Genomic DNA, 115,343 nt, shown 5'->3' on the forward strand with positions numbered 1-115,343 from the left:
TAAGATAGAAGTAAAGATGGAAAGGAGTTGTTGATTATGTATTCAAAGGGTTTGAAAGGAATTGTTGCAGCAGAAACAAAACTAAGTTTTATAGATGGAGCAAATGGTATCTTAACTTATCGCGGTATACCAATTGAACAATTAGCAACAAAATATACATTTGAAGCAGTAGCATACTTTTTATGGCATGGTTCGTTTCCGGACACGGCTCAATTAAATCATTTAAGAAAAGATATGAAAAAATATCGGATTTTACCCGACCATGTGAAACAAATTATTCAAACGCTTCCAAAGGAGATGGATCTGATGAGTGTATTAAGAACTGCACTATCTTCCATATATATAGAAGAAAGTAATCCATCATTGGATCACGCCATTCGTATTACTGCGATTATACCTACCATTATCGCTTCAAGATACCGTTTTCAACGAGGTTTAACAGTATTAGAACCTCACAGTGAATATGGTCATGTTAAAAATTTCTTATATATGTTAAAGGGAGCTGAACCATTAGAGGATCATATAACTGCACTAGAGACCTATATGATTTTAACGATGGAGCATAGCATGAATGCATCGACTTTTTCAGCGCGCGTAACAATTTCTACTGAATCAGACATGATATCGGCGATTACATCTGCAATTGGTACCATGAAAGGTCCGTTACACGGCGGAGCCCCAAGTGGAGTCATTAATTTATTGAATGAAATTTCTGATAATTTAAAGCCGGTTGAAGTGATACGAACGAAAATAGAACATGGTGAGCGTTTAATGGGATTTGGTCATCGTGTATACAAAACAAGAGATCCTCGATCCATAGCGCTAAAAACAAAGCTATTAGAAATGAACTCAGATGACCCGTGGTTACGATTAGCTTTACAAGTAGAAGAAATTGCTGTTGAGTTGCTAGAAGCTTATAAACCAGGAAGAAACTTAAAAACAAATGTGGAATTTTATGCTGCAGCAATTATGAAAGCAATCGAACTAGATACCGAATTATTTACGCCAACATTTTCAGCTGCACGAGCAGTTGGATGGACTGCGCATGTATTAGAACAAATTCAAAATAACACAATTTATAGACCTGAGGCATTGTTTATAAAATCATAATTTGATATATAAAACTAAAAAGCTTGTCCAATTAGAACTAAAATGCTAATTGGATTTTTTTGTGTTTGGATCTAAAAATAATCCAAAACGTCTCACTATCCTAAGAATACTTTACCAATGAGACAATAAAAGGTTTATTTTTCATAACTAGCTATAATATATATTATGTAAACTAGAAGATAGTATATAAAATAGGCACCTACTTCATAGTAACTTTATGTATTTCTTTAACTCTTACAATATAGAATCCATAATGCTGCTTTACCAGTCGAGTATACGCTCCATAATGGCATAGATGTATAAGTAACTGCAGAAGAAACCATTATGAATCCATATCAATAACAATAAAATGTGTAAGTGCCATAGGAGTTTTTATTATGTTCTCTAGCAGTTAAAAAGCGAATCATCCTTACTTAGTGCAACAGATCCCCAATTATCGTAATGGTATTCCATTAACTATATGCCAGTGAAGATGTTTCGAATCCTGATATGCTCCTAAATTTGTAAGGATTCTGCATGCTCCATATTCTTCTGTTACCATTGCAGCAACTTTTTTGATGACGCTAAGTAGCTTCAGTAAAAAGTTCATTATCGCTCTCCTCCAAAGTAAGAAATGATGAAATGTGCTTTTTAGGTATTGCTACAATGTGGACTGGGTAAAATGGTTTTGTATGATAATAAGCTAAGACACTTTCCGTTTCCAACACTTTATTTACTTTCGTATTTCCACTTAAAACTTCTTCACAATAAAAATCCTCCGTCATAATAGCCTCCCTAAAAGAATCAATTCAATTTACAAGCACTCCTATATTCTTTATGAGATGAGTTAATTTTCAATGACGATTTCCCCTTCCCCATTTGGTACATCGAAACCTTTAATATAGGTAGATAAAATGTCTTCTGTGATTGGGAATGCATTGGCATCAAAACGTTTATTTCGTATTTTGAGACGTTCACGCAAAACATCGGGATCCACTTTTAAGTAAATAAGTTTCCATTTACCGCCGGCTTTTTCGATTAGCTGTTTATATTGGTCCCTTCTATCACGATTCCAAAAACTATAATCCACCACAACCCGTTCTTTTTCGTGGATGAGCTGCACTAAACGTTTACGTAGTTTTCTTTCTGCTTCATCATTGTATATCTCTATCTCATCCATTGGAAAATCACGCCATAGCGTCCTTTCGTTGCCCAAATTTCTTCATCAATCGATAAACGAATAAACCCTTCCTTTTCTAATTGTTGGGAGAATGTAGTTTTTCCGGACCCAGCTACGCCACACATCATAATGACTAGTGGCATAGAATCGTCTTGGGCGTTATATAGGAAGTCAAAATGATGCTGATCGAACATATAACTCTTCCCTTCTCCTCATTTAAGAGTAAATACTATAGTAACTGCTAATTAGCCACATTCCTTTATTTTGTTTTATATTAACCTATTAGTTACAATTTTTCTACTCAATATTCAGAAAATATAAATAACTAATGTGATAAACATTATAAAAAGACATCTCAATTGAGATGTCTTTCCTACATTTTGAATCCAATTAGTACAAAACGTGTTTAAATCATTAGTATGTCGCGAATGTCCTCTTCGGTTAGTGTGCTTCCCATTTTTTCTTCTGGGTTCAGGATATCTGCAATTAGATGTCGCTTCTTTTCCTGGAGATCGTTCATTTTTTCTTCAATCGTCCCAGCTGCAAGTAGCTTAATTACCTGAACTTCATTTTTCTGACCCATTCGGTGTGCTCTGTCTGCTGCTTGCTCTTCAACTGCAGGGTTCCACCATAAGTCATACAAGATAACCGTATCTGCACCAGTAAGATTAAGTCCAGTACCACCTGCTTTTAAAGAAATTAAAAACAGATTCCTTTCCCCTGCATTAAATCGATTACATAGTTCAACACGTGCATCAGATGGAGTTTGTCCATCTAAATAAAAGTAGGATTCCCCTCGGTTGGTCATTTCTCTTCCAATTAGATTTAGCATTTTCGTAAACTGCGAAAAAATCAGTACTCGTCGACCAGAGATTTTCGATTCTTCCAATATTTGCAGAAGCTGTTCGAATTTTGCTGAGCTCCCTTTATAGCCTTCAACAAATAAGGCGGGGTGACAGCAAATTTGCCGTAATCTCGTCAAGCCTGCTAAGATGCGGATGCGATTTTTTCGGAAGGTCTCCTGATCTAAATGCTTTAATGTATCTTCTCGCAACTTCGCTAATAATGCAGCATAGAGCTTCTTTTGCTCAGGGAAAAGGTCAGATCTTTCTAGTAACTCTTGTTTTTTTGGTAGCTCTCCTAATACATCTTCTTTCACCCGACGAAGAAGAAAAGGTCGTACTCGATCAGCAATCGTCTTTCTTGATAAATGGCTATATTCTTCTAGACCTTTGAAAAGTTCAGGAAAGATTACGTGATAAATGGACCAAAGCTCTTCTAATGAATTTTCAATTGGTGTTCCCGTTAAGCCAAAACGACGTTCAGACTGAAGTTTTTTAACAGCACGAGCTGTTTGAGTAAATGGATTTTTAAATGCCTGTGCTTCGTCAAAGAAAATCGTATGAAAGGTTTGATTCTTGTACCATTGTATGTCCTGACGTAATAAAGGATAAGACGTAATTAATACATCCATATCTTTCATATCTTTTCGTAGAATTTGCCGCTCTGTTTGATTTCCATCCATAACAATTGCCTGAAGCTCAGGAGCGAATTGCATTATCTCTTGCATCCAGTTATAGGTTAAAGACGAAGGACATACGATAAGAACCGGCGTTTGGCTTTCTCGAATGTTTGAAAGCTCCGAAACAATGAACGCAATACTTTGTATCGTCTTACCTAATCCCATATCGTCGGCAAGCACTCCACCAAATCCGTATTTAGCAAGAAGTTTCATCCATTTATAACCATCCTTTTGGTACTCTCTTAGTACGGTAGATAAACGTTCTGGCATCTTAAAATCTAACGAACCGGGATGAAGTAATTCATCAAGAAACTGTCGAAAAGACTCCTCCGGCTTAAAAATAGAGTTTTCATTAATCAAATCAAGGAACTTAAGACTATCAAGAAGTGGCATATGTAACGTTGCTTCATATTGATTATCTTGAGTCGGTCCTGCCTGCAGAAATCGTTTCATTTCTTGCATTTCCTTTGTCTCTAAAGACAGTAGAGATCCATTAGGAAGACGATAATATTTCTTGTTAAATTCCAAATCAGCTAAAATCTCTTTAATTTGGGTTTGAGCTATACCATCCATTTCAAATTTGAATTCTAACCAATTTGTTCGTTCCTTATGAACCTTTACTCGGATTTTCGGATGCGTATTCGTTTTTATTACTCTATTTCGAACGGCCGTTGTCATGTATATCTGCGCGAGCTCTTGAAGCTTTGGAACGACATAATAAAGAAAGTCATACTCCAGCTCCTCATTTTGCATAAAATAGCCGCCTTCTGTTTTTGAAAAGCCACTCTCTTCCATTATATGAAGAATTTCCTCTTCTTTATCAAAATACCTTACAATCATTGGATTATCCTGACTTTCTAATGGCTGAATAACAAGGTGATCGTAATGGAACTCAACCCCTGCGAGCAGTCGATTTTTCAAACGATCCAAATAGATTTTCGCAACGAGTGGCGTGTTTATAAGTTTCTTCGACAATTTCGGTGATATCTGCACATCCCCTAATCTCCTCAAGCCTGCCACTACCTTTTCAAGGAAAAAAGGGAACTGCTGCATCGGTATTGGTACGTAATACTTTCCTGGTGCCTTAATCATTTGACTAAGCTGGATTAACCGCTCCATATCCTGTTCTTCCAATAAGTAAACTTTTCCATTACATAAAACAGATTGATAGCTATTTAATAGAAGTAATTTGTTATATCCATTTAGTAACAGGTGGAAATGTTGGGAGTCCCCTACTTCTACCTGAAACTCTATGGGAAGTGGTTCCTTCACGAATTGGAATCGATCATAACCCACTCCGTTTTGTTCAATAGTAACAAAAGGAAGCTTTGTAAGTGTTTTGCTAAACAATCTCCATGTCGATGGCGGTATAAACATGGTATGTGCTAGTTCAGAAAGATCCGTAATGCTAGATAGTGTATCTAGTATCGTTTTTTCATCGTGAACGATACGAATCAGCATGTGAAGTGCCTCATCTGTATCACTTGTAAAGCAATGACGATTTGGATCATAAGTGAATCGGTTGGATAGCTTACTCTTTTTCCCATGGCCGAGATCTTTTAGAAATTTTCGGATGTTTTGAACGGGAAGTTGGTCTATAGCTATTTCTATTCCGAGTACATTTTGCTCTATTTCCATTTCAAGGGCTTTTACCTTAAAGTGAACATCAAGAACCTCTCTCTTTTCAAAGTGACGCTGATGACCACTGCTTCGAACTGGCTGGTTTTGAAATATAGAAAGAAAATCATTTTCAAACTCCGTTGATTGTTTTCCTTCGAAATCGCTTATTGCAATTTCCCCTTGCTTTTTGCGTTCCAAAATTGCAAATAATACAGCAGCAACGTGTTGGCAGCATTTACTATAATTTAAAAGCGTTGGGCAACTACAAGTCGTCTGAATGCTGTCAGAAATACCTTTATTCACAGTAACTTGGAAATCCTCTGCTCCATGAACAACCGCTTCACAGAAATTATCATTGTATTCGTTAATTGTTACTTTATTCGTGCGATAAAAAGAGTCTCCACGTTTGAAGGAAACGGTACCACACATTTCTTTAATAACTTTTTGATTGAGTTTTATATTCATGGATTCCGCTCCTTCCAAATCTAAATTCACTACTCATCAGTTTAACATTAAATGTATCCTTATTCGATATTTTTACTTTCTACTATGTAAACAAAAATGTCAGTTACCTTAATGAGAGAAAATCTCCATAAGGTAACTGACATTTAATTTTATGGTATATAACTAGACTAAAACGATAGCGAACTTCTTTATTGTTGTGTTGGTAGTGGTTCTACACTGAATTTTTCTTTTTTGAATTTTACGTAGAACACAATGTATGCTAACACACCAGCACCTGCAAAATAGATGAACAATACACCAATACTTCCGAATACATTGGAGAAGTTACCAAGGCTAACAATACTCCTAAATCCGTCAATGGTATACGTTAATGGAAGAAATGTACTTAATTCTCTAAATTGTTCTGGTAGCATGTCAATTGGTAGTGATGACCCAGTTGTTGGCATTTGTAGGATAATTATGACGAGAGCAATAAATCTTCCAAGGTTTCCTGCGAACGCTACCAAAAATAGAACGAGCATTAAGAATGTTAAGCTTACCATGATGGAGAAAAGTATAAATAATAGACTACTTTCCACTTTTACACTTAAGAATGTAAGTACGAAAACCGAGATTAGAATTGCTTGTACTACTGCCAACACTGAAAGCTTTAATGTTTTGCCAATAAACCATGAAGCCCCTGAAGCGGGAGCAATCGCTGGCTTTTGGAAATGTACAATAAGTGACATCGCTACAATTCCAGCAAATAAAGCGATTGACATAATGTATGGAACCGTAGAATCTCGATAAAATTCAAATCCGTTTACAATCTCACCATCTAAGACGACTGGGGATGCAAACATGGCCATATTAGCGTCTCCAGGACGAAGTTGACTTGTGCTTTCTGCGCCGCCCTTCAGTCCTACTAGTAATTCATTGCTGCCAGATTGAAGATCACCTAAACCATTATCCACTTGAGATACACCGTCAATTAAAGTAGTCCAGCCCTCCTTAACCGTGGCATTTCCCTCACTAATTTGTCCAGCCCCATCATTCAGCTGACTAGCACCTGCTGATAGTTGCTGCCATCCAGCTTCAACAGTTTGGTTTCCATCGTTTACTTGTGATGCTCCTGCATGAAGTTCTGTAGCACCATTGATGAGATCATACCAGCCTTGTTCTACTGTAGCATTACCAGCAGCTATTTGACTTGTGCCATTATGGAGAATTGCTACATTTTGAGAAAGCTCATTCCAACCATAGTAAACGCTTTCATTTCCTGCTGAAAGTTTCTTCGATCCTGCTTCAAGTTCTATCGCACCATTACTTACTAGTTTTTGTCCATCTACAAGAGCCGTTAGTCCATTATTTAAATCCTCGACACCTGGCTTTATTTTTGACTCTAACCCTGCACTTATAGCATTTGCTCCCTCACTTAACTTAACCAGCATCTCTTTCGTTTCTGGCATCTGTGCTTCAGCAAGTGACTGCTGCAAAGAAGTTTTAATCGCGATATATCGTGGGTCATTCTTAAAAGCTTCATTATCTCCAGCAATTTCCTCTAGTGTTTGATACATTGATGCTAAGCTTTCACCTGTATCCTCTACTTTGGATATAAGAACGTTGACCCCATTTGCAACCTCCTTACTTCCTGGAACAAGTTGAGTATTTAAACCACCAAGTAACTGAGCACTTCCTGATTTAGCTGACTCCAATCCAGCTAGTATTTCAGCAGCTCCCGTGTTTAAGGATTCAGCACCATTTGCCAATTCTTCCGCACCAACTGCCAAGTCTTTTATATCACCTTTTTTTCCTTCAATCGTACTCAACAACAACCCAGTCCCTGCATTCACTTCCTCGGCACCTTGGGCAAGGGTTGCAATATCTCCGGCTTTTCCTTTTAAATTAGCTAACAGCTCTTCCGTTCCATTGTTCAATTGTTCTGTTCCATTAGCTAATTTCGTTATGTCTCCTTGCTTCGAGGTTAAGGATTGCAGCATTTCTTGACTTCCTGCTTCAAGTTCCTCCGCTCCGTTTGATAGTCTCTCAATATCAGGAGCTTTTTCGTTAAGAGAATCTAGTATTTGTGTCGTTCCATCCTTTAATTGAATAGAACCATCATAAATTTGTGCTGAACCATCAGCAGCACTTTGGAATCCATCTGAAACTTCACCAAGCTGTGCAAAAAGATTTCTCACATATGTTTCCGTTACTTGTGTAGATAGCTGTGTACGTAGTGTTTCAATTGCACTATCTGTAATTTGGGATGCCATATAATGTAATCCTTCATTTTTAATAAACTTTAACTCCGGATTGACAGGCTCTTCATCCAATACAGTGGTTACATTTTGAGAAAAGTCTTCAGGAATTTCAATGACCATATAATATTCCATGTCATCTAGACCTTTTTCCGCTTCCTCAGATGTAACAAAGTCCCATTTTAATGTTGGATTTCCCTTCAAATTCTCTACTAGATCATTCCCAACATGTATTGGTTCACCATTTGATTCTGCTCCTACATCATTGTTGACAACAGCAACTGGAAGATTATCTAAGTTGTCGCGTGGTCCTGCTTCTGAAGCTAATAATATTGCTCCATAAACCAATGGGACAAGAATAGCAGCAATAACAGAACCTAGCACTTTCTTCTTTTGAAATAATGTCTTAAGCTCGGTGATAAATAATTGGATTCCGTTCAATAAATTTCCCCCTCCTTTTCGAACACCAAAAAAATGAATGACTATTCATTTTTTGGGTAAAAAAACAGATAACAACAGGAATAGTGTTAAAATTAAATAATTTTTATATAACCCCCTCCCCTTTTACCAAATTTTGAGTAATTCTACTATATTATAGTTTTGTTAGAATTTTCTGTCAACAACACAAAAACTATTAACATTGAAGTTATAGTGATTGTCAATAAAAGTCTCCGCATAAATTCTTAACAATCTCATATAAATGAATAAACCACACTAGACTGGAGGAATATGGTTGTGACGAATGAAGTGAAAAAGGATATGGCTTACAATCTTACAGAAGATCTATTGAAGAGATACTATGACTTGAACATACAAAAAAAAGAACTTGAAAAAGAAATGAATCATATGAAGAAACAAATCCATCAGTATTTTGATGAAGCAATCGGAAGAGAGCAAAAGGGTGAAGTAAAGCTAGGAAAATATAAAGTACAGCGTGTTATCCGTTCTTCTATTACTTACGATGAAGAGAAAACGGTAAAAAAGCTAGAAGCTTTAAATTTGGAAGACTTTATACTTCTAGTAAAACGACCAGATACAGAAAAACTGGAAGCGGCAATAAAAATAGACTTGGTCAAAGAAGATGAGTTCCTTGATTGTAAAACAAACAAGGTCTCACAAGCTATTACAGTAAAGGAATTAAGCATCTAGTAATTGGAAAAACGTTTGGATTAACACTATCCAAACGTTTTTCTTATCCTGTATACATTAGTTTTCGCTATAGGGTAAGCATAATGAACTCAACTTATTTTCTAACACAAGCACTATCATTTACTAATATATGTAAAGAATATCATGAATTTACAATATAAAGTAAAAAGCAATTAGAAAAAAAGGAGCCATTCTGATTTAAGAAATAGCCCCATCAGCCTTCGTTTTTCATTTTACAAGATTAACCTCTTACTAGTATGGTAGAATCTAGTTCCGATATCCGTGCTTTTCCTGCAGTTGCTAATGAAACGTCAATATCGTTACGAAAATGATCTAGTACCTCTACAACCCCCTCAAAGCCATTTCTTGCAAGTCCATAAACGTAGGGACGACCAAGTAATACACCAGTAGCTCCTAATGCAATGGCCTTCAAGACATCGGTACCTCTACGGATTCCACTATCGAATAGGATGGGAATCTCTCCCTTCACTTCTTTAACTATTTGGGGAAGAGCATCTAAGGAAGCGATCACGCCATCCAATTGACGTCCGCCATGATTGGAAACAACGATTCCATCCATTCCATACTCCAATGCTTTTCTCCCATCTTTTGGATGAAGCACCCCTTTTAGAAAGATGGGGAGATTTGTAAGTTCACGAATAAATCTTAAGTCTTTCCATGACAATGCTGGATGGAAAACGATTTTCAATAGCTCTTCAATCGCGGCATCCGGATTTTCTTCAGGTGTTTCTTTAAGTCGTTTTCTAAAAACGGGGTCGCTGAAATAGTTTCCAGAACCATAGCCTTCTCTTAAAGGGAAGAATTGATTGGTTAAGTCTGCTTCGCGAAAACCTAGTATAGGTGTATCAATCGTAACCAATATCGCAGAATACCCTGCCTTTTCTGCGCGCTTAACAAGACTTGCGGTTAGTTCTCGATCCTTACTCCAATATAATTGAAACCATCTCGGAGTATTTCCTAGTTCTCGGGCAATTTCTTCTAATGAAAACGTGGTTACAGTACTTCCGATAAATGGCACTCGAGTATTTTTGGCAGCTCTAGCAACAGCTAGTTCTCCGTTGGGATGGACCGCTCCTAAGTGACCAACAGGAGCTAACAAAAATGGATGCTCATACGATTCCCCTAAAATAGATATGGATAAATCCAGTATTGAAACATCATGTAAAAACTGGGGGACAATTTTCCACTTTCGAAAAGCCCTTACATTATCTTCGAGGGTTTCTTCATTACCAGAACCACTCTGGATATACGTAAATACTTCAGGTCGAATAGCGTTTTGTGCATCCTTTTCTAAATCTGAGAAATGATAAATAGGTTTTGTTTTTTGGCTATTTCCGTACATTCGTGCCCACCCCTTAATCCTTCTTCAATCTTGCTGCGGTACGGTTTCCAATCGTTTGTAAACCTTGAACTAGCAAGATTAATAGCCCTACAGTTACATACATTACAACTGGCTCATAACGGAGATGTCCGAATCGGTAAGCGAGGTCGCCAAGCCCTCCTGCTCCAACTAGTCCTGCCATAGCGGTCGCTCCAATCAACCCAATCGTGGCAATGGTTAATCCTAATATGATCGATGGCTTTGCTTCTCGAATCATAACATTCCAAATAATTCCTCTTGTCTTGATTCCCATCGCCTCGTATGCCTCAATAACACCTCGATTCACCTCAAGCAAAGAGGTCTCCATTAAGCGGGCAATATAAGGTGCGGTAAAAACAACTAGCGGGACAATTACTCCCTTCACTCCAATTGTTGTTCCAACGATCCATTTTGTAAAAGGTAATATAAAGAATAACAAAATAATAAATGGTACGGAGCGGATAATATTAATGAGTATATTTAGTAATCCAAATAAGTATTTATTTTCAAGCGCTTTTCCTGGCCTTGTTAGCACGAGTAAAACACCGAGTGGAAGCCCAATGATTACGGAAATTACTAAAGAAATGGATACCATCTGAAAGGTTTCGATAATGGCCTCCCATATATAGGATCCCCACTCCTCAAGAAATGCGTTTATTGTCTTCATATCGAATCACCTCGTCTGTTTGAATACCTTGGTTTCTTAAAAAATGAAGCGCTCTTTGAATCTCACCTGTTTCTCCCTTAAAATGGACAAGTAAACGACCAAATGGCTCATTTTTCACCTGGGTAATCATTCCGCTCAAAATGTTTGGATATACGTCGAATTTCTTTGCAACCACTGCTAGTACTGGTTCCTCGGAAGATTGATCGATAAACTTTAATGCGATGATTTCACCAGTTTTTCGAAGAGATTTTACTATATCTCCTGTAAGCTGGAAATTAAAAATACTGTTAACAAATTTTTGCGTTGTTGGATGCTTTGGAGCGGTAAATACGTCAAGTGTGTGGCCTTGCTCCACAATTTCACCGTTCTCCATAACAGCAACTCTGTCACAAATGCGCTGAATTACATGCATTTCGTGGGTAATGAGTAAGATGGTAATTCCGAATTCTTCATTTATTTTTAATAGCAAATCTAGAATGGAGTCTGTTGTGTCTGGATCAAGCGCACTAGTTGCTTCGTCACTTAAAAGCACCTCTGGCTCATGGGATAGTGCTCGAGCAATTGCCACGCGCTGCTTTTGACCACCAGATAGTTGAGCAGGATATGAATCTTTTTTATCTGCTAATCCAACGATATCGAGATAGCGATTCACTCGCTCGTCAATTTTGTTTTTCGGCACTCCTGTTAATTTCAATGGTATTGCAACATTCTCATATACAGTTGCTGTTTTTAACAAATTAAAGCCTTGAAAAATCATGCCAATTTTTCTTCTGGCTTTTAATAAATCCTTTGAAGATAAGGAAGTTATTTCGGTTCCATCAATTTGAACAGATCCTGCAGTAGGTTGTTCTAACAGATTTACGCAACGTATTAAAGTGCTTTTCCCTGCTCCGCTATAGCCTATAACTCCGAATATTTCACCTTTCTTAACTTCTAAGGAGACTTCTTTTAGAGCATCTACTTTCCCTTTCTTAGATGTAAATGTTTTGGAAAGGTTATGAATGTTAATCATGGTTAAACTCCTTTCTCTTATGAAAAATTTAGAAAATGAACAAAGTAGTGTGAGTCGCAACAAGGCGACTCTATAACTCTAGATTCTTACCAAGAGGCAACGACAGAACCGTTAAAATTCTCTTCCACAAATTGCTTCACTTCATCTGAGTGATAAGCTTTAATAAGTTTATCCACTACAGGATCATCTTGGTTTTCACTACGGACAGCAATTAGGTTTACCCAAGGGGAATCTTTTGGTTCGATAAAGATAGAGTCCTCAGATGGTATAAAGCCCGCTTCCATTGCATAATTCGTATTTATTGCTGCAGCAGTAAGCTCACCAAGCTGACGTGGGATTTGGGATGCTTCTAATTCAATAAATTCAAGGTTTAACTTATTCTCATCAATATCCTTTACAGACGCATTTGCTCCTACCCCTTCTTTTAAGGTAATAATGCCAGCTTGCTCAAATAACATGAGGGCACGGGCACCATTTGTAGGATCATTAGGAAGGCCTACTTTATCTCCTTCCTTTAGTTCACTCACGTCTTGTATGGCTTCAGAATAAATCCCCATAGGAAAATTCACGGTATTGGCAACATCTACAAGCTCGAGATTCCGATCCTCATTCATTTGATCTAAAAAGGGCTTATGTTGATAGCTATTCGCATCCAGATCTCCTTCAGCTAAAGCGGTGTTAGGTGTAATATAGTCACTTATTACCTCTATCTCGATTTCCAAGCCATCTTTAGCTGCAACTTCTTTTACCTTTTCCATAATTTCTTCATGTGGACCAGCAGTCACACCAATTTTTAATTTATCTTCGCTTAATGTTTGTGTTTCTTTCTCTCCTCCACACGCTGTTAGAACAGTTACAAACAACAACCCCGATAGTAAACCTAATACTTTTTTCATATTCATCTCTCCCTTTAACAATTATTAATTAGATTACGAAAACGTGAACGAAACGATATTTTCCCTCCTTATCCTGTTTAACGTTAAAAAAAAGAAATAAAAAAACCTCTCCAAAAAAATGGAGAGGTTTTATCATCCGATAAACTTCGACCTCTCTCATCTTTCAAAACAAGCAAACTTGTTTTGCTGGAATTAGCACCTTTTCTTAACTATGTAAGAATGGTTGCCGGGCTTCATCGGGCCAGTCCCTCCGCCTCTCTTGATAAGAGATAATGCATATGTAATTTTTATGTAATACAGTCCCTTTTTAGAAATGCTTGGAAAAGGAATAACGTAATTTTATGCGAGAATGGTAAAAGTGTCAACAGAAAAAAATGGCCTTTTTTAAAAAATCAAAAAATGATACAAAATTACTAGAAATTCGTGTTGCTCGGCTTCTTACCTGCTTTTGGTCTAATAACATAAGCTGAATGATTGGAGGCTAAATCATTCAGTTAAGTGTGCTATTATACACTAGATACTGCTTTACGAGCTTGGCGAGCATGTAATTTATTCCTCGCAAAATCTTGCAATTGATTGTGCGATAATGCTTCTATCCAATATGCAATAAAAAGTTACTCCTTATTTCAAAAAATGCCTGTATGAAGACATGACATATTGACTAGGAGCAATGTGTAGCGATAGGATGATAATATTAGAAAACTAGATAAGCAGGTTAGGAGATTAAGAATGAGCAAAACAAAACAATTAAGTGAATCTTTTGGTGAAACCCGTTACCAACTATCGGGACATGGTAAGCGCAATATAGCCGTTCTAAAGGATGCTTTCCTCCAAATTGAGGGAGATCTTCAAAGCGACATGTATGGATCAGGAAAAATAATGGAAGACTTTCAAGATAAGTTTGCTAATCTACTCGGAAAAGAAAGTGCTGTCTTCTTTCCTAGTGGCACGATGGCCCAACAGATCGCATTGCGAATTTGGTGTGATGAAAAAGGAATACATAAAGTGGGGTATCATCCTCTCAGTCATTTAGAAATTCATGAAGAAGATGGATTGAAGGAACTGCACCCTATTGAAACTGTTTTGTTAGCAGATAAAAATCGTGTGGTTGAATTAGAGGACATCAAGAATTTGAAAGCCGATGTTGCATGTGTGCTTTTAGAACTACCTCAACGTGAAATTGGCGGCCAATTGCCTACATACGAAACGTTGGAGCAAATCTCTTCTTACTGTCGAAATGAAGGGATTAAACTCCATCTTGATGGAGCACGTTTATTGGAAGTGCTTCCCTACTATAAGAAAACGGCTGCGGAGCTTTCTGCTTTATTTGATAGTGTTTATCTCTCTTTTTATAAAGGGATTGGTGGTATAGCCGGTGCCATTTTAGCTGGGAATCAAGAGTTTATAAACAAATCAAAGGTTTGGAAGCGGCGTTATGGTGGGGATTTAATTAGCTTGTATCCCTATACCCTATCAGCAGATTATTACTATGAAAAACGAAAAAATAAAATGAGTACCTACTATCATGATGCAAAAGAGCTTGCAGCATATTTCAATAGATGTCCTAACACTACGACTCTACCAGAAATACCAGTATCCAATATGTTTCATGTTCATTTTCATAAACCAAAAGAGCACATGGAAGGTATGCTTACAGAAATTCATGCAGCCACTAAAATTGGAATCACGAGCTATGTACGTGAGATTGATGAGCAGGGCTGCTATTTTGAAGTGAGCTTGGGCGATAATTATTCTTCTATTTCAAAAGACGCTCTTGTAGAAACCTTTACTCTTCTTCATAAAAAGATGATATAAATAAAAAACAAGGAGCTTAGAAGCACTTAATCCATTTTCTAGGTTCCTTGTTTTATTTGTATTCACGAATCGAGCTACTCACAGGGGATCTGTTGATTTGTTCCTTTTTCTCCACAATCCGAAATGTAAATACATACATAATTGCGCTTAGTATCGTTACGAGGAACAAAAGATTAAAAGTCCAACTATATCCAATCCAACCGGATAATGGAATAGCTATTGGAGCCAGAGTTCTTCCTACGGCAAAACGAAGACTACCAGCTGCGAAGTATTGTCCACGCATATTTTCAGGGGCTAACTTTGAAATAAAACTATCTTGTATTCCAACTACCATAAGCTCACCCATTGTGAAAATCAACATTCCTAATGCAATTATCCAAAGATTCGTAGTATGACCGAATGTTAACATTGCGATTCCGTATAAACAAGCTGATATAATAAACACATTTCGTTCATAATATTTTGTCATCCATTTAGATATAAATACCGTTAGCAATGCGACAAGTAAACCATTTTCCGAGATAATCCAACCGAATGCTTGTTCTCCGCTCGCAGTAATCGACCATTCCCCTAAGGAAATCACTTCCTGTACTGGCACCTTCTCACTCATATAAACGGCTAATAATAAATCCATTTGCATAAAGGACTGTGCTACTAAAATACCTGCGATAATAAATAACATAAAGGCTTTGTCGGTTACAATAATTTGGTAATCCTTGACCTGTTCTTTTATTGCATTCGTCCATTTGCTATTTTTGGTTTTTACTTTCATTGATCCATTTAATATGTTAGGAGCAGTTTCTCTTACTAGCTTATAAATTAAGAAAGTTAATAAGAAGCTTGCTAACGCACTTGCAATTAGCAAAGCAAAACGGTATTCAAAAAAGAAAACCCCACCTAAAATCGGACCTATAACTACAGAGATATTAATGGCCGTGTAAAAATAAGCAAAAACTTGACTGCGATGTTTTTCTGGAACAACATCTGCGACCATTGCGTGACTGGCAGGCCAGTAAAAGGAACCAAAGAAGCCAAGCGCTGAAAAACAGATAAAGCTTAGGATTGGTGACTCCAGCCACGGAGAATTTGCGAATGCAAAACAAATAAATGATATAGCTTGACCAAATGCCGAAATAACCATCATTTTTTTCCGGCCAAACGTATCTGCACAATATCCTCCGATTAAGTTCGTAAATACACCAATTAGCTGTGAAGCAATTAATAATATACCCGCAAGCTCTTTTCCGAGGTGTTCCGAAAAATAAATGGCCATAAATGGGAAAAACATCCAAAAAAGAACATTTGTTAAAAATTCACCTAATAATCGTACCTTTAGATTTAGATCCCAATCTTTCCACTTCATTTGTGTAAACCTTCCTTCAACCGTTTTGTTATAGTGGGATCTCATTTTTAGTCTTAAGAACAATTGTTCGATTGGTGAGTATGATAAAACCTATGCAAAACGATTGTTCACCATAGGCTACAGACTAAAACTGTGTTTTCGAAGAATTAGTAATAGATGAATATATTTAGACTAGATATGCTTTTCAAAAGCAGCCTAACGAAACTCCAAAACAATTCTACTTGACTATTTTTACTTTTAAAAATTACCACACTTTTTTAGGAATAACAATATGAAATTACGGATAATTCGTAATTTACGTGCATATAAAAAGAGTGCGATCCATCTCGCACTCTTAATCAATAAAGCTATTATTTTGTTGCAGTTAATTCTTCAATTTCGTCTAAAGAAACGCCTAGTGCTTTTGCAACACCTTCACCATATTTCGGATCTGCTTTATAGCAGTTTGTAATATGACGAATTTGGATTTCTTTCGTAGTTCCATCCATTGCACGAGCAGTGTTTTCAAATAATCTTTGTTGCTCATCAGCAGTCATAAGATTAAATAGTTTTCCTGGTTGTTCATAGTAAAGATCATCATCTTCACGGAAGTTCCAGTAGTCTGCTCCTCCAGTGATTGCTTGTGGTGGATCTTGATGCTCTTTAGAATCTTGCCATTCACCATAGCTATTAGGGAAGTAGCTAATTTCTCCACCCTCGTCTGGATTAAATACTCTCATAGCACCATCGCGATGGTACGGATGGAAGTTTTTCGCATTTTTAGGATAGTTAACTGGAATTTGCCAGTGGTTAACTCCTAAACGATAACGCTGTGCATCACCATAAGAGAATAAACGACCTTGTAACATTTTATCTGGAGAGAAACCAATACCAGGTACAATGTTAGTAGGAGCAAATGCTGCTTGCTCTACTTCTGCAAAGTAGTTTTGAGGATTACGGTTTAATTCAAGCTCCCCTACTTCAATTAGAGGGAAATCTTTCTTATACCATACCTTCGTTAAATCGAATGGATTATATGGTAGATTGTTAGCTTCCTCTTCTGTCATTACTTGGATATACATTGTCCATTTAGGGAAATCACCACGTTCGATAGATTCGTATAAATCTCTTTGGTGGCTATCGCGGTCTTTACCAACGATTGCTTCCGCTTCTTGGTCTGTTAGGTTTTTAATTCCTTGTTGTGTTTTAAAGTGGAATTTAACCCATACACGTTCATTATTAGCATTGATCATACTATATGTATGACTACCAAATAGATGCATGTTGCGGTAAGTTGCAGGAAGACCACGGTCACTCATTACAACTGTTACTTGGTGTAATGCTTCTGGAAGAGATGTCCAGAAATCCCAGTTTGCTTGTGCGCTATGCATGTTCGTCTTCGGATTACGTTTAACAACGTGGTTTAAATCTGGGAATCTTTTCGGATCTCTTAAGAAGAATACGGGTGTGTTGTTACCAACTAAATCCCAGTTCCCTTCTTCTGTATAAAACTTCATAGCTGTACCACGAATGTCACGCTCAGCGTCAGCAGCACCGCGCTCACCGGCAACTGTAGAGAAACGTAAGAACATATCTGTTTTCTTGCCTACCTCAGAGAAGATAGCAGCTTTTGTATATTTTGTGATATCATGAGTTACAGTAAATGTACCATATGCACCAGAACCTTTTGCGTGCATACGACGCTCAGGAATAACTTCTCTATCAAAGTGTGCTAGTTTTTCAATAAACCAGAAGTCTTCCATTAATAGTGGACCACGAGGACCTGCTGTTTTCGAATCTTCGTCATTTGGAACAGGTGCACCAAATGCTGTTGTTAGTTTTTTCTTTTCATCCATTTGATCAAACCTCCATATATAGATTTAATTACAATTATTATAATATACCTTCTTTAGAAAAATTACAATTAATTTGATGTGATATTTATTATAAAAAAGAAATTATTAAAATGAACAGCTTGAGGATTCTGTATTCTCATTTAGTTTCTAGCAATGAGAATTTTATAGGTTGCGAACCAATGGAATTCGTTTATATATCCCGTTCCATTATTATGGATGTATATTCGATGTCTTCTTGATCAACATTCTCTTCGCGATAAACAAAACCTAAAGATTGGTAAAATGAAATGGCTTGTGAATTGGACTTTAATACACGAACAAGTTGTTTTGTTGCACCTAGGTCCTTTTGTTGTTCTGTCACGAAGGTTACTAGTTTGGTTCCAACACCTCTGCGACGAACAGTTAGGTCAAGATAAATGACAAAAAGCATCCCTGTGTTTTCAGTTACTAAGCCTCCACCTGCTGCCCCTACTACTTCTCTTTCTCTTCTAGCTAAAACCCAGCCATTCCACGATGTGTTAGTATGTACGATTTCATTACGAATTCGGCTGACGTTATAATATTTTCTAATCGCTTCTTTTGCTTTTAATTGATTGTTAAATTGTTTCGTAGTAAATGCGTATCCTTTACTACAAATATCTATAATTCTATGAACATCATCTAATGTAGCTAATTCTATGTTTATATCAAACTTCATTATGAATTACCTCTATTCATAAGTCTAAGAAAACGATTCCTTTAATTTTACTTCATGTATTATTGGTGCGCTAATACATTCACCATTTTCAAAAATTGTTTCGATTACAGCAATTGACTCTATTTTCCCTGCTAATTTTCGAAGTCTTTGCAAACAGTAGCTCATCGCATCCTCCAGACTTTCGGGGTTAAGTCTGTTCGCTATTGTGCAATGAGGAACCCACTTCCCTGGCAAATAAAGAGAATCTTGGTCGGTATTGTACTGTTTAAAATAGTCATGAAATGCTTGGTGGAAATCGAGTAATTCTTTATTAACAGTTGGAGCAATATAAAGCACACTAGTATTAAGAAAAATTCCAAGCGATTGTAATGTTATAGGAAGTTTTGACTTGTTCTGATAAAAACGTTCTAGTTTTGGTGCAAACTCGTTCATGGATAAGTGATCATAACTGGCAATTGTAAGATGTGGTCTATTATTCTCAACTTTTTCAGCGTAAAAAGAAATGGATTGCTCACTAAGTTCTTCCCAGATCTCTCGAATCTCCCTTTCTGTTTTGGAATCAAATAGAGCAATTACTGCATACATACTTTCTTCCCCCTCTTCCCTATTCTATTATTTCCTTGGAAAGCGCAAAAAGTGACAGTTTCATTTACTTTCTTGCAATTATTCGCCAATATTCGCACCTTTATTTTTAGTATATATGGATTCTAGCCTATATGCCAACAAGATAAAACGTTAAAAAAGGTCCTATTTCCTAATTATAAAATATGACTAATGCATCTAGGAATTAATAGGTTAACTCGGATAGTATAGTACATAACACCATAGAGCTGACTTCAATTCTATATCGAGGAGGAATAGATATGAACGGTAATGTTCGTCTTATCCACTACAGATTAATTGAGCAGCTAGAAGAAGTTTATGAAGTACCTAAAGGTGTGGAAATGATCCAAGCTCCACAGGTTTGGGAGCGTTCCAAAGGTGAAGGAGTCACAATCGCTATTTTAGATACTGGCTGTGATACCACACACCCAGATTTAAAAGGGAATATTATTGGAGGTAAGAACTTTACAACAGACGATGAGGGAAATGCAAATATCTTCGAGGATTATAATGGTCATGGCACACATGTAGCTGGTACAATTGCTGCAAAACAAACCAATGACCATGGTGTAATGGGTGTTGCTCCAGAAGCAAAGTTACTTATTTTAAAAGTATTAGATAGAAATGGCTCTGGCCAATACGATTGGATTATAAACGCAATCCACTATGCGATTGAGCAAAAGGTAGATGTCATTTCCATGTCACTTGGGGGACCTAACGATGTTCCAGAGCTTCACGATGCCATTAAGACTGCAGTATTAGAGCATAATATCCCAGTTGTTTGTGCTGCAGGAAATGAAGGAGATGGCAATCATGAAACAGATGAATTTGCTTATCCTGCTTCCTATAATGAAGTTATCAGTGTTGGCGCTGTAGATCTAGAAAGGAATTCCTCCGATTTTACGAATTCCAATAATCAAGTTGACCTAGTAGCACCAGGTGAAAAAATTACTTCTACATTTTTAGACGGAGGTTATGCCACGTTAAGTGGTACATCAATGGCAACTCCACATATTTCCGCATCTCTTGCCTTAATTAAAAATATAGTAGAGCATAACTTCGAACGCTCCATTACAGAGGCGGAAATGTACGCGCAATTAATCAAAAGAACCGTTCCTTTAGGAAATTCCCCAAGAGTAGAAGGGAACGGAATGGTGTTCTTAACGTTATTAGATCACTTAGATAAAGTTTGGAACGAAGTAATCGAACAAATTCAATATCCGATAAATGCGCTTGAATAAGTATCTCCTTATAACATAAATAAAAACGACTCGATCTAAATCGGGTCGTTTTTGCATATAATGAAGATTCTCCGCATTTATAGGACTTCTTGTATTATCTCGATTCTATTGCCAAATGGGTCTCGAAACTCAAAACGCTCATAATTTGGAATAGGTACCGATTCAAAAATCGTTATCTCATTTTGTTCTAATACGTTTCTCCAATAGCTTATATTATCAACTAGATAGGCAATATGTGCTTTTGTTTTCATTCGATCAAATCCATCTTCGGTGCCGACGTGTACATCCTTATCCCCTACCTTTAACCAAAAACCCCCGCGCCCTTTTAGAGATTCAGGTTTTTCCATTTCAGGTAATCCTAAAATACCACAGTAAAAGTTTTTTCCTTCCTCTTCTCGCCCTTTTGGAATGGTAATCTGAACATGATGCAAACCGAGAATCATAATACCGCCTCCTATTTCTACAAAAATGGATAAACGTATGCCTGTGTATAATAATGAAGACTTTACTCTATTACATATGAAATTGTATCACATAGATGAAGATTAAGAAATTTCCAATAATGTTAAAATAATCTGTTAGCAGTAGTAACGAAAGGGAGGAGTTTTTTAGTTGGTCACGAAATAGGTTAAATACACTGAATAAAAAGGATGATGAGAATGGAATCTAACTTGAAAGTGGTTCGTGTACCAATTACAACCCCAACACTTTATCCAAATACGGAATCAAATAGCTATTTAATTGGTAATGACAAGGAATGTATTTTAATCGATGCAGGCTATGATCAAACCGAAACAAAAGTATTGCTAGAGCAAGCGATAACAAAGCATAATCTCGCAATTCCAAAGAAAATTATATTAACACATGGTCATCAAGACCATGCGCCTGGTGTAAAACAATTAACGCATTGGTCCCCTACTGTTTACTGTCATGAAAAAGAACGGAATATGATAAAGGAAGCGGTTTATCCTTTTACCCAAATTGTTCCCGTAAAGGATAATGAAGCATTTATTATTTTTGATACAAAAATATTTGTGCTCCATACTCCAGGGCATACGAAAGGGCATTTAAGTGTGTATATTCCTTCTAAGAAAGTACTAATCTCAGGTGATAATATCGTTTCAGAAGGAACTACATGGATCGGACCTCCTGACGGCGATATGCATGATTATCTTGAAACATTAAAGAAGCTTAATCAGTTAGACATAGAGAGAATTGGCCCTGGACATGGGGATTGGGTAACAGCCCCTTATGAAAAAATACAATTTGTACGAAAGCGCAGAATCGATAGGGAAAATCAGATTATCAATTTGTTAAAAACAAATAATAATCTTTCTTCAGAAGAGATTACACAATTAATTTATCAAGACACGATCCATCCAAGCGTATTTGGGGTTGCAAATCGTACAATGGAAGCACATCTCCTCAAGCTTATCCAGGATGGAAAAGTATCCAAGCAAGGAGATCGGTATTCAATTTCGTAGTTCCGATTCATTTTTACGTTCTGGTAATACTAAAGGGCCAGAGCCAACTAAATAGTTCGCAATTGTCTTTAAAGATGCTTTTGTTGGCGGGGCTAAAGCAATTTCGCCCTTATCAAAAGCTGTTAAAGCCTCCGTTGGACTGGCCCAATATGCTTCATCAATTTCCGTTTCTTCTGGCTGAGGTGTTTGGCCAGGTGGCATCTTGGCAATAAAAAAACGGGTATCATAGCGGTATTTTTGAGTTTCAGGAGTGATGCGATGCCCAAAATAGTGCAGTTTACCTAAATCTAATTGTACATTTTCTGATTCCAAAAAATGTAAGAAAGTAATGTCTCCCTTTATTAATTGTTTTCTATAATGCCATTTAGCGTCAGCTGGGATCTGTTCATCCTCCACAAGTAATACCCCCACCTCTTCAAACAATTCTCGAGCTGCGGCTATGTAATATGAAAAGTCAAAGCAACTGTCTTTTGGACAATTAATAAAATACTTATCATTATATAAAGAATCCTTCTCATCCACTGAACCACCAGGAAAAACAAAAAATCCTCCTAAAAATTTCATTGTTACGGGGCGCTTCGTTAAGTAAACGTTATTTTGTTGATCCATTAAAATGACAGTCGATGCTGGTTTTGGAATAGAAATCATATGTTCCTCCTTTACGTTTACAAGACTTGTATGTAACTACTAAACATATTCAACAATAAAGGCAATATTCCTCTACTATTCTTCTATTCAACCATATTCCTATTGATATTTTCCTAAGTTTGTATAAAAGTGATGTAAAAAGTTATAAAACAATTCCTCTGTAGGTAATAAAGGTCTCTCGGAAGATATAACTGTACCAATCGTTCTTGTGACTGCTGGCTCTCTTACGGGTATACGAACAGTTGCTCTTGGAATGTTGTCTACTAACGTAAATTCAGGAACTAAAGAAATCCCAAGTCCTGCTGAAACTAATCCCTTTATTGCTGTCATTTCCTCTCCTTCAAAGGATACATTAGGTTCAAATCCTAGCTGTTGGCAAGCATTTGTAATAATATCTCGTAAAATGAACCCTTTCGGAAATAACACAAACGTTTCATCGCGTAAGTCCGTTAATCGAATGGATGGGAATGATGCCAATTTATGATTTCGAGGTATAAGCGCATCCATCTTTTCTGTGAATAATATAGAGCTTTTAATTCTCTTTGAGGCTTGTGGGACAGGTCCCATTAATGCAATATTAATATCTCCTATAATTATTTTTTCTTCAAGTTCATAATACGTTCCTTGAAAAAACTGAAATTTGACATTTGGATGTTCTTTTCGAAATACAGAGATAGAGGTTGGTAAAATGTAAGATGCTAGACTGCTTGTAAAACCGATGTGTATCGTTCCTCTTTCCGGGTCTACATATTCATCCATAACCTGCTTTGCGTGTTCGAGCGCATTTACTGCATTTCTCATGTGCTCTAAAAAGATATGACCAATAGGAGTCAACCGTACATTTCTTCCTTCACGGATAAAGAGTTTAACACCAAGTTCATTTTCTAAATTAACGATTTGTCTACTAATGGCAGACTGAGCAACATGTAATGCATTCGCTGCGTCCGTCATATGCTCACGTTCTGCAACTTCAATAAAATACATTATTTGACGAAGTTCCATTTTATCCCACCATTCATGCTGATTTAAGATTGATTTTATCTAAAATCTATATTGATTCGATTAATGTATTCATTATACAATAAAAACAATATTTTTTTTTGAAATATGAGAAATCTTCTCTTTAAGAAAATAATGAAAACAAGCGTTAGATAGTTAATACTCCGATTCACAAAATAAAAGAATCCATGATTACAGTAAGCATTAAGGGGGATTGCAATGCAAACATTTGAGAAAGATTTTACGAAAGTAGAAGATTCTGTTCAGCAATATGTTACAAGTGTCCACAAAAAAGTTCTGGATAAAAACCCAAATGAAAATGAGTTCCATCAAGCAGTCGGAGACCTCCTACATACCATTACACCTGTTCTTCAAAAACATCCTATTTATATCAAACAAAATATATTAGAGCGTATTGTGGAACCAGAGCGTTTCATAAGTTTTCGTGTGCCATGGATAGATGACAGCGGAAATGTTCAAGTGAACCGTGGTTTTAGAGTACAATTTAATAGTGCATTAGGTCCATATAAAGGTGGATTGCGCTTTCATCCTTCCGTAAACAATAGCATTATCAAATTTTTAGGATTTGAACAAATCTTTAAAAATGCATTAACAGGTCAACCGATTGGTGGTGGCAAAGGTGGCTCTGATTTTGATCCAAAAGGAAAATCAGACACGGAAATTATGCGTTTTTGTCAAAGCTTCATGTCCGAGCTTGCTAACCACATCGGTCCAGATATAGATGTACCAGCGGGGGATATTGGCGTAGGCGCTCGTGAGATTGGCTACCTATTTGGGCAGTATAAAAAAATGAAAGGTAGATACGAAGCAGGCGTACTAACCGGAAAAGGACTTAACTTTAACGGTAGTTTAGCACGTAAGGAAGCAACAGGGTATGGTACCGTATATTTTCTTCAAGAAATGCTAAAAGATCACAACATGGACCTTCGTGGTACTACGGTAGTGGTTTCCGGATCTGGCAATGTATCTATTTATGCTATGGAAAAAGCAATGGAATTAGGTGCTAAAGTAGTAGCTTGTAGTGATTCTGATGGTTATATATACGATGAAAATGGAATTAACCTAAAGACTGTTAAGCGATTAAAAGAAGTGGAAAGAACTCGCATTGCCAATTATATTGCGGAGCATCCAAATGCTGTTTATTCGGAAGATTGTACCGGTATATGGTCCATTCCTTGTGACATCGCATTACCTTGTGCAACTCAAAATGAAATTGATGAAAATGCTGCAAACAACCTAGTTTTCAATGGCGTAAGAGCCATTGCAGAAGGTGCAAATATGCCTTGTACGCATGAAGCCATATCCATATTTCTAGAAAACAACATTTTATTTGGTCCAGCTAAAGCGGTTAATGCTGGAGGTGTTGCTGTTTCTGCTCTAGAAATGTCCCAAAATAGTTCGAGAGTATCATGGTCATTTAATGAAGTAGATGTAAAGTTAAAAGCAATAATGCGAAAAATATATCATGATTGTGTAGAAGCTGCTGATGAATATAACAATTCAGGCAATTTAGTAGCGGGTGCCAATATTGCAGGATTTACAAAGGTTGCCGATACAATGATTTCTTTAGGTGTTATATAAAAATGGAGTGGGATTATGTTTTACTTTTCTGGATTCGAGAAGTTTATTTCATGGGTTAAAGAGTTCTAGTTCGTAAACCGTTACAAGCCGAAAACAGACGCGTATTTTCTGTTTTCGGCTTGTATTATTTTGGTTTCGACTCGTAAATCTTTTGCATAGACGAGTATTTTTCTGACTGACGCGTATTTTCGAACATAGGCGAGTATTTCCCGTTTATTGACTAATAAAATAACCAATAGACGCGTATTCAGGATTTGAACGAATAAAAACGTAAAACAGACGCGCAAAATTATAGAGGTGGCGAATATTATTCATGGCACGACGAGTATTTGTCCATTTTCGTTATTTCCCCATAGATTAGGATAAAAATGCGAATGAATAATCAACCTAAACAAAAAACTAAGACTCCGTTATCGTAAAAAAAGTGTTTTCGAACTGTCCCATCCTCTTTTTTCACACTCTCCCTGTTCCCATTTCACATCACGCGTTTCTTACATTGTTCAATTACCGCAATGGTTTCCTTTTGTTGTCTTTTTAGTTGTTCTTTAGACCAATTTGTCTCTTTTTCATGTAAATCCTTATTTATTAACAGCAACATCCATATCGAGAAAATGAGAGAAAAACGATAATAATCTGCTATAAACGTCTTTCTTAAATTTGGATCTGTAATTTGTATTGTATTTAAATAATTATGGAGTGTTTCTTCTCGTACTGTTTGGTCTGGCATTTTAGGAAATTCAGGATGTGTACTGTCGATTAAGAAATATAAATCCCAATGAGGAATATTCAAATGCAAGTGCTCCCAATCGATTACAACAACATCCATGTTGGTAGTGTATCCGAAATTACCTAAATGGAGATCACCATGAGAAACAACCTTTTTATATTCAAATGTCTTATGTACTACCTTTTGAAAGAAAAGATTGCTATCTTTTTCTGACCAATCTATTTCCTTGATTATTTCTATAACCATAGCTTTCTCGTTTATGAGCGAGTGTTGAATGTCTTCAATAGTTGGCTTTTGCCCCTGTAGAGTATTAAGCTCCTCCTTTGATGTTGGAAATGCATGCCACCAAGCTATATAATTTGTTACCTTAGCTAGAAGCTTCCTACTGTACTCATGTTTAATAGAACCAAAGTCTTCCATAAGAATCCAGCTTTCATCAAAATTGCTAGAGTAATGGTGTGCAACGATTTTAGGAAATATTGCTGGAAAGTCTTTTAAAATATGTTGATGTACCCAAAGCTCTTGTTTAATGGGGGTTTTGGTTTTTATCGATTTAAATATATAGCTTCTGTCATTCTCGAAAAACACTCGTTCCACTAATCTGTCGTTTAGTCCCTGATAGAGTTTCTCTTTTCGAATGACTTTTTGGTCATTTAAATTTCCGTTCGGCAAAACGAATTCGTGATACATTTGGAGTCGCTCCCAATTAAATACTCATTTTTTATAATTTTACCATGATTTTCTAGTCATAGATAGAAAGGGATTCCTATATCTTTTTTTCCCCTCCCCCATTAAAATACAAATCTATTTTTAAACGGATATGTTGTAATATGAAGAAAATATCGTTAAAATAATAGAATCGAATATACGTTCTTATTTTAGGGGGTTTTCTTAATGAAGGATATTAGCCTAGCGTTTTATAAGGATTCTTATAAAAAAGAATTATCAATGTTTTCCCTACCCGATGAACAAAGTCAATTTACAGCTTATCCACTAGAAGCATTGAAGAAATGCGAACTGGATCAGGAGCGGTTCCCTATTGTCATACTTTGGAAAGGGATACCTGCTGGCTTTTTCGTCTTGCATGGGTGGAATGGTGTTAAGACTTATAGTGAAAATCAAAATGCATTATTATTAAGAGCTTTCTCTATCGATTCGATATATCAAGGAAAAGGCATGGCAAAACAATCTATAAAATTATTACCTGCCTTTGTAAAAGAGCACTTCCCGCATATAAATGAAATCGTATTAGGTGTAAATCATGCGAATAGTGTTGCTCAGCATGTATATTTAAAGGGAGGATTCATGGATAAAGGAAAGCGAATAATAGGCAAAAAAGGAGAGCAGTTTGTCTTTCATTTAACTATAAATTAAACGACAACAGCCATCCCCTATCCTTGGCTGTTGCCGTTCTCTTGTTTAGCAAATGCTTCATTTTTTACCACTGACAGAATAAAGTTAGATCGCCCCTTATTCAGAAAGACAATCTTTAGAGCTTACGCCATTACTTTACAAATATCGTTTGTGAACTCCACTGGATCTTCAATAGGTAGTCCTTCAATCAAAAGAGCTTGATTGTAAAGGATATTCGTATAAAGCTTCATTTTTTCTTTATCCTTGCTATCGTGAGCTCGTTTAATCGATTGGAATACATTATGAGTTGTGTTAATTTCTAATACTTTTTCTGCTTTGATATTTTGGTTCTCTGGCATGGCATTTAAAACTTTTTCCATTTCAAGGCTAACTTCACCATCAGCTGATAAGCAGACTGGATGGGTTTTTAATCGTTTGGACACTCGAACATCTTTCACTTTTCCAGTTAAAAATTCTTTCATGGCTTCAAAAAGCTCTTTGTGTTCCTCATTCTCTTTTTCTATATTTTTATTATCATCCGCTTCTATACCTAAATCTCCACTCGAAACCGATTTGAATTCTTTTTCCTTATAGGACATTATCATCTTAATTGCGAATTCATCAATATCTTCTTTGAAATATAGAATTTCATATCCCTCGTCTGCCACGAGTTCAGTTTGTGGCAGCTTCTCAATTCTGTCATAGGAATCCCCTGTTGCATAATAAATATATTTTTGATCCTCTTTCATGTTGGAAATATATTCATCTAACGTAACAAGCTTCTTTTCCTTTGAAGAATAGAACATTAATAAATCTTGTAATTCCTCTTTGTAGCGACCAAACTCATGATAAGCTCCAAATTTTAGTTGACGCCCAAATTCATTGTAGAATTTCTCGTATTTTTCGCGATCATTTTTCAGTAGCTTTTGTAATTCTGTTTTGATTTTTTTATTAATATTTTTAGCAATTAGTTTCAATTGACGATCCTGTTGAAGCATCTCTCTGGATATATTGAGAGACAAATCTTCTGAATCCACCATACCTTTGACAAAACTAAAATGATCTGGCAAGAGATCACCGCACTTGTTCATAATAAGTACGCCATTGGAGTAAAGCTCAAGACCTTTTTCAAATTCCTTTGTGTAATAATCAAATGGAATGGTTTCTGGGATAAATAAAATAGCGTTGTAGCGGATGGAACCGTCCACATTTAAGTGAATATGTGTTAATGGCTTATCAAAACCGTACCGTTTTTCCTGATAAAAGTTTTCATAATCTTCATTAGAAAGCTCCCTTTTATTTTTTCTCCAAATGGGAACCATGCTATTTACAACTTCTTCTTTAGTAACATCTACTAATTCCTCATCGTTGTCGTCCTTAGGCTCTTTTGTTGTTATATCCATTTTAATTGGATAACGGATGAAATCAGAATACTTTTTGATGATTTCTTTTAAACGATACTCCTCCAAAAACTCATCGTAATTCTCATCTTCTGAATTCTCTTTAATTTTTAATACGATATCAGTGCCTACGCCCTCTTTTTCCACAGGCGTAACGGTATATCCATCAGAGCCTGTGGACTTCCATTTGTAGGCTTCCTCACTTCCTAACGCTTTACTAATAACCATTACTTCATCGGCAACCATAAAAGCAGCGTAAAATCCTACACCAAATTGACCAATGATATCATGTCCATCTTTTAGCTCTGTTTCATTTTTAAACGATAAGGAGCCACTCTTTGCTATTACACCAAGGTTATGAACGAGTTCGTCTTTCGTCATTCCAATCCCTGTATCCATCACAGTTAATGTACGTTCCGTCTTATTTGGTACCACTTTAATATAGTAATCACTTTGGTTAAACGTAATGGAGTCATCTGTAAGTGCCTTGTAATAAATTTTATCAATGGCGTCACTTGCGTTTGAAATTAATTCTCGTAAAAACACCTCTTTTTGCGAGTAAATAGAGTTGATCATTAAATCTAATAATCTTTTAGACTCTGCTTTAAATTGTCTTTTTGCCATATGTAGTTCTCCCTTCCTAAACATACTACTTATAGTTTAGCACTCTTTAGTTCCGAGTGCTAATTGACAATAATTTTTTATCACATATTGCTTCACGTGTCAATATGGAGTAATTACTATACATTGTCTTTTTTAGTCATTGGCTAAGTTACACTTTACTAATGATATTTTTTGAAAACAGAACCTCCATAAAAGGGGAAGTTCTGTTTGATTTAAACGCTCCCGTTACTTTAAGTGAATTCTTTACAATCTCAGCGAAAATACTCAATACCTTAAATATGCAGTCTATACAAAAAGGAACACCCTCCTGACTTCATCGTTGTCATGGACGTGTTCCCTACTTGGTTAGTTTCACTGCTTTAAAATTCAATAACTGCACGAATTTGAATGTACAACCCTTGATCCTATTCATATTTAAGCAAATGGTTGTTTTCTATATAGCTTAGATAGAGTCTACAAGTTCTAAGTTACTGTAGCTTGCTTAACTTTTGTATATTTTTTATTCGTGCCTAATATAATCAAGGCAACATAAATTACGATAGCAATAGAATCTACTACTGTATCCATAAGAGCTGAAACGTTAAGTAATACAGTAACGCCAAGGATGACAATCAGTCGGACGATTAGAATCGCCGCGATGATCCAAGCGGCAATTCGGATTTTTAATTGCTCCGGTTGGAATGACATGTAAAGGAATGCAATGCCGAAGACCAGATTTTCAGCAGTAATAATGTGCCAAACATACGTCAAGACCGTCTGGGTATCCATTGGTATCGCCTTAATGTCAAGTGTCGGTAGCTCAACGGATTGCCCGTTCCAAGCATGCGTAACTGCAAACAAAATCGCAAGAAACCCAACAATCAGATAATAATAATTCCTAATCTTGATGACGCTCACAACCCTCCTTAGAAATTTCCGGATCATTCTCTCGGATATCTTTGTAAAGCTCCAGAACGAACTCTGCCAAACGTTGGTCGCTTTCTTTATTAAAGTCCCTTAATGTTTCGGCTGCCATATCGAGCAGCATGTTAACCTTTTTAAGATGAGCAATCTTCATCCGTGTATCTTCAATTTTAGCCTGAAGGAATAAAGCAACATCTTCACAGTAAGCGGTATCCATACTTTCCATCTTACGGAAACCAATAAATTTCTCTTTGATATCGTCAAGAGAAAAGTCCGCATACTGCATGATTTGAATATTCATCAAGTCAATAAGGTCATTCATCGAATACTTGCGGTACAGATTGTCATCCCGAGTTGGCGAGACGAGCCCAATTCGGTCATAATATCGTAGTGTATCTTTGGGTATACCAAGCTTTTCTGAAACCTCTTGTATAGAGTAAAGTTTTTCCATGAGTTAAGAATATCATTGGAGTTAGCTCCAATGTCAAGTAGTATTTATACTTTCCCTACATATGTGTTGTGTCAAATTTACTGCGTTATCCGATATTTAACGAAAAAGATTTATAAAATAGATTCTTTTCCACTTTACGTATGAAACTTAACTTTAAATATATAAATAAAGAATCTAATATGCATAAGAAAAGAGGAAATATTCTCATGTATAGAACACAATACCAAAAAAAACCAAGTTACATTAACTTGGTGTTTAAATAGTACCATCAGTAACCGGCGTATCTGTAGTGGTTTCATTTCCTGGCCCACTATCAATCGTTACGGTTATAGTTGAGGTATAAGTTCCTGCTTTAACATCTTTAGGGAGTAATTTTAGGTTTAATGCATCAGCGCCAAAATTAACTGTAAAAGTACCTTTACCTTCACCAGTGGGAGCGCTGAGAATTGTTACGCCAGTACCATTATCGAGTGTTCCTCCACTTTTTGTAATACTAGCGGCTGAACTAGAGCCACTTTCAGCAGTTAATGTTGGTGCATCAACTTCTAAAGAACCTGTTGGAAGCGTATTCCCACTAGCATCTGTAAACTGGGAAGCTAACATATGCACATTCCACCCAGCACCTGTACCAGAAGGATCAATGACATCAAAGTCAGAAATAGTTGCTTTTACATCTTGCGTTGCCCCAGTTAAAGTAACATCTACTCTACCTACAGTAAACTCTTCTACTTGCAGTGCTCCACCGGATATTCCCATTGTAGATGTTGTATTACTAATCTCTTCTGCAAAAACATGTGAACTAGCATGTGGTGGGACTAATGTGAAACCGAGTATGGATGCTATTACTGCACCACCAATCATTACTTTTATTTTATTGTATTTTACACCTGGTAAATTCCGCTTCAAATATTCTAAAGCGGATTTCTTTATATTTTGTTTATCTGGTCTTTCCCCTAATTCTGTTGAAAATTCCTCTAACCCGTGAGAATTGGTATCCAAAAATAATCGGACTTCTATATTTCCCTGTTCGTCAGTTATAATTTCATGTTTTTTAAATTGAACCAAAATGTTTACACACTCCTTTCCGTATATAGGTAGTTTAAACCTTCTGATAAGAAATATGCACTTTGGATACACTACGGATAATGTTTATAAAAATGGAGGTCAAAAATGAAGAATGTAAAGTGGATTTTTATTTTTATTATTTTTTTTCAAGTTGTAAATCAAAATGTATTTGCTCAACAGAATGAGATTTCTATAGAAATTGAGCCTGTTTTCCCAGAAAATCAAGATGAGCAAATTAAAGGTTATTTCAAATTAAATGTTCGTCCTAATGATCAACAAGCATTGCATATTAAAGTAAAAAATAAAAGAGAAGTAGAAACAACCGTTTCGATTGAAGGGGCGAATGCATTTACCAATCCGAATGGTGGTATATTGTATCGGGAAAATGTGGAAAGTGAAGACTCCCTTTTATTAGATAATGCAATTAGGCTTGGATCGTTAATAGAAGTGGACAAAGAGGTGGTATTAAAACCCCATGAAGAGAGGGAAATACCTATCCTTGTTAATGTTCCCGATATTGACGAAGGTACCATTTTAGGAGGTATATTAGTAAAAACGATCGAGAACACCGAGGAGAATAGAGTTAATACCGAAGATGGAGAAGCAAATTTTAAAATAGATACGGAGGTTGTTCATGCAATTGCTATACAGTTAGATTTGCCAAACTCTGCTTCCACGGACTTTGAACTTGGTCAAGCAGGATTCAATTTATTAGGACCGAGTATAGAAGTGGAAATGAAAAATAATGCTCAAAAATTACAACGTGATATTTCCGGAACTTTTGAAGTTACCGATGAAACAGGAACCAAGCTTTTTGACGGACAGATTCCCTCTTTTATGATGGCGCCTAGTACCCAAATAAATTATCCAGTCGATTGGACTTATGAAACATTAGAAAAAGGTTTATACACAATCGCTGTTGAATTAACCGTCGATAACCAAAAATATACCGCAAACGAACAATTTAGAATAGGGGAAGAAGAAATTGAAGAATATGTAGAGCGCACTCAGCCAGTAGTTCCCCAAGCTAACACTGAAGACACTAGTGATATACCAGTTTGGGTTTGGATTTTAGCTGGAGCGATTGTTTTAGCTGGAATTATGTTTTGGCTCGGATCAAAAAATCGTAAACAATAAGATAAATTTATCTCCCAAAAGGCTCTGAATCTCGATATTCAGAGCCTTTTTATGTGAAATATTTTTAACAAAGTAGGCATTTGACAACTTTTCAACACTTCCATTACTCAAAACGTATTACCTAGTTATTGAAGTATAATTAAATGGTAAGCTATTTCTATATTATAGGAGGATGCAGAATGGATATTACGAGAGAGGAAAAATCTGCGAGGTTAGAGGTAATGTTACAGGAGGCCTTAAAGCCACTTCATCAAAAAATAGACAACTTAGAAAAAGAATTAAAAGTCATTAAGGATAATCAAGGGGATATAAAACAATCACTTAAATAGTATTCATCAAAATGGGCTCTCACATAAAATGAAAGCCCATTTTAAATTATGGTCCTTGTATAATGGCAAAGTTTAGAGAAATTATGTATTGATTCCCTTCTTCATAGGAAGGAACAGATAATTGAAGACTTTCATCTGGAAAAGTAAGATTAACGATTCCCATTCCTTCTGTCTCATAGGCTGTTAACAACGTTTGTGGATGCATGTAGTCCAAAGGTAAAATACGCTTGTCATAGATATGAGGTAATTCCCCACCATTTGATGATATTGTAGCACCATGTTTATGTAGTAATAACGACCCTTGAGGAAGTATTCGTTCCTCTCCATGTCTTGTTTTCTCCAATACAGGCGTCCCTTGTACCATGACCTTCCAGCCGAGTCCGGTTCCTGTTGCATCCGTAACTTCAATCTCCCCTAAACTTCCAACGATAGTATGAGTACCTTCATGGTAATTCATGTCAAATGAGGGTTTTGCAATTGCTAACGTTAATGGACCACTCTGAATGGAAACACGCACTGTATCTAATTTACTTTCTGCTGAATAAATAGAATGTTGAGTTACAAATAAACTTCCTAGAATAACGACAAATAAAACTTTCATTACTTTAAACATATCCATTGTTCCTTCCTTATACTCTACAATGGATATATTACTATAGTTTTATATCAAAAAGAGCAGTTAAATTCTACCACAATCTAACTCAAATATTTACTTCCCTCCCGAATACTTAACCGTTGTAGTGGCGTCTTTTCAATAAACTGTTTAACAGAATGGGGATTCGTCTTAGAATACTCTCTTAATGCCCAGCCGATTGCTTTTTGAATAAAAAATTCTTTGCTATCTGCATTCTGTTTAATAAATCGATATAGTAGTTCTTCATCTGTATTTTCTTTATATTTCAGTTGAAATAAAATAGCAGTTCTTCTTAACCATAAATGCTCTCCATATGCCCAATCTTCAATTTTTTCTTGTATTACACTTGGATTATCTTTTGCTATTTTACCTACCGCTTTTGTGGCAAGCGTATCTACTGTATCCCACCATGATTTTGTCGTAATTAGCTGTTCTATTAGTGTTATATCTTCCTTCTCTAATTTCTTTAAGGAACGGTCAATATAATCTAATGCTGCGTTCTGATATTCTCTTTCTTCAAGTTCCCATAAATCCAGTACAAACCCTTTATGAAATGGCTCCTTCAAAAGCCCCGTTTCCTTATAAAACTTTTTCATAATTTCTCTGCGTAGCGGTGTTTTAATCCCGAGAAATGGATATCTGTTTTTCATATATTTTTCCATCGGCACAGCATTAGCTGTATTTTGATGTTTTTCGAATTCACTTACTAATAGTTGAATGAGCTCCATTTATACATCCCTTTTTCCTTTCAATACATGCTTTACTACTACTTTTTCCCATAATGCCCATGGTAATAAACTTTTGAAGAGGATTGTCATTTTAACCCCTGAACCAACGGGATATCTAAGCTTCTTTATTTTTTTCATCGCTGCTATCTGACTAATTAGCTCTGCAACCTCCATTGGATTACCATGCGCTTCTTCATTGGCGTTTATGTACGATTTCAATGCTGCTGTATATTCGTAGTATGGGGAGTCCTCCTTCATATATGCCTCCGATTGCTCCACACTTGAAGACCAGATATTCGTTCGGTAAGAGCCTGGTTCAATCAAAGCTACTTGAATGCCAAATAGCTTTACTTCTAATCGCAGGCTTTCCGAATATCCTTCTAACGCATACTTTGATGAGACGTATGGAGACATTCCAGGAAAACCAACTCGCCCACTAATACTACTAACATTAATAATCGTACCAAATTGCTGTCTGCGCATAATCGGAAGAATGGCCTGCGTGACATTTATCGCCCCAAATACATTCGTATCAAACTGCTTTCGGTAGTCTTCTAGCTTTATCTCTTCCGAAAAACCACCTAATGCATACCCAGCATTATTAACAAGTAAATGAACATGAGGAAAAGCATTTAGTTTTACTTTAAGGTTTTGAATAGATTCTTCGTCTGAAACATCCACATAGAATGGCTCAATTCGATTCAATACATTTTGATCCTTTACCAATGAAGGGAATACCTTTGCCTTATCTAGGTTACGCATTGTAGCTAATACATCATAACCTTCTTCAGCTAATTTTATTGTTGTAAGTAAACCAAATCCACTTGAAGCACCAGTAATAACCGCAACCTTAGACAAGTACTCTACACCAGCCTTTCATCTCTTGAAATTACTCATTCGCTACCATAATTACCTCAGCATACACCTTAATGGCATTTACATAATTATCGACACTAATATGCTCATTCGTTCCATGCATGCGCTCTAAATCCTCCGAAGTAAGTAGAACAGGTAAAAAACGATATGTATTTTCTGAAATTCGATCATAATGTTTCGCATCAGAACCCGCAAACATTAAGTACGGTGCTATAATAGCATCCGAATATACATTTCTTGCTGCCTTTTGGATGACTTCGAATTGCCAAGTGTCATAAGAAGATACTTTACTAGATTCACTTCCTGAGACAGTTACATTTATCTTTTCATCAGCTATTGTTTCTTCTATAAATTCTTGCACACTTTCTAATGTTTCACCAGGCATAAGTCTTAAATTAATGACTGCTGATGCACGCTCTGGTAAAGCGTTATATTGTTCACCTGCTTGGAAAATCGTTGGTGCAATGGTTGTACGAATTAATGCAGCAGATGCAGGCTCGTCTAGAAGAATATTTTCTATCAATGGTTCAAATACAAAGGAATTTGCAAATACATATTTCATCCCAAAGCTCATTTCAGGGGCAACATATTCAAATAATGCTTTTCCTGGTCCTTGTAAGTCAGCATCAAATTGTGTCTCTTCTAATTTAGCGATAGCAGCGGCAATTCTACCGATATTCGTACTAGATTTTGGTTGTGAGGAATGTCCTCCACTACCTTCAATACTTAATTCGGCTGTTGCAGATCCTTTTTCAGCTATCCCAACAACGCCAACAGGGTGATCTACTCCTGGAACCATATTCTTCACAATCGCTCCACCCTCATCTAAGACAAAGTCAAAGGTAATCCCACTATCTTCTAACGTATCTACAATTGCTTTTGCTCCTTTTTCTCCTCCTATTTCTTCATCGAAACCAAACATAAAATACATATCTCTAGTAGGTTGAAAGTCTTGTTCTATTAAATAGGAGACTGCCTCTAATATACCAATAACTCCAATTTTATCATCCAGTGTGCCTCTTCCCCATATAACCCCATCTACAATTGCGCCACTAAAGGGATCTTGCTTCCAATTCTCTTCCGTGCCTTCTAATACCGGTACAACATCATAATGTCCAGTTAACCCAATTGGATTTTTATTCTTGTCGCTACCTTCCCACTTATAAACAAGTGCGTATTCATTTATCTTTTCCAACTCTAGTTGGTCATGTACCTCTGGATAACTTTCTTCTAGATAAAAAATAAATCGATCAAACTCCGCAAAGTCAAATTTAGACCGATCTTGATAGGAAATGGTTTTATATGTTAAGCTTTCCGAAAAACGGGCTATAGCCTCCTCCTCATTTAATAAGATTGTAGTCTCTTCAGGAGTTGGTTGTTTAGAAGAAACCCTCATTGTATTAAAAACGGTTACAATAATGAATATAAGAAGCAATGATAATAAAATTAATAGTACAAGCTTCCACTTTTTCATGCTATACTCTCCCTTCTTCTCCTAACCTATATTCACTACGACGTTTGAAAAGTCCTTTTAAAAATGAAAAAAGCCAACGATTTGAAGTTGACTTTTGTTTTCATCTTCTATTTTTAATTCGTTCGATTACCAGTAAAAAATAATAACTATCATGCGGTACAAAATGTGCTTTATGTACCTTTTTCTGAATCGGTGTAGATACACCATATTTATCCTTCCAATATCCAGTTACTTGAATTTCCTCTACTTCATTTGAGAATAATCTATATAAGTCATCTATATTAGCACACACCATACCACTAACTTCATTATCTTGAAAATGCAGTGGCTGAACTTTTGGATTATAGTCATACACAAATACATTAGCGAATTCCTTATCTACAAACGGAGGAATTTCAATACAATCTTTTATAATGCCTATTGGGGTTAATTCAGAAATGGAAACATCGATCCCTAGCTCTTCTTGTATTTCTCGAATACCATCTTCTATACGTTCACCAGCTAATACATGTCCTGCAGCAGTAATATCCAACAGACCAGGAAAGTCTTTTTTACTATTACTACGTATTTGCAAGAAAATATCATTCGTATGGACAAACCAGCACTGAAACGTTTGATGCCAATACCCTTTTTGATGTACCTCTTGGCGTGAGGCTATTCCAATATTATTAAGCTTGGTGTCATATATCGTAATCATTTCGTTTTCAATCGTTAATCATCCTAACTGTAATAAAGTACATTTGATATCTTCACACGTACACTATTGATACGTTATATGGAATATTTTTTCGTTAAATTGCTCTGGACTTCCATCGAAAATAACATTTCCGTTTGAAAAAGAAATGATACGCGTTGCAAATCGTTTAGCTAATTCAACATCATGGACATTAATAATCGTTAGCAACTGATGGCGTTCGTGCAGCTCTTTTATTAAAGTGAATATACGATTTGAAATACCAGGATCAAGACTGGAGACTGGTTCATCACCTAGTAGCACTTTAGGGCGTTGCAATAAAGCTCTCGCAATACCGACTCGTTGTTTTTGCCCGCCACTTAAATGCTCGACTCTTTGATGTATATAATCTTTTAGTCCTACTTCCGCTATGACTTGTTCAGCTGCTTTCTTTTCTTCTGCGGTAAAGATGCCGAACATGTTTTTAACAGAGCTTCGATAACCAGCAAGACCAGTTAAAACGTTTTGTAATACGGACAAGCGGGGAATCAAATTAAAGTGTTGAAAAATCATCCCCATTTCTCTTCGTATTTTTCGAAGCTCTTCTTCTTTTTGATTCGATATTTGCTTTCCTTCCCAGAAGATATCCCCACTTGTTGGTGTTTGTAAACCATTCAAGCTTCGAATAAAGGTGGATTTTCCAGCACCGCTTTTTCCAAGAATACAAATAAACTCACCCTGTTGAAAGGTTAAGCTAATGTTGGAAATAGCATTATCTTTACTTCCGAAATAACGTACGGATAAGTTATCAACAACTAACATTTTAAAACTCCTTATATGACCCGTTTTCGAGCATAACTACCAATTACATCCACTAACACTACCATTCCCATAATCAGTAGAACATCAAGAGCTACTGCAGAATAATGAAATGTTTTAAAATCATTAAAAAGCCGTTGACCTATTCCTCCTCCCCCAATAAAACCAAGAATCAGTGAAGTACGAATGGCGACTTCGAAACGGTAAAAGTAATTGGATAGTACGTTTGGCCATATTTGCGGTAAAATACTAATCAAATTGGCAAAGCCTCGTTTTGCTCCTACTGCTGTCATTGCTTCCCTTGGACCAGGATCAGACGCTTCTATCAATTCGGAGATTAGTTTACCAAGAACTCCAACGTTGTGAAACAAAATTGCCAATACTGCTGGAAAGGGGCCTAAACCGATTGCAGTAAGCAAAACCAAGCCCGTTACGATTTCCGGAATAGAGCGAACAAAACTTAACAGAACACGGGAGGAGTGAAATGTTAGTTTATTAGGTGCTGTATTTCGTGCTGCTAAGAAGCTTATTGGTAGTGAAATGAGTAAACCAAGAAAACTACCTAAAAAACCCATCGCCACTGTTAATACACTATCCTCAAGCATCCCTTTCCATTCAGTTGTAGACATTGGAAACCATTGAGATAAAAAATCAATCATATTACGAAAGTCTTTAAATTTTGATAGATCAAAATCTGTTATCCTCATGCTAATGAAAACAAATAATAGCAGCAAAATACTAGTAACAAATGTTCGTTTCTTAAACCACAAATCAATCATCTCTATTCTTCAATGAATCCCTGCCTTATCGCAGCTTGTTTAATGCTAATATAATCGTCATCCGTTGCAGTAGTAAAGCCTGATGCACCAAATGCATCTAAAATAACATTATCGTCAATCGCTAAAAAGGCTTCTTGTAATTTTTGAATCGTTTCTTCATCTGTATCTTTATGTACTGCCCATGGATATTGGAAAAGTTCCTCCGACTGCCAAACTATTTTCAGTTGTTCCGCATCTATTTTTCCTGCGTCTACTAATTGATTGTATATCGCGCTGTCGATTGCACCTGCATCAACCTGTTTATTTTGAACAGCTAAAGCAGTGGCATCATGAGAGCCAGTAAAACGAATAGAATTAAATTTGTGTTCATTTTCACTCGTATAAACACCTTGATCTTGTAATTCGATGCTTGGTATTAAAGAACCTGATGTTGAGCTTGGATCTCCGAAAGCAAAATCAATTTCAGTAGGATTATCTAATAGCTCATCAAGCGAGTTCCAACGATTATCTTTATGCGTAATAATATAGGAGTAATAATATGGTTCTCCATCAATTAATTGCGTTATGATTGCTTTCGCTCCGCTTTTCTCTTGAGCAACAACGTATGTTAGTGGTCCTAAATAGGCCATATCAATTTTATCGTAATTTAATGCTTCTACTACCCCGTTGTAATCGGGATAAACGTCTACCTTCACTTCTTGTTCTAATTCTTGGGTGAGAACTTTTTGTAATCGCTCCATGGCATCCGCCATTTCTCCTTCTGTTTGTGCAGGTATGACACCGATTGAAAATACCTCTTCTTTTGTACTTATTTCTTCGTCGTTACCTCCGCATGCTGACAAGAAAACGATTAAGCTAGCGATAAGAGTTCCAATAATTTTCTTCATTTTCGTACACCTCAATCTAGATAAAAAAGGCCTTTTATCTGGCCTTTTTATCTATTTTACATATATTTTTCCAGAAAAGTCATCCGTAACTTCACCAATGATTGCTGATTCGACTCCGTTTGAACGAAGAGCATCATTTAGTGACTCTGCCTGCTCTTCAGGAACAGCAATTAAAAGACCACCAGAAGTTACAGCATCACACAAGATAATTTGGTCAATTTCGTCAATATATTCAGCGTATTCAATGTTATCATTAAGCCATTTATGATTTTTCCTAGATCCACCTGGTATGACACCATCTAAAGCTAATTGTTTCGTTTTCGGTAAAACGGGAACTTTATTTTGATAAATGGTAATACCGACATTACTTCCACTAGCCATTTCGTAAGTATGGCCTAATAAACCAAAACCAGTAATATCTGTACTTGCATGAATTGTATAGTTATTCATGATTTCTGCCGCGGTTTTATTAAGTGTTGCCATTACCTCCATTACGCGGTTAAGGTCCTCTTGTTCTATTAAATCTCTTTTAATCGCAGTCGTTAATATGCCAACACCTATTGGTTTTGTTAATAGTAACCGGTCCTTTGGCTTTGCACCTATATTCGCACGAATTTTGTCAGGATGAACAATCCCTGTTACAGAAAGACCGAATTTCGGTTCTTGATCATCTATCGAGTGTCCCCCAACTAACACAGCACCCGATTCTCTAACTTTATCAGATGACCCAGCCAAAATTTGCGCTAAAATGTTTTTATCTAATTTGTTAATTGGGAATCCGACAATGTTCATTACTGTTATCGGTTCTCCACCCATAGCATAAACGTCACTTAATGCATTTGCAGCAGCGATTTGACCAAACATATAAGGATCATCCACTATAGGGGTAAAATAATCTAATGTCTGTACAAGCGCAGTCTCATTGTTTAATTTATATACACCTGCATCATCAGAAGTATCTAAACCGACCAAAAGGTTTGGGTTAGGTTCATTTTTTGGTATATGACGCAAAACTTGCGCCAGGTCTTCAGGACCAATTTTACATCCTCAGCCACCTTTAGCCGTTAAAGAAGTTAATTTAAAAATATCCTCTTTAGACATATGTACCACATCCTTCTCATTTGACGTCCACTACTATTGTAATACATTTAACAAAATTAATCTTGAATAGGGATTTTTATTTATTGTAAGTGAAGTTTTTTCAAAAGTACAACCACGATGTATCTATGTATAATTGTACATTCCCTTAAAATGGTATTTCATCTATAATAGAAGAAACGAGGAGAATTTGGAGGTGTGGATTTGAGCGGAATTGTCGGGTATGTAGGAAATCGTTCCTCACAAGAAATATTAATACACGGATTAAAAAATTTAGAGTATCGTGGATATGATTCTGCAGGAATTGCCGTTTCCAATGAAAAGACTATCGAAGTTCGACGAGAAAAAGGTCAGATTCAAGATTTAGAAGCTTCCTTACAGCTAGATCCAATTTTAAAAGGAAACCTTGGAATTGGTCATACACGTTGGGCTTCACACGGTACTCCTTCTGTCACCAATTCGCATCCATTATCTGATACGAACGGAAAATATTTTGTTGTGCATAACGGGATTATTGAAAATTATCGTGAATTACGAAAAGGACTTGTAGCTGACGGTGTAGATTTTCAAACTGATACAGATACAGAAGTAATTCCACATTTGCTAGCGAAATATGATACAGGTAACTATTTAGATACGGTACGACAAGTATTACCGTTACTAAAGGGATCGTTTGCTTTAGCCATTATGTGTAGTACATATCCTAATACGATTATTGCGATATCACAAGAAAATCCATTAATAGTCGGCTTTGGATTAAAGGAAGGATTTTTAGCCTCTGACATATCAGCATTGCTACCATATACAAAAGAAATTTATCCAATTAAAAATAATGAAATAGCAATGTTAACGTCTGAAAGGATAACAATTGAAACGTTGGATGGTGAACCAATCCATCCGAAAAAGGTTCTTATTGAATGGGACCAAGAAGAAATAGACCTTCATGAATATGATTACTTCATGTTGAAAGAAATTATGGAACAGCCAAAAACAATCAAGAAAACATTAGAAGGAAAAATCAAAAACTCCCATGTAAGGATAGCTGAATTAGAACCTTTACTTAACCAGTATGAGTTTCACCACTTTGAAAAGATTGATATTGTTGGCAACGGAACATCTTATCATTCTGGTATGGTAGGAAAAAAAGTAATGGAGCAATTATTCCGGATTCCTGTTGAAGTGCATATTTCCTCAGAATTCAGCAATGAGCATGGTCATTTATCAAATCGGAACTTAGTCATTGTATTGAGTCAATCAGGAGAAACTGCAGATTCATTATCTGCACTGAAAGAAGCAAAACGGAATGATTGCGTTACGATTGCAATTACGAATAAAAAACGAAGTAATATTGCCCGAATAGCAGATTATATGCTATTAACAAATGCAGGACCGGAATTAGCTGTAGCTGCTACCAAAGCGTATACATCTCAAATTACTTCATTGATTTTGTTGACAATCTTTTTAAGTCAACATTCGGATAAAACGAACGCTTATGATTATACAGAACTTCTTGATGCTTTAGTGCAATTACCTGATGTTGTAGAACAAACCCTAATTATGACGCAGGATGCGATTGATTCTTTTGCCCAAGTAACAAATGATCAAGATCACCTATTTTTAATCGGTCGAGGTTTAGACTATGTGCTTGCATTGGAAGGGGCATTAAAACTTCAAGAAGTAGCTTACCTACACGCTGATGCTTACGCAGCTGGTGAAGTCAAACACGGAACAATGGCTTTAATAACCCCTGGGGTACCTGTTATCGCACTTGCCACTCAAGCCCATCTTAGAGGAAAACTTGTGAGCAATATACGAGAATTAAAAACGAGAGAAGCATTTGTAGTTGGCGTAACTACTGTGGGAGATGATGCTGTGGGAGAAGTTGTGGATCAAGTATTATATATTCCTGAAGCACATCCTTACTTAATGCCAATTGTTGCTGCAATACCACTACAATTATTAGCATATTATGCTGGTACCGTTCGTGGGTATAATGTGGATCGACCTCGAAATCTAGCGAAAAGCTTAACAGTAGAATAAAAAATAAGCTTGGATCATTCCAAGCTTATTTTTGTATTAAACTATTGAAGTTCAGTTGCTAGGTCAGGCGTACTGCTTAAGCCAGCTTCTTCAAAAAGTGTTGTAGCTTTTTCTGTGTATGCTGCAATTTTTTCATCTGCTGCATTGAAGTCTGTAGCGTCACTTTCAATAGCTTCTTTATATGCTTCAAAAGCACCTTTCACTTCTGAAACCGCTTCTTCATAAGTTGTTTTTGCTTCTTCTGTAAAGCTATCTGCTTCCGTTAACTCATAAGAATCTAAAGCGGCAATTGCTTCGTCTGCTGCAGTTAAAGCATCTGCTTTTAACGTTTCTAAAGCTTCGGCATCAGCCTCTTCATTCGCAGTTTCAGCAATGTATGCATTTACGGTTGCATATTGATTACGAACTGTATTTGCTACTGCGATATGATTTTTTAATAGTGCAGAGCTTAGAGCTTTTGTATCTTCTGTATTTTCTTCTGTTGCTGTTTCATCAGATGCATTTGTTTTATCTGAAGCGTCTTCAGAATCACCACATGCAGCTAAAAACAATACTAGAGAGATTCCTAGTAAGCTTAGTAGTTTTTTCATGTTATTTCCTCCCCCTTTTCACTTACAGGAGATAGTTTAATCCTTACTTCACAGAAAGTAAATAAGTTTTAAAAATGTTTTAATTGCAAGTTTATTCTATTATTTCTCAATATTTATTTAACTCTCTCCCCTTTCTTAAAATTCTTGTATATTATGACGGAAACGGCTCATAGTAAAAATGGAGGTGTATAATATGCCAAGTCCTTATCGTTGTCCGAATTGCAAAACGAACCGTTCTCGCTTTAACCTAATTGAGCAAGTCCCAACATCCGTTAAAATGGATTCCCAAACAGGGGAAGTTATTGAACAATATACACAAGATAATTTAGATGTACTTCATGTTCCGTATAGAGGACCTGCATACAAAGTACAATGCGGAGTTTGTGGACTTGTTGAGGATGAACAAATGTTTATTAAGCATGGAGAACAAAGATAATACGGCAATAAATGAAGAGTCAAGAATCTTATTGTCCAAGATTATTGGCTCTTATTTAAAAGCAAGATCATTTATTGGATATAGATATGAATTTTAACAATAGAAGGTGTACATATTGAATGAAGTTATAAAAGAGTTAAATCATTTTTTAGAAGGAAATTATATGGCGATTCATGCTTATGATCAGTATATTTATCGTATAAAAGACCAAAAGATAAAAGAAGTTTTCCAACAGATTCAACAAGAACATAAAAAACACGCTCAGATTGTAGCGGAAAGAATACAAAATGTTGGTGGCAAACCAGTTGATGACGTTGGAATGAAAGGAAAAATGGTTGAAATGTTGGAAAAAATGAAAGGTACAGATGGCATTTCGGCAATCTTAAAGGATGCTATTGCTGGTGAAAACAGAGGTATTAAGGTTTCGAAAGACCTTGTAAGAGGTGACTTAGATGAAGAAAGCCTTGCCCTCGTGAAAGACATACTGAATGCCGACGAGGGCCATGTTCAGCAGTTACAAGATTTGCTTAAATGAAAGTGATTACTAGTAAAAATTACTACCGCTAAGTTCAGGCTTGAATAGAGTTACTAGATTATTTAATTTTAAATAAAGATGGTTTGATAACACCGTTTAATGACTTGATTACTACATTCTTTCCATTTACCCATTCATCCATCTTAAGATTTAAGATTTCATCGCTTCGCGCAACCGAAATCAACAATCTACTATCTTGAAATCGATAAGAAAAAGTATGCAGCGTTCCAAAAAGCTGTTCATATTCTGTGAAAAATAGCGGCGAATTTGGATTTCGAAAATGATCAAACATCATCTGCTGGGAGTAATGAATAAAGTTGTTTGATTGAAAATAAGCATCTCTTTTTATGGAATTGTTCATGCTTTTGCGATTATAGTTACGCATTTGTTCCGTTTTAAAGTGATTTTCACAAGATAAATGTTGTTCTCCATTTCGTATTGTGACTTGTTCTGGAGAGGCTTCCACAACTACCATCTGTCCATTAGAATCACTTAACGAAAAGTTATAACAAGCTGCATGCGGAACCTCCTTTAACATATTGATCGCTTCCTTTACATTACTACATGTTTCAAGTATCATACGTACTGCAACCCACGATTGGATTCCCTTACGATAGCCATTATTACTAACAAAATGCAGTCCTGCTACTAAACCCTTTTCATTCACTCCATCATGTCGACCTAATAACTGTAAGTTGAAACCCGCTGAAGCAAAGGAAGTAGCAGGTTGACTAAACGTAAATATGCCGTCATAAAGTATAGGAGAAAAATCATAGTTTCGTACATAAAATTCTTTTGTTGCAAAGGAAGTACAGCCCATAGCCTCTGTTTTTGGCACGTCATATCCACTAAATAAGGCGCACGCTTTTTCGTATGGTACATTCATTCCATCAGCAATGCCCTTTAATTCTTCTACTAGATTAGGAGAAAAGCCTCGTAGTATTGCTTCCATTTCTTTAACGTTAATATTGTCCTTTGCTATCTGTTTAAAAATGGATAATTTAGGACTGTTTTTGAGGTGTTTTCCTATCTGGAATCCAATATCATAGCTACTCGCTCTAAATTGCAAAACATCTACCTGAAAAGGATCCATATCATCATCCCCTTTTCCGAATCGGTAACCAAATTTCGGTTCGGTACTTTTCATTTTTAACGTCTAATTCTGATGGAGGATATACTTCCATTTCAGGTGTCCCAGCGTGCTCATATCCAGTTGCAGGTAACCATTCTGTAAAAATCGTCTGCCATGCTTTTTGTATCGCGTTAGGCATCGATCCTTCTACATTAAAAACAGCCCAAGTTGAAGCAGGAATGGTTCTTTCCTCTAATTCTATGTCGATTTGATCCTTACCCTTTTCGATCCCGATAAAGTAAGTAAATGCTTCTAAATCCATTGTAAAATCCATGCAAATACCTAACATACCTAAGGTACTAGCATGACGTGCTAATGTTTTCCCAGTCTCACTTGTATTTATTTCTGTCCAATAAGCAGGTATTTTTTCTAAATTTTCGCCATCCTTTTTTGTTACGTTAATACTTTTTCCGACTACCTGGAAAGCTTCTTTTTCCAAAATCTTATAATCCATCTGTTGTTCACCCTTCACTTCAATTGTAAAGAACAAAGGTGGAAAAGCCTTAAGAATGGTGTCTGGTTTTTTCGATTCCGTTGGTGTAATTCCATGGAAATTACGAAATGCTTTTGCAAAGGATTCCGGTGTTTCGTATCCGTATTTATAGGCAACATCGATTACCTTTTGCTTTGTTGTATTTAATTCTTGTGCTGCCATCGTTAGTCTACGATTGCGAATATATTCTGCAACTGTGTATCCTGTGATCATGAGAAACATTCGTTGAAAGTGAAATTTTGACGTACCAAACAAATCCGCAATTTCTTGAATCTCTAGTTTTTTCTCTAAGTGCTCTTCGATAAACCGTATACATTCATTTATTTGTTTAATTCCATTCACCATTGTTCTCCTTCCAATCAAGAATACCAAGTAATAACGGGTTGCTCCTGTCATTTTGTGCTCTCTATAGACAGATTTTACATTCTCGATCTTGTGAAAATCATAATTATATTAATTCTTGTAGACTAAAAATGTTGTATTTCTTAAAATCTCTAATAATAGTAGAAGGTAATATAGAAAGTAACTCGTTTTTGGTTGCCCATTTATAGTCCATGTGTTCATTCGATAATATTACGTTATCGTTATCTGTACTACATAAATAGCTGAGCATTACAATTTGTCTAGCAGGATTGGTTTTGAAGGAATTAGCAAAAAGCAGCTTTTCCACTGAAACGTTGAGACCAACTTCCTCTGAAATTTCCCGGATTAGTCCTTCTTCTATATCTTCTCCAAAATCTAATTTACCTCCAGGACATTCCCAGGTTCCTCCGCCAACATCTTCGGGTGCACGTTGGACAACGAGTATTTTTCCTTTATGTAAAATAACTCCTTTTGTTGCTACGACAATTTGATTACGATCGTCTCGAACTGTCAATTGATACCCTCCTACTAATAGGTGAAACATATAGTATGTTCTTACCTTGAATGTTAAGCAATTATAGTAATATTTTATCGTAACAGCAGTTAAAAGAGAATGATTATTCAGAAACTCATAACAATACAAAAAGACGCCATCATAGATGACGTCTTCTTGCTACCCTTTATTTCGCTTTTTCGATTGTTCACTGCTTTGCAATTTAGTTGCACCCGCGTTATCAAGACCTTGATCACGATCAGATTCTACTCTTCTCGACTTTCTTAATTTCTTCTCTTGTCTATCTCGACCCATAACAACTACCTCCTTTCACTAAAGTAGTATGTTACAGGTAGTATCATTCTATTTTAACGAAACCTAAACGAACGATTTGTGTATAATAAAAATTTATAAAGAGGCTAAAGGTTTACCCTAACTACAAGCCTCTTTAAGTACAATCCGAGTACCAACTTGTTTACCGCTACAGAATGAAGTTAAATTTCCTTTTTCTACGCCACTTAAAATGACAACATCAGATACTTGGAAACGAAGTGCATCCAAAGCAGCCTGAACCTTTGGAACCATCCCTTGTTTAATATCACCAGTTTTTATAAATCTGTATGCTTCGATCTTGGTTAGCACGTTAAGTACCGTACTTCTACCGTTTTTGTTTACATAGATACCAGGTATGTTACTTACAAAACAGAGAGCCCCACCAAGATGCTTCGCAATCGCTGCAGCTGCCATATCCCCATTAATATTTAATCGAGCACCTGTTTCGTCAATTCCAATCGGGGATATCACAGGTATATACTTTTCTTCAATCAAATTTTTTAATAGTCCAGTATTAACATTTTGCACATTACCAACAAGACCAAGCTTATTATTTGTAGTGCGGGTAGATTGTAACAAGTCTCCATCAATTCCACTTATTCCTACTGCCCGACCACCATAACTGTTTAAGAGACGTACAATTTTCTTGTTGACAATTCCGCTTAAAACCATTTCCACAACATCTAATACTTCCGAAGTCGTTTTCCTCATTCCATCAAAAAAAGTGGTTTCAATATTTAATTTTCGGAGATATTCTGTTATAAGTGGTCCACCTCCGTGAACAATTATCGGCTGCCAGTCATCCGAGTGATGCAATTGAACGACTTCATCGTAAAAGGATTTCGGTAAATCTTCGAAGATACTACCACCAAATTTTATAATAAGGTATTTCATGAATTCACCATCCTAAGTTCGGTAAGAAGCATTAATTCGAACATAGTCATAGGAAAGATCACAGCCCCATGCACGACCTTGACCCTCTCCTTGATTACATTCTACTAAAATTTTTATGTGCTCTTTCTCTAATTCTCTCTTAGCTTCTGGCTCATTAAAAGCTTTCGGAACGCCATTTTTTAAAACATACGTATTTCCGATTGCTATGGAAACGACATTCGGATCTAAAGCGATGTCGCTGTAACCGACAGCACAAACAATACGACCCCAGTTTGGATCTTCTCCATAAATAGCTGTCTTTACAAGGTTAGAAGAGATAATCGTTTTGGCAATTTTCCTTGCGGCGTCATCGGATTCTACTCCTTTTACCTCTACCTCGACTAGCTTTGTAGCTCCTTCTCCATCTCTTGCAATTTGCTTAGCTAAGCATTCACAAACAAATTGTAGAGCATCCACAAATGCATTCCAATCTTTATGATCAGCTGTTAAAAGTTGATTTGCAGCTAAACCGTTTGCCATAACAAGCACCATATCATTTGTACTAGAATCACCATCGACTGAAATACAATTAAATGTTTTATTGGTAACCTGTTGAAGCGCTAACTGTAACGCTTCATGATTTATATGTGCGTCCGTAGTGATAAAGCCAAGCATTGTCGCCATATTTGGATGAATCATACCCGATCCCTTTGCTGCTCCCCCAATACATATCAATTTACCGTCAATTGTAAGCTCGACTGCAACATTTTTGGTAAATGTATCTGTTGTAAGAATCGACTTTTCAAAATCATCTGCTGACTTATTTAATAGATTGGTAGAAATATATTTAATTCCATTCTTTATTTTTTCCATAGGGAGTAATTCCCCAATGACTCCAGTGGAGACTACGGCAGTATAATGATTTTTTAAGCCGATTGTTTCAGAAAATACATTACGCATTTCATAGGCATCCTCTATTCCTTTTGGACCTGTAAATGCATTTGCTTTACCTGAGTTCACTAATATAGCTTGAAGTTTACCTTCCTTCGCAATACTATCCTGTGTCACCTCTAGTGGTGCAGCTTGAAAGTGGTTTGTTGTATAAACTCCAGCCGCTACTGCAGGAACTTCTGAATAGATCCATCCCAAGTCTTTGCGTTTTCTTTTAATACCACAGTGAAGACCTCCTGCAGAAAATCCTTGCGGTGTTGTTACATTTCCTTCTGTTAAAATATGAAGCTGCTGTTCACTTGCTACTTCATAAAAGACACTCATCCTACGCACCCTTTCTTATGGATAAATAGGGATATTACGAATTCCTTCATCCATATCCCAGTTGTTTAACAGATTCATATTTTGAATCGCTTGACCTGCTGCTCCCTTTACAACATTATCAATCACACTAACGATGGTTAATCTGTTTGTTCTTTCATCGACATACAAGCCAATATCACAATAATTAGATCCATACACTTCTTTAGTTGTCGGAAAATTCCCCTCAGGTCTAATTCGGATAGACGACGAAGCTTCATAATATTCCTCATATACATCTAATAATTGTTTTGTCGTAATCCTGTTTTTCCGATTTACATAAATGGTACACATAATGCCTCTAGTCATTGGAATCAGATGAGTGGTAAAGCTAATGTTTATCGGATTGCCGCTTATTTCCGACAGTACTTGCTCTACTTCTGGGATATGTTGATGTTTTCCAACTTTATATGCTTTCACATTTTCATTAACCTCAGAGAATTGAGTAGCCAGTGATGCCTTTCTACCAGCTCCTGAAACTCCTGACTTCCCATCTATTACAATGGTATTCGGGTCTATTAGACTGTTTTCTACACATGGAATTAAACCCAACAATATAGCAGTTGCATAACAACCAGGGTTTGCAATGAGCACGGCGTTCTTTATTTTTTCCTTGAAAATATCCACTAGCCCATACGTAGCTTCTTGTAAAAAAGATGGACTACTGTGTTCAAATTGATACCACTCCTTATAAGCATCTGCCTCTTTTAAGCGAAAGTCTCCAGAAAGATCAATGCATTTAATCCCTCTATTGATAAATTGGGGAATCCAATCCTTACTTACACCAGAAGGAGTGGCAAAAAATAATAGGTCTACTCGCTTCACTACCGTATCGATTGTCAATTGCTCTAATTCCTCTTCTAAGATGTTTGTTAAATGTGGAAATAAGTTTGCAATGTTTTTGCCACTATTGGAGTTTGCAATGATTACTTCAATTGTTACAAATCGATGATTAAGAAGAAACCGAATGAGCTCGATTCCGCTATAACCATTTGCACCAACGATACCAACTTTCAAGCATCTTCACTCCCCTTCAATCAATTTTGGATAATTATACATTTATATAAATAAATATTCAATAACCAAATAAGAAAAAATCGGAAAAATCCGATTTCAATTTTATTTATCCCCCCATATTCTTTCTAAAGTGCTGTTATTTTTGGAAACTTGTAGGCAATATACATCCGGGTTCGTTAATCCTTTCCATTTTTCAAATCCAAATTGCTGGTCATAATAATTTAATAACAATGCCATTAAATTACCGTGCGTTACAAGCACAATTTCCTTACTCGAGCTACGTATTAGCTCGTTGACTACATCTACAATTCGTTTTTGAGCTTCTCGGCTTGACTCTCCACCTTTAAAAGCTCGATCAAAATCAAGAAAAGTTGTTTCTAGCTTTTCCATCCAATCTAGAGCATTTTCAATAGTTAAAACGCGTTCTGATAATCTACTATCCAATTCAATAGGTAGCTTTTTTTCTTCACTTAAAGGTTGAGCGGTCTGCTGGGCGCGTAAAAAAGGACTTGAGATAATGCGATCTATCTTTTTCTCTTTTAAGAATTCTGATAAACGAATCGCTTGCAGAAATCCCTCCTCTGTTAAGCTTGCATCTGGTGATTGCCCTTCTGCTTTACAGTGGCGAACAATATACATTTTTTGGTTCATGCTTTTCTCCTTTTCTTATCTTTATTCAATACAACCATAGCTACGATAATAGCACTAATGCCTCCGGCTAATTTTCCTACGATCATGGCAAAGACGATTTCCTTCTCAATCCCTGCAACGAAGCCTAAGTGTCCACCAAACACGAAGGCACCACTTACAGCAAAAGCAACATTGATCACTTTTCCCCGATCATCCATATCTTTTAAGATGGTAAACATCGGTATATTGTGGGCTAAAGAAGAGATCAACCCTACTGTTGAAGTTTCATTTATACCTAATTTACTCCCCAATACTGCAAGAGCTTTTCTCATAATCAGTTGTATGAATTTTACCATTGGAAAAGCACCAGCTAAAAATAGAGCGATGGTACCTACAATTTGTACCCCCTCCGTTAATGGAGTCAGATTAGGAATGACTACATAACCAGTCATTGTTTCTACTGTAATCGCAATTAAACCAATAATCGCAACAATTTCTACTAGTTTTCCGAATATCGAAAATCCGGCAATCATTTTTTCCAAGTTCGTTATTAAACCAATGCCAATTAAAATGGAAATGATTATAGGAAAAATTAAATTCGTAATAATTAGGTCGAAATCGAAACCAGCTACGAATCCACCAATAAAACATCCAAATGGTACTGTAATTAAGCCAATTAGAATACCTTGAGCGAAGAAAGGGTGATCTGTTTTTCGAATGATTCCGAGAGCAACGGGGATTGTAAACACAATAGTAGGCCCCATCATCGTTCCTAGAAAAACCCAAGAAAAAAGCTCTCCCTCTTTTGTATTCGACATTTCGGTTGCTAAAGCATATCCTCCCATATCAAGTGCTAAGAGCGTATTCGCAAAGGAGGAGGGATCTGCTCCGATAAATTGATAGATTGGTGTGACTATTGGCGTTAAAAGGGAAGCAAGCACTGGTGCAAGTGAAATAATCCCAACCATTGCTAGAGTCAGAGTACCCATTGTCATGATTCCTTCAGTAAAACGCTCCCCGAAACCGAATTTATTCCCTATTAATCGATCCAATGCTCCTAAACAAAAAAATAGTGCAACAATGATGACAATGATTTCATTAATGTTCATGTTATATCCCCGTTTCAACGCTTAACATTGCTAAATACTACTACGATACTCTTATAAAATAAAAAGATACCTAACGATAAAACTTCAATCTAAAATAGAATTTCTTAAAAACGTACAAACTTATTTTAACTAAACCTTTTTATATTTTGTAAATTTCCGGTCTTCTATCTGCAAATATCGGTATCGTACTTCTTACTTTATCAACTTCTTTTAAATCAATTGATGCATATAAAATAGTCTCTTCTTCTCCTGCTTCCTTTATTACCTCACCCCATGGTCCGATAACAATAGAATGGCCACCAAATAGATTATTTGGGTCCGCTCCTACACGATTGCAGGCTACAACAAAACACTGATTTTCAATGGCTCGACTAATTAGTAAAGCTCGCCAATGATCAATCCTAGGTTTTGGCCATTCTGCCACGACAAATAATATTTTCGTTTCGTTTAACATATGGGTACGAATCCACTCCGGAAAGCGAATATCGTAACAAATAACACCTGCACTAGGGGTTCCCTCTAAACGAAATGTTCCTAAATCGTTTCCTTCTGTTAAATATTTTTCCTCATCCATTAATCGAAATAAATGGGCTTTGCTATATTCATTCAGTAGCACACCATGTCGATTAACGACCAACAATGTATTCGTAACCTTGTTGTTCACCCTTTTTGCTATGGATCCAGCAATAATATGTACGTCATTTTGTTTCGCTAGTTTGGATAGGAAAGCGAATGACTTTTCCCCATTTAAATCCGCGATCTCATCTAAACGCTCTAAATCATAGCCTGTTGTCCAAAGCTCTGGAAGTACAACTACGCTACTATGTTTTGCCGCTTCTTTCACTTTACTTTTCACTTGTTCATAGTTTTCTTCAGGATTTCCAAAAGCAATATCCATTTGAACCAACGCTATATTCATATTCACAAGAAACACCTCTTTAATTTGTAATCCTAACACGAATCATAAACTCTTCTAAATTGAGCATTGCCTCTTCTACTAGGTTAGGTGTAGAAATACCCATTAAGTGTATCGATTCCTCTTCTCTAGTTGCCCTTATTGCAACTTGTTTCACGACTTGCTTCACATTCTTCTTTATACCTAAATCAGCTAAACACAGTGGAAATTGAAGGTCTTGGAATAAAGAAACCAAATTTGATATTTCATCAAATCTATTTTCCAAAGCTAGTTGTACTAATATACCATAAGCCACTTTATTTCCATGTAAAATTCGATGGGTTTCTGGCAATGTAGTAAGTCCATTATGGATCGAATGTGCACCTGCAATCCTTCCATATTTTCCACCAAAGCCTCCTACCATTCCCCCAGCCATAATAATAGTTTCTATAACGTTTATAAAGGATGAGGATACCATCTTATTTTCTACAGCTTGAAGTGCCCTCACGCTTTCCTTTACTAATACCTCTTTACATAGGGTCGCGGCATGAAGAGCGATTTGAATCGCAAGAGGTTTGTTCTTCATACTTCTACTTAAAACATCTGCTTCATACCATTTCGCTAAAGTATCTCCAATTCCTGCTTGAATAAACTTGATAGGTGCTTCGAGTAAAATTCTAGGCTCTACTAATACCATGAAGGTGCTTTTTGGATAAACGATATATTCAGTAAAATTACGATTTTCATCATAAAAGACACTTAATGGTGTCCAAGGAGCACAGTTTGAGGCCAGTGTAGGAATTAAGATAACTGGAATATCGGATAAATGGCCAGCTGCTTTGGCTATATCTAGAACCTTTCCGCCACCAACACCGAGAATAAAATCCGTCTCTTCTTGAACGATTTTCTTAACAATTCGATTCACTTCCTCTTGCGTACATTCTCCTTTATATAATACTTTCTTCATAGCTAAAGGAAAATCTGGTAAATAAGGATTGGCAGCTTGTAACGATTGGTTACCGTGAAGGAAAAGTCCTTTTTTAAATCCTTGTTCTATTATTTTGGTAGGTAATTGGTCTAATACCCCAACTTCACATTGATAATAACTGGGTGCACCTTGAATAGAAATGGAATCCAAATGTAATTCTCCCCCTTTAAAAAAACCTTTTCCATGGAGGAAAAGGTTTTGGTTACTTTTTCCTCTTATTTTGCAACAAATGCTGCAGGAATTAGCACCGTATGCAAAAAAGCACCGGTTGCCGGGTTTCATAGGGCCATTCCCTCCACCTACTCTTAATAAGAGATAACTTCATTTAATTTTACTGAAGATTATGACACCGCTAATTTTAGTTGTCAAGAAAATTTATGGTCTTTACAAAAGAGATATTCCTAGCTATCATTAATAACAGTTTATTTAAAACAGTTTGGGGAGTGTGAATGTTATGAAAATATTCGATCAATCTGCTGCATTAAAGAGATTACCAGAACAGTTTTTTGCAAAATTAGTACAAAATGTTCAAGTTTTGACCAATCAAGGTCACGATATCATTAATTTAGGTCAAGGTAATCCAGATTTACCAACACCTCCACATATTATAAAAGAATTACAGGAAGCTAGTCTTAATCCCACTTTTCATAAATATTCACCCTTCAGAGGATTTCCGTTTTTAAAAAATGCAATAGCCGAATTTTATCAAAGCGAATACGGCGTACATATTAACCCAGAAACAGAAGTTGCGATTATGTTCGGAGCTAAGGTTGGCTTAGTAGAGGTTAGCCAATGCCTTTTAAATGCTGGTGATTTAGCGTTATTACCAGATCCAGGCTATCCAGATTACATGTCTGGAATCGCATTAGCTAACGCCGATACTTCATTTATGCCACTGCTCGAAGAAAACGATTTTCTCCCTGATTATTCCAAGCTTCATGAGAAGGATTTACAACGAGCTAAATTAATGTTTTTAAATTACCCTAACAACCCAACCTCCGCAATCGCTACGAAAGATTTTTTTGATGAAACTGTTGCCTTAGCAAAAAAATATAATATTTGTATCGTACATGACTTTGCATACGGAGCATTAGGGTTTGACGGTCAGAAACCTCAAAGCTTTTTGCAATCAGAAGGAGCGAAGGATGTCGGTGTCGAATTTTACACACTGTCCAAAACTTATAATATGGCGGGCTGGAGAATTGCGTTTGCTGTTGGGAATCCTTCCGTAATAGAGAGCTTAAATCTAATTCAAGATCATATGCATTGTAGCTTATTTGGTGGGATTCAATATGCTGCAGCGAAAGCTTTAACTGGCAGTCAAGAATCGGCTCATAAGCTAGCCAAAATTTACGAGCAAAGACGAGATCGATTTATACAAAAATTAAATAACATTGGATGGAAGGTTAACCCTTCTAAGGGGACCTTCTTTGTATGGTTACCTGTTCCCTCTGGGTATACTTCAGAAGCGTTTTCCACATTACTTTTAGAAAAAGCACACGTCGCAACCGCTCCTGGTAATGGGTTTGGAGAATGTGGTGAAGGATATATACGAGTTGGATTATTGGATGATGAATCTCGATTAGATGAAGCTGTAAACCGAATACAGAAATTAAATATATTTACATAATTGGATAATAAATCTCCCATAAAAAAGATATGGGAGATTTTATTCTGTTTAAAATGGAACATAAAATGGATGATCATCCTCGTTCAAACAATATTCAATCCGCTCTCTAAAGTTTTTCCATGTAACCATTTTCAAAGCTTTTTCAATTGAAAAGAAGCCTACTTCAAGACTTTCCTCACTTGTTTTAAACTGACCTCCAATAGGTTTTGCTAAAAACAAGGTATTGCAAATGCTTTTGTCGACATTTTGAAAAACGCCACAAAATTTAATGATCTCAACGTCAATTCCAGTTTCTTCCTTTGTTTCCCGAATAGCCGCAGCCTCCAGAGATTCCCCTTCTTCAACTTGACCTCCTGGCATTTCCCATCCACGCCTAGGTCCTTTTATTAACAAAAGTTCATTTTTATCATTTCGTACAATCGTAGCCGCAGAAATGATATGCTTTGGAATATTCATAGAACGCCCTCGACTTTCTTTTATTTTCTTGGTTACTAGATTTAGTGAGATTATTTATCTTCATTCCATTTTATGTGAAAAAAATTGTTTATGTAAGTTGGCTAGGCTCGCTTCAATTATCCTCTAACATGCATTTAATCAGTTCGTCTAACTTTATCGCTTCTAACGTAATGATTTCTTCTTTATTAAGCTTTCTTAAAACACTTTTTAATTCCATTATCTATCAACCTTTTCTATTGTACGACTATATATTATTTTGATACTTTTATCCCCATTTCCTATCTATTTCTATTTTGTCAGTTTATTTTTAAATTTACAAATATTATTTCATGAATTACGCTAAAAAGGGATGTTTTAAAAATCAGAAAAAATATTTGGATTTATGATAGATATTAATAACTTCTGGCATCTATACATATGACGACGAACAAGGAAGGAGGAACTCCATTGATTAGTGGATTGGATTCTGAAATTGAAAATGAAGCATTAATGGAAAAAGAATTAGTGGAGCGAGCGAAGCGAAATGATAAGGATGCTTTTGGAGAACTAATTCGACGACATCGTGCCAAAGCTTGTCGATGGGCACAGAAATGGACGAAAGACCCTTTTTTAGCAGAGGACATTGTGCAGGACGCTTTGTTAAATGCGTTTCTTCAAATTCACAGCTTAGTTGACTCAGAAAAATTTAATGCCTGGTTTTACCGAATAGTAGCAAACCAAGGCTATATGAAGCTAAGACGCGGTGGTCACTTTGGTAAAGAAGAGCCTTTTTCATCTCTTTCACCTAGACAAAAGCAACTGGATTGGTCAAATATAGATCACATTCTGTTTCACTTAACCAAAACGGTTGATACCACTCCATCCACTAATCCAATCGATCAAGTGATTCGTAAAGAAACAATCAAAGGAATTACGTTAATGCTACAGTGTCTTACAGAAAAAGAACGTCGTATTTTTGAAGGGTATTTCTTTGAGCAATTATCACCGACAGAAATTGCGAACATGTTTCAAACGAAGGTTAGCAATGTGTATAACCTACTCTCTCGATCAAAAAACAAAATTCGTATGGAAAGGATTCGTATTTGTATTGGGGAATATGTGAAGACAAGAAAAGAGAAAGGTCTTCCTACAAAACGAGTTTTGGATCATTCAAAATTACTTTAAATTAGGAGTGAATATGAAATGGGAAAAAGCGTAATGACAGAATCCTGGTCATCGGCAGCAACTGCATTATATGGTGCATGTGTATATGTAAAGGAAAAGCTTTCCCTAGTAGAAGTAATGGGGTATACAGGTCATGCATTCCGTATTAATATTCATGCTGATACTGTAGATGTAGCTGGTCCTACTGCCTATGACTGGGAAAAATTCTTCACGAAAGGACTAATGAATTTAGGGTTTACTTGTAAAGCTATCCGTACAAAGGATTTTATTCCCCCGACTCCAGAGGAATTAACAAAAGCAATATCACTCGTTCAGGATAGTATTGATAAAGGAATTCCTGCAGTAGCTTGGGATATGTTTATTCCAGAGTTCGGTAATATTTATGGGTATGATGATGATAAAAAAGTATTTATGGCAAAAGATCCAAAAGCGGATGGTCATCTGCAATATGAAAAGCTTGGTAGAGGAGAAATACACGAGCTGTTTGTGTTGACGATTGACAAACAATTGGAGGTTACCGAAACAGAAATGTTAAAAGGGGCACTTGAGCTGGCAGTAGATCACGCCTATAATCGTGAGCACGAATTTCCAAATCCACCGTTTGAAAATGGAATTAAAGGCTATGAAGCTTGGATCCATGCTTTCCAAAAGCAGAAAGTGAGTGACTTTGGAAATGCTTATAATGCAGCTGTGGTACATGACGCTCGTAAATTTGCTGCTTTGTTTTTTGAAGATATATCTCATAAAGAAAGTATAAACGACGATGTACGACACTTAGCTAAGCAGACTAGTCAAAAGTATGGAGAAATAGCAGAACACTTGAATCAACTAGTTCGTATGTTTCCTTTCCCACAAGGTGGAAACCCAAATGATCCGTTAGAAGCGAAACGCGCCATTGAAATACTGTATGATGCAAAAGGAAAGGAAGAACAGGTAATTAAAATACTTGAAGAAATGCTAACGAAATTAGACTAAAAGAAGAAGCGCTTGAATAATTGGATTCAAGTGCTTCTTCTTTTTTATGTGAAACTGTTTATTCGTAACGTATTTGAATTTCTGTGGTACAACCTTTAACCCCTAATTTGTTTATTGCACAAACTTTAATTGTATTTATACCTTCTCTTAATTCACAGTCTACCGTTGACTCATTTGTATAGAATTTTTCTTGTTGATTTATTTGGATTTCATACTTATTGAAGAATTCCATATTATTAAGAAATTTTAATTTAAATTTAGGTTGAGTTTCAAACAAATCTAAATTTGCTTGAAATTCTTCTAATGTTTTAATGTTGTTTTTCTTAAAAATAGCATTAAAGTCAATTTTTTCTTTGTAATCGAAAAGAATGAGTGTTTGATTTATTGGAAAATAGAGATCATGAAGATTATTCGTATAAACAGCATTACTTAATCCCATATATTGAAAGGCTAATTGTTGCTTCGGGTTATTTAAATGCAAGGTTAATCTTGTTCTAATATCCTGTTCGTAAACAAAAATACACATAAAGCCAAAATAGTTAGAGAGAAAATCTTTATACTTTTTGATTGCTTCACTTTTATCTATCCCAATTATGGCAGCTTTTGTATCCATATAAATAATATGTACTTCATCAAAGTTCGTATATATTTCATAGTAGTTTAATGGTATGTTGTCTTTTGTAGCATACATACTAAATTGCGGGTCGAGATAAATCCACTTTTCTAGACTATTAGACCAAACTTCTACCGCCATATGTGCTTTTCCAAGTCCACCATAGTCGGCATCCTCGCTGATGATGTTAACAAGCCTTGCTACATAACCTAATGCATTGAAAACATCTACAGTAACCTTCGCGTACTCTACACAGCGGAATTTTTCACCTTTACCAGCTCTTTCCAAGATCTCTAAAGATGTCATATCTTCAGGTGCATTATTGATACCATCATGTTCCCATTGGGAAGAAACCCAATCCATAGTCTGATAGAAAATATCCGGATCACTATAGATAAGTAAATTTACTCTAGATAAGACATATTCTCTTAACTTGCGCATCTCATCACCGTCAACGTCCTTTAAGTTAAAATGAGCAGGTTTTTGTATGTTTCTATTATTAGATTGTAAGATCTTGACTTCCTTCAATGGAAATCCCCCTTTTAGTAAAAAACGATTTCTCTACCATTTCTTTTTCTATGATAGATTTTATGTATTAGAGCCTATTAACAGTTTCTCAAAAAGTAGCTCGTCCCGAATTGCAATTCCATTATCTGCAATAAGTGGGATTTGTGGCTTTACTTTTCGGGCTTCTTCTACTGCATTTGAAAAAATGTGAACCAAACGATATCCTCGTTTTTGATAAAAGGCTAATGCACGAATGTTGTCATTGGTAGTGATGACTTTTACAAGCTTGCATGTATCTAGAACCTTCTCTTCCACTTTTTTAAGTAAGCTAGTACCAATTCCTTTGTTTTCTACTAAACTATCCAACGAGATTATCTCACATTCCTGTTTGTTGATTGTATAGGTAATTAATCCGACAATTTCCTCTCTCTCATTAATTGCAGCATATCCATCTAATTCATCACAATGAAAAACCCCACTGGAAATAACCATTTCCGTGCTTCCCCAGTGCTGTACAAAAAAGTTTGTTAATTTCTCCTTCTTTATATTGTTTAACGTGTAAATTTTCAAACCTAGTCCCCCAGTTTTATGTGTGTTGATAAATTACTCTACTTATTAAAAAGCAGAAGGACACGATAAAAGGTTATCTCCTCTTCCATACAAGTATTACAATTATTATATATTATTTTGAATATGGACAAAAGTAGTAATATTTTAACTTTTACTAGCGTGAAACTCTCATTGAGAAAATAGGAAAACTCAATGAATTTACTTGTTTAACTAAAGCTTTTATGATAATTGCAATAAAAAAGTTTTGTCTTGCTAATACCTACATTAATTCAATACTTTCCAAATAAAAAAGCAGACTTTTTGTGTTGTAACAAAAAAGTCTGCCTACTATCATTAATCTAAATCCACGTTATGGTAAACCTGCTGAACATCCTCTAGGTCTTCTAAAACATCAATCATTTTTTCAAATTGTTCTTGTGCTTCTCCATCAAGCTTCACTTCATTTTGAGGGAGCATTGTTAATTCTGCTACAGTAAATTCGGTAATACCAGCATTTTTAAATGCTTCTTGTACAGTATGGAATTGATCAGGTTCTGCATAGACAATAACGATGTCATCTTCAGACATAATATCACGGACATCAATATCTGCTTCCATCAATAATTCCAGAACCTCTTCTTCATTTTTACCTTCTATACCAAAAACAGCTGTACGATCAAACATATATGCTACGGAACCATTAACCCCCATATTTCCACCGTTTTTACCAAACGCAGCACGTACTTCAGAAGCAGTACGATTCACATTGTTTGTTAAGGCATCAACAATTACCATTGATCCATTAGGTCCAAATCCTTCATAACGATGTTCATCGTAATTTTCGTCCGAACCACCTTTTGCTTTTTCAATAGCTCGGTCGATAATGGATTTCGGAACGTTATATGTTTTTGCACGCTCAAGGACCATTTTTAAAGCCACATTTATTTCTGGATCTGGTTCACCTTTAGCGGCTACATAGATTTCACGGCCGAACTTTGCATAAATACGACTCGTATTTTTATCCTTAGCTGCCTTCTTTTCTTTTATGTTATTCCATTTACGGCCCATAAAAACACTCACTTTCAATGTGTCTAAATTTTCTGATGAAATATGCTAACCAATCAAAGAAAGCTTCGAATTGTTTAGCATACCTCACCTGTATTTATTATACCTTAATTACGAAATTTGTTAAGAACGAACTTTGCAGAGTATGATTTACATTACTTTCCAACTTCTCTAGCATACCGTAACGAAATATAGTCTTCATGTACTCCCTTTTCATAGGCTTCTTCTTCGTGTTGAAAACGAAATCCTTTCGCTTCATAAAATGGTATTGCTTTTTGATTATCTTTGGCAACAGATACCCATTGTATTGTTGCACCTAGTTCTTGTTGCTGCAATGTAATAGCATGAAGTAATTTACTACCAATACCTTCATTTCTCCGAGTAGGTTTTAAATATAATACATAAATCTCGGCTTCGCGCGCTCCAGTCATTCCTCCTCCTCCAGCACCAACTACTTCTTCACCATCCAAGGCTACAAACCAACCTCCCCAGCCCCTTCCTGTTTCTGTCACTTCTTTATAAACACGTTCTTCGTTATAATACTCGCTAATAATTTGTTCGATATACTCTTTCGAATATAACTCCTTATACGTTGCCCATTGTGCTTCTATGCATACGTTCACAATAGCTTTTACATGTTTTATTTCTGCAATTTGTACAGTTATCATCATTACGCTCCTTCTAATCTAGTAATAAACCTTCCTTTTTTGCAAATTGAATGAACTCGTCGTATGGATCTCCTGGAATATTTAATAGTTTACAAAACGCAGGCTCCGTCTTATAACCTTTCCTTTTCAAGTCTCGTACTTTTTGCCGCATACTAGAATCTACCTTTAAGAGGGCATTTTCAATAACCATATGTAGGTATGCATTTTGTTCACACACTGGTTGCGGCTGCCCAAATAATTCAAATTCAAATCCGCCATACAAAAAGTTTGCTTTCACTACTTTTCGTTCTCTTATTACTTTTTCGGTTATTCGAAACTTACTTAAATGCCCATATCGCCTAATTATTTTTTCTTTGAACGCATTCAGATGATAAGCTTCCATAATAATATCCAAGTCAGAATTCTCTACGTCTATATTAAGAGGGATTGTTCCACATAAGGTTGGATTATAGTCTTTAAAATCCTTTAAAATATTTAATTTGATTATATTCTCGTAAGCTAGTTGTTGCCTTGGATTACCTGTTCTTAATACACCAAGCGAATCAAACACCAATATTCTCCTTTACTCTAGATGAAATAATTTGTACAACTTCATCACTGGATATGGTATCGGTTATTATTTTTTCTTCAAAAAGGTCTTCCTGAAAAGCCTCCACACACTTATTTGTTTGCTGGAAGCTCCAATTCCCTTCATCTTCACCTCTTTTTAGTAGACGGGCATGAATCGTTTTTTCGTTAGCTGTTAAACAAAAATGGTACGTATCTTTATCTAAGTCTTTTAACTGATTAAATATATAAGTAAAGTTTTCTTTTTTATAAATCGTCATCGGCACAATGAGGGTTTTGTTATATTTGTTTTTTATCATGGTAGCTACTTGAACCGTAAGAATTTTCCATAAATCAAAGTCCTGAAAATCCCCTGTTCTTTCGTGTTCTTGCCTCATATTTTCAGGAACCAATTCTCTTAGTAAATACCCTATGTTTTCAGGATCAAATATAATGCTATTAGGTATTAGTTGGTTTAATTTTTTTGCTGTAGTGGTTTTCCCGACACCAAACGCACCATTAATTAAGATAATTATGGGAAACACTCCTTTTGCTTTTAATTATGAATAACTAGGTTCGCATGTTTTTCCGGGTTACGATTTTCTAAATAATAACTCTCTGCTATCCAATATCTAGTCTTAAACTTATCTATCTTTTTTTTAGTGTCTGCATGCTCTCTTTGAAATCTTTTATCTTTAGAACTGGTAATGAAAATGAAAAAATCAAAGTACTTATGCCATTCTTTTCGTTGGAGAAATACCCCTTCAATTAAAATAATGCAAGGTGTAGGAAGCTTCATTTTTTTCTGTACAATATCATCATTGTCAGGATCATAAGATGGAAGTACTACTTGTGAAGCTGTTTTTAATTTGCTAAAAAAGACTTTCTTCAAATAGTCAACATCCCATTGGAGCTGGTAATATTCATACCATTCATCGAAGGGAGTATCGTATCTTTTCTTCCTTTCTACGATAAAATCATCCATATGAAAAACAAGAATCGGCATCTGATATTCAATAAGTTTTTGGTGAAGTAAATTGGTGTAGGTTGTTTTCCCGGACCTGCTTAAGCCATCAATACCAACAATAAATCGTTCACTATTCGATACTGTGGGTATGCTTTCTATACATGTTTCAATTTCTTTTTCGAATATGTTCCTCATTCCTTTATAGTGAAGTAAGACCTGTACATTATAACAAATCTAGCAGTTTATCGTTTTAATATTTAGAATAATTAATGTTACCATCTTTTCTTCAGATTTCCTTGGCTATAGCTCTACCGGCGGTTCTACCGGTAAATAGACAACCACCTAAAAACGTACCTTCTAATGAACGGTAGCCATGTACTCCTCCACCACCAAATCCTGATACTTCTCCTGCAGCATAGAGTCCTGGTATGGGATTGCCTGTTTTATCCAGAACCTGTCCGGATAAATTTGTTTGTAATCCACCAAGGGTTTTACGACTCAATATATGTAATCGGATTGCAATTAACGGGCCATTTTTGGGATCTAATATTTTGTGTGGTTTTGCAACCCGGATTAATTTATCCCCCCGATAAAAACGAGCCCCTCTCATAGCAGTAATTTGAAGGTCTTTTGTAAATTTGTTGTCTATCTCACGGTCACGTGCTTGAATTTGTTTTTCAATTTCTTCATAGTTTAATAGATTTGCATTCGTTAATTGATTCATTCCGTCTACAAGCTTATCTAGTGAATCCGCTATAACAAAGTCTTCTCCTTTGTCCATAAATGCTTGTACTGGACTAGGTGCTCCTGAACGAATACGTGACAACAGTTTTTTCATACTTTTTTCCGTCAAGTCTGGATTTTGCTCTGAACCAGACAATGCAAGTTCTTTCTCTATTATTTTTTGCGTGAGAATAAACCAGGAGTAATCATATCCTGTTTTCATTATTTCTTCCAACGTCCCTAACGTATCAAACCCTGGCAAAAACGGTGCTTGAAACCTCTTTCCATTTGCATCTAACCAGATCGATGATGGACCTGGAAGTATACGTATCCCATGTTTACTCCAGATTGGTGCCCAGTTTTGGATTCCTTCGGTGTAGTGCCACATCCGATCTCGATTAACTATATGTCCTCCTATATTTTCAGTAATCTCTAGCATCCTACCATCTACATGAGCTGGCACACCCGAAATCATGTGCTTCGGTGGCCGACCTAAACGTTTCGGCCAGTTTTTTCGAATTAATTCAAAGTTTGCTCCAATACCACCACTAGAAACAAGTACAGCTTGTGCATGATATTCAAATTCTCCAATTATTTCTCGAGAGCTATCCTCTCCACGCGAGACATTACTTTGCTGAAGGATGGACCCTGAAACACCAGAAATCATTCCATTTGTACGTAATAATTGATCAACACGATGTCGAGGTTTGTAATCAACCAATCCATTCTTGATATGCTCACGAACCCGACGTTCAAACGGAGCGACGATTCCAGGGCCGGTTCCCCACACAATATGGAATCTTGGCACCGAATTTCCATGGCCATCCGCTAAGTAACCGCCTCTTTCGGCCCAACCAACAACAGGAAAAAACTTAACTCCCATGTCTCTTAACCAAGCTCTCTTTTCTCCTGCAGCAAAATCGATATAGGCTTCTGCCCATTTACGCCCCCAATAATCTTCTTCCCGATCAAATCCTGCTGTTCCTAACCAGTCTTGCCACGCTAGTTCTTTTGAGTCCTTTATCCCCATTCTTCTCTGTTCCGGTGAATCTATTAGAAAAAGTCCACCAAACGACCACCAAGCTTGTCCGCCCAATGATGCTTCTGGTTCTTGATCTAAAAGTAAAACATTTTTACCTGCATCTCCTAACTCTGCAGTAGCAACTAGTCCTGCAAGCCCTGCGCCAACAACGATAACATCATATCGCAACCGAACCCCTCCTTCATCAAGATAACGCTTACATATTATTCTATTTTAGTATACTTTAAAAATTTCATTGGTTGAATATTAGTTTTGTAATATTTTCAATCAACCCTTACTATAACTTATGTTGGTCGACAAATAACGATATATTCGGTCTTTGGAGCATCAAAACCAGTTAATTGAGGTTAGCGAAACAAACAAAATAAAAGCTCCCTAATACTAGATTAGAGAGCTCGTAACAATAACGTTTATTCGACATATTCCGCTAAAATGTGGGAGGTGACAGGCACCCCAACTCCACGCATTGTGCCATGCTCTGCAAAATTCGTGTGCCAGGAGAATGCTTTTTCCAATACGTGTGGTGTTTGGCCACCTTTTGTCAACGCTTCTTTATAATAAGACCATAATTGTTCACGATACATTGGATGTGCACAATTTTCAATAATTAATGGAACTCGCTCACGTGGTGCAAGCCCGCGTAGGTCTGCATATCCTTGTTCCGTAACAACAACATCTACATCATGTTCGGTATGATCAATATGAGATACAAAAGGAACGATACTTGAAATATCTCCACCTTTTGCAATGGATTTTGTCACAAAAATAGCTAACCGTGCATTACGAGCAAAATCTCCAGAGCCACCAATTCCATTCATCATTTTAGTACCTGATACATGAGTGGAATTTACATTCCCATATATATCAAATTCCAATGCTGTATTAATTGAAATTAATCCGAGTCGCCGAATAATTTCAGGATGATTGGAAATTTCTTGTGGTCGCATCAATAACTTGTCACGATATTGATCAAAGTTAAGGAATACTTGCTTCATTTTTTCTTCTGACAATGTTATGGAACAACAAGAAGCAAAGTTTACTTTACCAGCATTCATTAAATCAAAAACGGCATCTTGTAGAACCTCGGAATATACTTCTAGGTTTTCAAATTCTGAATCAAGCATACCGTGTAATACGGCGTTTGCAACAGAACCAATACCAGATTGTAATGGTGCAAGACTTTTCGTTAACCGACCTGCATCAATTTCTTTTCGTAAGAAGCTCATTAAATGATTTGCCATAACCTGTGTTTCGTCATCTGGTGCAATAATCGTAGAAGGTGAATCTAATTGATTTGTAAAAACGATCCCTTTTATCTTGTTCAAATCAACTGGAATTCCCATAGTACCGATACGATCATTTGGTTTAGTCAAAGGAATCGGTGAGCGCTCCCCTTGCTTTGCTGGACTGTAAATGTCATGTACCCCTTCTAGTTCAAGCGGCTGTGACAAGTTGATTTCAATAATAATATTCTCGGCATGCTCAGCAAAAATCGATGAATTTCCAATGGATGTTGTCGGTATAACCATACCATCTTCTGTTATAGAAATCGCTTCCAAAATAGCGTAATCAATCGTATCAATTACATTTGCACGTATCAATTCGGCAGTATGTGATAAATGGTGATCAACGAATAAGTGCTCACCAGAATTAATTGCTTTTCTCATAGTTGGGTCTGCTTGGAATGGTAGTCTCTTGTTAATAATTCCTGCCTCTGCGAACATTTTATCAATATCAGACCCTAAGGAAGCACCGGTGTAAACGTTTACTTTAAACTGTTCAACTTCAGCCCTCTTAACAAGCGCCGTTGGTACCGCTTTCACATCACCGGCACGTGTAAATCCGCTTAAACCAAGTGTCATACCATCTTGAATCCACAATGCAGCTTCTTCAGCAGACACGACTCGTTTATGTAATCGTTTATTTTTTACCCGTTCGATGTGTTTCACCATTATGCAATCCCTCTTTCCTAACTTTTAGAATTATTTTAACTTATAAAAAAAGGAACTGCAGAAAAAAGGATAGAAATAGAATTTTATCGGTTAGAAAATAGTAATTTGTGTTTAAACCAGCATTTTTTTGTAGAATCCATTAAAACCCTAATAGTTTACGAAAATAACTAGAATAAGACTGACTAACAGGTACCCTGTCTCCATTTGACATTTCTAATACAAAAGTGGAATGGGAATCAGGAAAAATTTCTCTAATATGATGTACATTTACAATATAGGAGCGATGACAGCGTATAAAGGTTTCCCTAGGTAAGCTATATTCAAATTCTTGAAGTGTGTTTTTATTTGTTCCGGTAATTTCATTTGAAAAGATATACGTCTTTCTATTTTTCACTTCTAAATAGATAACCTTTTCAAATGGGATAGGCTTCCAGCCATCATGGGTTTTTATCGTTACAACTGATTTCCCCTCTGTTAATGCTGGATAGATTGCAGTCACACACCCTTCTAGCTTCCCGTTATATTCAAACGGAACTGCCATTCCATGATACGGAACTCCAAAAACATCACGACTAATAAATTCAGAAACCTTTTGTTTTGAGGTAAAAGCTTTATAGGTTATTGTACCTTCCTTAATAAAATCTCCCGGCTCTATTTTTAAATCAATCCGTTTACTAGGTCGGTAATAAATATATTCATTTGTATTGGAGACTGCAATAGAAATTTCGTCTGAAAATAGTTCCCCAATAACATCTAATAAGGATACAATTGTTAGTTTTTGCATGCTTGACTCTCCCCTATGCTCCAAAATCCATTTTAAAGCTAATTTCAGTATTGTATACCACCACCATATAATAACATAATGTTCTAACTTTTTAGGTTACTTTTTTGATAATGTAAGCTTCATCATTTAGGGAATACTAAACAAAAATGGTGATAAAGGGTGATGTAATTGTGTCTGCAAACGATAATATCCCACATGATCAAAAGCTAGATAATAGTATTACTCTAATACAAGAGGGCTATCTTTTTATCAAGAATCGTATCAATCGATATCAATCCGACATTTTCAAGGCAAGAATACTAGGTCAAAATGTTATTTGCATGTCGGGGGAAAACGCAGCAAAAGTTTTTTATGATCCGAAACGATTTACGCGAAAAGGTGCTGCCCCCTATCGCATACAGCAATCGTTGTTTGGAGTTGGTGCCATTCAAACATTAGATGATCAAGAACATAGACACCGAAAAAAGTTATTTTTGCCTTACATGGAAATAGCAGATCAAAAGAGATTAGGAAAAATAGTCAAAGAGGAATGGGAAAAAGCAATAACAAAAAAGAATAAAAAAGAAATAAATATTTTTGAAGAAGCAGGAATACTTTTATGTCGTGTTGCTTGTAACTGGGTTGGGGTACCTGTAGAAGCTTCTAAAGTGAGCGTCTTAGCAGAGGATTTTATAGCTATGGTTTATGCATTTGGCGCAATTGGACCAAGACATTGGAAAGGAAGACGTGCTCGCAATAAGGTTGAAAACTGGTTGGAAGAGCTAGTAAAAGCGGTGCGAAATGGCAAAATAGAAATAAATAAGGATTCTATTATGTATTCTTTCACTTTTCACCGTGATTTGGATGGAAACCTGCTTGATAACCGAATGGTTGCAATAGAGATTATGAATATCCTTAGACCTATAGTTGCCATTTCAACGTATATCACTTTTATGATATTAGCACTTCATGAACATCCTGAACATGTCGAGTTACTTAGAATTGGTACGGAAGAGGATTTGGAAGCTTTTGTAGAAGAAGTACGTCGGTTTTATCCATTTGGTCCTTTTCTCGCTGCAAGAGTTAAAGAAGACTTTGAATGGAATGATTGTACCTTTAATAAAGGAACATTGGTCCTATTAGACGTTTATGGAACGAATCATGATAATAGAATTTGGGAGGATGCAAATCATTTTAATCCTCGCAACTTTCATAAAAGGACGGAAAATAAATATAATTTTATTCCTCAAGGTGGTGGAGATCCATCCTCTGGACATCGGTGCCCAGGTGAAGGAATTACAGTAGAAGTAATGAAGTCTACACTAGATTTCTTTGTGAATCAGGTTAAATATGAGGTGCCTGCTCAAGACTTAAGCTATCCATTAAATGAGATGCCAACACTACCTAAGAGTGGATTTATCATTTCAAATGTAGCACTGACAAAATGAGGGACAAGTCAAAACTTGTTCCTTTTTCAATTGTGTTTATGCATAAAATTGCCTTATTCGTTAAAAATTAAGCAAAAAAGAGGTATGTTATGCAACACCCTATTTTCTTTGAACTGACAATCCTATTTTTAATCTTTTTTTATTCCTTTACAAAACCATATTCTTTTTTTGAGAACAGCTTTATTTTTATTATTTTAGAACTGTTGATTAGTAGCTACTTTTCAGTACTTTATGTGAATACGGAAGTGTGGGAAGTAAACAAAAATACTGCTTTATTTGTAATGTTTCGTATTTATGAAATCATTATTTTACCCATACTAATCCTATTATTTATTAATATACTTAAGCTCATTCCGCGAAAATGGTTGAAAGGAATTACTTTTATTATATTTTTGCTGGTTACTTATGGAGTAGAATATACACTTGTTCATTGGGATATTATCACTTATATAGAATGGGTTTATTGGAAATCAATACTAATTTATATTCTGTTATTCATATCGGTTATGCTTCTACTGAAGTTTTTTCAAAGGTTATTTCAAAAAGAAAGGATTATCTCTTAATGCCACTTCCTAATGCATTTGATGCAAATGAAATATTTGTCCTTATCTGTATTATCGTTTTTTATAGTGTTTTTTTCATGCTTCCTAAAAGGATCCCTTGGAGTATAACGATTATTTTAATGCTTTTCGGAATTTTATTGGCACGATTTGCAGATCATTTAATGGCAGGACCGTCAATCAATTTTTATGACATCATGGATTGGGATAAATATGAGTTATTTGACGTTTTGTTGTACTTGCTATATGCTCCATTTGCTTATTTCTTTCTTTATTTATACGAGCGTCTACATATAAGAGGATTCTTTATCCCTATCTTTATTGTTCTTTTTTCTATATTTGCCATAGTCTTTGAGTGGATTAACGTGTTATTTGGAGTATTCCATTATAAAAATTGGGAATTAAGATATTCCGTTTCTGTATACTTATTAGCACAAGTTACCTTATTGTTATTTTATCAGATTTTAAAACACAAATATAATAAGGAGTTAACTAATTTTAGAGAGTAATTTCATACTTACAATGTCCTCCATGAATATTGGCGATATCGGTTAACTTATACATTTTCTGATAATAATTAGTTAAACCTTTATTCGTAGCTACACAATCAAAACGAATACTATTTTTACCTTGTTCTTTAACATATCGTTCACACCACTTTAACAGGTTTGTTCCGATTTGTTTGTATAGTTCCGATGTACAACAAGTCGGTGTAAGTACATAACATCTTCTCGTTTCGAATCCGCTCCCCAAATTTCCTGGTCCCAATCATTTGGCTCTTTTTCCAATGTAACGGAAGCAACAACCTCGTTATCTATCTCAACAAGAAAAGTTGATGCCTTGGCAATAGAATCGACAACTTCTTTCGTATTTCCTTCTAAATCTGTAATGTAATAATCCCATTGTGAGGTTTCTTTGGTAGCTAACCATTCCGCAGCATTAACAAGAAGTTCTAAAATAGACTCTACATCACTTTCTTTCGCAACTCTTACTTGGTATGCCCTGTCAGTACAATCTAAAATATGATGTCTCAACTAATCACACCCCCATTATAATTCTAGTTCTATATACCACTTCAACGCCTTGTTCTCTAATTCCTTTATAAATTGGTCTTTTCCCATTATATAGGCCTCTATATCAGCTGGATGTTTATCCGCAAGTTGTTGCTTCAACTCCCCATACTTTTTAGCCTCTACGGGATGTTGGATTAAATAATCCCGGAATGCCAAATGCCTAATGACATTCGGGTCCCCTTTTTCATAAATATGCACATGGTGTGTTCGGTTATCTCCTCCCTTTTGAAAATACCTTCTCCCTATTATTCCATTCTCCCCCATCGCTTCATATCCTAGATTTTTCATCTCTTTATTAAAATGATCGACAAGTTGAATATCCGTTACAATAGGCATTAAATCAATAATTGGCTTGGCTGACAATCCAGGGATTGATGTGCTTCCAATATGATGGATATCCAATAATACATGTTGAAAAATAGAATGTAACGAATTCGCCTCTTCCTTAAAAAAGCCAATCCAATTTGGGTTATAGTCTTTCACAATTACTTTCCGCATATAACGTCCTCCTTTCCTCAAAACAGAGCATCACAGCAACACGAGATTACGTTCGTTTAAAATAGTAAAAAGACTCATGAACATAATTATTCAAGAGCCTTTTGCTTCTTCGTTTTCCTTTTGTTCTCTTTTCATTTGTCTATATACTTTTACGAAACGGAACAGACTGTTGATCAATATTATACATCCTAAAAGAATAAAGCCAAATTCATATGTCTGTGTATAAGCATATAGGATTCCAAACGAGAAAATGATTAATGCGGAGTGAAAATAGATTTGAAATTGATTGTATCTTTTAGAATCCAATGATTGCTCACCCTCTTTTATGTAATGTTATAAATAATCATAACATATTAGGAAATAAATTATGTAAGAAAAGGGTACATCACTCCAATGTACACAATGATCAGAATCAGTTTACATAATAAAGTTACCGTTAATCAACTATTTTAATTTAGCCTATCCAAAAGTTAAACGTTCTGGTCTTGACCAATTTCTTCATTAAACGAAACAAACCGCAAGAATTTGGTATGTCTCACCAAATATCTCGCGGCTTGAATATTGATTACTTAACTGTTCTTACTATCGTTTTAACAATTTTTAAAATCCATCGTTATTTCTTTTTATATCTTGTACTTGTTGACGGATATCATGTAATTGTTCATATGTTTGTTGAAACTGTGGATTATGTGTTGCCTCTATACCTGACTCATTTTGAGCGTTTTGTAGCTCACGTTCTACTTCTTCTAATTGCTGTAGGGCTTGCTCCAGTAGCTCAGGCTGAGAACCTTGTGCATCCAAAACAGCCTGCTCGGCATCATGTATCTTCTTACTTAATTGTTGTAATTGCTGATGCAAGTTGTGTGTCATATACGTACGCCTCCATTTACGATGTGTTCGACAAACTATACATATTGTTCCAAAGAAGAACCTTCATTATGTATCGTTTGGCTTGGCGTATTATAAAAGTAAAAGACTATTTACTTTTCTTTTAGAACTAATTTGTAATCTCCAATGTTACCTTCCTCGTAAAGGTTTGTAATGGATGTCGAGTAATTTGCGATATTTGCTTGAAACGCAATATCTTTTTTAGGAATCTTAACAATAAAGTCATTTTTATATAGGAGAGTCGTTATATCATGGTAGTTTTCATGCGTTACTTTAAAATGAAGAGTAAGGAATTTGCGATCATCTATCTTGTCTAACTTTAAATCATATGGATGTATTTCATAATCATTTATTCGTACCGTTTCCAAATCATATACCTCCCATAACTCTAAAAAAAGCTTCGTATATGTTGCTTCATTATCTCAGGTTGTTCGATGATAGTCCAATGACCTGCTTGTTTAATTTCCACTAACTCACTGTTCGGTAAATACGGAACCATGGATTCTTTAATATGGTTTGGTGATAGGATATCATGTGTTCCTTGAGCTATTTTTATAGGTATACCCTCTAATAATTCGACCTTTGTTGTTAAATGATAATTCCTTTTAATATCTTCGCCTATTTTTTGATTTACTTTATCATTAAATTCCAGTAATTTTTTCTTTTTTACATTATCTTTGGAATATACATAATATGGATCAAGGATGTTGGTGACTCGTAAGGATGAGGGAGTTTTGCTGATTTTATTTAGGACCGAGAAATAGACGAACTTCAATTTGTCAAATATTGTTAATCTGCTCATAAGTTGTTTTTGAAATTTATGTAATACATCATTCGTTAAGCCTAATGCTGCTGTTAACATAACTTTCTCTACAGCGTTAGGATAAGTTGTAGCGTAACTTAAAGCTAGAATACTGCCCCATGATTCTCCAAATAAGTTAACCTTGGATAGCCTTAGTTCCTTTCGTAATGATTCCAGCAATTCTACTTCACTATGTATGGAATAGCTATCATCCTTACTTCTTTCTGATTTTCCACATCCCATTTGATCATAAAAAATGAGTTGATAGTCACGAGCAAGTCCCTCTAGGTGTGGTAAAAAAAATTCGTGATTGCCACCAGGCCCCCCGTGCAGAAAGATAAGTGGTTTACCCTTTCCTATAGTCCTCACAAATATATTTGCATTATGAATCTTTAGAAATTGTTCCATAAAAATCTCCCCTCATTATTTGTTATTGATTATATCAATAATGAATAGTTTTTTCAGAAAAGTCATAAAAATCGGAACAAAAAAAGAAAATACTAAGATGTTCACTTGCTAACAACTTATTTTCTTCAACCTTATCTTTCTATATAGTGAAACCAAATCGATTTATTTAAGTAAAAATAAATCGAGAGGAGTGATTATAATGGTATATATTGTTCTTGGGAGTATTTCTCTATTATTTATATTGGTCTTGATATTTGCGGATAAATTTTCACCTCCATCTGGAGTAGAAGAAAAATGGGAAGCTGAATTCATCCCATTAGATCAAAATATCATATCATCTTTAACAAAGAATTATCAAATTCATGATATTTATAAGGTTTCCCCTTACACATTCATAGAAAAAGGTAATGTTACTCTTAGAATAATTAATGGAGATAAAGAAGTAGAAAAGTTAAAAATAGAGGTGAAATAAAAAACGCTTAGGAAACGAGATCCTAAGCGTTTTTCTTTTTAAGCTATTTTATGACAATTGCATCTTCTTCCACAACGACGTGAAGTTTCTCTACACTTTCTTCTTCTAAAAGAATATCTGCTATCTTATCCTCTAATTGCTCTTGAATGACACGACGTAAAGGTCGTGCACCAAATGCAGGATGATAGCCTAGTTCAATTAGTTTATTTTTAGCTTCTTCATCAATATCCAATTCGATTCCTTGCTTTATTACTTGAGTATGAAGTTCTACTAGCATCAAGTCTAGGATTTTGATAAGGTTTTCCTTACTTAACTCATTAAACTCAATAATTGAGTCAAAGCGGTTTAAGAATTCTGGTTTAAAATAGGATCCTAACGATTCTAGAATAGATGATTCTTTTTCCATATCGTTTGCGACAGATGTAAAACCTACTTTAATTGGTTTTTTATCTGTAATTCCTGCGTTACTGGTCATGATGATAATACTATCTTTGAAGCTAACAGTTCGCCCTTGACTATCGGTTAACCTTCCATCTTCAAGGATTTGCAAGAACATATGTTGTACATCTGGATGTGCTTTCTCAATCTCATCTAATAGAATGATACTGTAAGGATTACGTCTTACTTGTTCTGTTAATTGACCAGCTTCATAATGTCCTACATATCCTGGAGGAGAGCCGATTAATTTAGAAACAGAATGCTTTTCCATATATTCACTCATATCTAAGCGAATCATTGCATCTCGTGTTCCGAACATTTCTTCTGCTAGAGACTTCGTTAACTCTGTTTTACCAACTCCTGTTGGACCTACAAATAAGAATGATCCAATTGGACGGTCCTGTGATTTCAGACCTGCACGACTTCTGCGCATTGCCTTCGCAACTTTTCTTACTGCTTCATCTTGCCCGATTACTTTACTTTGTAGGTTTTGTTCAAGGTTTTTCATTTTTGCCTTGTCATTTTCCTGAAGTTTACCAACTGGTATCCCAGTTTTCGCTTCAATTAATTGAAGAATAAAGTTTTCGTCTACAATACCTTTTTCTTCCCTACCAGCATGAAGTTGTTTTTCCAATTCTAGTTCTTTGTCACGAAGGCTTGCTGCATCTTCATATCGTTCTTCCTTCGTTGCATTTTCCTTTAAAAGTCGTATTTCGGTTAATTTCTTCTGAATTTCGTTTTTTTCTGTTCCAACAGATAAGAGGTTTGCTTTTGAACCCGCCTCATCTAACAAATCAATCGCTTTGTCTGGCAAAAAGCGATCTTGAATGTATCGATGTGATAATGTTACACAAGCATGAATGGCATCATCTGTAAACTGAACTTTATGATAATCCTCGTACTTCAATTTTAAACCATTCAAAATTTCAAGTGACTCTTTAAGAGATGGCTCTTTTACCATCACAGGCTGAAATCGACGTTCTAATGCTGCGTCTTTTTCAATTTGTCGATATTCTTTTAATGTGGTTGCACCAATCACTTGAAGCTCACCTCTTGCCAGTGCAGGCTTCAATATATTTCCAGCATCCATTGACCCTTCCGCAGCACCAGCACCAACCAATTGATGGATTTCATCAACGAATAAGATGACATTTTCTCTTGATTGAAGTTCTTGGATAATATTCTTAAGTCTTTCTTCAAAAGAGCCTCTAATTCCAGTACCAGCTGTTAAAGATGCAACATCCATTACATATAACTCTTTATTTAACAGCTTAGCTGGAACTTCTCCTTGTATAATTTTTAAAGCTAGTCCTTCTGCAATAGCTGTTTTACCAACACCCGGCTCACCGATTAATACAGGATTATTTTTGTTTCTTCTATTTAAAATCTCTATAACTCGTTCTACTTCCTTATCTCGTCCAATAACTGGATCAATAGCCCCTGCTCTTGCTTGATCTGTGACATTTCGTCCAAATTGGTCGAGTACACCATTTTGTTCTTGTCCAGTATTTGATTTTAGATTTTGATTGTAATTCATCGATGAGGAAGGATTGGATCCCATTCCTTTAAATAATTCATCAATTGGAAAACCAAACGGACTATGAAACCCAGAAGGCTGTTTATGCTTCGCCTGCTGATTCTTGAAACATGCATGACACATATTTAGATGCGACTTTTCTCCATTAACATGTGTAAACATTTGTACAGTTGCTTGATTTTGTTTACAAATTTGACATAACATAAGATAACCTCCTGTATGATTAGCATATATTTTACTATTTAATTTGACTTTGACTTTCTTTGACCTTCGAATGATTATATTATACTTTGACCTTTTTTGACTTTCAAGTCCTTTGCTTCATTAATTCGTTATCCTAAAAAATATTAATAATGTTCTATGCATTTTCTAATAAAACTGTTACGATAAATGCATCATCATGGTAAAGGGGTATTACGATTGACTTGGGAAATTTTTAATATAATCGGAACAATTGCTTTTGCAATTAGTGGTGCAATCGTTGCGATGGAAGAAGAATACGATATTTTAGGAGTATATATATTAGGACTTGCAACTGCATTTGGTGGTGGAGCAATCCGAAATCTTTTAATAGGGATTCCTGTTTCGGCTCTTTGGGATCAAGGGCTATTATTTTTGCTTGCTATCATTATTATAACCCTTGTATTTTCTTTCCCACTTGGAGCTTTAAAGCACTGGAAAAGGTGGGGAACCTTTACCGATGCAATAGGCTTGTCGGCTTTTGCTATTCAAGGATCTCTATATGCAACTAGTATGAATCATCCTATAAGCGCGATTATCATTGCAGCTTTATTAACTGGAAGTGGCGGTGGTGTCATCCGTGATTTATTAGCAGGAAGAAAACCAGCATTATTAACCGGGGATATATACGGTGTTTGGGCAATGCTGGCCGGTCTTGCCATTGGTTTAGGCTTTATTAATGAAACGTGGGGTTTATATTTGGTATTTGTGGCAGTAATTCTATTACGGATGTTAACAGTCCAATATAATTGGCACCTCCCTTATCGTTCCTTGAAAGAAGATCGTTCGTCTTCTTTTAGTCAAAATAGTGGAATGTAAAAACGCTAACCCTACTTGTTAGGATTAGCGTTTTATTTATCTTTCTTTAATATCAAAGGAAATTACCCGGTCTGTGTTTGGATTATAAATGACATTACCTTGAACGCGAATTTGACCATCATCTGGGGATTCTAATACAAATTCATATGTTTCTTGTGTCTGATTTGCTGAAATGCTTTTTTTCTCTACTTGTTTATAATCTGTTATGTTGTAACTTGGATATGCAACTTGTGTAACCTCTAATAAATATTTCCCCCACTTTTCTTCTTCTAGCTCAGGGGATGATAATATTTCAATATTTATCACACCTACTTCCGGTCTTGCACCGAGTGCTTCAAATGCTCTTTTGTGTAAGTTTAAACGATTAGCTGGATATCCTCTTACTTTGTCTACTACGGTAACAATAACTTCTCTAGGACCTAATGACGTATAATGTCTTACTTTAATTGTTTGACCGCAAGTAAATGGAGACTGCTCCCCTACTGCAACGGTCATATATTGATTTTCCGACCAAGGAATTCCACAGTTTGTAACTTGTCCTCCATCTGTCCAGGTAGCTTGCCCACGAACTGGTCGTTGACGATGATAATAATGATTGGAATATGGTAAATAAGCTTCATGAGAATTCCAATAATAATTCTCACGATACCAATTAGGATTGTAATAATACATAGTAAGACCTCCTCTTTTCCTATAATGCAGTTTATGAGAAGACGTGGTTGTATGGTGACTAGAAAAGAAAATTACTTTTCATTTAAATTACAAATTCTGTTACTTTTATGGTTATTAGAGAATAAAAAGGGAGTCTAATTAAATAATAAAATTAAGCAATCCTATTTGAAGTAAATTAGCAAAGGATCGAAAAACGTGGACAAAAAAGAAGCTATCTTTTGGAGCATCGCGCTTCCCGGATTTGGACAATTGTTAAATGGTCGATATATAAAAGGTATACTCTTTATTTTTTTGGAGTTTTTAGTAAATGTACAGTCCCATTTTAATCTTGCAATTATGGCAAGTTTCCAGGGTGAAATAGCAAGAGCATTTCAAGTAATTGATTACCAATGGCTCATGTTTTACCCGTGTTTGTACTTTTTTGCAATGTATGATGCGTTTCGAGACGCAGATATAATAAAAGATCGTTACATATTTCTTCCATTTGTTTTCTGTGCTTATTTTGTAACAGTAGGATTAATGATATCTCCTAAAGTTACTTTTTTCGGGTTATCTTTAGGACCGGTGTTTTTACCTATGTCTTTCGTTATTCCTGGTTTGATTGTAGGGTTTACGATTCGGAGAATTTTTTTGGCTACACAACGAGAAACTTAAGTCGCAGTGTAGCCAAAATTTGTTGTTTAGAAGTTTTCTAAAAATACTCGAATGATATCTGCTCCACCAATAAATGTTCCTAATGAACTACCCAAGTTAGCAAAGACAACAACAAGTAATATTCGTGTTACTTTGTTTTGCCAGAAGCCCTTCACTGTTAATACATCATCGGATAGCTTTTCGAAATCACTAACATTTGGTCGATGAAAATAGGCTTGTACAAAACCAGCGAACCATCCAGCAGCTGTAATCGGATCTAACGATGTAATAGGAGCTGCTATAAACGCTGTAAGAATCGTTAGTGGGTGGGCAAATGCTAATGCAACACCGATAGCAGACAAAGATCCATTCCATAAGATCCAGCTTAAGGTCTGATCCATTGCCGCAGATGGATTTGCATTAAACGTTAAGAAAATTAAGGTTAAAATGACTATTGGTATCGTCCAAGCAATTACTTTTGGCCATTTAGACTTAGGTGGTCGCGCATTCAACTTCTTTAAGTCGTGCTCTTTCTTTATTTCTTTTGTAATACCAGGAACATGAGCTGCTCCGAGAACTGCAACTATTTTATCCCCTTCAGCCTCTTTAATCTTTTGACTTAAGTATTGATCACGCTCGTCAATTAATGGTGTTTTTAATTTAGGGAAATTCTCTGTAAAATCATCCAGCATAGAATCCAACATATCTTGCGTTTTTAATTTTTCAAGCTCTTGTTCCGAAATTTCTTCACGACTAAATATACTATAAATAATTTGAGTGAGAAGCTTCATCTTCCCCCAAAAACCTACATTACTCCATATTCGAGCAAAGGTAATTTGTATGTTACGATCGGCTAAAACAAGATTTGCACCAACATCTTTAGCAGATTCAATACCTTGGATCATTTCTTGCCCAGCATTGATTCCAAATTGATTTGCCATTCTTTTTTGAAATGAAGATATAGCTAAGTTAATTAATAACAGAGTTGCCTTTTTTTCCTTTATCACTTTAAAAATATCTTTTTCTTGCCACTTTGAACCTTCTGTAATCGACTGATACCGCTGTTCATCCAACTCAATGCATACGGAATCAGGTTTTTCTGCTTCAATAATTTCTTTTACCTGTTCAGCGCTTTGCTTTGACACATGTGCTGTACCGATAAGTATGTATTCTTTTCCATCAAGCTGTAATCTTGTTATATTTTCATTTTCAGACATAGCTACCATCCTTAATCTTTGTCAATATCCACTTCTTTTATAATAAACTAGATGACTTAAAATTAGAATGAACTTTTATTAATTTCCCGTTTATACGCATCGATAAATTGCTCTGGTGTCGATTTTATTTTATAGGAATAGACTCCTTTACTTGTATGCAAATACAAAAATCCAACATCTCGCCCAATCATCCGATAGGAAATATCAAACACTTTCTGAATAGGAAATTCTCGATATTGAGAACAAATCTTGTCCTTATATAAAATCAATTCACGCTCTTCTTCAATATCTTTTTGTTCTGTGCTGCTCACATGTCTTTGTACCTTATAGTAAGGATGTGTAGCTAAAACTTGCATGTAATACCTCCAAAACTTATGGCATCTTTTCATTCTTAACTTTAGACTTCATCTGGCTATAATGCAACTTGAAAGAAGTTATAACATTTAGTGAGGACGATCATGATGTACTCTAATTTCACCTACCTTTTCCCATAATTTAATGCCTCTAATATTACCATTATAGTTCGCTCTAAACGTTATCAATTCCTTTTAAAATGTATGAGCAAGTCTTTTTGAGCAATACTTTGTCTATGATAAACTAAATACATATTATTGAATGAGGTGTTTACATGAACATACAGGTTTGGTCCGATTTTGTTTGTCCCTTTTGTTATATTGGTAAAAGAAGATTAGAGCTTGCTCTTGAACAACTTCCTTTTAAAGATGACGTTGAAGTAGAGTTTAAAAGCTTTGAATTAGATCCTAATGCTTCTTTCTATTCTGGAAAAAGTATTCATGAAGCTCTTGCATCAAAGTATGGAATGAGTGTAGAGCGTGCGAAGGAAATGAACAAAGGCGTGGGTGAGCAAGCTGCATCTGTTGGTCTAACATACAATTTCGATGAGATGAAACCAACTAATACCTTTACTGCCCATCGGCTAGCAAAATTTGCGAAAGATAAAGGCAGTGAAGTTGAGAAAAAAATGACCGAAAAACTGCTCTATGCTTATTTTACAGAATCTCGGTTAATTAGTGATGAGGAAACACTCGCTGATATTGCCGAAGAAGTAGGATTAAATAGACAAGAGGCATTAGAAGTGATAAAAGATACGAACAAGTATGCAAATGAAGTGCGTATAGACGAGAGTGTCGCACAGCAATATGGTATAACTGGTGTTCCTTTCTTTATTATCAATCAAAAATACGCGATTTCAGGTGCTCAACCATTAGAGACATTTACTTCTGCACTTCAAAAGGTTTGGGAAGAAGAACACCCTAAACCTACATTTCAAGATTTATCAACGAATACGGATGCTATTTGTACGGATGATGGTTGTACAATACCAAATCAAAAGGATAGTAAATAAAAACTGTGGGCGGTTTTTTCCGCTCCTTTTTATTATTCAAAAACAAGGCACCCCGTTAAAGGTGCCTTGTTACAATTGTTATTCTATACTGTTGTATTCTTCCTCAATCAACTTTATGGTTTCATCCAATTCAATGCCCCAATGGTCATTTCTTTTTTGAAAAATAGTATTCCCATTCTCATCCATTAATGCATAGCCACGATATGCAATGTCCCCATTACGCATACCAATTGGATCGATAATCTCCAATTCAGGATCTGATACAAAAGGTAAGCTCTTTCCATATAACCTTTTGAGTTCCTCATATAAAAGCTTTTGTTCTTCAGGGCTGTCCGCACTTATAATATAAGTGTCAACATCCATATTTAATGACTCTAATTTATCTAGATTTTCGTGCAACTTAACTAGTTGCTGTTGACAAGTACCTCAGGTGTAAGTAGTAATAAAGAAAAATAGAGTAGGTTTATCACCAGGAAAAGTAACATCTACGTTATCCTGATTTTTTAAAACCACCTTATCTACATCTCCTTGTCCACAAGCAACTAGAAATAACGTGATGATTAATGAAAAAACGGTAAGCTTTTTTTTCATAGTTAGTTCCTTTCTTCATTATATTCCTTTTCAAAGTTAATAGTGCTTCGAACCGTATCAATAGGTCTTACAAGCTTTTCTATTTGTTCTCGTTTAGGCTCTAGGAATGGTGGTAACGCTAGCTTTTCCCCAAGTGTTTCATAAGGTTCATCTCCCATAAAACCTGGCCCATCTGTTGCAAATTCGAACAAAATTTGTGGAGCAACATTTGCATATAAAGATTCAAAATAGAAACGATTCACATAGCCTGAGGTACGGAAACCGAAATTAGCCATACGTGTTATCCACGCTTCTAATTCTTCACGATCTTCCACTCTAAAAGCAGCGTGATGCACAGTACCAAAGCCTTGTCGTGCTGGTGGTAAAACAACGTTATGTTCTACAATAACTCGAGCACCATTACCTCCTTCTCCAACTTCAAACAAATAAGTAGATCCATCTTTTGCAATTTGTTTAAATTGCAACACCTTTTCCATTACTTCCTTGAAATAGTCAAACTGTTGAATTCTCACTACAATAGGACCCAATCCAGTAATTGCAAATTCTAAAGGAATCGGACCTTTTTGCCAAGGTGTACCTGAGGGAACCCCATTCTGACCTTCATCTGATATCAATTGATATTGTTGTTCATCAAAGTCTACAAAGGATAATGTTTGCACCCCGAATTGTTCTTGGATTCCCGTATGTTTTACATCTAGTCGATTGAATCGCTCCACCCAGTATTTTAAAGCCTCGTTCGTTGGTACACGAAACGATGTTTTATAAATTTCATTTGTTCCATGAACTCCCTTTGGTATCCCTGGGAAATCAAAAAAGGTCATATCTGTACCTGCACTGCCCTTATCATCTGCAAAAAATAAATGATACGTTTGAATATCATCTTGATTCACTGTCTTTTTAACTAAGCGCATTCCAAGAATATAGGTAAAAAACTCATAATTCTTTTCTGCACTACTCGTTATTGCTGTAACATGGTGCATTCCTTTTAATCCATTCATAATAGTCCTCCATATTGTTTACGTATTATCTATATTTTTGCTTACTTTTTGATAATTAATCGAGTAAAAATACTTCTATTTTAATTATCTCTAATTAAAGATAATATATCATGAATGTGGATAGAATGCAAAATTGCAGCATATAACTTTAACATTTATATGTAATTCCATTTCCTTACAAAACTTTTGACATGTAGTAATCCGTAATTTCATACCCCATACTTTTATACAATTGAATTGCTGTTTCATTATAAGCAAATACGTGCAAACTAATTTTTTCTATAGCGTTAGATATTGCATATTCGTCAAGTGCTTGCATCGTTTCTTTACCGTAACCTTTTCCTCTAGCCTCTTCCTTTAAATAAACATCATAAATAAAGGCTTGTTTCTTATTTAATTCCACATAAATCCATAAATGTCCAATGCTGTTTTGTCCCTGTTGAATCGTGAACAATTTATGATCTTTTGTGTTAAGTCCCTGTGGTAATAATTGGTCAAACTGTTTCGCTGCATTTTCATTAGCCTCCTTTTCTGACCAGTTACCCGCTTTAATATGACCTTTTGCATATTCTCGAACCGAAAAACGATAAAAATCGATATATTCCTCTTCTGACATTGATACTAGGTCAATCGCCACCTAGACCATCCCTCTCCATATTACTATTTACGCTTACTTACTAATTGCAGTATCTTCTCGTGAAACAGATTATTCTTCCGTTCATTATTCCACAAATACAGATAAATCTCTCCAGCAGTATGCCATCTCCTCAACTTTAAGTCCTTCTATAAAGGTAGTATCTAAAAGTACTGGATTGTATTTTTCATAAAATGTTCTGGATGGATTGTCTTTTATCACCCAAACAAGCATGGAATTATAACCTTTGTTTCGTAATTCTTTCACCAACTTCCGAACCAATTTTTCTCCAATTCCCATACGCTGATAACGTTGCAACAAATAAATGGCGTAAAGCTCTGATTCGACATTATATCTACCGGTTCGTTCCTCTCCACCATCAATATAGCCAATTATTTCTCCTTCCTCATTTTCAGCTACAAAATTTATATGCGAAGGATTGTTTTTTTCAAAGATGTTTCGCCATTTGTCTTCCCTTTTTTCATATGATAAACGAGCTAAAATTCGTTCATCCACAATTCCTTTGTATGTTGTTCTCCAGGAATCTACGGACACCTTAGCAATCCCTTTTACATCTTTAATGGAACCTTTTCGAATTGTATAAATGTGTATTCACTCCTTTACCACACTATTATTTCTGCGTACACATTTGAAAGTCCTCCTTAAACTAATTTTCTTATTTCTATATGCTGTTCCTTCTTAAAATCCGCTTCACACTAAAAAATTCAAGCCGAAAACGAGAATACTCTTCCCATTTTCGGCTTGTTAGAAATTTGTGATAAGATCATCTTTACCTCTATTTAAACCATCCTTTACGCTTAAACCAATAGTACATAGAAACTGCTATAATACCCATTATTCCCAGTGTTACGAAATAGCCGAGTGACCAAGACAACTCAGGCATATTTTCAAAATTCATCCCATAAATTCCAGCGATAAACGTTAGTGGAGCAAATATCGAAGTTATAATCGTCAGGACCTTCATTACATTATTCGTTTGATGAGAGTTTAAGGAAAGATAATTGTCGCGAATATCTGCTGTCATTTCTCTATTGGACATTACCATTTCGGAAAGCTTTAATAAATGGTCATATATGTCCGAAAAATATTCTCTCCTTTCCATTACTCCGTTCAAATGATGTGAATTTAACATTCGATATAGAAGGTCACGCATTGGATTTATGGAGTGCCTTAAATTTAAGAGCATATTCCTTGTTTCAAATAGTTCCATCATTAAATCGTTCATGGATTTATTTTGAGTATTGTCCTCAATCTTATCTAACTCATCTTCAATTTTATAAATTAATGGAAAATAGTTATCCACAATCTTATCTAAAATTTGATAAAACACATAAAAAGTATCCCATTGACTCACATCTGCATGTGCTATTAAACGATTCCATACTTGGGTAACCTCTGCTGCAATAACCCGATGAAAGGTGACAACAAAATTTTCTCCCACAAAAAAATTTAATTGTTCTTTTAAAATTTCCCGTTCTTCCTCCCGTACGATGTGCGTTACATAAAAGGTATGATTATCATAATAATCAAGTTTAGGACGCTGTAATCTTTGGGTGCAATCTTCAACGGCTAGTGGGTGAAAATGTATTGTTTTTTCTAGATGTTCAATTTCGTCTTCAGTTGGTTCACTAAAATCGATCCAATACCATTTGTATTTTGTAAAATCGACATGGTTAATAGATAAATCCTGCTCGAGCTTATTTTCATATGTAATTCCAATCATGTTTATCAATACTGCTACACCTCTTGCGCAATTAGATATGTTCCTTCTTATTCATTTCTATAAATGTATTATGTATGTATTATTAATTAGTATCTTATTTCTAATTAATCCTTTTTCTTTAAAACACTCAAATATGCAATCCATGGTCCAACGTCATCCCGATATCGATTTGCCATTACTCTAACAATTTGGGATATGTGTGTTAAATCATGAACCACCCATGTAGAAATTAATTCCCGAACTTTCACATTCCCAAACTCCGGGTGTAAACCAGTTTGATCAAAGGAATCTTTCTCCCCAACTAAGTGAGTTAGTTCTTTAATATTTTGCTGACGAATTGCTTGAAAGTCATTAAGAAGGTTTTCCATGGATTTACATTCATCTTTATTCAGATGAGAGAATCGATCAAACGGAGGAAATGGTTCCTTTTTTTCTTGTTGATGTAAAATAAAGGTTAATCGCGGAATCCAATTACTATGTTCTGCTTCTATAAGGTGTTTTATAACTTCATAGGTATTCCATGTACCCTCTCCCTCATTACAGTGTAGCCAGCTATCCGATAAACCTGTCAAAAAGTGTTTTAATGTTACAGGAGTACTTTTTAACAGCTCAATGGACTCGTTAAGAGTAAAATTCATTTCTCGTTCCCCCTTGTTTTTTAAACGGACAATTTTTTTCAATCCGCGTATGAAAAAAGAGATGCTTAGCACCTCTTATAACGCCTTTTGCATGTCAAATATGTTATATTATCAATTTGATTGTTTGGATTAATTATCAGATGGTTCTTACCTACTCTATGTGTAGTAAGGCTTCGTTCAAAACAAGTTCCCATTCATGAATAACGTATTCTCTAGCATTATGCACTACGTATGGATCCTTTTTTGCAAATTCCGTTACCTCATCAATAGAATTTGCACGGTAAATAACCATTCCGCCATTCCCATCTGCAAATCTACCATTAGCTATAATATGACCAGCATTTCTCATATCTTCCAGATACTTTAAATGTTGCGTGCGATATTGTATACTCTTTTCAACATCTATCATAGGTAGTAGTACAGCATAATATCTCATTCTTCACCCCCTCGCTAACGAAATTTCATGAAAAGTGGTGTTCAAATAATGGATCTATATAGTAAGGATATGACGATAACCGAAGCAAAAGAAATACTAAATTGGAAATATCCAAAACCATATGATTTTTATAACAATGCCCTTTCAGTAGATGCAATGGATGAGTTGTTAAATGGAGATTATCAAGCTATTTTTAATCGTAATGATTTATTAGTAGGTTTTTTCTGTGTAGGAAAATCCGCTCAAGTTCCTGCTGGCAGCAAAATAGGTGTATATAAGGGAAATTACATAGACATGGGGCTAGGAATGCATCCCTATTTAACAGGAAAAGGTAATGGAAATACTTTTTGCACATATATCTTGAACAACATTCAGGAGCACTATAAAACGAAATCCGTACGATTAACGGTTGCTACTTTTAACACTAGAGCAATCCACCTTTATAAAAATCTTGGATTTATTAAACATCAAGAATTTTCTAATGGTAGTACAAATTTTATAACAATGATTCATTCCGAGTAGTAGTAATCTATTTATCTATTACACCCTATTGTATTTTGTCATGTTGATAGGATGTAATAGATTTATATTTTATTTCAATAATTCTTCTTCAATCCCTTTAAGGATATCAAAAGCACCATCAGATTTGTTTGAGCAAACGGTAACAAACGATGATGTATTAGGATAATAACCAGAATGAAAACTAACCCCAGGATCATAACCCATTACATGATACTTTACGACATCATCTTGGTCTTTTCGTATCCAAACGCCATATCCATAAAAACTGTTGTCATTTACCTGAATGTGAGGTTTCAATAGCTTCTCTGTCGTATCCTTATTGAGTAGATCAAAGGATAGAAGTGCTCTCCATAATTTTTCCATGTCCTTTGATGTCACATATATTCCTCCATCAGAACCACCTTTAACAGGTAAGGAGTAAATATTCGTTTTCCAACTGCCATCCTTATGATCAATATAGCCATATGCTGTATTCATCGGTAATGAATCAAACGAAAAGAAACCTGAGTCCGTCATATTAGCTTTATTCAGAATAAACGTTTGAACGTAATCAGTGAAATTGTAGTTTGAAATTTTTTCAACAAGTAAACCTAATACAATATAACCAGCATTATTATAGTGAAATCTTTCTCCAACACTATGTTTCATAGGCAAGTTTTTAAATAATGGTAAGAAATGTTTTAGTTCTCGAAAAGTATACATTGGATTTTGAACCCATAATTCTTCAAAGTCGTCCATCACTTCTTCATCAAAGTAATCTGGTATTCCGGAAGTATGTGTGAGTAAATGGTGAATTGTAATATTCTCATGAATATGTGGCAACTCATCGCCAAAAAAATCTTTTATTCTCGTGTTAAAGGAAAGTAAACCTTTCTCAGCAAGTTGGCATGTTGCAATGGCTGTAAATAGCTTACTTCCTGAGGCAATGCCAAAGCGCGTGGAGGAATTATTTTTTAATTCCTCCGCACGATTTGCATAACCAAAACTACCATCATATTGAAAAGCATCACCGCTTATCAAAATCGACCCAGAAAAATCTATGTTTCTACTAATCTCTGAAATATTATTATTAATCATCTTCTATCCCCTTCATTGTAAATTTCCTAAGACTATTTCGTTATCTAAAAAACATCTCCCTTATGATTACTATTAAAAATAACATTTTTTTCTAAATTTAGCAAAAATAAAGAGATGTATTGTGTACACCTCCTTATTTGTTAGATGTTATAAATTTATTTCAACCGTACTCATAATTTCTATATCATTTAATGCTTGAGTCGCTAACTGATCTGCTTCTCTATTTTCTTTTCTAGATACAAGATTATAATGAGGTGTTACCCCTAACTTTTTCATTCTATTTTCTATTCGATCCGCCCATTTTGATAAGTCTTCTTCATAGCTTGGCCATTCCCCATTTAATTGGTTAATAACCACTTGAGAGTCACCGATAATCGTAATGGGTAAATGTTTTACACCAAGCATATCAAGTTCATGTAAAGCAAGATGTAAGGCAGCATACTCCGCTTCATTATTAGTTTTCATTTCTTCAACTAATGCATTTTTTCTTAATCGGTAACATTTTTTGTTTTGCTCATAATAAATGGCACAACCAAGTCCAGCTCTCTTTGACTGTTTATCGAAACCTCCATCAAAGTAAAGTTTTATATTGTGAGGCTCTGTCTCTACTTCTTTCACAAAATTCTTTAGTTCTTTTTCGTTCCATGTCGTATCATTCGAATCAACAAAAGTTAAGTCATTCATACGACCTGTCTTTTTCAGATCTTCCGCAATTAATAAAGCCTTTTCAACAGTCATATCATCTGACTGCATATATGTACTTGTTCCTTTTGGAGTGCGATAAGTAAATCCAATTTTGACATCCATGTTATAGCCACCTTGCAAATTTTACTTTAGTCTATTAATAATAGTATTTACATTTATTCATTTAATCATTACGCAATAGGAATAGATGTTTCGACAAACTCGTTATATAGCTCACCAATTATACCTTGCAATTGGTGAACACCTAAATCCGCGTTCGTCATTATTACCATCGCTTTATCCAAATAAGGATAAGCAACAATCATACTTTGAAATCCAATACCCCATCCAAAAGAAGCTAGTTCTAAATGATTTTTTGAATAATCGAGGAAAATTCCCAATCCAGCCCAATGCATACTTCCTTGTGCCTGAATTATTTCCTGTATATTATGTTTAGATAAATGTAGCTTACTCGTTCCTTTTAATCCATTTACTAATTCCAATACTAATAAAGCCAGATCTATAGGAGTTGTCCATAATCCCGATGCCGCAAAATATGGATAAACCGGATACTTACCTTCCACAACTTCCCCATTTTTATTGTGACCACTTGAAAAGTTATTACATTTAGTCGTATTCCAAAGCTCTGAATGTAAATATGTGCTGTTCTTCATTTTTAATGGTTTCAAAATATACTCACTCATCGCTTCAATAAATGTTTTACTAGTATTTTCTTCAATAATTTGCTGGATAATGCAGAACCCAGCATCTGAATAATGGAACTCGGATTCTATTATGTAGGAAGGTTCAATTGGTGAATTACAATGGCGTGACTTCCCCTGGAGAAGATCTATTATGGTAGGCGTTTTTTCTGAAAGCGGAATAGAACCAAAACTATTCTTCGGATCTTTTATACCTGCTTGATGACTCAGTAAATTCCGCAACGTTACTGGTTTATTTACTGTAAATGTGTTTCTTGGTACTTTCCATCCCTTTACTGTTTTATTAATATCTACATCTAAATCTAATATCCCTTGCTCAACTAATACCATTACTAACATGGAAGTAGCGAATTTGCTTATCGAGCACGCATTTAGAATAGTATGTTTATTTATTTCACTAGCTGTACCTTTTTCTCTTACACCATAACAATGTTCCTGGATACTTCCGTTCTCCAAAATAGCGATACTTACACCAGGTACGTGATAATTCGCCATTTGTTCTTCTATATTTCGAAATTCAATGCTCATGTAAGACCTCCCTATTCATTTCATTACGCTAATTATAACACAAAACAGAACAAATGTTCTCCGTTATTGTGATTTTTTTTCATTCTATCCTTACCATTAGAAAGCACTTCTCTCTAATCAAGAAGTGCTTTCTAAATGTATATTCTATAATCTATCTATTCTTTCTTTTTCGATTTTGACGAGACAGTTCTTTATCTAATGCGTTTAATTCTTTTTTACTTTTGTTCTTCTTTTTTGGTTTCGTCATCATACTCCTCCTAAGACGGTGTTAGTTATTGTCTTTTCTTTGTTTTTTTGTTATTAGCTTTTTCATTTGATGTTAGTGGTTCATTTGCAAATTCATGATCAAACTGCTTTGCTAAATTTTTTCGAACAGCCTGTTCATCACTTACGCCATCGTTTAATTTTTTCTTTTTGCCCATGGCATCCACCTCCATGTTTGTATTTTGGCTAACCTGTTACGTTATTATGTTTTAAAGCCACAAATCCATCTGCACTTATTTCTAACATCGCTCGATTTACAAAAGGAATTCCTACATCGAAAACAAATTCGTTTCGTGACATATCACCAATTCTCAGCTTATAATAGGTAAAGTGAATCTTATTAGAAAAAGGTGTTTATGAAATCATGAGTTTACTAACAGTTCAAAATTTAAGTCACGGTTTTGGAGACCGCGCCATATTTGAAGACGTGTCATTTCGATTATTAGCAGGTGAACATATTGGACTTATTGGGGCAAATGGTGAAGGTAAGTCCACATTTATGAATATTATTACTGGAAAAGTAGAACCTGATGCTGGAACGATTTCGTGGTCAAAGCATACAAGAGTAGGCTACTTAGACCAACATGCAGTATTAAAGCAAGGGATGACAATCAGAGATGTGTTAAGAACCGCATTTCAATATTTATTTGATATGGAATCTGAGATGAACCAACTCTTTGCCAAAATGGGTGAGGTAGAACCTGAAGAACTAGAAGCCCTACTTGAGGAAACAGGTCGTATACAAGATGCATTAACAAATAATGATTTTTATACGATTGATGCCAAGGTTGAAGAAATAGCAAATGGACTGGGATTGAATGATTACGGTTTAGATCGTGATGTCCACGATTTAAGTGGTGGTCAACGTACGAAAGTTTTGCTAGCGAAGCTTTTATTAGAAAAACCAGATATACTCTTATTGGACGAGCCTACAAACTATCTGGATGTAGAACACATTCAGTGGTTAAAAAACTATTTATTGAATTATGAGCATGCATTTATTCTTGTATCTCATGATATCCCATTCCTAAATAGTGTAATCAATGTCATATACCACGTTGAAAATCAACAATTAACCCGGTATCCTGGTGATTATGATGAATTTTTGCGTGTTTATGAAATGAAAAAACAACAACTTGAGGCTGCTTATAAAAAACAACAAAAGGAAATTGCGAACCTTAAGGATTTTGTTGCCCGTAACAAGGCCAATGCAGCGACTAGTAAAATGGCAATGTCTCGTCAAAAGAAGTTAGACAAAATGGATATTATTGAACTAGATGCTGAAAAGCCAAAACCCCATTTTGATTTTAAACTTGCCCGAACTCCCGGCCGATTTTTATTTGAAACGAAGGATTTAGTAATTGGGTATGAGGACCCATTATCAAAACCTTTAAACCTAACGATGGAAAGAGGTCAAAAGCTTGCTTTAACCGGTGCAAATGGAATTGGGAAAACAACTTTATTGAAAAGTATCCTTGGGGCTCTAAAACCAATTTCTGGCTCTGTTCAATTAGGAGAACATCTTCACATTGGGTACTTTGAACAGGAAATAAAGTCAAAAAATGGAAACACCTGTATTGAAGAAGTATGGGATGAATTCCCTCATTTCACTCAATATGAAGTGCGATCTGCATTAGCACGTTGTGGCCTTACTACGAAACACATTGAAAGTAAGGTGCAGGTTTTAAGTGGTGGAGAAAAAGCAAAAGTACGTTTATGTAAGTTAATGAATAGAGAAACAAATTTACTCGTATTAGACGAACCAACAAATCACTTAGATGTCGATGCGAAGGATGAGTTAAAAAGAGCACTAAAAGAGTATAATGGCAGTGTCTTACTTATTTCACACGAGCCGGACTTTTACAAAGATATCGTTACAGATATTTGGAACGGTGAAAGTTGGACAACGAAGGTATTTTAAAAAAGAGAAACAGTACTTAGATTTTAAATAATCCAGTACTGTTTTTCTTTTTCAGTTATACGTTTAATCTTTCACAAATGGGTTTAAACTGAAGATATCATAATTAAAAAGGGTTGGTAACCTTTTCATGGTATTTTTAATAATATCTATCATTATTTTTCACTTCATTTTATATTTAGTTCCTAAAAAAATAAAACGGCATGAAATATACAGTATTGCTCTATTTTCTATTGTTTTAGGATTTTGTTCCGACGTCCTTTTTGATCTGAAATATAATTTCTACGGTTATTTCGAAAAAGGTCCACAACTTGCAGGTTTTTTACCTATATTGGGGCTTTTCTCTCCTGCTGGTATTTTATTTTTGAACTTCTATCCTTTTCATAAAACAATAGCGATGAAATGCACTTATATTTTGGTGTGGACTTTATTTTGTTTAGTATTCGAATACTTTTCCATTGTTTTTGGCTTCTTTTACCATAACGAATGGAAGTTTCTTTATTCCGCTATCGCCTATCCTATTCTGCTATTACTGCAGATAGTGCACTTCCGTATTTATCAGACATATACAAGAAAGTTATAAAAAGCATGTGGTTGCCACCTTCGTGTTTTAAGGCTATTTATTCCTATTTATTCAATATCAATATTATCCTCTTTTCGTTCCTCAATTTCTTTCTTTTCATCACGCCACCATAAAGCTTCTTCTGGTTCTTCTAATATCTCCTTTATTTCTGATTGCTCTTCTACTGCTGGAGGTGAACCTCTTAAAGCACGGCCTGCAGTTTCCTTCAAGAATATGGTTACAACGACTATTCCAACAAGTGATGCAAATATAACATAATAAGCGGGTATCATCCGATTCATTGTTGTGCTAATTAGCCACGAGACAATAAGTGGCGTTGTTCCACCAAATAGAGAAGCGGATATATTATAGGTAATTGCCAAAGCGCCATTTCGGACACTCGTAAAAAACAAAGATGGTAAAAGTGCCGGCATGGTCCCTTGAAAAGAAGATGAGAAAATGGCTAATATCATTAATCCTAAAAAGACGAGTATCGTATTCCCGCTTCCGATTAACATAAAGGCTGGTATCGATAGGATTACTAAGCCAATTAATCCACCTTGTATAATCTTTTTTGCACCAATTCGGTCACTAAAGTATCCCATTAATAAGACGATCGGTATCATAATAACCATCACAATGACAATGAGAAGTAAACCCTCCGCTTCTCCATAGCCTAGCACAGCAGTCAAATGGGAAGGCATGTAAGATAATACCGTATAATTCACCACATTATAGAAAAATACAACAAACATACCAATTAAAATTGGTCGCCAATGATATTGTAAGATATCCTTCACGGAAGCATGTTCATCATCATCTGTTTTCGCTTCTTCCATCGCTTCGAATGCAGGTGTTTCCTCCAGTTGATTACGCAAATAAAAACCGACTAATCCAATTGGTGCGGCGATAAAGAATGGTATACGCCAACCCCATTCAAGCATTGTTTCATCACCTAAGATAAATGTTAACAATGTAACAACACCGGCACCAGCAATATAGCCAACTAACGTTCCAACCTCTAATCCACTTGACATAAAGCCCCTTCTTTTATCTGGAGTGGATTCAGCAATAAATGTCATCGCTCCAGAATATTCTCCACCAGTAGAAAATCCTTGAACTAATCGAGCAACTAACAATAATACGGTTGCTGTAGAGCCAATAGATGCATAGCTTGGAATTAAACCGATAGCCAAAGTAGCGATGGCCATCATAATTAACGTAATCGCTAATACTTTTTTTCTTCCAAGCCTATCCCCAAGCATTCCGAAAAAAATGCCCCCGATAGGTCGTACTAGAAAGGCAACAGCAAAGGTTGCAAAGGAATATACTAATTGCATTGGCCCACTAGCAACAGGAAAAAATACTTGTCCAATAGTAGCAGCTAAGTAAGAGTAAATACCAAAATCAAACCATTCCATACCATTACCAACCGCTGTAGCAATAACGGCTTTACGTGCTGACTCGGAGTCAACCACTGTTATATCGTCTCGCTTTAACTTAGGTTTAGATTTTTTCTTACGCTTTCTAATTTTATTATCCTTCCTGTTATCAGACAATGTGTACACCTCCCTGTTCTACTTACTTTTTTAATTTGTGCCATTTACATCTAATTATTAGAATCACACGCTTTTTGCTGCTTAACTGGTATTTACTAAAACCTTTTAAACAGCAAAAAAAGAAACCTTAAAAATTCTCTTTTTTAAGGTTTCTTTTTGAGGAAACAGCTTTATTTTGTTTTTACCCATTTATACATTAAAACATCATCTACATAAGTGGTCTCGTCTAATTTTACCTCGCAAAATTTACGCCCTTCTTCCATAAAACCAAGCTTTTTATATAAAGCGTAGGCTAGTCATTAGAGGAAAGAACAGCTAAACTAACTTTATCAATTTTTGGGTTGCTTTCTGCCCATTCAATTAAATATTCCACTAGTTTTCTACCTATACCTATGTTACGATAATCCTCATGAAGCATGACTCCAAATGTTCCTGTATGGGACATTTTTTTCAATCGCGAAGCTTTAAATAACAAAAATCCAACAACCTCACCATTATATTCAGATACAATCATTGTATCCGTATCGCTATGTAAAACGTCGTGAATGAATTGAACCTGCTCCTGCAGTGTCCTTGTAAACTCTTCTGGTGTGTTTAATAAATAATTATTTTCTTTAATGACATCTCTTTGTATCTTTAACGTTATTTCTGCGTCCTTTATTTGCACATTTCAAATGGTTACATTTTTACTATTCACGTACTTCCCCCATTAATCCCTTAGAAAACGATTAATTTGACTATTTTTCTCTGTTTTTTTTCAATTGGATTTCATCATTCCCTAAAAGGGCTATTTTGGCATCTTTTCTCTTATCCTTATCGACTAATACAAACAAAGTATCTCCCTTTTGGATAACCGATGAACCTGTAGGTGTTAATAAATCCTTATTTCTTGTAATTCCAATTACTAATGTTTCAGAAGGTAAAACAAGGTTCGTTAAAGACATTCCAACAGCAGGAGAATGTTTGTTTATAGAAATACGCATAATTTCTGAATCCGTATTTCCTAAATTAATAAGCTCAATGCTGGAGTGATCATCATCCTCATCTCCTACAAGACCAAGCTTCTCCGCTAAGTTGGAAAGCGTACTTCCTTGCACTAACGCTGAGATTAAAACAACGAAAAATACGGTGTTAAATATTAAATTGCTGTTCTCCAGTCCTGCAAGTACAGGGTATGTTGCCAATACGATTGGTACAGCGCCTTTTAATCCAGCCCATGATATGAATAATTTCTGATTCAAATTATATTTCATAAACATCATACTAATAAAAACAGCTATTGGACGAGCAATAAATACCAAAATGATAGCAATTAAGATACCTTCCCAAAACACGCCGAGCAACTGTTTTGGAAATACTAATAGTCCTAAAAGTGTAAACATTACAATTTGCATCATCCATGCAAAACCCTCGTTAAACCGCAAAATCGAGAAACGATGGGTTAAATCACTATTCCCTACAAATACAGCCATTACGTATACTGCTAGTAATCCACTTCCATTAAAATAGTCTGTTACTGCGTAAGTTAAAATTGCAGCACCCATTGCTAAAACTGGATACAGTCCGGATATATCTAACTTTATATGATTTATGATGAGAACAGTAAGCTTCCCAAAAATAAAACCTAAACCAAGACCGAGCCCCATTTGTAAAAAGAAGCTTCCAATTGCAGCCCAAATAGACATATCTGGAATTTGAATCAATTCAATTAACGTAACAGTAAGAAAGACTGCCATCGGATCATTAGAACCTGATTCAGCTTCAAGAGTGGCTGTTAATCGCTTGTTAAAATTTTTATTACCTAAAACAGAAAATACTGCAGCAGCATCCGTAGAACCAACAATGGCGCCTAAAAGCAGCCCTTCCAATAATGAAAAGTCGAGAAAGTACATCGCTGCCAATCCAGTTACGAACGTAGTGATTAACACACCTAGCGTTGCTAACGAAGCAGCCGGCCCTAATATTGGTTTGATTCTTCTCCATTTTGTTTGAGTTCCACCATCAAACAAAATGATTATTAATGCCATCGTACCGATAAATTGAGTAAGATGTACATCTTCAAAGTAGATAAATCGATTTAGTAACATACCACCAGCTAAGAAGAGGATTAGAGCGGGAAGTCCTAAACGAGAAGAGAATTTTGTAGCCATTACACCTATAATTAACATTATAGATAGTAGTAATAATAGTCCATCAACAAGGCCCATATACTTCCTCCTTTCAATGGTATACATACTAAGTATAGTATATAAAACGAGAAATCGTCTAAGAAATGGTCTTCAGGACGGCCAAAAATTTTCCGAGAGAATGATTAGAAAGCCCGTCTTTTTTGTCCGCTAAAGGCATACAGATATGTTGAGGTGAAGAAATTGAAAAAGACAACAAGGGACAAATTACATATCTTTATCGTCATGTTTTTTATCGGGTTAATCATGCGAATTCAAATGCCAGTGTTTACACCTTTTGCTTCAACACTCGGGGCATCAAGCATTATTATTGGAATCATTCTAAGTGTTACATCTTTTTCAAATTTAATTGGTAACGTAATTGCTGGCCCTCTTATTGATCAATATGGTAAAAAGGTATTTATCGTTGTGCCAATGTTAGCTTCTGCAATTCTATTTTTTTTACATGGAATGGCGTCAAGTTCTACTGATTTAGTCATCCTCCATGCTATGAATGGTTTTGCATTAGCATTTCTAATTCCTGCAGCGTTCACCCTTCTTTCTGGTTATGCGAAAAACAATCGGCAACAAGGGAAGAACATGGCTGTCTACGGTATCCTATCCACTATTACTGGTATTGTTTCTCCAATGTTGGGTGGAACATTAGTAGAATTTATTGGATATGAAAACACTTATTTTTTTATCGGCACCGCAATGCTACTCACAACGATTTACACATTTTTTTATCTGAGAGATAGACAACTAGTCGTAGTGAATAATGCATTTCAAAAGAAACAAGAGATACATGCTAAAAAAATGAACTCCAACTTATCCATGATCTATTTAATTGCTTTTGCGGTTATGTATTTACATGGGGTTCTTGTTTATGAGATTCCCTATTTAACAGTAGATCAAGGTATTTCTACTTCTGACACAGGAAAACTATTTAGCTTTATGGGCATCGGAACTTTACTTACTTTGTCATTATTTTTTATTCATCGATTTGAACCGTTACATCGTCTTTTAACAGGTTTAACCGGTATGTCTTTGGCAATCTACTGCATCCTTGTAACTAATTTACCCCTTTACTTACTATTATTACTCATCGGTATATTTTTTGGTCTAATCATGCCTGCAATGGCAACAGCTATTACAGAACGGACGCCTAGGGAAATGCATGGAAAAGCATTTGGCTATTTATCCGCAGTATATTCACTAGGAATTATCACAAGTTCTTTTATTACAGGTGCAGTAAGAGATTTTATCTCACCGTATTTTATTGGGTTTTTAGTTGGGATGCTTGTAGTTACTATGATTATTTATAATAAAATACATCAAACAGACCAACCAAAACAGGCATTTGTTAACAATTGAGTAAAACAAACCGATTTTTTAAAATAAAAGGAATCGGTTTGTTTTACCGTTATATTATTCCATATAAATCTATTTCAAGTCACACACTTATCCTTAAAACGACTTCATAACTATTTTCCTTAACTTCCCCCGAAAAAATTACGGAATTTATCAAGCTCTTCCTTTGTATACGTTTTATTTTTATCAAAATAAGGGTTATCTTCAATAGGATCTTTCGGATCAAGATTTGTCTTCATCGATATCGTACCCTGTTCATTACCTTCCGAAATTAATCGATCTGTAAGGTCATCAAATTTTGGTAATTGATTCACTCCTTTTTCATTATCCAACAAGTACACCTCCTTTTTATTTGTAGGGTGTACCTACAATTTCATTTTATTCTAGTTTTGTTTAGCTGGATGGGTAAGGTTTGATGAAAACCAAAGTTGAATACCATTACCTTTATGTGCCTATGAAAAAGGGGTATTTTCACACAAAATAGGAGTATTCCCATTTGGAATACTCCCACTTTCAATTGCTTAGTGATTCGTTTGTGCTTCTTCCCATATGGAAACTTCTTTTTTCACAATAGGCGCTACTTCCTTACCTAGCAGCTCAATTGCTTTCATAACATCATGATGTGGCATCGATCCTACTGGAACATGTAACATGAAACCGTGTGATACCAATATTTTTTCTTAAATAAATAATCTTTTCTGCGACTGTCTTGGAATCTCCAATATACAATGCTCCTTCAAAGCTTCTGGTAACATCATATGCTTCCCTTGTTAAGGGACTCCATCCTCTTTCTCGGCCAAGTTTATTCATCGCATATTGGTACGATGGAAAAAATTTATCCGCTGCAAGCTCATTGGTTTCTGCGACGAAGCCATGGGAATGTGATGCAACGGTAAGTTTAGAGGAATCATGACCAGCTCGTTCCGCTGCTTGTTTATACAATCGTACAAGCGGCTCAAATTGTAATGGTTTACCCCCAATAATTGCTAAACATAGTGGTAATCCAAGACTTCCTGCCCGAATTACGGATTCAGGAGTTCCCCCACTTGCGATCCATATAGGTAAAGGGTTCTGTACTGGCCTCGGGTACACACCACGATTATGTATTGCAGAACGGTGTTTTCCGTTCCATGACACTTTTTCAGATTCTCGTATTTTCAAAAGTAGCTCTAACTTTTCATCAAAAAGCTCATGATAATCATTTAAATCATATCCAAATAAAGGAAAGGACTCAATAAAGGATCCTCTACCAGCCATTATTTCTGCTCGCCCGTTCGAGATAGCATCAATAGTGGAAAAGTCTTGAAAAACACGAACAGGATCATCAGAAGAAAGTACGGTTACAGCACTTGATAACCGTATATTCCTTGTTCTTGCAGCTGCTGCGGCAAGTATAATTGCCGGAGCTGATGCTGCATAATCTGATCGGTGATGTTCTCCAACACCATATACATCTAATCCAACTTCGTCAGCTAAGACGATTTCTTCAACCACTTCTCGTATTCGTTCTGCATGACTTTTCACTTGATTGGTTTCCACATCTGGAGTAGTTTCCACAAAAGTAGTAAGCCCAATTTCCATTAGATTTTGCCCCTTTAATGTTATAAAGATTCGTTATATGTTTTGTTCGTCTTTCAGGTTATACTTTTCTTTAAATTCCGGACTTAGTTCGCTCCATACATCGAATAGGTTCCCATCCAAATCATAAAACACAAAATTATTCCCGGGATGTCCACGGTCTTCAATTTCACCAACCTGTACTTGCTGCTCTTTTAGAGTTTGATGTAATAAATGTAGTTGATCAAGACCATTCACTTCAAAAGTCTGTGTAAAATGTACATTATTATTACTATCTCGAAAACTATTTTTTTCATTCGATTGAGCTTTTACAAGGAAAAATGCTTGATTTGCAAAATCCAAAATCGCTTTTTCCTCGTTTCTAAAGTTTTCTACTGCACCTAGTTTATGCTGGTACCATTTGGATGCCACTTCAGGATTTGTAACTGGTACATACGTTGTACCAACTCGTTTAATGATACTATTCATATTAGTACACTCCCCTTTTCCTCTCATCGTTTATTAAAACGTAACAAGCTCAAATACATTTCCATCTGGATCGAAAACTTTGAAAAAACGCATACCATCTCCACCATGAATGTCATCTACTTTATAGCCATTTGATTTCAAAAAATGATGCATTCCGTCAACATCCTCCGTATAAAAGTTAAAGGCAATGTGTTCTTGCTTCGGCACCTTATCCACTTGATAAAGCGTTAATGCGGTTTTTTCATCACCTTTCTCTTGAAAACGAAAGCCTACGTATTTTCCATCACTACTTCGATAAATTACCTCAAAAGGAAATACGTTAAGATACCACTCCTCCGATTTTTTTAAATTTGTCACAGGTACAAAGACTGCATCAATCCTACTTACTTTTTTCAAAAAAACACCTCCTAATTAATAAACGAATCAAATGAAAGAAAGGATACGAAACAAATTTATATTTTTTCAATAATGTTATATTTATTTCCATCTGGGTCTGTAACAGTAAATATAAAATGGTGATCCTTTTTCTTTATTTTGATGCCTCGTGTTATTAGAATCCTGTATGTAGATGCTACAATTCTAGCGTTATTTTCTTTTAAACTAGTTAATAAACGAAGGATAAGTTGCTCTGGAGGTTCATTTGTAGGCACTGTATTTTTCATTTGTGTTAAGTTAACTCTTGCGCGGTGTAACGTGGCTTTTACAGCTCCTATCGTTATGGTTAACATTTCAGAGATCTCCTTAGAAGTAAATCCAAAATACTCGGTTAGTAATAGGACGCATGCTTGTTGAAAGGGAAGTTCACTTATTAAAACCTCCACAGTCTCTAGTAATTTAAAATTCACATCTGTATAATGGATATTACATTCTTGTTCGACTGTTTTCTCTTTCTTTCTTTTCCGCATTATGTCACGCCACTGGTTAATAGCCATTTTAAATAAATAGCCTTTAGGATTCTGGTGCAATTCGATAGTAGAAGCCCTACGCATAATATTAAGAAGTGTGTCCTGATAGAGATCTTCCCCATCCCATGGGTTACCAGTTATGCTATAGCAATATCTTTTTAACTCATGTAAATATGTAGTAAAAATAGGGTTCACTTCCATATCGACGTCCCCCAACAAAGTTAGCTAATTTTAAGAATATTTTACCATTTTTTTTAGCTATTGAAATCTATTTTTTTTTAGGCACTAAGAAAAAAGAAAGTTCTTCCCATTGTATTCAATCAAAATACACAACACGATTAAGATATAAAAAAGCATGAATCCCGGTTATTTAACCAAAACTCATGCAATATACCATCTTAGCTGCTTGCTTGAAACATCATTCTAATCATATTGATTTAACATTCGTTAGCTTTTCATATAACTTTATCGAATCACCAAATATTCCATAAACATAACCGGAGTGAATCCAGCCATATTTTTCATAATAGCCTTCTAAATCTGTAGTAAGATAAAGCTTAGGATAGCCTTTCATAGCGGTTTCGGTTAATGCGTGATTTAGTAATTTTGACCCTATCTCCCTCCCTCTATTCACCTCTGTTACATACAAACAAGCGAACCAGGGATAGAGATCTTGTCTACTATTTAAATCGTTTCTCAATAAAGCGTATGTACCAATTATATGGTTGTTCTCTACCGCAATATAAAATCTTGGAATTGGATCATTCGTTGTAGTGGAATGTCTAATACAATCCTCGTAAAAAGGAAAATTCTTTTCGTTTCCCCATTGATTCCAAAAGATTGTTATTGCTTCTTCCAAATAATTGGACTGTTTGTTTAATTCTATAATTTGCATACTTCTTCTCCTGATTGACATTTACTCTGTTATCAAAAAATAATGTACTTTATTTAAATAATAACTACTTTAATCCCTTTTGTAAGGCTATCATTTCTTCTGCGAGCTTATGTAAACGTCTTTCTGCTTGTTCATCCTCTAAATCACCTTCTTCGGTAAAGGATTTATTATGTATGAATACAGTATTTGTCGGCACAATCCCTTTTAAGTAAGAGAGTATTGGTTTCAATTGATATTCACCAACTAAAAAGTGTTTTCCAGAACCACCGACAGTAACAATTCCTGTTACCTTTCCTTTAAATGCGTCTTGTGGCATAAAATCCAATAAATTTTTTAATGCTCCTGAAATGGATGCTTGATAAATAGGAGTTGCAAAGACAATAAAGTCTGCAGTAGTAATTCTGTTCACAATGTCCCATGTATGTTGATCATAATAAGCGAGAGATGGTCCGTGAAATAATTCTACTTCTTCTTCCTTTAAATCAATAAGATCTGTTTGAATATTAGAATCAATTGCTTTAGCAGCTGATAATACATGGAAAACAGCTTCCGATATTTTTGCACCTACTAATGAGCCTGAGATTCCCACTAACTTCAATGAAACGTCCCCCAATATTTTGTAATAAGTTCTATATAAACTACTCCTTATAATTTCACATCAATATTACTTCCTAAATGTGGTTGTGAGGCTTGTTGCATTTGTTTTCCTGCGTCGTGAAGCATTTGTATCATCGTCATCGCTTTACTTTCAGATTGATTCATCATGTTTTTCATTAGGGTAATGCCTACATCTTGTCTAAAATTCACTTGATTTAATGCTATTGACAATGCTGGGATATCCATTTGATAACCTCCTCCGTTTTTTTATTCCTTACTATATCATACATTAAAAAGCGCACGTTAAAAATGTATTCTTGTTCTACGTAGAGCGTTTTACCACTTAGTATTTGCACCCTTATCATGAACAACCCATATAACACTTTTTTCACGTATTATAAATTACTCAATGTTACCTACACTATATAAAGGTGATTTAAAAAAATATTTGGTCCTTTCGGTTTTCAATGAACCAAATATGGAGTATAATAAATACAAGAATTATGCATAAAGTATAAAAAGACCGTTGGTGATCCTACACCAACGGTAATGTACAATAGCCCTTCAAGGGGGCGACTCGCTTTCGGGAATATAATCACCCTTATTTGCTTGTCCGGCTTAAAGGGTGGTTATTTTTTTATGTTTGACAATATTGCAACAACGAAACTTCCAAATGAAATCATTAGGACTAGCGTTTCAAATACTGTCATCCTTATCACCCCCTTTCTAAAAAAAAGGGAGCGAGTAACCACCCATGAAAGCCTTATTGTACTAACTTTATTTTACCAAAAAATCCCCCAAAAGAACAGAACGTATATTCGTATTATGTAAGAACAGAACTTATGAACTATTTTCTGTAGTATACAGGATAGTTAAATAGTGCACTGTATCAATACTGATTGCTAAACAAAACGAAATTTAACTGATCCCCTTAATACATTTTCTCCATGCTGATTTATTACATATATTTGAAATAACATATCTGTTTCGTTTTTTTCTTTTATAGAAGCCTTCAATGTCAATATATCCTCTAGAAAAACCATGTTAGAGAAACGAATTTGATAATCTTCTAAAAATCCTTCGTTATAATATGGAGTAAACAATTTTGCCAAATTCCCCATTGTCCACATTCCATGAGCTATTACTCCGGGTAGGCCCGATTTTAATGCTTCTTCATCAATTGTATGTATTGGGTTAAAATCACCAGAAGCTCCAGCGTATTTTATTAAATCTAAACGGCTTACAGGATTTAACGTAACTTCTTTAAGGGATTCATTCACTTCATATTCCCATAATCGCTTCACTTTAACATCTCCCTTCTCACAGCCTCCGTAATGATTACTACTTGTTTTTCTGTAAACAAGATGTTTTGATCTGCATCTTCTCCGTAACGCATAATAATTAGAAATCCCATTAAACCATTTTTTCCCTCTTTTTCATAATAATCCTTGACCTCTGAATAACAATACACATCCTCTCCAACAAAAAGCGGACGTTCATAATGATAATGCTGCTCACCATGAATTAAACCAATAGAAGGAAGTTTAAGGTCAGGAATTGTACCAAAGTCAAACACTATCGGAAACGTTGGTGGAGCTATATTTTTACCATATCGTGATTCCTTTCCAAATTTTTCATTCGTATAAATTGGATGGTTATCTTGAATGGCTTCTGCAAACCTAAGAACCAAACCTCGTTCTACTGTGTTTTTTATTCGATTTGATTTTTTCCCAATAAATCCGTTTAACAATTAAAACCACTCCCTTTTACTATTTAGAACCTCCAGCCACATATTGTACTTGACCGTTTACAAAGGAAAACCACTCATCAGCAAAAAACTAAAGCATTTGCTATGTCCGCAGGTTTTCCTGTTCTTCCAACTGGGATGGTTTGCGCACTGTGATCTACCATGACTTCAAATGGAATACCAATGCGATTTGCTGTTATAACGCCTCTTCATTTATATCGACAATGGCAACCTTCGCTCCATCCTCTAACAGCCGTTTTGCTGTTGCTTTTCCAATACCATGACATTCCCCAGTAATACAAGCAACCCTACCTTCCAAAGGTTTTGACAACATGTTAATTCCACAACAATATCTCTATTAATATACGTATTCGTTATTTCTACCTATGATTCCTTGCAGATTGCATTACATCATGGATGGTCGTTCCATACGGAAATTTTAAGAAAATAATGTTTGAATATCTAAAATTTTCATAAAATATAGGAATAATATACTGTTTGTTTTTGGTAAAAGTATTAAAAAAGACCTAGTTTGCATATGTCGCAAATATTACTTAAGGATAAATTAACAGTTATTTTGGACTAATCTTTATTAACTAGAATAATAAGATACCAATATCCTAGATTTGTGTGTTAAAATGTAAAAGATTAGCCTAAAGGAGGAAGATGTAAATTGAAGAAAATTAAAACACTAGGCGTACTAATAATTACAATCTTATTTTTAGCTGCTTGTAGTAGCGATGATGAGAAAAGCAACAAAGAAGTTGTGGTTAACGCATTTGAATCACTAACAGAAGAAGCGAAAAGCATGGACGCTACGTTTTCCCTTGATTTAAATGTAGATGCAGCTGATGCACCAGCCACTGTGCAACCTTACCTAGATATGGTTAATGATGCAACTTTTGATGTAAACATGAAATATGACGAAGAAGCACAAAAACAAGAAGCGACAGTAAACCTAAAAGGTTCCATGAGCCCTATTAGTGTTGATTTATCTGTACCCGTATTATACGATCAAGCGTCTCAAAAAGGATACATTCAAACAGACAGCCTTTATGAAAACTTTGGTATGATGTTTGGTTTACCTGCTGAGCTTGATGGAAAACTAATCGAATTTGACCTAAACCAATTAGGTGTTGGGGAAGTAGTACCTGCAGATGAAGAGCTTCAAGGAAAACTAAATGAATTAGTAAAAGATTTCTTAAACAGCAAAGATGAAGATGACTTCAAGAGTGAAGGAGATAATGTATATAGCGTATCCTTTACTCAAGATGAACTAAAGGATTTTATTATTGATGCAGCTGCTTCTTTAGATGAAACTATTGATGATGCTGCTAAAGAACAACTTAGCGCTGAAATTGATACAATGTTCGAAACAGTTTCTGTAGATACATTTGAAATTAAAACAACAGTTAAAGATGATCAAGTTAAAGAACAAAATATCGTTGCTGATTTTGTAATTGATGATCCTTCTACTGGAAAAATTTCTATCAATGTAACAATGGGTACGGTTTATAACAGCATTAATGAATCTGTAGAATTTACTATTGATCCAGAAAATGCAGATATCATGCCATTTGAAGAACTTAACTCTATGATGTATATGTATTAATCCTAATCTTTTAGGATTAACGACACTTAACAAAAAAACCAAACCACTTTCAAGTAATATTGGTGGTTTGGTTTTTTTCTTTTAGATTAGGATGATATACCTACAATGACCCCTACTCGCCCAGTTAATTGTTAATGAGTGACTATATACGCTGCTTAGACTTTTGGAACTTATTTATTGAAAGTCCAAGGTTAACATGTTCTTTTATTCCCTTTCCTTATTAATAGTGATCGTAAAGCGAGAAATATGGGTAATCTACTGTGGGAGTAAAGGAAGTAATCCATAATCTGAAGACAAATCTCATTCATTTTTCACTTATAATAATTACATCTATTTCAAAAACTTAGTATGCTTATCGATCATATCAGGATTAAGTCCTGTATTTAGTTGAGCTTCTACCTGCATTGATTGATTACATTTTTTACATATGTATAGTGCATTGGGGTTTGCTTTTATTTTTTGGTATTGTAAGTCGGTATGGTCAATTTCGAATACTTTTTTACAAGTATAACACTTCTTTTTTAACATGTTTTCCCCTCCCATATCGAAAATTCATTACAATATCATACCCTTCTAATCTTCTTCGACACCATTATTTTTTACCCTTTAGCAATAGTGCAAAAAATGCGGTCCCCATACTAAGGTACCACTTTTATAGTATGTACTTTCCGGATATATTGCTGTTGAAACCCTCTGATCTGATTGTTCACCTATTTACTTTACTAATTTATTCAAAACGATTTATCTACATAACCTTTCATTCGAATCACTTTTCCGTTTACCTCTTCGCCCACTTCTGTCATGCCAAGTTTTTGATAAAAGGTTCGAGCGGATGAGTTTGTCTTTGAAACTCTTAGATGATATTCGTCAACACTTTGTTTCTTAAAAAATTGTACTGCATATTGATGTAGCTTTACACCTAACCCAGACCCTCTTTTTTCCGGTATTAAATAATATAAATGGACATAACCAATCTTATTGTCTTTATACGCCTTAGTCGTTAATTCTAGCTGTCCTATTGGTTTGTCGTTTTCAAGAACAAGAACAAATCCATCGGGATATTTGACGGCATGCTTTTGCACCCAACTGATATAGTCCTTATCTTCTCCAAAACCTTCATCTGTTCCAAAGCTCACATAAAATGAATCTCTCCGAAATGGTATAATGATATCGGTATGTTTTTCTACATCCATTCTTTTAAATTCCATTTAGTTCACCCCTCTTATATCTTAATATTTTATCATCATTTTTTTTTAAAAGTAGTTTCATAGAAGATAAAAATGGGTATAACTATATATACCAAAATGCATTAAAACTTAATCACCTTATAGTATGAAGTGAGGGGGGAAATACATGAGTGACACTCAATTTGCGACAGCAATAAATTGCATGGATGGGCGTGCCCAATTGCCGATAATTAAATGGATGCAAGAAAAATATTCGGTACCATTCATTGATATGATAACAGAACCAGGTCCCACAAAGGTTTTCTTACATGGAACCGATGATGAGATTGAAAAAATAAAAGACAAAGTCATCATATCAAGGGATGCACATGGATCTAAATCCATCGCTGTGATTGGACATCACGATTGTGCTGGAAATCCAGTTAGCCGTGACGTGAAATGCCGCATGATTGAAGAATCTGTGGAAAAAGTCAAAGCTTGGGGCTTTGATATGGAAGTAATAGGACTTTATGTAAATGAAAATTGGGAAGTAGAACAAGTCATTTAGTAAACATGTAAGTAGAATATCCAAATAAAAAAACCCTTTATATAGGGTTTTTTGTTTGTGAATTTTCTCTTTTTACAATATTACTCATGAATTCTTTGCTTTCGTTCATGTTCCTCCGTTAAAAACTGTAGAAAGGCTTGAAAACCTAGTTTTGGTTGCATTTTTATTGTGTTTATATATTCTTTTTTTGTAAAATCGTTTAATAATTCACTTCTGTTAATTCTTTCAATCATTCGTTCTGTACTAATAGATTCCATTTCTTTTTGGACATGCTTAGATTCTTTAAATAAAGCAATACCAATGGCACCCATCAACGCATAAATAGCTAGTGTTGGAATAGCGTCCAAATACCATCCTCCTGATAGAAGGAGCAAAAATAAATTCATAATGGGAAAGACCATTAAAGGAATAGCAAAGATACGATATTTGGAAAATTTTTTCATATAGGGTTTTAAAACACCCATAATGATTTCCATTTCTTTCTTAACAAATGTAGGCATATTTTTAAACACAATAGGATTCATTTTGCTTCCTCCAATGTTTTATTTTACCTGATATACAAAGAGACCTTACCAAATGATACTTATTCGTTTGGTAAGGTCTTGCTAACAACGAGCGGTTGCCAACAAAGCCGAGGGATATTCCCTGTAATGACGACTTTGCTGTAAAAGCTACTCCCCTTATAGGAATTATATTAGGTTAATTTAATTGTATATCATTTCACATGGATTGTCATTCCATAACTACTGGGAAATATAAACATATTTTCAACAAGCCAAAATCCTAGCTATTTACAATCTCCAACTTATAGTCGTAAAATCCTTTCCCTGTTTTCCTTCCAAAATGTCCTGCTCGAACTAACTGTTTCAATCGTTTTGGAATTCGATATTTTGGGTCACCAGTTTCCTTAAATAATGTCTCTTGTACATAAAGTAATGTATCTAGACCAATATAATCTGCAAGCTTAAGAGGGCCGATTGGATGACTAGCTCCCAGCATCATTCCCTTATCGATATCTTCTTTTGATGCTATCCCCTCTTCTAATACAAAAATTGCTTCCGAGATCATCGGAATTAAGATTCGATTAACAACAAACAAAGGAGTATCTGTAACCACTATACTTTCTTTATTCAAATCCGCAACAATATTTTCTACTTTTTTCAAAACCTCTTTATCTAAGTGTTGGTGCTGTATGATTTCGACCAACTTCATTATTGGTACAGGATTAAAAAAGTGTATTCCGCATACTTTTTCTGGCCTACTAGTTGCAAAAGCGATTTCTGTTATGGATAGTCCAGAAGTATTTGAAGCAAAAATAGTATCCTGTTGACAAATTGCATCAAGTTCTTTGAATACAGCCTTTTTCACATCCGTTTTTTCTGTGACTGCTTCAAATAGCACTTCGACATCGTGTAGTTCTTGCTTATTGGTGGTAAATGTTATGCGGTCCATCACCGTTTGCACAGACCAAGAATAATGTTTCTTTACTAGAATTTTATTTAAACTCTCGGTTATACTGGCCTTCCCTTTATTTAATGCATTGGTATTGGAATCCATAAGAATGACATCGTGTGCATGCATTGCCATTACTTGTGCTATACCACTTCCCATAATACCTGAACCGACAACACCTACCTTCACTTTACCTCATTCCTTTCCTTAAGGAAATCTGGTAAATCATTGCTTGTTAACGGAAATTTAGGTGGCCTCTTTTCCAAAAAAGATTGTATTCCTTCTTCTGCATCTGCATTCTTCCCTGCCCAATAAAGAAACTTAGACTCAGCTAAATGTGAGGCGTACGGGTGATTTTCGCCAAGCATTCCCCATATTAACTGCCTAGTAAAACGATTAGAAGTAGCAGCAGTATTGTCAACAATTTCCCTAGCTAGTTCATATGCTTTCGCTAATGGATTGTCCACCTCATATTGAACTAAACCGCATTCTTTTGCTTCTGAAGTAGGGATATATCTTCCTGTATACGTCCATTCTAATGCCTTTCCAACTCCAACGATGCGTGGTAAGAACCAACCTGATGCCGCCTCTGGCCCAATTCCTCTTCGGCCAAATACGAAGCCAATTTTCGCCTCTTTTTTTACGATCCGAATATCCATAGGTAATGTCATCGTCATCCCGATACCAACAGCAGGACCATTTATTGCCGCTATAATTGGCTTTTTCATATTATATACTTGCAAACTTACTTGACCCCCTAAGTCCCGATAATCATCGATTGTTCCATCCGAATCAAAAGTTGATCCCCCTTCACTTAAATCCATACCGGCACAAAACGCTCTACCTTCTCCAGTAACAATAATTACACGAACGTTATCATCATCGTCTGCCTTTTTATAAAAATCTAGTAATTCTTCATTCATTTGGTGTGTATACGCATTCATTTTATCTGGACGATTAAGAAATAACGTGGCAATACCATGATCCAATTCCGATTTAATCGTTTTGTACAAGACGAGACACCCCCGAATCATATTCTTTTTTTAATTGATTAATAATGTCCTTCATTGACTCTACTTTTTGTACCGATGTAACACCATGTCCAGCAGACCAAATATCTCTCCATGCTTTGACATCAACCAAATGAGAAAGGTCGATATCCTCTCTTGATTTCAAGCTACCTGGTTCAATTCCTTCCTTTATTAAACTTGGGATTAAGACATTTGCATAAACGCCACTAAAAGCATTTGTATATAATACATCCTCCATTGTAGATTCAATCACCATTTTTTTATATTCTTCAACTGCTTGGCTTTCCTCCGCTACTAAAAATCTCGTTCCCATATATGCATAATCAGCTCCCATTAATTGAGCTGCTGCAATGTCTTGACCAGTTGAAATACTTCCTGAAAGAATAATAGTTCCGCTATAAAAAGCTTTCACAGCTTGTATAAATGCAAATGGATTTAAAGTTCCTCCATGACCACCAGCACCAGCACAAACCAAAATAAGACCATCCACACCTATTTGAGCTGATTTTTTAGCATGTTTAACAGTAGCTACATCTGAATAGACGAGACCTCCATATTGATGTACAATGTCGATAACCTCTCCAGGATGTCCAAGAGAGGTTATGACAATTGGTGGTTGAAACTCTTTAATTAAGTGGAGGTCCTCTTCGTATCTTTTATTTGATTGTTTATGACATATAATGTTAACAGCCCATTGGTGATCCTTTAATTTTTCTTTAATCTGTTTCAGCCATTCCGCACATTTCGATATTGGTCGTGCATTTAGCAAAGGGAATGACCCGATTACACCAGCTTTCCCTGCTTCTATTACCATTGCAGGATTAGATACGAGAAACATGGGAGCAACAATTAATGGTAATTTAGACATGCTCAATCACCATCGCAATTCCCTGACCTCCACCTATGCATAGGCTAACTACAGCATATTTCCTATTCGTACGCCTTAACTCATATGAAGTGGAAAGTAATATTCTAGCTCCACTTGCACCTACTGGATGACCTAGTGCTATTGCCCCACCATTTACATTTGTCTTTTCTCGGTCTAGCTGTAATTCTTTTTCTACAGCTAAATATTGGGCTGCAAAAGCCTCATTTACTTCTACTAAATCCATCTCTTTTAATGAAAGATTCGCTCGTTTTAACGCCTTCCTTATTGCAGGAACTGGACCAATTCCCATAATGGAAGGATCTACTCCAGCAACAGCCCATGATAAAACTCTCGCAATTGGTTGAAGGCTATTTTCTTGTACGGCTTTTTCACTTGCAATAATTAAAGAAGCAGCACCGTCGTTTATCCCCGATGCATTCCCAGCTGTAACGGTACCATCTTTTAAAAAGGAAGGTCTAAGCTTACTCATTGTCTCGATGCTAGCATCTGGTTTAATGTGTTCATCCTGATTAATCGAAACCGCACCTTTTCTACTCTTTATTTCCACAGGCACAATTTCTTCTGCAAATATATTCTTTTCCACAGCTTGTTGAGCCCGTTTGTTTGATTCAATTGCAAAATAATCCTGTTCTTCCCTCGTAATTTGGTATAATTTCGCTAGTTTTTCAGCAGTCATTCCCATTCCTTCACCTGTGTATTGATCGGTAAGTGTTGTTAACAACATATCTTCAAAAGCTAGATTTCCCATTTTTCCCCCACCGAATCGTTGTTCAAAATTGGAATATGGGGATTGTGACATATTTTCAGTTCCCCCTGCAAGAACAATCTGTGCATCTTCCGCTAAAATAAGGTGGGCGGCAGATATAACAGCTTGTAGACCAGACCCACATAAGCGATTTAATGTAAGAGCGGGCACCTCTTTTGGAATACCACTATGCAAACCAATATGGCGGGATAAATAGGAAGCATTTTTCTCTGAATGAATAACATTACCATAAATAACATGATCGATTTGCTCTGGGTCGACCTTAGATCTTTTCAAAGCTTCTATTGCTGTAGCTTTACCTAGTTCTGTTGCTCCGGTATTCACAAAGGAACCTCCGAATTTTGTAAATGCTGTTCTTGCGCCATCAACAATGTAAATAGATTGCAATTACACTTCCTCCTCTATTTTATTTTCAGGTTAACATATTGTTATTAGCTTATTCTTCAAACACTTAACGTTTTCCTTTTCTCTATCACAAGAGCTGTTTTGTTCTTGCTAAATCCGCCATTTCAAATAAATTCTTAATGGATATATTTAGATGCTCGAATCTTGAATCATTTAGTTCACCATTTTTCCATCGATAATAGATTTGTTGTAAAATGACAGCCAATTTATAAAAACCAAGTGCAACATAATAATGTATGTTTGATAGATCACGCCCACTTAATCGAGCATATTCTTCGACAAATTGTCTCCTACTGTAAAAGCCAGGCTGATTGGTAACAATATTAATTCCGAGATATGGGTCTCCACTCTCTCCCCAATATGCCACTGTTGAACCTAAGTCGGTTAAAGGATCTCCGATTGTTGACAATTCCCAATCCAATACTCCATTAATGTTTCGTGGATTTTGTTCATCCAATAGTACATTATTTAATTTAAAGTCATTGTGCACAATCGTTGGGTTTGGCGATGTAGGTATATTTTTTCGAAACCAATCTTCCAAATCTGAAGTATTGATAATTTGTTCTGTTTTTGATTGATGATAACGTTTAATCCACCCATTTACTTGCCTATCTAAATATCCTTCAGGTTTCCCGATATCTGTAAGATTAGCCTCGACAATATTAATAGATTGTAGTTGATTCAAGGCATGAATCATACTATTGGAAATAATAGGACCTACCTTTTTCGATTCCCCAATAGATTTTGGAATTGTGTCATCAAGTACGACACCTTGTTTTTTCTCCATCACATAAAAGTGTCTCGACATGATTTCTGTATCCTCCTTATACAGCAGAGGCTTTGGGGCCAATGGAAATACACGATTTACTTTGGATAATATCGTAAACTCTCTTTTCATATCATGAGCTTTAGAAGGTATATTTCCGAATGGAGGTCTCCGTAATACAGCTTCCCAATTACCAATAGAGATTAAGTAGGTTATATTCGAGTAGCCCTCTGAAAATTTTTTCACCTGAAGAGATTCATCTGGTACATCAACGAGCTCCTTTCTCAAAAGGCTTCTTAACTTAAACCAATCAATATATTTGTAATCTACTAATCTTCCAATTGTATTCATTCGTCTCACCTTTCTAACAAATACGTTATAAGCTACCTATTCTCTATAAAAGGTATGAAATGATAATCTATTAAAGAAAAGGTGCAAGGAATACTCCCCACACCCTTTGAAATGTTTATCGGGCACTAGCTTCTTCTTTGGCTTTCGTATCGTTTATAGCTTCACTACCGCCAAATATACGATTCGGATTTTTGATTAGTATCGTATCAATTTGTTCTTCCGTAACTCCGCCCTTTAGTAGAGCCGGTACGATATTTTCAAAGATATTTCCTGGATGCCAATTTTCAATTAATTTAGCTAATTCTTCTGGCCATTCAGGAGCCTTTCCTAACCAATGGTTTACTGTATCGTGAGACATCATTAGTTGGTCCGCATAACCTAATCCTATTAAACCTATTAAAGTCCCAACTCGGTCTTTATCCATTGGTGCACCAACAAATCCTTGAATTCCAAAACGGTCAAACCCAACAAATACACCTGTTTCTAATGTACGGAGATGATAGTTGATATCTGTATTTCCATCCATATGTCCAATAAGGATACGATTTGGGTTCGCCCCTTCAGATACAAGTAATTGCGCTTGCTCTGGTCCCATTGTTCCTTCTTGTGTATGTGTAATAATGGAAATACCTGTTTCCTTTTGTACTCGGGCTGCGACTTTAAAGAATACTTTTTCATAATCAGATATTGCATCCTTACCCGATCCTAGTTTAATAACACCAGGCTTAATTCCAGTATTCCCAATACCTTCCGTAATCTCCTTCATAAACATCTCATAGATTTCGTCTTCAGCTGATCCAAGAGCTTGCTTAAATTTAAAGTAAGCAGGTGCACCTTCACCTTCATAATAATAACCTGTTGAACAGATTATATTTAATCCCGTTTTCTCTGAAATCTCTCTAAGTAATTCAGGATCTCTACCTGCTTCATTAGGTGTTGCATCAACAATTGTTTTTACACCATGTGCTTGAACAGTTGCTGCAACCTCCATTCCAACTCGAATCACTTCCTCTTTATCTACTGGATAAGCAGAATTTCCATAAAAACCTGGGTATCCAAAAAAGAAATGCTCATGCATTAACGTTTTTCCTAGTGCGTCTGCACTGATTGGTCCTGTCACCGTATTCACCATTTTACTCATTATAAATTCCCCCTTAATTTTTACTAACTTCCGGTACATAACGTAATTCTGTCTTCACTACTTTCCCATTTGGATTTCTTGGTAAAATAGTCAAGAATTCTACATATGTTGGAACTTTATATTTAGCAAGTCTATCTTTTACCCAATTCTTCACTTCTTCTTCCGTGAGCATCTCGCCATTACGAGGAACAATGCATGCTTTTACGACCTCACCATATTTATCATCTGGTACTCCAACAATTGCCGCTTCCATTACTTTTGGATTTGCATATAATACGTCCTCTACTTCAACAGAAAAAATTTTCTCTCCGCCGCGGTTAACCATATCCTTTATTCGGTCCATTATCGTTACGAAGCCTTCTTCATCGATAGCTGCTAAGTCACCTGTAGCTAACCAACCACCTGTAATTGCTTTTTTTGTTGCCTCCTCGTTATTCCAATATTTTTGGATAACCATAGGACCTTTAAATAACAATTCACCAACTTCACCAGGTTTTCGTTCTGCCCTTGTTTCTGGGTCCACAATTTTTGCTTCTGTAACTGGTGTTGGAACACCCACAGAACGTACATGATTTAATTGATATTCATTCGGCATAATGACTGCTGGTGATGTCGTTTCGGTCAAACCGTAAGTATTATGAAGCTCTATGTTTGGCACCCAATTTTTAAGCGCTCTTAGTGTTTCACTAGGCATTGGTGCTCCACCGAAAGCTCCGACTCGAAACTTCGATACGTCATAGTTTTTATGTGCTGGATCTAATAATGTCATTACATAAACAGTAGGAGATGCAATTACGTGTGTAATTTGTTCGTCTTGAAGGATTTCTAGGAATTGTGTTGATTTAAACATTGGCATTAAAACAGTTTTGCCACCAAGTAAAACAAACGTCATTAGTTGAGCAGCTAATCCCGTAATGTGGAAAACAGGAACTGCAATAACTGTAGAATCATTAGAGGAAAGATTATAACAATATTTATAGTTTAACGCCGTGTGTATCATATTAAAATGGGTAATTAAGGCACCTTTAGGTCTTCCCGTTGTTCCAGAAGTATACATAATAAATGCGTAATCATGCTCATCTACTTTTTCTTGTATATTTTCTTCCGCTGGTTCGATCAATCTGGAGTACGGCAATGTACCATCCGGCGGTGTTTCATCTGTAATAAAAACAGATTCCACGTGTGTATCTGTTAATATAGAT

124 protein-coding genes, 4 pseudogenes and 2 riboswitches (1 of these 130 cut by a window edge) are annotated in these 115,343 nt (G+C 35.7%); of the genes and pseudogenes, 27 read left to right on the top strand and 101 right to left on the bottom strand.

What is annotated here, in order from left to right:
- Positions 1-36: 36 nt before the first annotated feature.
- Positions 37-1,110, top strand: a complete 1,074-nt coding sequence (locus tag C1A05_RS11330; RefSeq protein ID WP_102028350.1) for a citrate/2-methylcitrate synthase — start codon at positions 37-39, stop codon at positions 1,108-1,110.
- Between the two features lie 433 nt (positions 1,111-1,543).
- On the opposite strand, the pseudogene C1A05_RS11335 reads toward C1A05_RS11330, so the two are convergent.
- The 5 genes and pseudogenes from C1A05_RS11335 to C1A05_RS11350 all read right to left on the bottom strand — a co-directional run bounded on the left by C1A05_RS11335 (position 1,544) and on the right by C1A05_RS11350 (position 8,554).
- Positions 1,544-1,874, bottom strand: a pseudogene (locus C1A05_RS11335) (HIT domain-containing protein).
- A gap of 62 nt (positions 1,875-1,936) precedes the next feature.
- Positions 1,937-2,269: an AAA family ATPase gene (locus tag C1A05_RS11340; RefSeq protein ID WP_255398300.1), complete on the bottom strand. Its 333-nt coding sequence runs from the start codon at positions 2,267-2,269 to the stop codon at positions 1,937-1,939.
- A complete protein-coding gene (locus C1A05_RS18440; RefSeq protein ID WP_255398301.1) occupies positions 2,257-2,463 on the bottom strand; it encodes an AAA family ATPase in 207 nt (68 codons plus the stop codon). Before C1A05_RS18440 ends, C1A05_RS11340 begins: the two co-directional genes overlap by 13 nt.
- Positions 2,464-2,675: 212 nt before the next feature.
- Positions 2,676-5,876 (bottom strand): DEAD/DEAH box helicase, encoded by a 3,201-nt coding sequence (locus tag C1A05_RS11345; RefSeq protein ID WP_102028351.1) that lies wholly within the window; start codon positions 5,874-5,876, stop codon positions 2,676-2,678.
- Between the two features lie 188 nt (positions 5,877-6,064).
- Positions 6,065-8,554, bottom strand: coding sequence for a YhgE/Pip family protein (locus C1A05_RS11350; protein ID WP_102028352.1), 2,490 nt, complete (start codon positions 8,552-8,554; stop codon positions 6,065-6,067).
- A gap of 294 nt (positions 8,555-8,848) precedes the next feature.
- Here C1A05_RS11350 and C1A05_RS11355 point away from each other — a divergent pair, with 294 nt between their 5' ends.
- Positions 8,849-9,262 carry a hypothetical protein gene (locus C1A05_RS11355; RefSeq protein WP_234998482.1) on the top strand — a complete coding sequence of 138 codons (414 nt, stop codon included), beginning with the start codon at positions 8,849-8,851 and terminating at the stop codon, positions 9,260-9,262.
- Positions 9,263-9,503: 241 nt separating this feature from the next.
- On the opposite strand, the gene C1A05_RS11360 is transcribed toward C1A05_RS11355, so the two are convergent.
- From C1A05_RS11360 to C1A05_RS11375, 4 genes are all read right to left on the bottom strand, one after another.
- Positions 9,504-10,625 carry an alpha-hydroxy-acid oxidizing protein gene (locus C1A05_RS11360; RefSeq protein ID WP_102028353.1) on the bottom strand — a complete coding sequence of 374 codons (1,122 nt, stop codon included), beginning with the start codon at positions 10,623-10,625 and terminating at the stop codon, positions 9,504-9,506.
- A gap of 13 nt (positions 10,626-10,638) precedes the next feature.
- A complete protein-coding gene (locus C1A05_RS11365) occupies positions 10,639-11,310 on the bottom strand; it encodes a methionine ABC transporter permease (protein WP_102028354.1) in 672 nt (223 codons plus the stop codon).
- Entirely contained in the window at positions 11,285-12,322 is a 1,038-nt protein-coding gene (locus C1A05_RS11370) for a methionine ABC transporter ATP-binding protein (RefSeq protein ID WP_102028355.1), read from the bottom strand. Before C1A05_RS11370 ends, C1A05_RS11365 begins: the two co-directional genes overlap by 26 nt.
- Before the next feature lie 86 nt (positions 12,323-12,408).
- Positions 12,409-13,218, bottom strand: a complete 810-nt coding sequence (locus C1A05_RS11375; protein WP_102028356.1) for a MetQ/NlpA family ABC transporter substrate-binding protein — start codon at positions 13,216-13,218, stop codon at positions 12,409-12,411.
- Between the two features lie 153 nt (positions 13,219-13,371).
- Positions 13,372-13,487: riboswitch (SAM riboswitch) on the bottom strand.
- 460 nt (positions 13,488-13,947) lie between these two features.
- Between C1A05_RS11375 and C1A05_RS11380 the strand changes: the two genes are divergently transcribed.
- Positions 13,948-15,033 (top strand): threonine aldolase family protein, encoded by a 1,086-nt coding sequence (locus C1A05_RS11380; RefSeq protein WP_102028357.1) that lies wholly within the window; start codon positions 13,948-13,950, stop codon positions 15,031-15,033.
- Positions 15,034-15,085: 52 nt separating this feature from the next.
- On the opposite strand, the gene C1A05_RS11385 is transcribed toward C1A05_RS11380, so the two are convergent.
- The 4 genes from C1A05_RS11385 to C1A05_RS11400 form a co-directional block, all read right to left on the bottom strand.
- Positions 15,086-16,396 (bottom strand): MDR family MFS transporter, encoded by a 1,311-nt coding sequence (locus C1A05_RS11385; RefSeq protein WP_102028358.1) that lies wholly within the window; start codon positions 16,394-16,396, stop codon positions 15,086-15,088.
- A 350-nt stretch (positions 16,397-16,746) separates the two neighbouring features.
- The gene (locus tag C1A05_RS11390; protein WP_102028359.1) at positions 16,747-18,231 is read right to left on the bottom strand and encodes a catalase; all 1,485 of its coding nucleotides are present in this window, start codon (positions 18,229-18,231) and stop codon (positions 16,747-16,749) included.
- Between the two features lie 190 nt (positions 18,232-18,421).
- Complete coding sequence (locus C1A05_RS11395) at positions 18,422-18,928, bottom strand: GNAT family N-acetyltransferase (RefSeq protein ID WP_102028360.1); 507 nt, start codon at positions 18,926-18,928, stop codon at positions 18,422-18,424.
- 24 nt (positions 18,929-18,952) lie between these two features.
- The gene (locus C1A05_RS11400; protein ID WP_102028361.1) at positions 18,953-19,513 is read right to left on the bottom strand and encodes a 2'-5' RNA ligase family protein; all 561 of its coding nucleotides are present in this window, start codon (positions 19,511-19,513) and stop codon (positions 18,953-18,955) included.
- Positions 19,514-19,791: 278 nt separating this feature from the next.
- Between C1A05_RS11400 and C1A05_RS11405 the strand changes: the two genes are divergently transcribed.
- Positions 19,792-20,772 carry a S8 family peptidase gene (locus C1A05_RS11405; RefSeq protein ID WP_102028362.1) on the top strand — a complete coding sequence of 327 codons (981 nt, stop codon included), beginning with the start codon at positions 19,792-19,794 and terminating at the stop codon, positions 20,770-20,772.
- Positions 20,773-20,849: 77 nt separating this feature from the next.
- Here the strand turns inward: C1A05_RS11405 and C1A05_RS11410 are convergent, their stop codons facing one another.
- Positions 20,850-21,215 carry a VOC family protein gene (locus C1A05_RS11410; RefSeq protein ID WP_102028363.1) on the bottom strand — a complete coding sequence of 122 codons (366 nt, stop codon included), beginning with the start codon at positions 21,213-21,215 and terminating at the stop codon, positions 20,850-20,852.
- 216 nt (positions 21,216-21,431) lie between these two features.
- Between C1A05_RS11410 and C1A05_RS11415 the strand changes: the two genes are divergently transcribed.
- Positions 21,432-22,256, top strand: a complete 825-nt coding sequence (locus C1A05_RS11415; RefSeq protein WP_159462060.1) for an MBL fold metallo-hydrolase — start codon at positions 21,432-21,434, stop codon at positions 22,254-22,256.
- Here C1A05_RS11415 and C1A05_RS11420 read toward each other — a convergent pair.
- On the bottom strand, positions 22,245-22,904 hold the full coding sequence (locus tag C1A05_RS11420; protein WP_102028365.1) for an NUDIX hydrolase: 660 nt from the start codon (positions 22,902-22,904) through the stop codon (positions 22,245-22,247). The genes C1A05_RS11415 and C1A05_RS11420 overlap by 12 nt on opposite strands.
- Positions 22,905-23,003: 99 nt before the next feature.
- Entirely contained in the window at positions 23,004-23,906 is a 903-nt protein-coding gene (locus tag C1A05_RS11425) for a LysR family transcriptional regulator (protein ID WP_102028366.1), read from the bottom strand.
- Positions 23,907-24,122: 216 nt separating this feature from the next.
- Between C1A05_RS11425 and gdhA the strand changes: the two genes are divergently transcribed.
- Entirely contained in the window at positions 24,123-25,505 is a 1,383-nt protein-coding gene (gdhA, locus tag C1A05_RS11430) for an NADP-specific glutamate dehydrogenase (RefSeq protein WP_102028367.1), read from the top strand.
- Between the two features lie 475 nt (positions 25,506-25,980).
- Here the strand turns inward: gdhA and C1A05_RS11435 are convergent, their stop codons facing one another.
- Positions 25,981-26,922, bottom strand: a complete 942-nt coding sequence (locus tag C1A05_RS11435) for a phosphotransferase family protein (RefSeq protein WP_102028368.1) — start codon at positions 26,920-26,922, stop codon at positions 25,981-25,983.
- Between the two features lie 204 nt (positions 26,923-27,126).
- On the opposite strand from C1A05_RS11435, the gene C1A05_RS11440 reads away from it, so the two are divergent.
- Positions 27,127-27,606, top strand: coding sequence for a GNAT family N-acetyltransferase (locus C1A05_RS11440; protein ID WP_102028369.1), 480 nt, complete (start codon positions 27,127-27,129; stop codon positions 27,604-27,606).
- 122 nt (positions 27,607-27,728) lie between these two features.
- On the opposite strand, the gene htpG is transcribed toward C1A05_RS11440, so the two are convergent.
- From htpG to C1A05_RS11460, 4 genes are all read right to left on the bottom strand, one after another.
- Positions 27,729-29,609, bottom strand: a complete 1,881-nt coding sequence (htpG, locus tag C1A05_RS11445) for a molecular chaperone HtpG (protein ID WP_102028370.1) — start codon at positions 29,607-29,609, stop codon at positions 27,729-27,731.
- Between the two features lie 462 nt (positions 29,610-30,071).
- Positions 30,072-30,533: a hypothetical protein gene (locus tag C1A05_RS11450; RefSeq protein ID WP_373419473.1), complete on the bottom strand. Its 462-nt coding sequence runs from the start codon at positions 30,531-30,533 to the stop codon at positions 30,072-30,074.
- A complete protein-coding gene (locus C1A05_RS11455) occupies positions 30,487-30,963 on the bottom strand; it encodes a MerR family transcriptional regulator (protein WP_102028372.1) in 477 nt (158 codons plus the stop codon). The genes C1A05_RS11450 and C1A05_RS11455 overlap by 47 nt, the downstream gene beginning before the upstream one ends.
- Positions 30,964-31,218: 255 nt before the next feature.
- A complete protein-coding gene (locus C1A05_RS11460; protein WP_102028373.1) occupies positions 31,219-32,028 on the bottom strand; it encodes a WxL domain-containing protein in 810 nt (269 codons plus the stop codon).
- A 105-nt stretch (positions 32,029-32,133) separates the two neighbouring features.
- Here C1A05_RS11460 and C1A05_RS11465 point away from each other — a divergent pair, with 105 nt between their 5' ends.
- Together C1A05_RS11465 and C1A05_RS18050 are read left to right on the top strand one after the other, a co-directional pair.
- Complete coding sequence (locus tag C1A05_RS11465; protein ID WP_102028374.1) at positions 32,134-33,165, top strand: DUF916 domain-containing protein; 1,032 nt, start codon at positions 32,134-32,136, stop codon at positions 33,163-33,165.
- A gap of 179 nt (positions 33,166-33,344) precedes the next feature.
- Positions 33,345-33,494, top strand: coding sequence for a hypothetical protein (locus tag C1A05_RS18050; RefSeq protein ID WP_159462061.1), 150 nt, complete (start codon positions 33,345-33,347; stop codon positions 33,492-33,494).
- 46 nt (positions 33,495-33,540) lie between these two features.
- Here the strand turns inward: C1A05_RS18050 and C1A05_RS11470 are convergent, their stop codons facing one another.
- From C1A05_RS11470 to selD, 9 genes are all read right to left on the bottom strand, one after another.
- On the bottom strand, positions 33,541-34,113 hold the full coding sequence (locus C1A05_RS11470; protein WP_102028375.1) for a hypothetical protein: 573 nt from the start codon (positions 34,111-34,113) through the stop codon (positions 33,541-33,543).
- Positions 34,114-34,190: 77 nt separating this feature from the next.
- Positions 34,191-34,856: a DNA alkylation repair protein gene (locus C1A05_RS11475; protein ID WP_102028376.1), complete on the bottom strand. Its 666-nt coding sequence runs from the start codon at positions 34,854-34,856 to the stop codon at positions 34,191-34,193.
- Positions 34,857-35,714 (bottom strand): SDR family oxidoreductase, encoded by an 858-nt coding sequence (locus C1A05_RS11480; protein ID WP_102028377.1) that lies wholly within the window; start codon positions 35,712-35,714, stop codon positions 34,857-34,859.
- Between the two features lie 31 nt (positions 35,715-35,745).
- Positions 35,746-37,206 carry a M20 family peptidase gene (locus tag C1A05_RS11485; RefSeq protein WP_102028378.1) on the bottom strand — a complete coding sequence of 487 codons (1,461 nt, stop codon included), beginning with the start codon at positions 37,204-37,206 and terminating at the stop codon, positions 35,746-35,748.
- A gap of 100 nt (positions 37,207-37,306) precedes the next feature.
- Positions 37,307-37,903, bottom strand: a complete 597-nt coding sequence (locus C1A05_RS11490) for an NUDIX hydrolase (protein ID WP_102028379.1) — start codon at positions 37,901-37,903, stop codon at positions 37,307-37,309.
- Between the two features lie 63 nt (positions 37,904-37,966).
- Entirely contained in the window at positions 37,967-38,701 is a 735-nt protein-coding gene (gene phnC, locus C1A05_RS11495; RefSeq protein ID WP_102028380.1) for a phosphonate ABC transporter ATP-binding protein, read from the bottom strand.
- An 11-nt stretch (positions 38,702-38,712) separates the two neighbouring features.
- Positions 38,713-39,468: a phosphonate ABC transporter, permease protein PhnE gene (gene phnE / locus C1A05_RS11500; protein WP_234998507.1), complete on the bottom strand. Its 756-nt coding sequence runs from the start codon at positions 39,466-39,468 to the stop codon at positions 38,713-38,715.
- Positions 39,469-39,479: 11 nt separating this feature from the next.
- Positions 39,480-40,364 carry a phosphate/phosphite/phosphonate ABC transporter substrate-binding protein gene (gene phnD / locus C1A05_RS11505; RefSeq protein WP_102028382.1) on the bottom strand — a complete coding sequence of 295 codons (885 nt, stop codon included), beginning with the start codon at positions 40,362-40,364 and terminating at the stop codon, positions 39,480-39,482.
- A 51-nt stretch (positions 40,365-40,415) separates the two neighbouring features.
- Positions 40,416-41,465 carry a selenide, water dikinase SelD gene (selD, locus tag C1A05_RS11510; RefSeq protein WP_102028383.1) on the bottom strand — a complete coding sequence of 350 codons (1,050 nt, stop codon included), beginning with the start codon at positions 41,463-41,465 and terminating at the stop codon, positions 40,416-40,418.
- Positions 41,466-41,660: 195 nt separating this feature from the next.
- Between selD and glmS the strand changes: the two genes are divergently transcribed.
- Positions 41,661-43,502, top strand: coding sequence for a glutamine--fructose-6-phosphate transaminase (isomerizing) (gene glmS, locus C1A05_RS11515; protein WP_234998484.1), 1,842 nt, complete (start codon positions 41,661-41,663; stop codon positions 43,500-43,502).
- A 41-nt stretch (positions 43,503-43,543) separates the two neighbouring features.
- On the opposite strand, the gene C1A05_RS11520 is transcribed toward glmS, so the two are convergent.
- Positions 43,544-44,092 (bottom strand): hypothetical protein, encoded by a 549-nt coding sequence (locus C1A05_RS11520; RefSeq protein WP_102028385.1) that lies wholly within the window; start codon positions 44,090-44,092, stop codon positions 43,544-43,546.
- Between the two features lie 193 nt (positions 44,093-44,285).
- Here C1A05_RS11520 and C1A05_RS11525 point away from each other — a divergent pair, with 193 nt between their 5' ends.
- Both C1A05_RS11525 and C1A05_RS11530 read left to right on the top strand, forming a co-directional pair.
- Positions 44,286-44,528 (top strand): DNA alkylation repair protein, encoded by a 243-nt coding sequence (locus tag C1A05_RS11525; RefSeq protein ID WP_102028386.1) that lies wholly within the window; start codon positions 44,286-44,288, stop codon positions 44,526-44,528.
- Positions 44,529-44,643: 115 nt separating this feature from the next.
- Positions 44,644-45,063 carry a ferritin-like domain-containing protein gene (locus tag C1A05_RS11530; protein ID WP_102028387.1) on the top strand — a complete coding sequence of 140 codons (420 nt, stop codon included), beginning with the start codon at positions 44,644-44,646 and terminating at the stop codon, positions 45,061-45,063.
- A gap of 58 nt (positions 45,064-45,121) precedes the next feature.
- On the opposite strand, the gene C1A05_RS11535 is transcribed toward C1A05_RS11530, so the two are convergent.
- The 11 genes from C1A05_RS11535 to C1A05_RS11585 all read right to left on the bottom strand — a co-directional run bounded on the left by C1A05_RS11535 (position 45,122) and on the right by C1A05_RS11585 (position 54,850).
- Positions 45,122-46,156 (bottom strand): C45 family autoproteolytic acyltransferase/hydolase, encoded by a 1,035-nt coding sequence (locus C1A05_RS11535; protein WP_102028388.1) that lies wholly within the window; start codon positions 46,154-46,156, stop codon positions 45,122-45,124.
- 4 nt (positions 46,157-46,160) lie between these two features.
- Positions 46,161-47,030, bottom strand: a complete 870-nt coding sequence (locus C1A05_RS11540; protein ID WP_234998485.1) for an AraC family transcriptional regulator — start codon at positions 47,028-47,030, stop codon at positions 46,161-46,163.
- Between the two features lie 106 nt (positions 47,031-47,136).
- Positions 47,137-47,565, bottom strand: coding sequence for an NUDIX hydrolase (locus C1A05_RS11545; RefSeq protein WP_234998486.1), 429 nt, complete (start codon positions 47,563-47,565; stop codon positions 47,137-47,139).
- A gap of 159 nt (positions 47,566-47,724) precedes the next feature.
- Positions 47,725-47,859 (bottom strand): YpzI family protein, encoded by a 135-nt coding sequence (locus C1A05_RS11550; RefSeq protein WP_102028391.1) that lies wholly within the window; start codon positions 47,857-47,859, stop codon positions 47,725-47,727.
- Positions 47,860-47,976: 117 nt separating this feature from the next.
- Positions 47,977-48,771: an acetylglutamate kinase gene (gene argB, locus C1A05_RS11555; RefSeq protein ID WP_102028392.1), complete on the bottom strand. Its 795-nt coding sequence runs from the start codon at positions 48,769-48,771 to the stop codon at positions 47,977-47,979.
- Between the two features lie 12 nt (positions 48,772-48,783).
- On the bottom strand, positions 48,784-50,025 hold the full coding sequence (gene argJ / locus C1A05_RS11560; RefSeq protein ID WP_102028393.1) for a bifunctional ornithine acetyltransferase/N-acetylglutamate synthase: 1,242 nt from the start codon (positions 50,023-50,025) through the stop codon (positions 48,784-48,786).
- A gap of 15 nt (positions 50,026-50,040) precedes the next feature.
- Positions 50,041-51,078, bottom strand: coding sequence for an N-acetyl-gamma-glutamyl-phosphate reductase (gene argC / locus C1A05_RS11565; RefSeq protein WP_102028394.1), 1,038 nt, complete (start codon positions 51,076-51,078; stop codon positions 50,041-50,043).
- 102 nt (positions 51,079-51,180) lie between these two features.
- Positions 51,181-51,729: a histidine phosphatase family protein gene (locus C1A05_RS11570; RefSeq protein WP_102028395.1), complete on the bottom strand. Its 549-nt coding sequence runs from the start codon at positions 51,727-51,729 to the stop codon at positions 51,181-51,183.
- A complete protein-coding gene (eutH, locus tag C1A05_RS11575; protein ID WP_102028396.1) occupies positions 51,726-52,817 on the bottom strand; it encodes an ethanolamine utilization protein EutH in 1,092 nt (363 codons plus the stop codon). The genes C1A05_RS11570 and eutH overlap by 4 nt, the downstream gene beginning before the upstream one ends.
- A gap of 139 nt (positions 52,818-52,956) precedes the next feature.
- A complete protein-coding gene (locus C1A05_RS11580; RefSeq protein ID WP_102028478.1) occupies positions 52,957-53,736 on the bottom strand; it encodes a carbon-nitrogen family hydrolase in 780 nt (259 codons plus the stop codon).
- A gap of 19 nt (positions 53,737-53,755) precedes the next feature.
- On the bottom strand, positions 53,756-54,850 hold the full coding sequence (locus C1A05_RS11585; protein WP_102028479.1) for an iron-containing alcohol dehydrogenase family protein: 1,095 nt from the start codon (positions 54,848-54,850) through the stop codon (positions 53,756-53,758).
- A 62-nt stretch (positions 54,851-54,912) separates the two neighbouring features.
- Positions 54,913-55,015, bottom strand: a riboswitch (SAM riboswitch).
- A 139-nt stretch (positions 55,016-55,154) separates the two neighbouring features.
- On the opposite strand from C1A05_RS11585, the gene C1A05_RS11590 reads away from it, so the two are divergent.
- A complete protein-coding gene (locus C1A05_RS11590) occupies positions 55,155-56,330 on the top strand; it encodes a pyridoxal phosphate-dependent aminotransferase (RefSeq protein WP_102028397.1) in 1,176 nt (391 codons plus the stop codon).
- 48 nt (positions 56,331-56,378) lie between these two features.
- Here C1A05_RS11590 and C1A05_RS11595 read toward each other — a convergent pair whose 3' ends face one another.
- Complete coding sequence (locus tag C1A05_RS11595; RefSeq protein WP_102028398.1) at positions 56,379-56,786, bottom strand: NUDIX hydrolase; 408 nt, start codon at positions 56,784-56,786, stop codon at positions 56,379-56,381.
- 447 nt (positions 56,787-57,233) lie between these two features.
- Here C1A05_RS11595 and C1A05_RS11600 point away from each other — a divergent pair, with 447 nt between their 5' ends.
- Complete coding sequence (locus tag C1A05_RS11600) at positions 57,234-57,950, top strand: RNA polymerase sigma factor (RefSeq protein ID WP_159462062.1); 717 nt, start codon at positions 57,234-57,236, stop codon at positions 57,948-57,950.
- Between the two features lie 18 nt (positions 57,951-57,968).
- Positions 57,969-58,925 (top strand): hypothetical protein, encoded by a 957-nt coding sequence (locus C1A05_RS11605; RefSeq protein ID WP_102028400.1) that lies wholly within the window; start codon positions 57,969-57,971, stop codon positions 58,923-58,925.
- 58 nt (positions 58,926-58,983) lie between these two features.
- Here C1A05_RS11605 and C1A05_RS11610 read toward each other — a convergent pair whose 3' ends face one another.
- The 10 genes from C1A05_RS11610 to C1A05_RS11655 all read right to left on the bottom strand — a co-directional run bounded on the left by C1A05_RS11610 (position 58,984) and on the right by C1A05_RS11655 (position 68,341).
- A complete protein-coding gene (locus C1A05_RS11610; RefSeq protein ID WP_102028401.1) occupies positions 58,984-60,066 on the bottom strand; it encodes a transglutaminase-like domain-containing protein in 1,083 nt (360 codons plus the stop codon).
- A gap of 60 nt (positions 60,067-60,126) precedes the next feature.
- Complete coding sequence (locus C1A05_RS11615) at positions 60,127-60,615, bottom strand: GNAT family N-acetyltransferase (protein WP_234998488.1); 489 nt, start codon at positions 60,613-60,615, stop codon at positions 60,127-60,129.
- Between the two features lie 333 nt (positions 60,616-60,948).
- Positions 60,949-61,662, bottom strand: a complete 714-nt coding sequence (locus C1A05_RS11620) for a YebC/PmpR family DNA-binding transcriptional regulator (RefSeq protein WP_102028402.1) — start codon at positions 61,660-61,662, stop codon at positions 60,949-60,951.
- Between the two features lie 152 nt (positions 61,663-61,814).
- A complete protein-coding gene (locus C1A05_RS11625; RefSeq protein ID WP_306373258.1) occupies positions 61,815-62,330 on the bottom strand; it encodes a GNAT family N-acetyltransferase in 516 nt (171 codons plus the stop codon).
- A gap of 10 nt (positions 62,331-62,340) precedes the next feature.
- Positions 62,341-62,877: a DUF4269 domain-containing protein gene (locus C1A05_RS11630; RefSeq protein ID WP_102028404.1), complete on the bottom strand. Its 537-nt coding sequence runs from the start codon at positions 62,875-62,877 to the stop codon at positions 62,341-62,343.
- The gene (locus C1A05_RS11635) at positions 62,870-63,418 is read right to left on the bottom strand and encodes an AAA family ATPase (RefSeq protein ID WP_234998489.1); all 549 of its coding nucleotides are present in this window, start codon (positions 63,416-63,418) and stop codon (positions 62,870-62,872) included. Before C1A05_RS11635 ends, C1A05_RS11630 begins: the two co-directional genes overlap by 8 nt.
- 11 nt (positions 63,419-63,429) lie before the next feature.
- On the bottom strand, positions 63,430-64,035 hold the full coding sequence (locus tag C1A05_RS11640; RefSeq protein ID WP_102028405.1) for a kinase: 606 nt from the start codon (positions 64,033-64,035) through the stop codon (positions 63,430-63,432).
- A 91-nt stretch (positions 64,036-64,126) separates the two neighbouring features.
- Positions 64,127-65,773 carry an FAD-binding dehydrogenase gene (locus C1A05_RS11645; RefSeq protein ID WP_102028406.1) on the bottom strand — a complete coding sequence of 549 codons (1,647 nt, stop codon included), beginning with the start codon at positions 65,771-65,773 and terminating at the stop codon, positions 64,127-64,129.
- A 242-nt stretch (positions 65,774-66,015) separates the two neighbouring features.
- On the bottom strand, positions 66,016-67,557 hold the full coding sequence (locus C1A05_RS11650; protein WP_102028407.1) for an acetyl-CoA hydrolase/transferase family protein: 1,542 nt from the start codon (positions 67,555-67,557) through the stop codon (positions 66,016-66,018).
- Positions 67,558-67,696: 139 nt separating this feature from the next.
- Complete coding sequence (locus tag C1A05_RS11655; protein WP_102028408.1) at positions 67,697-68,341, bottom strand: LytTR family DNA-binding domain-containing protein; 645 nt, start codon at positions 68,339-68,341, stop codon at positions 67,697-67,699.
- 170 nt (positions 68,342-68,511) lie between these two features.
- Between C1A05_RS11655 and C1A05_RS11660 the strand changes: the two genes are divergently transcribed.
- Positions 68,512-69,768, top strand: a complete 1,257-nt coding sequence (locus tag C1A05_RS11660) for a cytochrome P450 (RefSeq protein WP_234998493.1) — start codon at positions 68,512-68,514, stop codon at positions 69,766-69,768.
- Positions 69,769-70,231: 463 nt separating this feature from the next.
- Positions 70,232-70,837 carry a hypothetical protein gene (locus tag C1A05_RS11670; RefSeq protein ID WP_145997315.1) on the top strand — a complete coding sequence of 202 codons (606 nt, stop codon included), beginning with the start codon at positions 70,232-70,234 and terminating at the stop codon, positions 70,835-70,837.
- Here C1A05_RS11670 and C1A05_RS11675 read toward each other — a convergent pair.
- From C1A05_RS11675 to C1A05_RS11700, 6 genes and pseudogenes are all read right to left on the bottom strand, one after another.
- Positions 70,827-71,362 (bottom strand): annotated as a pseudogene (locus C1A05_RS11675) (GNAT family N-acetyltransferase). The gene C1A05_RS11670 and the pseudogene C1A05_RS11675 sit on opposite strands and share 11 nt — an antisense overlap.
- A gap of 15 nt (positions 71,363-71,377) precedes the next feature.
- Positions 71,378-71,899 carry a GrpB family protein gene (locus tag C1A05_RS11680; protein ID WP_102028413.1) on the bottom strand — a complete coding sequence of 174 codons (522 nt, stop codon included), beginning with the start codon at positions 71,897-71,899 and terminating at the stop codon, positions 71,378-71,380.
- 90 nt (positions 71,900-71,989) lie between these two features.
- Positions 71,990-72,205: a hypothetical protein gene (locus C1A05_RS11685; RefSeq protein WP_102028414.1), complete on the bottom strand. Its 216-nt coding sequence runs from the start codon at positions 72,203-72,205 to the stop codon at positions 71,990-71,992.
- A gap of 294 nt (positions 72,206-72,499) precedes the next feature.
- On the bottom strand, positions 72,500-72,769 hold the full coding sequence (locus C1A05_RS11690) for a hypothetical protein (RefSeq protein ID WP_102028415.1): 270 nt from the start codon (positions 72,767-72,769) through the stop codon (positions 72,500-72,502).
- Between the two features lie 110 nt (positions 72,770-72,879).
- Entirely contained in the window at positions 72,880-73,155 is a 276-nt protein-coding gene (locus C1A05_RS11695; RefSeq protein ID WP_102028416.1) for a DUF3219 family protein, read from the bottom strand.
- Positions 73,156-73,175: 20 nt separating this feature from the next.
- Positions 73,176-73,997, bottom strand: coding sequence for an alpha/beta fold hydrolase (locus C1A05_RS11700; RefSeq protein WP_102028417.1), 822 nt, complete (start codon positions 73,995-73,997; stop codon positions 73,176-73,178).
- Positions 73,998-74,196: 199 nt separating this feature from the next.
- Between C1A05_RS11700 and C1A05_RS11705 the strand changes: the two genes are divergently transcribed.
- Positions 74,197-74,469 (top strand): hypothetical protein, encoded by a 273-nt coding sequence (locus C1A05_RS11705; protein ID WP_102028418.1) that lies wholly within the window; start codon positions 74,197-74,199, stop codon positions 74,467-74,469.
- Positions 74,470-74,512: 43 nt separating this feature from the next.
- On the opposite strand, the gene C1A05_RS11710 is transcribed toward C1A05_RS11705, so the two are convergent.
- Complete coding sequence (locus C1A05_RS11710) at positions 74,513-76,648, bottom strand: ATP-dependent Clp protease ATP-binding subunit (RefSeq protein WP_102028419.1); 2,136 nt, start codon at positions 76,646-76,648, stop codon at positions 74,513-74,515.
- Between the two features lie 216 nt (positions 76,649-76,864).
- Here C1A05_RS11710 and C1A05_RS11715 point away from each other — a divergent pair, with 216 nt between their 5' ends.
- On the top strand, positions 76,865-77,503 hold the full coding sequence (locus C1A05_RS11715) for a trimeric intracellular cation channel family protein (RefSeq protein ID WP_102028420.1): 639 nt from the start codon (positions 76,865-76,867) through the stop codon (positions 77,501-77,503).
- A gap of 36 nt (positions 77,504-77,539) precedes the next feature.
- Here the strand turns inward: C1A05_RS11715 and C1A05_RS11720 are convergent, their stop codons facing one another.
- Positions 77,540-78,175 (bottom strand): DUF3889 domain-containing protein, encoded by a 636-nt coding sequence (locus C1A05_RS11720; protein ID WP_102028421.1) that lies wholly within the window; start codon positions 78,173-78,175, stop codon positions 77,540-77,542.
- A gap of 195 nt (positions 78,176-78,370) precedes the next feature.
- Between C1A05_RS11720 and C1A05_RS11725 the strand changes: the two genes are divergently transcribed.
- Positions 78,371-78,829 (top strand): hypothetical protein, encoded by a 459-nt coding sequence (locus tag C1A05_RS11725; protein ID WP_102028422.1) that lies wholly within the window; start codon positions 78,371-78,373, stop codon positions 78,827-78,829.
- A 26-nt stretch (positions 78,830-78,855) separates the two neighbouring features.
- Here the strand turns inward: C1A05_RS11725 and C1A05_RS11730 are convergent, their stop codons facing one another.
- Together C1A05_RS11730 and C1A05_RS11735 are read right to left on the bottom strand one after the other, a co-directional pair.
- Positions 78,856-80,025 (bottom strand): TraB/GumN family protein, encoded by a 1,170-nt coding sequence (locus C1A05_RS11730; RefSeq protein ID WP_102028423.1) that lies wholly within the window; start codon positions 80,023-80,025, stop codon positions 78,856-78,858.
- Positions 80,026-80,087: 62 nt separating this feature from the next.
- Positions 80,088-80,381, bottom strand: coding sequence for a hypothetical protein (locus tag C1A05_RS11735; protein ID WP_102028424.1), 294 nt, complete (start codon positions 80,379-80,381; stop codon positions 80,088-80,090).
- A 272-nt stretch (positions 80,382-80,653) separates the two neighbouring features.
- On the opposite strand from C1A05_RS11735, the gene C1A05_RS11740 reads away from it, so the two are divergent.
- Complete coding sequence (locus tag C1A05_RS11740) at positions 80,654-81,391, top strand: DsbA family oxidoreductase (protein WP_102028425.1); 738 nt, start codon at positions 80,654-80,656, stop codon at positions 81,389-81,391.
- Positions 81,392-81,469: 78 nt separating this feature from the next.
- Here the strand turns inward: C1A05_RS11740 and C1A05_RS11745 are convergent, their stop codons facing one another.
- From C1A05_RS11745 to C1A05_RS11775, 8 genes are all read right to left on the bottom strand, one after another.
- Entirely contained in the window at positions 81,470-81,754 is a 285-nt protein-coding gene (locus tag C1A05_RS11745) for a hypothetical protein (RefSeq protein ID WP_234998494.1), read from the bottom strand.
- A gap of 63 nt (positions 81,755-81,817) precedes the next feature.
- Complete coding sequence (locus C1A05_RS18180) at positions 81,818-81,982, bottom strand: hypothetical protein (protein ID WP_200816493.1); 165 nt, start codon at positions 81,980-81,982, stop codon at positions 81,818-81,820.
- A 2-nt stretch (positions 81,983-81,984) separates the two neighbouring features.
- A complete protein-coding gene (locus tag C1A05_RS11750; protein WP_102028427.1) occupies positions 81,985-82,980 on the bottom strand; it encodes a ring-cleaving dioxygenase in 996 nt (331 codons plus the stop codon).
- Between the two features lie 175 nt (positions 82,981-83,155).
- Positions 83,156-83,617, bottom strand: a complete 462-nt coding sequence (locus C1A05_RS11755; RefSeq protein ID WP_102028428.1) for a GNAT family N-acetyltransferase — start codon at positions 83,615-83,617, stop codon at positions 83,156-83,158.
- Between the two features lie 84 nt (positions 83,618-83,701).
- Positions 83,702-84,169: a GNAT family N-acetyltransferase gene (locus C1A05_RS11760; protein ID WP_373419474.1), complete on the bottom strand. Its 468-nt coding sequence runs from the start codon at positions 84,167-84,169 to the stop codon at positions 83,702-83,704.
- 241 nt (positions 84,170-84,410) lie between these two features.
- Entirely contained in the window at positions 84,411-85,367 is a 957-nt protein-coding gene (corA, locus tag C1A05_RS11765) for a magnesium/cobalt transporter CorA (protein ID WP_102028430.1), read from the bottom strand.
- A gap of 95 nt (positions 85,368-85,462) precedes the next feature.
- Positions 85,463-85,996: a DinB family protein gene (locus C1A05_RS11770; protein WP_102028431.1), complete on the bottom strand. Its 534-nt coding sequence runs from the start codon at positions 85,994-85,996 to the stop codon at positions 85,463-85,465.
- Between the two features lie 151 nt (positions 85,997-86,147).
- A complete protein-coding gene (locus C1A05_RS11775; protein WP_102028432.1) occupies positions 86,148-86,432 on the bottom strand; it encodes a YciI family protein in 285 nt (94 codons plus the stop codon).
- A 48-nt stretch (positions 86,433-86,480) separates the two neighbouring features.
- Between C1A05_RS11775 and C1A05_RS11780 the strand changes: the two genes are divergently transcribed.
- On the top strand, positions 86,481-86,954 hold the full coding sequence (locus tag C1A05_RS11780) for a GNAT family N-acetyltransferase (protein ID WP_102028433.1): 474 nt from the start codon (positions 86,481-86,483) through the stop codon (positions 86,952-86,954).
- A gap of 69 nt (positions 86,955-87,023) precedes the next feature.
- Here C1A05_RS11780 and C1A05_RS11785 read toward each other — a convergent pair whose 3' ends face one another.
- From C1A05_RS11785 to sspO, 4 genes are all read right to left on the bottom strand, one after another.
- Positions 87,024-88,031, bottom strand: coding sequence for a serine hydrolase domain-containing protein (locus C1A05_RS11785; RefSeq protein WP_102028434.1), 1,008 nt, complete (start codon positions 88,029-88,031; stop codon positions 87,024-87,026).
- Between the two features lie 147 nt (positions 88,032-88,178).
- Positions 88,179-88,838 (bottom strand): ribonuclease H family protein, encoded by a 660-nt coding sequence (locus C1A05_RS11790; protein WP_102028435.1) that lies wholly within the window; start codon positions 88,836-88,838, stop codon positions 88,179-88,181.
- A gap of 68 nt (positions 88,839-88,906) precedes the next feature.
- Positions 88,907-89,965, bottom strand: a complete 1,059-nt coding sequence (locus C1A05_RS11795) for a serine hydrolase domain-containing protein (RefSeq protein WP_102028436.1) — start codon at positions 89,963-89,965, stop codon at positions 88,907-88,909.
- Between the two features lie 272 nt (positions 89,966-90,237).
- The gene (gene sspO / locus C1A05_RS11800) at positions 90,238-90,387 is read right to left on the bottom strand and encodes a small acid-soluble spore protein O (RefSeq protein WP_102028437.1); all 150 of its coding nucleotides are present in this window, start codon (positions 90,385-90,387) and stop codon (positions 90,238-90,240) included.
- Between the two features lie 206 nt (positions 90,388-90,593).
- Between sspO and C1A05_RS11805 the strand changes: the two genes are divergently transcribed.
- Positions 90,594-92,150, top strand: coding sequence for an ABC-F family ATP-binding cassette domain-containing protein (locus C1A05_RS11805; protein ID WP_102028438.1), 1,557 nt, complete (start codon positions 90,594-90,596; stop codon positions 92,148-92,150).
- Between the two features lie 127 nt (positions 92,151-92,277).
- Positions 92,278-92,730 (top strand): CBO0543 family protein, encoded by a 453-nt coding sequence (locus C1A05_RS18545; protein ID WP_102028439.1) that lies wholly within the window; start codon positions 92,278-92,280, stop codon positions 92,728-92,730.
- Positions 92,731-92,777: 47 nt separating this feature from the next.
- On the opposite strand, the gene C1A05_RS11815 is transcribed toward C1A05_RS18545, so the two are convergent.
- The 3 genes from C1A05_RS11815 to C1A05_RS11825 all read right to left on the bottom strand — a co-directional run bounded on the left by C1A05_RS11815 (position 92,778) and on the right by C1A05_RS11825 (position 96,475).
- Positions 92,778-94,268, bottom strand: a complete 1,491-nt coding sequence (locus C1A05_RS11815) for an MFS transporter (protein WP_234998495.1) — start codon at positions 94,266-94,268, stop codon at positions 92,778-92,780.
- A gap of 292 nt (positions 94,269-94,560) precedes the next feature.
- Positions 94,561-94,935: a GNAT family N-acetyltransferase gene (locus C1A05_RS11820; RefSeq protein WP_234998497.1), complete on the bottom strand. Its 375-nt coding sequence runs from the start codon at positions 94,933-94,935 to the stop codon at positions 94,561-94,563.
- 70 nt (positions 94,936-95,005) lie between these two features.
- A complete protein-coding gene (locus C1A05_RS11825; RefSeq protein WP_102028440.1) occupies positions 95,006-96,475 on the bottom strand; it encodes a potassium/proton antiporter in 1,470 nt (489 codons plus the stop codon).
- Between the two features lie 162 nt (positions 96,476-96,637).
- On the opposite strand from C1A05_RS11825, the gene C1A05_RS11830 reads away from it, so the two are divergent.
- Entirely contained in the window at positions 96,638-97,807 is a 1,170-nt protein-coding gene (locus tag C1A05_RS11830) for an MFS transporter (RefSeq protein ID WP_234998498.1), read from the top strand.
- A 119-nt stretch (positions 97,808-97,926) separates the two neighbouring features.
- Here the strand turns inward: C1A05_RS11830 and C1A05_RS11835 are convergent, their stop codons facing one another.
- The 13 genes and pseudogenes from C1A05_RS11835 to C1A05_RS11890 all read right to left on the bottom strand — a co-directional run bounded on the left by C1A05_RS11835 (position 97,927) and on the right by C1A05_RS11890 (position 104,328).
- A complete protein-coding gene (locus C1A05_RS11835) occupies positions 97,927-98,136 on the bottom strand; it encodes a hypothetical protein (protein ID WP_102028441.1) in 210 nt (69 codons plus the stop codon).
- A gap of 189 nt (positions 98,137-98,325) precedes the next feature.
- A pseudogene (locus C1A05_RS11840) lies at positions 98,326-99,385 on the bottom strand (LLM class flavin-dependent oxidoreductase).
- Between the two features lie 33 nt (positions 99,386-99,418).
- Positions 99,419-99,850 carry a VOC family protein gene (locus C1A05_RS11845; protein WP_102028442.1) on the bottom strand — a complete coding sequence of 144 codons (432 nt, stop codon included), beginning with the start codon at positions 99,848-99,850 and terminating at the stop codon, positions 99,419-99,421.
- Between the two features lie 33 nt (positions 99,851-99,883).
- Positions 99,884-100,246 (bottom strand): VOC family protein, encoded by a 363-nt coding sequence (locus C1A05_RS11850; RefSeq protein ID WP_102028443.1) that lies wholly within the window; start codon positions 100,244-100,246, stop codon positions 99,884-99,886.
- A gap of 56 nt (positions 100,247-100,302) precedes the next feature.
- Complete coding sequence (locus tag C1A05_RS11855) at positions 100,303-100,956, bottom strand: RNA polymerase sigma factor (RefSeq protein WP_102028444.1); 654 nt, start codon at positions 100,954-100,956, stop codon at positions 100,303-100,305.
- Positions 100,957-101,182: 226 nt separating this feature from the next.
- Complete coding sequence (locus tag C1A05_RS11860) at positions 101,183-101,650, bottom strand: GNAT family N-acetyltransferase (protein ID WP_102028445.1); 468 nt, start codon at positions 101,648-101,650, stop codon at positions 101,183-101,185.
- 64 nt (positions 101,651-101,714) lie between these two features.
- The gene (locus C1A05_RS11865) at positions 101,715-102,239 is read right to left on the bottom strand and encodes an NADPH-dependent FMN reductase (RefSeq protein ID WP_306373259.1); all 525 of its coding nucleotides are present in this window, start codon (positions 102,237-102,239) and stop codon (positions 101,715-101,717) included.
- Positions 102,240-102,295: 56 nt separating this feature from the next.
- Positions 102,296-102,493 (bottom strand): YjfB family protein, encoded by a 198-nt coding sequence (locus C1A05_RS11870; RefSeq protein WP_102028447.1) that lies wholly within the window; start codon positions 102,491-102,493, stop codon positions 102,296-102,298.
- A 383-nt stretch (positions 102,494-102,876) separates the two neighbouring features.
- Positions 102,877-102,957, bottom strand: coding sequence for a putative holin-like toxin (locus C1A05_RS18550; protein ID WP_373419475.1), 81 nt, complete (start codon positions 102,955-102,957; stop codon positions 102,877-102,879).
- A 192-nt stretch (positions 102,958-103,149) separates the two neighbouring features.
- A complete protein-coding gene (locus C1A05_RS11875; RefSeq protein ID WP_102028448.1) occupies positions 103,150-103,551 on the bottom strand; it encodes a MaoC/PaaZ C-terminal domain-containing protein in 402 nt (133 codons plus the stop codon).
- Positions 103,548-103,997, bottom strand: coding sequence for a MaoC family dehydratase N-terminal domain-containing protein (locus C1A05_RS11880; protein WP_102028449.1), 450 nt, complete (start codon positions 103,995-103,997; stop codon positions 103,548-103,550). Before C1A05_RS11880 ends, C1A05_RS11875 begins: the two co-directional genes overlap by 4 nt.
- A gap of 19 nt (positions 103,998-104,016) precedes the next feature.
- Positions 104,017-104,191: pseudogene (locus tag C1A05_RS18325) on the bottom strand (SDR family oxidoreductase); the annotation flags it as partial.
- The gene (locus C1A05_RS11890; RefSeq protein WP_102028450.1) at positions 104,191-104,328 is read right to left on the bottom strand and encodes an SDR family NAD(P)-dependent oxidoreductase; all 138 of its coding nucleotides are present in this window, start codon (positions 104,326-104,328) and stop codon (positions 104,191-104,193) included. The gene C1A05_RS11890 and the pseudogene C1A05_RS18325, both read right to left, overlap by 1 nt.
- A 339-nt stretch (positions 104,329-104,667) precedes the next feature.
- Here C1A05_RS11890 and C1A05_RS11895 point away from each other — a divergent pair, with 339 nt between their 5' ends.
- Positions 104,668-105,606 carry a hypothetical protein gene (locus C1A05_RS11895; protein ID WP_102028451.1) on the top strand — a complete coding sequence of 313 codons (939 nt, stop codon included), beginning with the start codon at positions 104,668-104,670 and terminating at the stop codon, positions 105,604-105,606.
- Positions 105,607-105,936: 330 nt separating this feature from the next.
- On the opposite strand, the gene C1A05_RS11900 is transcribed toward C1A05_RS11895, so the two are convergent.
- The gene (locus C1A05_RS11900) at positions 105,937-106,134 is read right to left on the bottom strand and encodes a DUF2197 domain-containing protein (protein ID WP_159462064.1); all 198 of its coding nucleotides are present in this window, start codon (positions 106,132-106,134) and stop codon (positions 105,937-105,939) included.
- A gap of 203 nt (positions 106,135-106,337) precedes the next feature.
- Positions 106,338-106,814 (bottom strand): GNAT family N-acetyltransferase, encoded by a 477-nt coding sequence (locus C1A05_RS11905; RefSeq protein ID WP_102028453.1) that lies wholly within the window; start codon positions 106,812-106,814, stop codon positions 106,338-106,340.
- A 145-nt stretch (positions 106,815-106,959) separates the two neighbouring features.
- Here C1A05_RS11905 and C1A05_RS11910 point away from each other — a divergent pair, with 145 nt between their 5' ends.
- The gene (locus tag C1A05_RS11910; protein ID WP_102028454.1) at positions 106,960-107,340 is read left to right on the top strand and encodes a carbonic anhydrase; all 381 of its coding nucleotides are present in this window, start codon (positions 106,960-106,962) and stop codon (positions 107,338-107,340) included.
- An 80-nt stretch (positions 107,341-107,420) separates the two neighbouring features.
- On the opposite strand, the gene C1A05_RS11915 is transcribed toward C1A05_RS11910, so the two are convergent.
- From C1A05_RS11915 to C1A05_RS11950, 8 genes are all read right to left on the bottom strand, one after another.
- Entirely contained in the window at positions 107,421-107,864 is a 444-nt protein-coding gene (locus C1A05_RS11915) for a DUF5392 family protein (protein WP_102028455.1), read from the bottom strand.
- Between the two features lie 259 nt (positions 107,865-108,123).
- Positions 108,124-108,981, bottom strand: coding sequence for a 3-hydroxyacyl-CoA dehydrogenase family protein (locus C1A05_RS11920; RefSeq protein ID WP_102028456.1), 858 nt, complete (start codon positions 108,979-108,981; stop codon positions 108,124-108,126).
- The gene (locus C1A05_RS11925) at positions 108,978-109,805 is read right to left on the bottom strand and encodes an enoyl-CoA hydratase-related protein (protein WP_102028457.1); all 828 of its coding nucleotides are present in this window, start codon (positions 109,803-109,805) and stop codon (positions 108,978-108,980) included. Before C1A05_RS11925 ends, C1A05_RS11920 begins: the two co-directional genes overlap by 4 nt.
- A complete protein-coding gene (locus C1A05_RS11930; protein WP_102028458.1) occupies positions 109,789-110,691 on the bottom strand; it encodes an NAD(P)H-dependent flavin oxidoreductase in 903 nt (300 codons plus the stop codon). Before C1A05_RS11930 ends, C1A05_RS11925 begins: the two co-directional genes overlap by 17 nt.
- On the bottom strand, positions 110,684-111,865 hold the full coding sequence (locus C1A05_RS11935; protein WP_102028459.1) for an acetyl-CoA C-acetyltransferase: 1,182 nt from the start codon (positions 111,863-111,865) through the stop codon (positions 110,684-110,686). Before C1A05_RS11935 ends, C1A05_RS11930 begins: the two co-directional genes overlap by 8 nt.
- Before the next feature lie 85 nt (positions 111,866-111,950).
- Positions 111,951-113,000 (bottom strand): phosphotransferase family protein, encoded by a 1,050-nt coding sequence (locus C1A05_RS11940; protein ID WP_102028460.1) that lies wholly within the window; start codon positions 112,998-113,000, stop codon positions 111,951-111,953.
- Between the two features lie 115 nt (positions 113,001-113,115).
- Positions 113,116-114,141 carry a phosphotriesterase family protein gene (locus C1A05_RS11945; RefSeq protein WP_102028461.1) on the bottom strand — a complete coding sequence of 342 codons (1,026 nt, stop codon included), beginning with the start codon at positions 114,139-114,141 and terminating at the stop codon, positions 113,116-113,118.
- Between the two features lie 13 nt (positions 114,142-114,154).
- Positions 114,155-115,343: the 3' portion of a class I adenylate-forming enzyme family protein gene (locus C1A05_RS11950; protein WP_102028462.1), read on the bottom strand. 428 nt of this gene lie beyond the right edge of the window; the window shows 1,189 of its 1,617 coding nt (coding positions 429-1,617); the start codon falls outside the window, past its right edge; the stop codon is at positions 114,155-114,157.

This window comes from Salirhabdus sp. Marseille-P4669 (assembly GCF_900240405.1).
Lineage (GTDB): Bacteria > Bacillota > Bacilli > Bacillales > Alkalibacillaceae > OEQK01.

What these genes read in the sequence shown, in the direction of transcription:
- C1A05_RS11330 (WP_102028350.1), top strand. Translation starts at nt 37, where the DNA reads ATGTATTCAAAGGGTTTGAAAGGAATTGTTGCAGCAGAAACAAAACTA.
- C1A05_RS11340 (WP_255398300.1), bottom strand. Translation starts at nt 2,269, where the DNA reads ATGGATGAGATAGAGATATACAATGATGAAGCAGAAAGAAAACTACGT.
- C1A05_RS18440 (WP_255398301.1), bottom strand. Translation starts at nt 2,463, where the DNA reads ATGTTCGATCAGCATCATTTTGACTTCCTATATAACGCCCAAGACGAT.
- C1A05_RS11345 (WP_102028351.1), bottom strand. Translation starts at nt 5,876, where the DNA reads ATGAATATAAAACTCAATCAAAAAGTTATTAAAGAAATGTGTGGTACC.
- C1A05_RS11360 (WP_102028353.1), bottom strand. Translation starts at nt 10,625, where the DNA reads ATGTACGGAAATAGCCAAAAAACAAAACCTATTTATCATTTCTCAGAT.
- C1A05_RS11365 (WP_102028354.1), bottom strand. Translation starts at nt 11,310, where the DNA reads ATGAAGACAATAAACGCATTTCTTGAGGAGTGGGGATCCTATATATGG.
- C1A05_RS11370 (WP_102028355.1), bottom strand. Translation starts at nt 12,322, where the DNA reads ATGATTAACATTCATAACCTTTCCAAAACATTTACATCTAAGAAAGGG.
- C1A05_RS11375 (WP_102028356.1), bottom strand. Translation starts at nt 13,218, where the DNA reads ATGAAAAAAGTATTAGGTTTACTATCGGGGTTGTTGTTTGTAACTGTT.
- C1A05_RS11380 (WP_102028357.1), top strand. Translation starts at nt 13,948, where the DNA reads ATGAGCAAAACAAAACAATTAAGTGAATCTTTTGGTGAAACCCGTTAC.
- C1A05_RS11385 (WP_102028358.1), bottom strand. Translation starts at nt 16,396, where the DNA reads ATGAAGTGGAAAGATTGGGATCTAAATCTAAAGGTACGATTATTAGGT.
- C1A05_RS11390 (WP_102028359.1), bottom strand. Translation starts at nt 18,231, where the DNA reads ATGGATGAAAAGAAAAAACTAACAACAGCATTTGGTGCACCTGTTCCA.
- C1A05_RS11395 (WP_102028360.1), bottom strand. Translation starts at nt 18,928, where the DNA reads ATGAAGTTTGATATAAACATAGAATTAGCTACATTAGATGATGTTCAT.
- C1A05_RS11400 (WP_102028361.1), bottom strand. Translation starts at nt 19,513, where the DNA reads ATGTATGCAGTAATTGCTCTATTTGATTCCAAAACAGAAAGGGAGATT.
- C1A05_RS11405 (WP_102028362.1), top strand. Translation starts at nt 19,792, where the DNA reads ATGAACGGTAATGTTCGTCTTATCCACTACAGATTAATTGAGCAGCTA.
- C1A05_RS11410 (WP_102028363.1), bottom strand. Translation starts at nt 21,215, where the DNA reads ATGATTCTCGGTTTGCATCATGTTCAGATTACCATTCCAAAAGGGCGA.
- C1A05_RS11415 (WP_159462060.1), top strand. Translation starts at nt 21,432, where the DNA reads ATGGAATCTAACTTGAAAGTGGTTCGTGTACCAATTACAACCCCAACA.
- C1A05_RS11420 (WP_102028365.1), bottom strand. Translation starts at nt 22,904, where the DNA reads ATGATTTCTATTCCAAAACCAGCATCGACTGTCATTTTAATGGATCAA.
- C1A05_RS11425 (WP_102028366.1), bottom strand. Translation starts at nt 23,906, where the DNA reads ATGGAACTTCGTCAAATAATGTATTTTATTGAAGTTGCAGAACGTGAG.
- gdhA (WP_102028367.1), top strand. Translation starts at nt 24,123, where the DNA reads ATGCAAACATTTGAGAAAGATTTTACGAAAGTAGAAGATTCTGTTCAG.
- C1A05_RS11435 (WP_102028368.1), bottom strand. Translation starts at nt 26,922, where the DNA reads ATGTATCACGAATTCGTTTTGCCGAACGGAAATTTAAATGACCAAAAA.
- C1A05_RS11440 (WP_102028369.1), top strand. Translation starts at nt 27,127, where the DNA reads ATGAAGGATATTAGCCTAGCGTTTTATAAGGATTCTTATAAAAAAGAA.
- htpG (WP_102028370.1), bottom strand. Translation starts at nt 29,609, where the DNA reads ATGGCAAAAAGACAATTTAAAGCAGAGTCTAAAAGATTATTAGATTTA.
- C1A05_RS11450 (WP_373419473.1), bottom strand. Translation starts at nt 30,533, where the DNA reads ATGATCCGGAAATTTCTAAGGAGGGTTGTGAGCGTCATCAAGATTAGG.
- C1A05_RS11455 (WP_102028372.1), bottom strand. Translation starts at nt 30,963, where the DNA reads ATGGAAAAACTTTACTCTATACAAGAGGTTTCAGAAAAGCTTGGTATA.
- C1A05_RS11465 (WP_102028374.1), top strand. Translation starts at nt 32,134, where the DNA reads ATGAAGAATGTAAAGTGGATTTTTATTTTTATTATTTTTTTTCAAGTT.
- C1A05_RS18050 (WP_159462061.1), top strand. Translation starts at nt 33,345, where the DNA reads ATGGATATTACGAGAGAGGAAAAATCTGCGAGGTTAGAGGTAATGTTA.
- C1A05_RS11470 (WP_102028375.1), bottom strand. Translation starts at nt 34,113, where the DNA reads ATGGATATGTTTAAAGTAATGAAAGTTTTATTTGTCGTTATTCTAGGA.
- C1A05_RS11475 (WP_102028376.1), bottom strand. Translation starts at nt 34,856, where the DNA reads ATGGAGCTCATTCAACTATTAGTAAGTGAATTCGAAAAACATCAAAAT.
- C1A05_RS11485 (WP_102028378.1), bottom strand. Translation starts at nt 37,206, where the DNA reads ATGAAAAAGTGGAAGCTTGTACTATTAATTTTATTATCATTGCTTCTT.
- C1A05_RS11490 (WP_102028379.1), bottom strand. Translation starts at nt 37,903, where the DNA reads ATGATTACGATATATGACACCAAGCTTAATAATATTGGAATAGCCTCA.
- phnC (WP_102028380.1), bottom strand. Translation starts at nt 38,701, where the DNA reads ATGTTAGTTGTTGATAACTTATCCGTACGTTATTTCGGAAGTAAAGAT.
- phnD (WP_102028382.1), bottom strand. Translation starts at nt 40,364, where the DNA reads ATGAAGAAAATTATTGGAACTCTTATCGCTAGCTTAATCGTTTTCTTG.
- C1A05_RS11520 (WP_102028385.1), bottom strand. Translation starts at nt 44,092, where the DNA reads ATGAAAAAACTACTAAGCTTACTAGGAATCTCTCTAGTATTGTTTTTA.
- C1A05_RS11525 (WP_102028386.1), top strand. Translation starts at nt 44,286, where the DNA reads ATGCCAAGTCCTTATCGTTGTCCGAATTGCAAAACGAACCGTTCTCGC.
- C1A05_RS11535 (WP_102028388.1), bottom strand. Translation starts at nt 46,156, where the DNA reads ATGGATCCTTTTCAGGTAGATGTTTTGCAATTTAGAGCGAGTAGCTAT.
- C1A05_RS11550 (WP_102028391.1), bottom strand. Translation starts at nt 47,859, where the DNA reads ATGGGTCGAGATAGACAAGAGAAGAAATTAAGAAAGTCGAGAAGAGTA.
- argB (WP_102028392.1), bottom strand. Translation starts at nt 48,771, where the DNA reads ATGAAATACCTTATTATAAAATTTGGTGGTAGTATCTTCGAAGATTTA.
- argJ (WP_102028393.1), bottom strand. Translation starts at nt 50,025, where the DNA reads ATGAGTGTCTTTTATGAAGTAGCAAGTGAACAGCAGCTTCATATTTTA.
- C1A05_RS11570 (WP_102028395.1), bottom strand. Translation starts at nt 51,729, where the DNA reads ATGAACCAAAAAATGTATATTGTTCGCCACTGTAAAGCAGAAGGGCAA.
- eutH (WP_102028396.1), bottom strand. Translation starts at nt 52,817, where the DNA reads ATGAACATTAATGAAATCATTGTCATCATTGTTGCACTATTTTTTTGT.
- C1A05_RS11580 (WP_102028478.1), bottom strand. Translation starts at nt 53,736, where the DNA reads ATGAATATAGCGTTGGTTCAAATGGATATTGCTTTTGGAAATCCTGAA.
- C1A05_RS11590 (WP_102028397.1), top strand. Translation starts at nt 55,155, where the DNA reads ATGAAAATATTCGATCAATCTGCTGCATTAAAGAGATTACCAGAACAG.
- C1A05_RS11595 (WP_102028398.1), bottom strand. Translation starts at nt 56,786, where the DNA reads ATGAATATTCCAAAGCATATCATTTCTGCGGCTACGATTGTACGAAAT.
- C1A05_RS11605 (WP_102028400.1), top strand. Translation starts at nt 57,969, where the DNA reads ATGGGAAAAAGCGTAATGACAGAATCCTGGTCATCGGCAGCAACTGCA.
- C1A05_RS11620 (WP_102028402.1), bottom strand. Translation starts at nt 61,662, where the DNA reads ATGGGCCGTAAATGGAATAACATAAAAGAAAAGAAGGCAGCTAAGGAT.
- C1A05_RS11625 (WP_306373258.1), bottom strand. Translation starts at nt 62,330, where the DNA reads ATGATGATAACTGTACAAATTGCAGAAATAAAACATGTAAAAGCTATT.
- C1A05_RS11640 (WP_102028405.1), bottom strand. Translation starts at nt 64,035, where the DNA reads ATGAGGAACATATTCGAAAAAGAAATTGAAACATGTATAGAAAGCATA.
- C1A05_RS11650 (WP_102028407.1), bottom strand. Translation starts at nt 67,557, where the DNA reads ATGGTGAAACACATCGAACGGGTAAAAAATAAACGATTACATAAACGA.
- C1A05_RS11655 (WP_102028408.1), bottom strand. Translation starts at nt 68,341, where the DNA reads ATGCAAAAACTAACAATTGTATCCTTATTAGATGTTATTGGGGAACTA.
- C1A05_RS11680 (WP_102028413.1), bottom strand. Translation starts at nt 71,899, where the DNA reads ATGCGGAAAGTAATTGTGAAAGACTATAACCCAAATTGGATTGGCTTT.
- C1A05_RS11690 (WP_102028415.1), bottom strand. Translation starts at nt 72,769, where the DNA reads ATGACACACAACTTGCATCAGCAATTACAACAATTAAGTAAGAAGATA.
- C1A05_RS11700 (WP_102028417.1), bottom strand. Translation starts at nt 73,997, where the DNA reads ATGGAACAATTTCTAAAGATTCATAATGCAAATATATTTGTGAGGACT.
- C1A05_RS11705 (WP_102028418.1), top strand. Translation starts at nt 74,197, where the DNA reads ATGGTATATATTGTTCTTGGGAGTATTTCTCTATTATTTATATTGGTC.
- C1A05_RS11710 (WP_102028419.1), bottom strand. Translation starts at nt 76,648, where the DNA reads ATGTTATGTCAAATTTGTAAACAAAATCAAGCAACTGTACAAATGTTT.
- C1A05_RS11720 (WP_102028421.1), bottom strand. Translation starts at nt 78,175, where the DNA reads ATGTATTATTACAATCCTAATTGGTATCGTGAGAATTATTATTGGAAT.
- C1A05_RS11730 (WP_102028423.1), bottom strand. Translation starts at nt 80,025, where the DNA reads ATGTCTGAAAATGAAAATATAACAAGATTACAGCTTGATGGAAAAGAA.
- C1A05_RS11735 (WP_102028424.1), bottom strand. Translation starts at nt 80,381, where the DNA reads ATGCAAGTTTTAGCTACACATCCTTACTATAAGGTACAAAGACATGTG.
- C1A05_RS11740 (WP_102028425.1), top strand. Translation starts at nt 80,654, where the DNA reads ATGAACATACAGGTTTGGTCCGATTTTGTTTGTCCCTTTTGTTATATT.
- C1A05_RS11745 (WP_234998494.1), bottom strand. Translation starts at nt 81,754, where the DNA reads ATGGATGTTGACACTTATATTATAAGTGCGGACAGCCCTGAAGAACAA.
- C1A05_RS18180 (WP_200816493.1), bottom strand. Translation starts at nt 81,982, where the DNA reads ATGAAAAAAAAGCTTACCGTTTTTTCATTAATCATCACGTTATTTCTA.
- C1A05_RS11750 (WP_102028427.1), bottom strand. Translation starts at nt 82,980, where the DNA reads ATGAATGGATTAAAAGGAATGCACCATGTTACAGCAATAACGAGTAGT.
- C1A05_RS11770 (WP_102028431.1), bottom strand. Translation starts at nt 85,996, where the DNA reads ATGAATTTTACTCTTAACGAGTCCATTGAGCTGTTAAAAAGTACTCCT.
- C1A05_RS11775 (WP_102028432.1), bottom strand. Translation starts at nt 86,432, where the DNA reads ATGAGATATTATGCTGTACTACTACCTATGATAGATGTTGAAAAGAGT.
- C1A05_RS11780 (WP_102028433.1), top strand. Translation starts at nt 86,481, where the DNA reads ATGGATCTATATAGTAAGGATATGACGATAACCGAAGCAAAAGAAATA.
- C1A05_RS11785 (WP_102028434.1), bottom strand. Translation starts at nt 88,031, where the DNA reads ATGATTAATAATAATATTTCAGAGATTAGTAGAAACATAGATTTTTCT.
- C1A05_RS11790 (WP_102028435.1), bottom strand. Translation starts at nt 88,838, where the DNA reads ATGGATGTCAAAATTGGATTTACTTATCGCACTCCAAAAGGAACAAGT.
- C1A05_RS11795 (WP_102028436.1), bottom strand. Translation starts at nt 89,965, where the DNA reads ATGAGCATTGAATTTCGAAATATAGAAGAACAAATGGCGAATTATCAC.
- sspO (WP_102028437.1), bottom strand. Translation starts at nt 90,387, where the DNA reads ATGGGCAAAAAGAAAAAATTAAACGATGGCGTAAGTGATGAACAGGCT.
- C1A05_RS11805 (WP_102028438.1), top strand. Translation starts at nt 90,594, where the DNA reads ATGAGTTTACTAACAGTTCAAAATTTAAGTCACGGTTTTGGAGACCGC.
- C1A05_RS18545 (WP_102028439.1), top strand. Translation starts at nt 92,278, where the DNA reads ATGGTATTTTTAATAATATCTATCATTATTTTTCACTTCATTTTATAT.
- C1A05_RS11825 (WP_102028440.1), bottom strand. Translation starts at nt 96,475, where the DNA reads ATGGGCCTTGTTGATGGACTATTATTACTACTATCTATAATGTTAATT.
- C1A05_RS11845 (WP_102028442.1), bottom strand. Translation starts at nt 99,850, where the DNA reads ATGAATAGTATCATTAAACGAGTTGGTACAACGTATGTACCAGTTACA.
- C1A05_RS11855 (WP_102028444.1), bottom strand. Translation starts at nt 100,956, where the DNA reads ATGGAAGTGAACCCTATTTTTACTACATATTTACATGAGTTAAAAAGA.
- C1A05_RS11860 (WP_102028445.1), bottom strand. Translation starts at nt 101,650, where the DNA reads ATGCAAATTATAGAATTAAACAAACAGTCCAATTATTTGGAAGAAGCA.
- C1A05_RS11870 (WP_102028447.1), bottom strand. Translation starts at nt 102,493, where the DNA reads ATGGATATCCCAGCATTGTCAATAGCATTAAATCAAGTGAATTTTAGA.
- C1A05_RS18550 (WP_373419475.1), bottom strand. Translation starts at nt 102,957, where the DNA reads ATGACAGTATTTGAAACGCTAGTCCTAATGATTTCATTTGGAAGTTTC.
- C1A05_RS11890 (WP_102028450.1), bottom strand. Translation starts at nt 104,328, where the DNA reads ATGTTGTCAAAACCTTTGGAAGGTAGGGTTGCTTGTATTACTGGGGAA.
- C1A05_RS11900 (WP_159462064.1), bottom strand. Translation starts at nt 106,134, where the DNA reads ATGTTAAAAAAGAAGTGTTATACTTGTAAAAAAGTATTCGAAATTGAC.
- C1A05_RS11905 (WP_102028453.1), bottom strand. Translation starts at nt 106,814, where the DNA reads ATGGAATTTAAAAGAATGGATGTAGAAAAACATACCGATATCATTATA.
- C1A05_RS11910 (WP_102028454.1), top strand. Translation starts at nt 106,960, where the DNA reads ATGAGTGACACTCAATTTGCGACAGCAATAAATTGCATGGATGGGCGT.
- C1A05_RS11915 (WP_102028455.1), bottom strand. Translation starts at nt 107,864, where the DNA reads ATGAATCCTATTGTGTTTAAAAATATGCCTACATTTGTTAAGAAAGAA.
- C1A05_RS11930 (WP_102028458.1), bottom strand. Translation starts at nt 110,691, where the DNA reads ATGTCTAAATTACCATTAATTGTTGCTCCCATGTTTCTCGTATCTAAT.
- C1A05_RS11940 (WP_102028460.1), bottom strand. Translation starts at nt 113,000, where the DNA reads ATGAATACAATTGGAAGATTAGTAGATTACAAATATATTGATTGGTTT.
- C1A05_RS11945 (WP_102028461.1), bottom strand. Translation starts at nt 114,141, where the DNA reads ATGAGTAAAATGGTGAATACGGTGACAGGACCAATCAGTGCAGACGCA.